This window comes from Billgrantia sp. C5P2 (assembly GCF_051062895.2).
The window spans coordinates 3,968,330-4,083,672 of the sequence record NZ_CM128542.1; the positions used below are offsets into that span (position 1 = coordinate 3,968,330).

The following is a 115,343-nucleotide window of genomic DNA, read 5'->3' on the forward strand; positions in this document are numbered from 1 at the left end:
GCTGTTGGTGGTGCTCGCCGCGCTGCTGATCTACGCGCTGCTGTTCACGCGGCTGGGCTTCGTCGTCACCACCCTGCTGACGGCGGTCGCTCTGGCACGGGCCTTCGCCGCCCCTTGGGGCAAGGCGCTGCTGACAGGCGTGCTGATGGCCGTGGGCAGCTATTACGTGTTCACCGCCGGGCTGGGGATCTCGCTGCCCAGCGGTGACTGGCTGCGCCCCTTCATCTAAAGGAACGACATCATGTTTAGAGGAACGCCCTCATGTTCGATTTCCTGATCCAGGGCTTCGGCGTTGCGCTGAGCCCGCTGAATCTTGGGCTGGCCTTCCTCGGCGCCCTGCTCGGCACGCTGTTCGGCGCCCTGCCCGGCATCGGCCCGATCAACGGCATCGCCATCCTGATGCCGCTGGCCTACACCCTGGGCCTGCCGGCCGAGTCGGCGCTGATCCTGCTTGCCGGCATCTACACCGGGGCCGAATATGGCGGGCGCATGTCGAGCATTCTGCTCAACGTGCCCGGCGACGCCGGCGCGGTCATGACCACCCTCGACGGCCACCCGCTGGCCAAGCAGGGGCTCGCCGGCCCGGCGCTGGGTCTGTCGGCGGTCAGTTCCTTCGTCGGCGCGACCATCGCCATTCTCGGCCTGACGCTGTTCGCCCCGCTGCTGGCGGAAGTCGCGGTGATGTTCGGCCCCGCCGAGTTCTTCGCCCTGATGGTATTCGCCTTCGCCTCGATGTCGGTAATGATGGGCAAGGACCCGATCAAGACCGCCATCGGCGCGGTGCTGGGCGTGCTGATCGGCACCGTCGGTGTCGACTCGGGTACCGGGGTGCTGCGCTACACCTTCGGCATGGCCGAACTCTACGACGGCATCGACTTCGTGGTGATGATCATCGGGCTGTTCGCCATCAGCGAGATCCTGCTGATGCTCGAACATGCCAACCGCAAGGATTCCGGCGGCGATATTCCCCCGCTGGGGCGGGTATTCGTCACCCTCAAGGAGGTGCTCTTCTGCAAGGGTGCGATGCTGCGTTCGGGGCTGATCGGCTTCATCATCGGCGTGCTGCCCGGTACCGGGGCCTCGGTGGCCGGCGCGGTGTCCTACACCACCGAGAAGCGGCTCTCCGACAAGGAAGGCACCTTCGGCAACGGCGACATGCGTGGCCTGGCGGCACCGGAGTCGGCCAACAATGCGGCGGCGGCGGGCTCGTTCGTGCCGATGCTGACCCTGGGCATACCCGGTTCCGGTACCACCGCCGTGCTGCTCGGCGCGCTGATGCTCTACAACATCACCCCGGGGCCGATGATGTTCAGCGAACGCCCGGAAGTCGCCGGCGGCCTGATCGCTTCGCTGTACATCGGTAACCTGGTGCTGCTGGCACTCAACCTGCCGCTCGCCGGGGTGTTCGCCCGGGTGCTGACCATCCCGCGCTGGGTGCTGGTACCGGGTATCGCCATCCTGGCATTCGTCGGCGTCTACCAGCTACATTCCGACCTCACTGCCATCTACCTGATGCTGATCATCGGCGTGTTCGGCTATCTGCTGCGCAAGCTGGGTTTCTCGCTGGCACCGGTGATCCTCGGCTACGTGCTGGGCGGGCTGATGGAGCAGAACCTGCGCCGTGCCCTGTCGATCAGCGGCGGCGAGGTGGAGATCCTGTGGCGCTCGGGCATCTCGCTCGGCTTGTGGATCGCTGCCGCGGCGCTGCTGGTGCTGCCGTGGCTGCTGCCCAGGCTGTTGAAGGCGCGCCTGGGACGCGCCTGAGCCAGGCCGGGGCCCAGCCCCGGCGATGCCCTTTGCTGATTTATTGATATCCTGATGCGGATACCGCCATTGCTCCTCTCGAAGCGAACCCGATTCGACACCCTGCGCGCTTTTCTCCCCACTCTGCTGCTGGGCCTGCTCGGCGGCAGCCTCGCTTACTGGGCCGGCCTGCCGCTGCCCTGGCTGCTGGGCGCCATGCTGGCCACGACCCTGCCCAGCCTGGCCGGGATGCAGCTGCGCGGCCCGGGGTCGGCGCGCAAGGCCGTGCTGGCGGTGATCGGCGTCATGCTGGGCTCGGCCTTCTCCCCCGATATGGCCGGCGACGCCTCGTCGTGGATGATCAGCCTCGGCATGATGCTGCTCGCCACGTCCGTGATGTGGGCTTTCTCCTTCTGGTTCGCGCATCGAGTGGCCGGTTACTCCGTCGAAACCTCCCTGTACGCCGGCATTCCCGGCGGTGTTTCGGCGGTTACCGCCATGGCCATGGAGTCGGGTGCGGACCTGCGTATCGTCGGCCTGACCCACGCCACCCGCATTCTGATCCTGCTGTTGTCGATACCCCCTCTGCTTGACGTGCTGGGTCATGTCGAGCTCGGCATGCACCCCGCCGACTCCGCCTCTTGGCTGTGGCTTCCCTCCCCCCTCGATATTGCCTGGCTGTTGGGCTCAGGTGTGGCCGGCATCGGCCTGGGGCGCCTGCTGCGCTTGCCCAATGCCTTTCTGTTCGGCCCCGCGCTGCTGTCGGCGGCGCTTCATCTCACCGGCCTGACCCACGCCGTTGTCCCACCCTCGGTGTTGGCCATCGCCCAGGTCATCATCGGGGTATCGGTGGGTATCCGCTTCGGCGGAACGCCGCTAACCGCAGTGGCCTTCAACCTGTGGATGGCGACACTCCAAGCAGCGGTGCTGTTGCTGATTGCGGTCGCGGCGGCCTGGAGCATCCATGTGGTGACCGGGTACTCCATGGCGGCTGCGCTCCTGGCCAACATGCCCGGTGGCGCCCCGGAGCTGAGTCTGGTTGCCCTTTCTCTCGGTATCGACCCTGCTTTCGTGACATCTCACCATCTGCTGCGCATCACGGCCTTGATGCTCCTGATGCCGCTCATGCTGCGCGCCTTCCGACGCCTTCTGGCTTGACTAGCGGCCTGCCTTTGGCCGGGCTCTCCTAATTACTCTTCGAAACAGTCCGAAACCGACTTTGACTTACAGCGGCAGTCGGTTGATCTAGCTTTAAGAAGCAACACGACGGGTCCAATCACGGAACGGTCGACTCAAGGAAAGGAGTGACGAGATGAACTGGGACCAGATCGAAGGCAAATGGAAAGAGTACATGGGCAAGGCCCGCTCAAGCTGGGGCGAGTTCACCGACGACGAACTCGACCAGATTGGTGGCAAGCGGGAGCAGCTGATCGGCAAGCTCCAGCAACGTTATGGCCTGGAGCGTGAAGAAGCGGAGCGCCAGGCCGACGAATGGGCACGAAACCTTTAGTGAGTGCCTATCGAAGTAAAGCAAGATCCGGAACCAAGGAAAGGAGAACGATCATGCAGAAGCGCTTAATGACCATCGCAATTGCAGCCGTAACCGGTAGCCTGGCCTTTGGCACCCACGCTGTAGCGCAGGAAGACGATGCCAAGGCGGCCCAAGGCCTCTACTCGGCAGATGACATCATCGGCGCCGATGTCTACCACGTCGATGACGCCGATGAGGAAGTCGGCAGCGTCGAGAACCTCCTGCTCGATGAGGAAGGCAAGGTCAGCGCCGTGATAGTGAACGCGGGCGGCCTGTGGGGTATCGGCGGCGACGAAGTGGTCGTCGGTATCGAGCACTTCAGCATGGAAACCGAGCGCGACGATGATGACGTCACTCATCGCATCATGGTCGACGCCAGCGAGGACGAGCTCGAGAACTTCCCCGAGTATAACGAGAAGTGGTTCGACGATGAGCGTAACCGTCGCCTCGATGAGCGCGGCGAGCGTGAAGGCGTGTGGCAGACCACCGGCACCGCCGGCACTGGCGCCGTTGGTGACGGCGGCGAGTTCACCGATGACGATGTCGAAGACGATTTCGATTAAACGCCCACTTTGAAGTGTCCCTCCCCATGACACTTTGGCGCCGGGTCCTCCCCGGCGCTTTTTTCGTTTCCGCTCCTCGTGCCAGAGCGATGCCTCCATGCTAGCCTTGATGACTTTAGCCGTGGCCCAGGAATCGCTGCTCCATGTCCCAGCCTAACGATAGCGCGCTCTCCGTCAGCGAAGTGAACCGCCGCGCCCGCCAGCTGCTCGAATCGGGCATCGGCGAGGTGTGGGTCGAAGGCGAGCTTTCCGGTGTATCGCGGCCAGCCTCGGGGCATGTCTATTTCACGCTCAAGGATGCCTCGGCACAGCTGCGCTGTGCGCTGTTTCGCACCCGCGCCCGCTTCGTGGCGGCGCCCATGCGCGACGGTGATCGGGTGCGAGTACGTGGGCGGGTGTCGCTGTTCGAGCCGCGCGGCGACTACCAACTGATTGCCGAAGCGGTACAGCCCGCCGGCGAAGGCGAGCTGCTGCTGGCACTGGAACGGCTCAAGCAGCGGCTCTCCGTCGAGGGCGTGTTCGCCAATGCGCGCCCCCTGCCCTGCCCGCCCCGCCACCTGCTGGTGCTGACTTCGCCCACCGGCGCGGCGATACGCGACGTGCTGGCGGTGCTCAAGGCGCGCTGGCCGCTGGCCCGGGTCACCCTGATCGCCGTGCCGGTGCAGGGCCGCGAGGCGGCACCGGCACTGATCGCCGCGCTTGGGCTGCTCAACCGCCAGCAGGCACTGGACCCGAACCGCGACGTGATCCTTATCACTCGAGGCGGCGGCAGTCTGGAGGATCTGTGGGCCTTCAACGACGAGCACCTGGCGCGGGCGATTTTCCATTCGCGTCTGCCGGTGATGTCGGCGGTGGGTCACGAAGTCGATATCACCCTCTCGGACCTGGCCGCCGATCAGCGTGCGCCGACCCCCTCCGCCGCCGCCGAGATGCTGGTGCCGGACAGCCGCGACCTGCAGCGCCGCCTGGTCGGCCTGGAGCGCCAGCTCGTGCGCTGTACCCAGGCCCGGCTCGAACGCGAGGGCCAGCGGCTCGATCACCTGCGCGCCCGGCTGCGCCACCCCGGTGAGGTACTGACCCGCCAGCGCCGTACCCTGGGCGAGCTGGAAGCCCGTCTGCAGCGTGCCATGCGCGCCCGGTTCGTCGCCGAGCGCCGGCAGTTGGAGCACCTGCAACGGCGAATGGGCGCTTGCCACCCGCAGCGCGGCGTCGAGCAGGCCCAGGAGCGGCTGGCACGCGCCCGGACCCGGCTCGAACAGGCCATGCAACGCGACGTGGCACGCCAACGTGAGCGCCTGGCCGGCCTGGCACGGCAGCTCCAGGCCGTAAGCCCGCTGGCGGTGCTGGGGCGCGGCTACGCCATCCTGCAGGATGACGAAGGCAAGGTGATACGGCGCGCGGCCGACACCCGACCCGGCCAGGCGCTGACCGCCCGGCTGGGTGAAGGAAAACTGAAGGTAGAGGTCAAGCGGCGCCTGAAATGAAAAGAGCGCCTGTTGCAGGCGCTCTGATAGAAAAGCCGGGCTGGCATCACTCGGGCTTGAAGGTGCTCGGCTCCAGCTCGTGACGGCTGAGCAGCTTGTAGAAGTCGGTGCGATTGCGCCCGGCGATACGCGCCGCCTGGGTCACGTTGCCCTCGGTGATCTTGAGCACCTTGACCAGGTAGCTGCGCTCGAAGCCAGCGCGGGCGTCGTTGAAGGTCGGCAGCGCGCTGTCTTCCGCCGCCAGGGCCTGGGCCACCAGGGCCTCGGGAATCATCGGCGAGCGGGTCAGCGCCACGCACTGCTCCACCACGTTGACCAGTTGGCGTACGTTGCCGGGCCAGGCGCTGGTAGCCAGCAGGTTGAGCGCTTCCGGCGAGAACCCCTTGACGAACGGCTTGTGGCGCGCCGCGGCCTGGGCCACCAGATGGCGCGCCAACAGCGGCACGTCCTCGGCGCGGTCCTTCAGCGCCGGCAGCTTGAGGTTGACCACGTTGAGGCGGTAGAAGAAGTCCTCGCGGAACTCGCCCTGATGCATCGCCTGGCTGAGATCGCGATGGGTGGCGGAGAGAATGCGCACGTTGACCGGGATCGATTGGGTCGAGCCCAGCGGACGAATCTGGCGTTCCTGCAGCGCACGCAGCAGCTTGACCTGCAGCGGCAACGGCATGTCACCGATCTCATCGAGGAACAGGGTGCCGCCTTCGGCGGCCTGGAACAGGCCCTTATGGTCGCTGACGGCACCGGTGAAGGCGCCCTTGGCGTGGCCGAACAGTTCGCTTTCCAGCAGTTGCTCGGGCAGAGCGCCACAGTTGATCGCCACGAACGGGTTGTTGGCGCGCGGGCTGGCATCGTGAATGGCACGCGCCAATAGCTCCTTGCCCGAACCGGAGGGGCCGGTGATCAACACGCTGACGTCCGACGAGGCCACCATGCGAGCCTGCTCCAGCACCCGCTCCAGCTCGGGGCTACGGGTGATGATGCTGGCCCGCCAGGCATCGCTGTCCTCACCGCTGCCGCCGGTAGGCATGTGGGCCAGCGCCTCGTCGATGGCTTTGAACAGTTCGTCGCGATCCACTGGCTTGGTGAGGAAGCTGAACACCCCCTGCTGGGTGGCGTTCACGGCATCGGGAATGGAGCCGTGGGCGGTCAGGATGATGACCGGCAGCCCCGGCACCTCGCGCTGGATCGCCTGGAACAGGGCGAGACCATCCATCTCGTCCATGCGCAGGTCGGAGAGCACGATGTCGGGGCGCTCGGCTTCCAGCCTGCGCAGCGCCTCGGAACCGCTCTCGGCGGTAGTCACCCGGTAGCCGCGGCTTTCCAGGCGCATGCCGAGCAGACGTAGCAGGCTAGCGTCGTCGTCGACCAGCAGAACGTGGGCGCTGCCTGCCTTCGCACCCGACGTGCGTGCCGCCGCCGGCCTACGAGCCTCATTCTTGCGTGTGTCGGTCAATCGAGCCGCTTCCATGACGTCTTCTCCCGTGTTGCCCGATCGCCCCTCAGGGCGACTGTTGTCTCAGGTTCATGTTCTGCTCGATGGCGGTCAGTGCTTCGAGCTTTTCGGAAAGCTCGGCCTTCTCCCGCTGCAGGGTGGCCACCTGAGCGCGTACGTTCGTGCTCTGATTGGCCAGGGAGCGCCGCCCTTCCAGTTCGTTGCGCCAGTAGAGCAGCAATGGCTGCAAGTCGGCCGGCGCGGCATGCGTATGCTGCTGGTAGAGTTCCGCCGCCTGCCGCCATTCCCGCTCGTTGCCCCAGGAGAGCGCGACGGCACGCGCCAGCTCCCGTTCGGCTTCGCTTCGGTCGTAGGCGCTATCCAGCTCATTGAGCGTCTTGCTGCGCCAGTCGCTATCACCGCGCTGCGACGCCAGGCCGTACGCCACCCAACTGGGCAGCAGGCAGGCTTCGTTCTCGAACGTCGGTTCCGCTGCGCGGCAGGCGACCGACTGCGGGGCTTCTTCCGGCTCCGTGCCGAGCATGGCGTTCTCGGGCAGGTATTGGCAGCCACTCATTAGCAGGGCTAGTCCACCGGCATAAAAGGCCTTTCTTGCACAGCTGTTTACTCTCACCTCCATCGCTCCTCGCTCCTTGCGTTAAGGCCCAATTCAAGGGGCTCTATCTTATTATTTTCCTTGCTCAGGGGAACCGCCTGATACGGCAACGTCAGGCGGAAACACACATCGAATTCACGATCGTCTACCAGCGCCAGGGCGCCGCTCTGGATGCGCGCGCAGTCGGCCGCCACCGAGAGCCCGATACCCGAACCCTTGAGCGGCCCCTTGCGGCGCGAACGTCCCTGATAGAAGGGTTCGAACAGCCGCGGGCGGTCATGCTCGGCAATCGGCTCACCACTGTTGGCCACGTCGAGAATCAGGTGATCCCGCCCGGCATGCGCGCGAATCATCAGGTCGCCGCCATCCTCGCCATAGGCGATGGCATTGGACACCAGGTTGTCGAGTATGCGCTCCATGGCGGTACGGTCCACCACCCACTCCAGCGGACCATCGAAGGCGGTTATCTGCATGCCCTTGTGCTCCAGTGCCAGCCGATGCTTGGCCAGGGTGGCCTTGACCAGCGTGGCCAGGTCCACCCGCTCGAGGGTAATACGCTGGTTATGCTGCAGCAGGTTGTAGTCGAGCAGCTGTTCGATGAGCCGCTGCAGTTCACGACCACTGGTATCGATCAACGACAGGATCTCGCGCTGGCGAGACGTCATCTCGCCGGCCACGCCGTCGGCCAGCAGTGCCGAGCCCTCACGCACACTGGCGAGCGGCGTCTTGAGCTCATGCGACATATGGCGCAGGAACTGCTGCTTCTGGGCCTCGAGGTCGCTGAGACGGGTCGACAGCCAGTCGAGCCGGTCGCCGAGCTGCACTAGTTCGGCGGGGCCCTGGATGGTGTCGCGGTCGTTGGTTTCCACGCCGCTGCCAATGCTCAGGATTCGGCGCTCGAGTTGGCGCACCGGACGAATGATCAGCCAACTGAACAACAGCATGAGCACAAGGCTGGCGGACACCAGCGCCGTGGTCTGCAGCCATAGCCGCGACTGCACGGCTTCCGCTCTCGCACTGATCATCTCGATGCTGGCATCGATCTGACGATTGGTGGAGCGACGCATCGCCTCGGTATGTTCGGCGAACGGCACAAACAGGGACAGCCAGACCTCCAGCGCATCGGCCTCGAGTTCCGGCAACTGCGAGAGTAAAAGAAGCTGTTCTTCCAGTGCCACCACATCGGGGTCGTCTTCGGGCAGGAAGCGGCGTTGCCGTTCCAGTAGTTCCTGGAATTCGCCGTGGCGCTCGGCATAGAGCTCGAGCAGGCTTTCCTGCTCAAGCACTGCATACTGGCGCGCGCTGCGCTCCATCTCGACGGCCAGATTGCTCAGCACCCGGGCACGGCGGCTCTCTTCCACCGCCTGGCGAGCACTGACATCCGCCAGGCGCGACAATTCGGACAAGGCCTGACCGGCCTGGTACATCAGGATTCCCAACGGCAGCATCACTACCAGGAACGCCAACAGCACGAGCTGCAGCAATGAGCGTGGACGCCAGCGGCGCGAGACCCGTTTGGTCATGACCAATGTTCTATTCAGGAGAGGATAAGGGACCATCATGGTACATTCCTGAAGGATAACAGAGTTCCACGCTCGGCTACTGCCCCGTTACCTGGAAAAAAAAGAGGCCGGCAAAAGCCGGCCCAATACGCAGGGAACTGAAGGGGTTGAAAATATGGGCATCGTTCGCCTGGTCGAGCCATGTCCCATACTTTCAGTGGGCCCGAAGGCCCCGAAGCACCGTTACCGACTCTTTTGCCACCAGGAGCCGTCGGTACGGGCGGGCGGCGAACGCCCCGCTTCGTTTCCTTGGCGCCACCGCTATGTGAAGTTCACTAGCGCTGGCCCGTAATTCGATCCCCCGAGGGGGATGAGGCATCCTTGCCGGGGCATCCTTGCCCTTCTGGTACCTTTCCTTGCCTGTCGGCGGTACCCGTCTCATCGCAACCTAAGTTACACATCGCGGAGCAAACGCTGATCGTCGGGCTGCCCGGGTCGCACAGGGCATGGGGGGGTGGTGTTCCCCGAGCTTCTCGACGATCTGAAGTGATTCGAGCCGTTTGAATCACTTCTTCGTTGCTCGACAAGTATATTGCCATTTGCATGCCAATAATCTTTATAATCCTTAAAAAACAATACATTAAAAGAACAATAAAAGTGGCATGCGGCAAGCCGCAGGTGAAACTTGAGCAAAGAGCGTGTGACATGGGCGCTTTTCGTCACCGATTGGCGACACCCTTTTTAGCGCACCCGCATCGATCTTTATAAAACAACCAGTTAGCTTGTAGCCTTTTGGAGACAAACCTTTTGCTGGCGTTGCCCCAAAGCGACAGCCGCCGCTCGGAATACGCTACCGAGCGGCGGCCGGGCCCCGACGTAGGGGGCGGGAGGCTACAGGCGGCCTCATGAGAGAGGCTTGACGAGAATCTTCGACTTGCGCGCGTGGTTGTAGGTGTCGCGCCGTAGCGTGGGCAGCGATTCGATGTCCGCAGGACGAAAGCCGTGTTCGACGAACCAATGCGCCGTGTGGGTAGTCAGCACGAACAGCGAGGCAAGCCCAAGCCGCTTCGCGCGCTGCTCGATTCCCGAGAGCAGCAGCGAGCCGCGCGCGCCGCCGCGGTAGTCGACGTGAATTGCCACGCAGGCCAGCTCGCCCATGTCGGCTTCGGCGAAGCGATGCAACGCCGCGCAGCCGATGATCATGCCGTCGCGCTCGATCACCAGGTAGTCGTCGATCTCATACTCCAGGCGCTCGCGCGAACGCGGCACCAGCATGCCGCGCCGCTCCAGCGGCTCCAGCAACTCCAGCAGGCCGCCGATGTCGCCGAGTTCGGCCGGTCGCAATTGCTCGTAGCGATGCCGGGTAATCATGGTACCCACGCCATCGCGGGTGAACAGCTCGCCCAGCAGGGCGTCGTGGTCGTGCCACGAAAGCAGGTGCGTGCGGGCCACGCCGAGTCGTGCGGCGGCACAGGCGGCGCCGATATGGCGCGCCTGCTCGCTGCCCGGGTCGGCATGGCGCAGTAGCGGCTCGGCTTCGTCGGGCGTGAGTTGACGCTGCATGGCGCCGTTCTCGTCATAGAGCCCGGCGGCCTCGCCCAGCAGAATCAGCTTGTCGGCGGCCAGCGCCGTTGCCGCATGTTGGGCCACCTCAGCGGCGTCCAGATCGAAGACCTCCCCGGTACTGGAAAAGCCCAGCGGTGGCAACAGCACCAGTGATCCGCGGTCGAGCAACCCCTGCACGGCCGAGACCCGTACCCGGCGCACCTCGCCGCTGTGGTCGTAGTCGACGCCTTCTCGTACGCCCAGCGGCTTGGCCATGACCAGATTGCCGGACACCGCGGTGAGTTCCACTCCGTGCAGCGGCGTGTTGGGCAACCCCAGCGACAGCCGCGCCTCGAGCCACAGTCGCTGCTCGGCGGCCACCCGCTCGACACAGGCCATGATCGCCTCATCGGCGACCCAGCGGCCTTCGTGGCGCTGCGGCACGATGCCCGCCTCGGCCAGGGCATGCTCCACCTGGGGGCGAATGCCGAATGCCACCACCAGCCGCACGCCAAGGGTATGCAGCAGCGCCAGGTCCTGGATCAGTTGCTCGCCTCGTCCTCGCGCCATGGCCTCGCCCTCGATCAGGATCACGAAGGTTCGGCCCCGATGCGCATTGATATAGGGGGAGGAATTGCGGAACCAGTCGACGAAGGGGAAACGAGTGTCCAAGGCCGCTCTCCGGCAGCAGGTGAGAGAAAGGTGTATCGAATTCGACTATATCAGAGCGACGAAAACGGCGGCACCATCAAGGTGCCGCCGCTATGGCTCTCTGGCGGGGCAACGCACGGATTTCACCGTGGCTTGCTTAACCGAAGATTGCCTTGAACAGGAAGAAGAACATGATCGCCAGACCCGCACCGGCCGGCAGGGTGATCAGCCAGGACATGGCGATGGTACCGATCACGCGCAAGTTGAGTGCCGCCATGCCGCGCGCCAGGCCCACGCCGAGTACCGCACCCACCAGTGTATGGGTGGTGGAGATCGGCAGGCCGGTACCGGAAGCGAGCACCACGGTGAGCGCGGCGGCCAGGGTGGCGGCGAAGCCGCGGCTCGGGGTCAGCTCGGTGATGCCGGTGCCGACCGTGGCGATGACCTTGTGGCCGTAGGTGACAAGGCCCACCACGATGCCGCCACCGCCCAATATCAGCACCCACCAGGGCACCAGTGCCGAACCTTCGATGGCTCCGCCGTGCTGGACGACACTGATCACCGCCGCCAGCGGGCCAACGGCGTTGGCCACGTCATTGGAACCGTGGGCGAAGGCCATGGCGCAGGCGGTGAAGATCATCAGTACGCCGAACACACGCTCCACCCCGGTGAAACCGAAGTGATCGGACTGACGGCTGCCGGCCTGCACGCGCCTCTCCATCCAGCCGCCCAGCGCCATCATGCCAAGGCCGAACAGGGCCGACAGTAGCAGGTTGGTGCCGAAGCCCATGTCCAGGCCAATGTGCTTGAACCCCTTGGTCAGGGTCACCATGCAGATGGCAAAGCCGACCAGCAGGATATAGAAAGGCACGTAGCGCTTGGCCGCGACGAAGGGATCGTCAGCCTCGAAAATCAGGTGCTGGACCGACTTGAACAGGGTAAAGGCGATGGTGCCTGCCAGCAGCGGCGACACCACCCAGCTAGCGGCGATCTGGCCGACCTTGGGCCAGCCCACGGCATCGATGCCCAGCCCCGCCAGGGCGAAGCCGACGATGGCGCCGACGATGGAGTGGGTGGTCGATACCGGCCAGCCCTTCATCGAGGCGATCAGCAGCCAGGTGCCGGCAGCCAGCAGCGACGCCAGCATGCCGTAGACCAGCAGTTGGGGGTCATTCTGTAACGCGGCCGGATCGATGATGCCCTTGCGAATGGTCTCGGTGACCTCGCCGCCGGCGAGCCAGGCACCAAGAAACTCGAAGATCACCGCGATAATGATCGCCTGCTTGATGGTGATTGCCTTGGAGCCGACCGAGGTGCCCATGGCGTTGGCGACATCGTTGGCACCGACGCCCCAGGCCATGAAGAAGCCGAAGAGGCAGGCCAGGATGATGAAGGTATTCGCGTGCTCTGCAATGATCGACATAGGGAGGTTGGTCCTATGTGGCTGTCAGGTTGAAAGAACATCCCCCGGCCATGCCGGGCGGCGATGTCCTACCGGGCAGTGAGAATCTGGAGACGGCTGCCGACGCGCTCGGCGCGATCGGAGAGTTCGCCGACCCAGTCGATGATCTTGTAGAGAAAGACCACATCCACCGGCTTGAGCTGGTCTTCCAGGTCGAAGAGCCGGCGCCGAATGTCGATCTGCTGGTGGTCGGCCTGCTGTTCGAGAATGTGCAATTCGCGAATCAGGTTCTGCATCACGTCGGAAACATGACGGCCGAAGCCCGATTCGAGCAGGTCCTGGAGTTCCTCCAACGCCTGGCGCGCCTGGGCGACACAGGCCACGGAGGTCTGCATGTAGTCGCGCATGGGCTGGGCCAGTTCCGCGGGCACCTGCATGCGGCGGCCGAGCATGATCCCGGTGATGTCGCGCACCTTGTTGGCGATCTTGTCCTGCACGCTGATCAGGTCGAGCAGATCGGTACGGGAGACAGGCAGGAACAGGGTATTGGGCAGGTTGAGGCGAAGCTCGGTCTTGAGGCTGTCGGCGTCGTGTTCGAGTTGCGTGACGATCTCGCGAATCCTGACGGCCTCGTCCCAGTCGCCGGCAAGCGTGGCCTCGAAGAAAGGCAGCAACTGGTCGGCACACTCGTTGGACTTGGCGATGTGCGCCAGCAGCGGCTGGAACGGCGAACGGCCGAACATCGCTGAAAAGGGGTTGGATTTGACCATGGCGTAAGATGCGCTTGTGAAATGGCGGCATCAGTATAAAGAATGGCACCCTGTCACGTCATGGAAATATTCATATGCCCGGGTGCGGGGCCCTTCAGGCGAAAGACCGGGAGCAGCGGGAAGAGACATGAGCCACGAGATCGAGATGAAACTGGCGCTGGGCGAAACGGGGCCTGAACACCTGCTGCAGCATCCGCTACTGCGCGGGGGAGTGCATGGCGCCCAGCGCCTGGCGAACACCTACTATGATACGCCCGAGGGTGAGCTGGAAGCCGCGCGCATGGCACTGCGCCTGCGCCGCCGCGACGACAGCTGGGTGCAGACCCTCAAGACCAGCGGCGAAGGCGGTGGTGGCTACAGCCACCGGCGCGAATGGGAGTGGCCGGTGGCGGGCGGCAGCCTCGACCGCGCAGGGCTCGCCGAACTGGCCCCCATGGCCGCGCTGGGCGAGAACGTGCTGGCGCGGCTCGAGCCGCGCTTCACCACCGACTTCGAGCGCCGCCTGTGGCGCCTGGAACTGGCCGAGGCCACCGTCGAGGTGGCGCTTGACCAGGGCGAGATTCGCGCCGCCGGCCGGCGCGTGCCGATCTGCGAACTGGAGCTGGAGCTCAAGGACGGCGACCCGCAGGCACTGTGGAGCCTGGCGCTGGCCTTTGCCGAAACGGTCCCTCTGCGCCCCGCCGATGCCAGCAAGGCCGCCCGTGGCAGCGCCCTGCTCAACGATCACTGGAAACTGCCGGAAGGGCTCGATGAAAGCGAGCGGCTGCATCGCGCCATCCTGGCCCTGGATGCCCTGTCCGATACCGGCGACGATGGCTGGAGGGCAACGGCCAGGGAAGCCCTGCAGGTACTTGCCGAAAACGGCCACGATGAGGCCGGACGGCTCGCCGCCATGCTTCAGCAACGCGACTGGCTCGGCGTGGATTTCGGCCGCACGGCGTTGAAGCTGGCGCACCGCCTGGCGGTGTGAGCCAACGTTGCAAAACAAAGCGAGCAAAAAAAATGTGCAAAGCGCTACAGGGAGTTTGGCGATGAGCGAACCGGATCGACCCGCAAACAAGGGGTTGCGCACCCGCCTGTTCCAGATCATCTTCGAATCCGATACACCGCTGGCAAAAAGTTTCGATATCGCCCTGATCGTGTTGATCCTGGCCAGTGTGGCGGTGGTACTGCTGGAAAGCGTGGCCGCCTGGGATGCCGCCTTTGGGAACTGGTTCTACTGGCTGGAGTGGGGCTTCACGCTGATATTCACCATCGAGCTGGCCCTGCGTATCTACTGCCTGGAAAAGCCTTGGCGCTACTTGCGCAGCTTCTATGGCGTAGTCGACGTACTCGCCGTGCTGCCCACCTGGCTGATGCTGATCCTGCCCGGCAACCTGGAAACGCTGGTGATCGTGCGCCTACTGAGGGTCATGCGCATCTTCCGCGTATTGCGCCTGATGCAGTTCGTCGGCGAAAGCCGTCTGTTGCTGGATGCGCTCAGGCGCAGCACACATCAGATCATTCTGTTCTTCTTCGGCATTTTCGTGCTGGTAACCATCTTCGCCGCGGTGATGTACACGATCGAGTCGCCCGAAGCCGGCTTCACCAGCATCCCGATGTCGATCTACTGGGCCATCGTCAGCTTGACCACGGTAGGCTATGGCGACATCGTGCCGATGACCCCGCTGGGCAAGGCGATCACGGTCATGCTGATGCTGATTGGCTATTCGATCATTGCCGTACCGACCGGGGTCTTCTCGGCCCAGGTGATCCGCGCCATTCGCGAGGAGCGCTACTCGGACGAGGCCTGCCCCGGCTGTGGCAACGATCGTCATGAGCGACGCGCTCGCTACTGCTTGCTGTGCGGCACTTGGCTCGACGAGACTTTGCCTGACCCGCGCCAAGCCGAACTCGGCCGCTACGGGCCGCCGGAGTGACCGGCCGCAGTGAAGGCACGCTTTGCCAAGCTCACTCGCGGAACGGCGCCAGGTCGCCGCGCCCCTCGCGCACGATGGTCGGCGGCAGCTCGCGCAGGTCGATTACGCTGGTGGGCTCCAGGTGGCAGGCGCCACCATCGATGATCAGGTCCAGGTGGGCGCCGTAGCGCTCGCGGATCTCTTCCGGGTCGGTCATCGGCAACGCCTCGCCCACCGGAATCAACGTCACGCTCATCAACGGCTCGCCCAGGGCCTCGAGCAGTGCCAGGGTGATGCGGTGGTCGGGCACGCGCATGCCGATGGAGCGCCGCTTGGGATGCAGCAGCAGGCGCGGCACCTCGGAAGTGGCATTGAGGATGAAGGTGTAGGCGCCCGGCGTATTGGCCTTGAGCAGGCGGAATACGCTGTTGTCGACCTTGGCGTAGGTGCCGATGTCGGAGAGGTCGGAGCACACCAGGGTGAAGTTGTGCTTGTCGTCCAGCGAACGCAGCCGCTTGATCTTCTCGATCGCCTTCTTGTCCCCCAGATGGCAGCCCAGGGCATAGCCGGAATCGGTAGGGTAGGCGATCACGCCACCCTCGCGGACGATCTGCACCGCCTGGTCGATCAGGCGCTTCTGCGGGTTTTCCGGATGGATCTGGAAGAATTGGCTCATGGGGTCATTTTCCTGACGTTTCGAATTCTCGCTGCCCACTATAGCGCGCTCGTGGCGGCCGCGACGAAGCCGGCCAGCCGCGGATGGGTCCAGACCGGAGCAACAGCGGTGCGGGGGGGCGGGCTCATGCTGCCCGGGGCCAGGTGGCCGCCGGGAAAATGGAAGTCGCTGCCGAGCGAGCCGTAAAGCTCGCGCTCGGTCAGTTGGCGGGCCAGATCGCGTGTGACATCGGCGTTCTGGAAGCCGCTGACTAGCTCGACGGCCTGGCCGCCGGCCGCGGCGAAGTCGTCCAGCAGTTGTCCCCGCTTGCGCCGGGTCAGCCCATAGCGCAGCGGATGCGCCAGCACAGCCACGCCGCCCGCTTCGACCACCCAACCCACCACCTCGGCCAGCTCCGGCCAGTGCGCCTTGACGTCGCCCGCCTTGCCGCTGCCGAGGTGCTTGCGAAACGCCGTGGCCATGTCGGGTACCAGCCCCGCCGCCACCAGCGCTCGGGCGAAATCCGGACGGCCCAGCGGGCGATAGGGCCCGGCCTGCTCGCGAGCCTTGGCCAGGGCGTCGTCGAGCCCGATCTTTTCCATGCGCTCGGCGATGACCACGGAGCGCGCCTTGCGCGCCCGGGCCTGGGCCTCGAGGCCTTCGTCGAGCGCACCGCGCGCGCCCTGCGGCAACAGCCCCACCACATGGATGCCGATGCCCTGCCAGCGGGTCGAGAGCTCCGCCGCCGGCAGCAGGCGCACGCCCAGGCGCTTAGCCGCCTCGCTGGCCTCGGCCACGCCGGCCACGGTGTCGTGATCGGTCAGCGCCATCAGCGTCACGCCGCGCTCGGCACACAGCGCAACGACCTCGGCGGGTGCCATGGCGCCGTCCGAAGCGGTGGAGTGCATGTGCAGGTCGACCCCAAGGGGGGTGGTATCGCCGGTAAAATGCTCGGGCAGGGAGGGCTGTGGCATGACGCAGGCAGGCAACTTTGTCAAAATGGTGGCCCAATGGTGCGCGCCCGACGGCGGTCGGTCAACGCACGGTTGGAGTCCGCGGTAACACCGCGCTTGCTCGAGGAACGCTGCGATGTTGTACGCAATCATCAGTGAAGACGTGAAGAACAGCCTGGAACGCCGCCTGGCCGCCCGCCCCGATCACCTGGCCCGCCTGGAGAAACTGCGTGACGAAGGCCGCCTGGTGCTGGCCGGCCCGCATCCCGCGGTGGATGCCGAGAACCCCGGCGATGCCGGCTTCAGCGGCAGCCTGGTGGTCGCCGAGTTCGACAGCCTCGACACCGCCCAGGCTTGGGCCGACGCCGATCCCTACATGATCGCCGGCGTCTACGCCAAGGCGACCGTGAAGCCGTTCAAGAAAGTATTGCCCTAGGATCCCCTCCCGGCGCGGCCGATTATCCACAGGGGTTTTGCTCACAGCTTCTGTGGATAACACTGTTGAAACGCCGCGGATGGCTTGCTCGATGCGCCATGCCACGCTGCCGTGGAGCCATCGATCAGTTTTTGAGCAGCCTTGGTCTTGGAGCCACACCTTGCCCCTGCCCCACCCCACCCTTCCGCCGCTGGCCGGGCTCGAGTCCGCTCGCCTCGACTGGCAGTGCGACGACACCGGCGAGAGTGCCCCGCGCTCGACGCGCTTCGACGACGTCTATTTCTCGCGCCACGACGGCCGGGCCGAAACCGAACATGTCTTTGTGCAAGGCAACGCGCTGCCCCGGCGCTTCGCCGCCTGGACGGCCAGGCGCCCCTTCGTGATCGGCGAGACCGGCTTCGGCACCGGGCTCAATATGCTCTGCGCCTGGGCCTGTTTCGATGCACACGCTCCGGCCGAGGCGCGGCTGCACCTGGTTTCCACCGAGCGTTATCCTCTGCGCCGGGAAGATCTCGCCCGGGCGCTTGCCGCCTGGCCGGACCTGGCCCCGCGTGCCGAGCGGCTGCTGTGTCAATGGCCCCCACCGGTGGCCGGGGTGCATCGGCTGTGGCTCGACGACCGGGTCACGCTGGACCTGCACTTCGGCGATGCCGCCGAGCGCCTGGCGCTGCTCGAAGGCCAGGTGGACGCCTGGTTCCTCGACGGCTTCGCCCCGGCCAAGAACCCGGAGATGTGGCGCGCCGAGCTGTTCGTTGCCATGGCGGCCCGCTCGCGGCCGGGAGCGACTTTCGCCACCTTTACCTGTGCCGGTGTGGTCAAGCGAGGGCTGGCTGAGGCCGGCTTCGCCTGGCGCAAGGTGCCGGGCTTCGGGCGCAAGCGCGAAATGCTCGCCGGCGAGATCGCCTCGCCACCGGCCGACACACGCCGAGAGCAGACGCCCTGGTTCAGCCCGCCGCCGGCACGGCCGCCGCGCCACGTGGCGGTGATCGGGGCCGGCATCGCCGGCGCCAGTACCGCAGCCGCCCTGGCCCGGCGCGGCGTTGCAGTGACGCTGATCGACCGCTTCGACCGGGCAGAGCTGGGCACCACCCACCTGCAGGGGGCGCTCTACGTCAAGCTGGCGGTCGAGACCAACTTGCAGAGCCGCGCTTACCTGTCCGGCCTGCTCTACAGCCGACGTTGGTTGGAGCAGCTCGACCCCGGGCAGTCGCTGTGGCGGCCCAGCGGCGTGCTGCAACTGGCCCTGAACGAGAAGGAACGAACGCGCCAGGCCCGCTTCCTGACCAATCATCCCTTGCCGGAGAGCGTGGTGCGTGGGCTCGATGCCGACGCGGCCAGCGACGCTGCCGGCATTCTTATCGACGCCACGGCACTCGACTATCCCGAAGCCGCCTGGATCAGGCCGCTGGAGCTGTGCGTGCGTCTCGCCAGGACACCGGGCGTCGACTTTCGCCGTGGCGAAGTGACGGCACTGCATGGTTCCGACTCGGGCTGGACGCTGACCCTGGCCAATGGTGAGCGTATCGACGCCGACCAGGTGGTGGTCGCCGCCGCCAGCGAGGCGGCCGGATTCGACCAAACCTCGGCGCTGCCCCTGCAGCCGGTGCGCGGCCAGGTCAGCCAGCTGACACTGCCCGAAGAGGCTCCCGCGCTGGGCCGCGTGATTTGCGCCGGCGGCTATGTACCACCAGCGGCGGATGGGATGCTCAATTTCGGCGCCACCTTCGGCCCCGGCGACACCGACATGGCCGAGCGCGAGGCCGACCACGCCGCTAACCTCGCGGAGCTCGAGCGCGGCCTGCCCCATTTCGTGGCGGCGCTACGCCAGGCCGGCGCCGACTTGTCGCCCCAGCGGCTCACCGCTCGCGTGGGTGTGCGCGCGGCGAGCCCGGACAAGTCGCCCTATTGCGGCCCGGTGCCCGACGTCGAGGCCTGGCGCGAGGACTATGCCGTGCTGGCCAAGGACGCCACCCGGGTGCCAGCCATCGCCGGACGCCACCATACCGGCCTTTGGATCAGTGCCGCCCATGGCTCCCGCGGCATGGCCAGCGCGCCGCTGTGCGCCGAACTGATCGCCTCGCGCATCTGCGACGAACCGCTGCCGCTTGAGTGGCCGCTGGTAGATCACCTGCATCCGGGCCGACGTATCGTTCGCGACCTGGTTCAGGGCAAGTAGCTATCCTCCTCGGCGCTACCTTTCGACGAGAAGCTGCTGGCGGTGGTTGACGAAGCGTGGCCCCGGCCGGCCCAGGTGGTAGCCCTGGCCGAAGTCGATGCCCAGCCCCTTCACGACTTCGAGCACCTCCTCGTCCTCGATGAACTCGGCGATGGTGCTGACCCCGAGGCTCTGGGCCAGAGTGACGATGCTCTTGACGAAGGCCATGTACTTCTCGTCGTTGAGCATGTTGCGGATGAACTCGCCCTCGATCTTGATTACGTCGATGGGAAATTGCTTGAGGTAGCGGAACGAGGAGTAACCCGAGCCAAAGTCGTCGATGGCGAAATTGAAACCTTCGAGCTTGAGGTCGAGGACGAACTTCTCCAGCAGCTTGAGGTTGCTCACCGTCTCGCGCTCGGTCAGCTCGAAGACGATGCGCTCCGGCAGGATGTCGTAGTCGATCGCCAGCTGGTGAATATGGCCGATGAACTCACCGATGATCAGCGACTTGGGCGAAAGGTTGATGAACAGCATGCCCTCGTAGCCCTGCGCGCGGATCTGCGCGAAGGCCTTCTCGATCAGCAGGTAGTCCATCTTGTGAATCACGCCGATGCTCTCGGCGATATCGATGAATTCGCCGGCCGGCACCAGGTGGTCGTCTAGCTGAATGCGCATCAGCAACTCGTGGATGTTGACCTTGCCGGTGCGCACATCGGCGATGGGCTGGAAGTAGGGCACTATGCGCTGCTCCTCCAGCGCGCTGAGCACCATCTGGTTCTTTTCGCCGACTTCACGGAAGACTTCCGCCACCTCCTCCTGCGCCGGCACGGCCACGCAGTTCTTCCCCTTGCGCTTGGCCTTGTACATCATGTTGTCGGCCATCAGGAAGAGATCGTGAGGGTTGGTGGCATGGTTGGGATAGCTGGCGATGCCGATCGAGGTCGTCGCCCGTACCGTGCTGCCGTCGGGCGCGGTGAGCACCTGGCTGGAGAGGTTGCTGGCGATGCGCTGCGCCACCGAATAGGCCTGCTGCTCCTCGGTCTCGGGCAGGATCACGGTAAACTCGTCGCCGCCGTAACGGGCCAGGAAATCGCCGGGACGTACCGAGTGGCTCAAGGTGTCGGCCACGGCGTTGAGGAACTGATCACCGAAGGCGTGGCCGTGGCGGTCGTTGACCGTCTTGAAGTTGTCCAGGTCGAGCATCAGCAGGCTGAAATGGTCCTGGTGGCGTGCCGCCCGACCTACCTCGTAGGTCAGCATGTCCTTGAAGATACGCTGGTTGTGCAGGTTGGTCAGGGGGTCGCGAGTGGCGTAGAACTCGAGATCCTGAGTGTACTTGTAGATCGCCTTGACCGAGCCCACCAGATTGAGCAGCGTCGAGAGAATGCCGTCGATGACGATATGACGGATGGGATCCTGAGCCAGGTCGGACTGTACGCCGATGCCGACGATGCCACCTATCTTGGGCGCCTCGAGCAGCAGCGACTTGGTTTGCAGGCGGATGTCCTCCGGCGAGAGGTCGGCTACCGCCTCGTCGGCACCGGCGTTCATCACCGTATGGTGATGCACCTTGAGTACGCTTCCCCCCGGCTGCCCCTCTGGCTTGTTCTCCAGCAGTTGGGTCAGCAGCGCCTCGAAGGTGGCGCGGGTTTCGGGCGCAACCTCGCGGTACCAGAACACCTCCAGTTCGTAGCCCTCATCCTCCACCTGGAAAATCGTCACCAGGGTATGCGCCTGAATGATGGTATTGATGTCGGCCAGCAATTCCTTGATGAATTCGCGCCAGTCACGCACCACTTCCGAGGTGATGATGAACTTGCTCAGCAGGCGAATCTCGAACTCGAGGATATCCTTGTCCACCGCCACGTTCCTGAGCCGGTCGACCAACGCATTGACCTGCTGCAGAGCTTCGTTGAGTTCATGGAAGCGCACCTTGGCATCGCTGAAGTCGAGCTTGCGAAAGTCCTCGACGGAATTGACCGCCTCCAGGCGCTCGCGGAACTGCTTGAGGGTTGCCTGAATCCGTCCGGCGAAGAGTTTCGACATGCCCAGCGCCAATAGCAGGATCACCATGGCGGCGACGATGAACAAGGCCAGGTAGTTGTACCGCATCTCGCGACTGATCGGTGCCAGGTCGTGCTGGATGTCGATCACGCCGAGCACATCGCCGGTGGCCGCATTCTGGTGACAGGCCAGGCACTCGGAGCGTGCCACCAGGGGCATGATGCGCCGTACCGTGCCATCCTCGAGCCACACCCGTTCGTTGCCCGACTCCAGGGCGGCACGGATGACGATGTCCATGGGCGGCTGGTCGATCTGCCCGAAGCGCTCCGTAACCCTGTCTCCGCGATAGAACGCGAAGCGGTAGCCGGAGCTTTCATGGGCGTGCTGCGTCTCCTCGATGAAGGTTTCCATCTGCTCGCGGGTCCAGCCCTGGCGCATCACCTGCAGCATGGCATTGAAGCTCTGCCGGGCGAGGGTCTCGGAGGTCTGCTCGGCCTGGCGCGCGAGGATGTTTTCGTAGAGCAACGAGGACACCACGGAGACGCCCAGGAAGACGGTCAGAGAAGCGGAAATGATCGCTACCAGCACGAAACCTTGCAGGGATTGCAGGCAAGCGAGAAAAGCGCGGGCGTAGGTCAGCATCACGATACTCGGTAGGCACGACGTGAGGCGCCAGCCCATCCCTAGAGGAGCCGCCGTCAGCGGAAGAATCAGAAAGCTCATTCTTGCCGCATGAGGTTTCCCAGCCTCTGACCTGGATCAATTTCCCGTTACATTCCTCTGCTGCCTCGTTGGACATTGGTAGTGCAGCGCAGCATTACGCCGGAGATTCGCTGAACCCGGTACCTGCCTAGCCCTCCTCCTCGTCGTCGGCCAGGTCACGGCCGAAGGCGCGCCACTGGGCCAGCGTCATCACCTCGGTGGTCTCGGTCTGCAGATCGTGGGCGATGAGCAACTCGCCGCGCTCGAGCTGCTGCTTGAGCTGGCCGACCCAGCCGCGCATGCCCTCGCCGGTGTCGGTGGTGTCGTAGCCCTGGCGGGTGACGAAGGTCTCGAGCAGGGCGTCGAGCGTTTCCGCCGGCAGCATGCGGTAGGGCACCTCGATAAAGCGGCCGTCGTTCATTGCCCCTCCTCACTGTTCGCTTCACTGCCTTCACCGCTTTCCCAGGCTTCGAGGCGCTTCAAGAAGCCCTCTTCGTCGAGCACCTCGACGCCGAGCTCCTGGGCCTTGGCCAGCTTGCTGCCGGCCGACTCGCCGGCCACCACCGCGGCGGTCTTCTTGGATACGCTGCCGGCCACCTTGGCGCCCAGCGCCTGCAGGCGCTCCTTGCCTTCGTCGCGGGTCATGCTCGACAGCGTGCCGGTGAGCACCCAGGTCTGGCCGACCAGCGGCTGGGGGCGCTCGCCTACCGTCTCCTCGGCCCAGGTCACACCCTGCTCGCGCAGCGCCTCGATGGTCTCGCGGTTGTGCTCCTGGCGGAAGAAGGTATGCACGTGGGCAGCCACCACCGGGCCGACGTCCTCCACCGCCTCGAGTTCGGCCAGCTCGGCGGCCATCAGCGCATCCAGGGTGCCGAAGTGGCGCGCCAGGTTGGCCGCCGTGGCCTCACCCACCTCGCGGATACCCAGCGCAAAGATGAAACGCGGCAATGTCGTCTGCTTGGCCTTCTCCAGCGCCGCTACCAGCTTCTCGGAGGACTTCTGCGCCATGCGCGGCAGCGATGCGAGCCGTTCGGCATCGAGTCGGAACAGGTCGGCGGGGGTCTTGACCCAGTCGAGCTCGACCAGTTGGTCGATGAGCTTCTCGCCCAGGCCATCGATATCCATCGCCCGGCGCGAGGCGAAGTACCTGAGTGCCTCCTTGCGCTGGGCAGGGCAGTACAAGCCGCCGGAACAGCGCGCCACCACCTCTCCCTCGAGACGCTCGACCTCGGAGTCGCACACCGGGCAGCGGCTGGGGAAGACGATCTCGCAAGCGTCGGCAGGACGCTGTTCTTCCAGCACCCGCACCACCTGGGGAATGACGTCGCCGGCTCGGCGAATCGTCACGGTGTCGCCGATCATCACGCCGAGGCGCGCGATCTCGTCGGCGTTGTGCAGGCTGGCGTTGGAGACGGTGACCCCGGCCACCGATACCGGCTCGAGCCGCGCCACCGGTGTGATCGCCCCGGTGCGGCCGACCTGGAACTCGACGTCATTGAGCCGCGTGGTCTCCTCCTGCGCGGGAAACTTGAAGGCGATGGCCCAACGTGGCGCCCGGGCGACGAAGCCCAGCTCGCGCTGAAGGCGCAGGTCGTCGACCTTGATCACCACGCCGTCGATGTCGTAGCCGAGGCTGTCGCGCCGCTCGCCCAGCCCGCGGCAGTAGTCGATGATTCCCTGGCTGCCCGTGACCACCTGGAGCTGGGCGCTGGCTCGAAAGCCGAACGTCTTGAGGTGCGCCATCAGCTCGCTGTGGCTGGCATCACCCGGGTCCGGCTCGATGCGTGCCACCTGGTAGGCGCTGAACTCCAGCGGCCGCGTGGCGGTGATGCTGGGGTCGAGCTGGCGCAGGCTGCCCGCCGCGGCGTTGCGCGGGTTGGCAAAGACCTTGCCCCCCGACTCGCGGGCGCGGTCATTGAGCCGCTCGAAACCCTCGTGGCTCATGATCACCTCGCCGCGCACCTCGAGCAGCTCGGGCACGTCGCCGCGCAGCTTGAGGGGGATCGAACGCAGCGTGCGCAGGTTGGAGGTTATGCCCTCGCCGGTACGGCCGTCGCCACGGGTCGCGCCACTGATCAATATCCCCCGCTCGTAGACCAGTGACACCGCGGCGCCATCGAGCTTGGGCTCGCAGCAGAAGCGGATGGTCTCGCCATCGGTTTCCAGCCGCTCGGCCACGCGCTTGACGAAGGCTTCGACCTCTCCCTCGTTCAGGGCGTTGTCGAGCGACAGCATGGGCACTGCGTGCTCGACCTCGGGGAAGCCGGCATCCGGTGGCGCCCCGACCCGCTGGGTCGGTGAATCGGGCGTCACCAGCTCGGGATTGGCCTGCTCCAGCTCCTGCAGGCGGCGCAGCTTGCGATCGTACTCGGCATCGGTGAGCTGCGGCTCGTCGAGCACGTAGTAGCGGTAGTTGGCGTCGTCGAGCTCGGCACGCAGCTTGGCGACTTCATCCAGAGTTTTCTGTTCGGGCTGGCTCATGCGTCTGTGTGTCTCGAAGAGGATTCTCTACCGCCCTGAACACGACAACCCCGTGATCGCTCACGGGGTTGTCGGCGGGTGCGGCATGGCACTCGATCAGGCGTCAGTTCACCTGGTAGCGATTGAGGCGATTGCGGCGCTCGAACTCCTGCACGCGCTGGCGGGCGAACCCCACGGTCTGCGCAGTCATCACGCTGTGGTTTTCGTCCTTCAGCTCGCCACCCAGGTTGCGCACGATGACCATGGCGGTCTCGACCATCGCCTCGAAGGCGGCGGCGGTGTCCATCGCCCCGGGCAGCGGCATCAACAGGGTGATACCCGGCGTACGGAACTCGTCCATCGCCTCGATCGGGAAGGTACCCGGCTTGAGCACGTTGACCATCGAGAACTGCAACTCGCTGTCGGGGTCCTCGGTCTCGAAGCGGTGGAAGATGCCCATGTCGCTGCTGTAGCGTAAGCCGCAGGCCAGCATCAGGTTGAGCAGCGCCTCACCGGAGAAACCCGCTTCTTCACGCGACAGCACGCTGATGACGATGATCTCGTCGGCCTGACTCAGGGTGTCGCGGGCTCGCTCGGCGTTGACGTTGTGACGCAGCGCCCGGGCCAGTGTCGGATGGGCGCGGACCACGTCGTCATCGTCGCTGACCTGCTCGGCCGGCTCGGCGTAGTCGGACGCTGCCGGCTCGGCGTACTCGGACGCTGCCGGCTCGGCATACGCCGGGACCGCGGCCTCTGTCGCCCGTGGGCGCGGCGGTGCGAACAAGGGATCGTCGTCATCCGCTTGGTCGATGGCCTCGGCTTCCAGACGACGGCGCTCGGCCTCCCGGACGGCCTGAGCCTCGGCGGCCTCCTGGCGACGCTGGGCATCGAGCGCGGCCTTCTCGGCCCGCACCTGCTCGCGGCGTATCTTCTCTTCGCGCTTCTGTTCACGGCGCTTGGCCATGCGCTGCTGAATGGAAAGCCCGAACCGCTGAACCGACTCGCCCATGCGGCGTGAGCCGCTCTTGATCGAATCGCCCATGCCTTCGAGATCGACCAACCGATAGCGCTCGTCCTCGTCGTGGTGAGGGTCGTGGTCGTCGGGGTCGGCGGCCAACCGCGCGGCTTCGGCAACCGGCTCCTCATCGTCGAGGGCAGAAAGGGTCGGCTCGTGACGCTCATCGTGCTCGTCCCGCGCCAGTGAAGGTGGTGCGGGACGTTCGGTGGTGGCCTTGGCGGTTTCGGTCTCGACCCGTGATTCGCTGGAAGCACTGGCCGGCTCCGCCTCCTGCCGTTCGGCCATGGGCCGCTCGGTCGTGGGAGGTTCGGCAGGCGATCCTTCGGCGCCCCTGTGGGCAACGACTTCCCGCTCGAGAGCAACTTCCGGCTCGACGCGTGCGGCATGATCCGGCCCGGCGGGGCGAGCGGCAATGCTCGCTTCACCCTTGGCGGGCTCGGTCGCGGCCGCTGCTCCCGACATGGCTGAAGCCACCGGGCGGGTCGCCGCGGCGGCATCGGGATCGGAACCCGGCACTGGCCTGGTGTCGGTACTGCCGCCTTTCAGGCCAGCCAATACGCGCGAAGGCCCGGGATGTTCCTGGCGTTCGAGCTTGGGCTTCGTTTGCACCTGGGTATAGCTGGCGGGCCTGACGACACGGGCGCCGCCGTTGGGCAACTCCCAGTTGTCTCCACCGTCGGCCGCTGCCTCGCCATTGCCTTGGTTGTTATTGTCCCCTGCCTGGTCCAGGCGGGGCACTCGGCGCTGACGTTTAAGGCGTCGCACACCGTCGATCACGATGAGCGTCACCAGGGCCAGCCCCAGAATGATCAGCCATTCTCTAAGTTCCATGGGTCGTCTTGCCTATCACTAGGGCGCCATGCCGGATGGATGTTCGTCAACAGCATAGCGCGATTGCCAGAAAAAGGGCCACTTTTTTTGTTTGTCAAGCCCCGGCATTATCGCCCGAGAGTCAAATCAACCCTGCGCCTTTCCCTGTCAATTCGCTTTTCTAATCTGCGGTATGACCGTGATGTGTCTTCTGATATCGCGTTTGCCGCTGGCTTGCAAGCCCTTTTCAAGCCTCGGCCAGCGCAGCCGCCTCTTCTACACCAACGGCTACCAGTCGCGAGACGCCGGGTTCTTGCATGGTCACACCCATGAGTCTTTCGGCGGCCTCCATAGCGATCTTGTTATGGGTGATATAGATGAACTGAACCGACTCGGACATGTCTTTCACCAGTTTGGCATAGCGCCCGACATTGGCATCATCGAGCGGTGCATCGACTTCGTCGAGCATGCAGAAAGGCGCCGGATTGAGTTGGAAGATGGCGAAGACGAGCGACAGAGCCGTCAATGCCTTTTCTCCACCCGAGAGAAGATGAATGGTGCTGTTCTTCTTTCCGGGAGGGCGCGCCATGATGGCCACCCCAGTGTCGAGCAAATCCTCGCCGGTCAGCGTCAACCATGCGGTTCCACCGCCGAAGACTCTAGGAAAAAGTGACTGCAGGCCCTGGTTGACTCGTTCAAAGGTGTCGCGAAAACGGGTACGGGTCTCCTGGTCGATGCGACGTATCGCCCGCTCCAGCGTCTCCAGCGCTTCATTGAGTTCCGACTGCTGGGCCTCGAGATAGTTGCGTCGCTCGGCCTGTTGGTCGTACTCCTCGATGGCCGCCAGGTTGATCGCGCCCAGCCGCCGGACGCGCTCGCCGACCTCCTCCAGGCGGGTCTGCCAGGCCGATTCGGTGGCGTTGGGGTCAAGGCCCGCTTCCAGCGCCGCGGCCTCGTGGCCCAGTTCGGCAAGCTGCTCGTCCTGGGTCTCGGCCTTCAGCGCCAGCGCCTGCACCTGCATGCGCGCTTCCTGCAGTCGCTCGCGTATACCTTCCAGGTTGCGCTCGTGATTCTGCCGCGCCAGCTCGTCCTCGCGCAGCCGTTCCACCAGCTCGGCGGCACGCGCCTTGGTTTCGTTGAGCGCGCGCTCGTCGCCCTCGCGCCGATGCAGCAGCTCGTCGAGCTTCTCGCGCTGCTCTTCGTCGGGCTCGCGCAGCTGCTCCAAGGTCTCGGTCAGTTCCTCGCAGCGTGCCAGCAGACGCTCGCGGACATCTCCGCTGCGCCCCTGCTGCTCGGCCAGGCCGTCGCGCTCGGTGGAGAGCCGCTGGCGTTCCAGCGCCAACTGCTGAACCCGCTCGTTCAGCGGGCGCTGCCGGGCGCGCAGCGACGCCAGGCGTTCACGGGCTTCGCTGCGCGACCGCTCCAGGCGTTCGCGCTGCTCGGCGCCCTCCTCCAGGCGCGCCATGGCCAGTTGCCACTGCTCGCGCGCCTCCTCGATGGTCAGCCGCGTCTCCTCGCGGGCCTCGTCCAGCCCCGCCAGTTCCTCGGCCAGCTCTCCGGCACGCCCCTGTAAATGTTCCAGGCGGCTGGCCAGGCCGCTGTCCTGCACGGCGAGCTGTTGCTGTTCGCCAGCCAGGCGACGCTCCTCCTGGCGGATGGCGTCGAGATCGCGCTCGGCTTGCCCGGCGCGTTCGCGTTCGGCTTCGATGGCCTGGTCGCGCGCCGCCAGGCGGGTCTCGATCTCGTCGAGCTCGGCTGCGGCCTCCTCGAAGCGGCGCCGGCTGACCAGCAGCGCATCGGGCCCGGCACCCTGGCCACGATGACGTATCCAGTCGCGACCCAGCCACAGGCCCTGTGGAGTGATCAGGCTCTCGCCCGCGGCCAGGCAGTCACGCTCGGCCCAAGCCTGCTCGTCGCTCTCCACACAGCGGATCGGCGCCAGCCAGCTCGCGGCGGCACCGGCACCGCGCACCCGGGCGGCCAGGCTAGCCGGTGAGAATTCGACCGTGGTTTCAGGCGACAGCGCGCCAAGCTCGGCGGGCGGTTCGGCACTCGCCAGGCGGAAGGTATCGGGAGCGGCCAGGCGCGCCTTGAGCCAGGGCGCCAGCACCCAGGAGACGCTGGCTTCCCAGCCGGGCTCGACCTGGAGCGCTTCGCCCAGCCGCGGCAGCTCGCCCAGCTCGTGGCTCGCCAAGTGCTCGGTCAGGGCCTCGTCAGGGTCGGTCAGGGCCGCCTGGATCAGGGCGTCAAGGGAAGCCAACTCGCCCTGCAGGCTGCTGCGACGGCTACGCTCCTCCTCACGCTCGCGCTCCAGCGCGGCGGCGGCCTCGCGGGCTTCCTCGCGAGTGGCCTGGAGCTGCTCGCGGCGGGCTTCGACGCTCTCCTGCTCGAGGGCGAACTCGGCCAGACGCTCCTTGAGTTCGTCGCGCCTGGCGGTCAGCTCGGCCAGGTCCGGCAGCTCCTGCTGCTGCTGGCGGCGGCGCTGGGTATCGGCCTCGAGCCGCGTCAGGCGGCTTTCGAGCTCGCGCAGGCGGTCCTGGCTGCGCTCCGCGTCGCGACTGGCCTCGCGCCAGCCTTCGCTGAAGGTTTCGAAGGCCTGCTCGGCCTCCTCGACGCCGGGCTCCGCCTCTTCCAGCATCGCCTCGAGCTCGGCGAGCTGCTCGGCGAGCTCTTCCTGTTCCGGCACCAGGGTCTCGAGCCGTTCGTCGAGCCCCACCAGACGCTCACGGTCGTGTTCGCCCAGGCGGTCGAGCTCGACCAGCTCGCGCTGGGCGCTCTCCAGGTCGCGGGCCAGTTGGCCCTCGCGGCTGCGCGCGTGCTCCAGGCTCTGCTCGAGCCGGGCGATGGCGCCGGTGGTCTCGAAGAAGCGCGCCTGGCGCGCCTCCAGGGTCTCGGCCAGCTTGTCATGGTCGGCTCGGGCCTCCTCCAGGCGGGTCTCGCACTGGCGCAGGCCGAGGATCTCGCGCTCGATGCCGGTCTCCAGCTCGCGTACGCGGTGCTCTTCCTCGCGCTGGCGGGCGCGCAGGGCACGGCCGCGCAGCAGGGCCAGCTCGCCCTTGAGCCGGTGCTCCTCGTCTTTCAGGGTCTGGTAGCGCCGCGCGGCCTCGGCCTGGCGGCGGAGACGTTCGAGCTGCTTGTCGAGCTCCTCGCGGATGTCCTCGAGGCGCTCGAGGTTCTCACGGGTGCGGCGCATGCGGGTCTCGGTCTCGCGACGACGCTCCTTGTACTTGGAGATGCCGGCGGCTTCCTCGAGGGTGGCGCGCAGCTCCTCCGGGCGCGCCTCGATCAACCGCGAGATCATGCCCTGGCCGATGATGGCGTAGGAGCGCGGCCCGAGGCCGGTCCCCAGGAAAAGGTCGGCGATGTCGCGGCGGCGGCACTTCTGGCCATTGAAGAAGTAATTGGACTGGCCGTCGCGACTGACCTGACGCTTGACCGCGATCTCGGCGTACTGGGCGTAGATGCCCCCCATGGTGCCGTCGCTGTTGTCGAAGCGCAGTTCGATGGCGGCCTGCCCCACCGGCTTGCGACCCGTGGAGCCGTTGAAGATGACGTCGGTCATCGACTCGCCACGCAGGGTCTTGGCCGAGGATTCGCCCATGACCCAGCGTACGGCGTCGATGATGTTCGACTTGCCGCAGCCGTTGGGGCCGACGATAGCGGTCATGTTGCCGTCGAAGGGCACCGTGACCGGGTCGACGAAGGATTTGAAACCGCTGAGGCGGATCGAGGTGAGTCGCATCCGGCTATTCTATGACACGGTCGATCACGACCTCCACGGGTTCTCCTTCAACGTCGCCCACCGGCACACCTTCCCTGTCGCCATACATGTCGCCGGCCTCAGGTGCCACACCACCGCTACGGGTCACGCGAACCAGCAAACGCACCTCGCTGGCCTGGGACAGGCTGGCGGCATCGGACATGGCGTGGCGGTCGTCGAGCACCAGGGTCGTCGGCAGGTCGCCGAGGGTTACCCGCGCCACCGCCAGCGGTGGCAGCTCGCCCTCCATGTCACGCGCCACGATGAAGACGCGGGTATCGTCGTCGAGCAGTCCCTCGAGGCTTTCGTCGAGGCTGACGCGCACCCGCACGCCAGGCCCCTGGGCGATCGCTTCCTGCTCGCCGCCCCCGCCGAGGCGCTGCTGGGCGACCTGAATGCCTTCGCGCAGCGCCCGCGCGGAATCGGAGTCGGACATGCCGGCAATGGCCCGCCGCCAATGGTCGATGGCCTGCTCGTAGTCACCCCTGTCGAAGGCGTGCACGCCCAGCATGCCGAAGATGGTCGGCTCGCGTGAGTCGCGCTCGAGGGTCTCGTCGATCAACGCCTGCACCTCGTCGGTGAGGGTGCGGTCGGCCATGAAGAACATCAGCTGCGCCTTCTGGGCCAGCAGCGAGGGCGACCGTCCCTCGAGCTCGATCAAGCGATCCAGCGCCCCGACAGCGGCCTCGCCCCGGACCGAATCGCGGTAGAGCGGATAGAGCGAGGCCCACACGTTGGCATTGTCCGGTTGGCGCTGGGCCTCCTGCTCCAGCCGCTCCAGCAGGGTCGGCAACGAATCGCTCTCCTGGAAGGCGGCGAACAGGCGCAGGTCGCCCTCGGCGCCCTCATGCAGGTACCAGAGCATGGCGGAAAGGACCACTGCCAGCGCCACGACGGGCACCGCGAAGCGACCGGCGGTGGGCGAATGCAGCGGCCCGCGGTTCAGGCTCTCGGTATCCTCGAGCAGGCTGCGGTCGAGTTCGAGACGGTCCTCGTCGAACTGCACGCGGTCCACGTCGCCGCGTTCGAGCGCCGCCTCAAGCGACGCCAGGCGACGCCGATAGATCGCCACGTTCTGCTCGGCCGCGCGATCGTTGGCTTCGAAGCTGGCCTGGGCATCGTGTACCAGGCGGGCACGCCGGAGCGGCACCACCAGCAGCCACAGCGCCGGTAGCAGCAACAGGCCGAAGGCTAGCCACAATACGATCATTGGCCACTCTCCCGGTTGATCAACGTCTCCAGGCGCCGGCGTTCCTCATCGCTCAGGGCCCGCACCGAGGCATTGCGACGCGCCCGCACCAGTAGCATCACCAGGATCCCGCCGGCCACGACCAGCACCGCAGGGAGGCCCCACAGCAGGTAGGTGCGGCCCTCGAGACGAGGGTTGTAGAGAATGTAGTCGCCGAAACGCTGCACCATGTGGTCGCGGATCTCCATGTCCGAGCGTCCGTCCTGCAGCAACAGGTAGACACGGTCGCGCATGTCACCCGAGACCGGCGCGTCGGAGTCATTGATCGCCTGGTTCTGACAGGTGGGGCAGCGCATGGAAGCCGTCAGGCTGTGATAGCGCTTCTCCATGACCGGGTCGTCGAATTCGCGCACTTCGATGGCGGCGCCATGAATCATGCCGGCCACCAGCATCAGCGCCATGCCGAGGAGCATCCAGCGGACTACTGCCATTTTTCCACCTCCGGCAGGATGTGTTCACGTAGGTCGGACGGCGAGATGTACCCGGTATGGTGGTAACGGATGATGCCGTCGCGGTCGACCAGGAAGGATTCCGGGGCCCCGTAGACGCCCAGCTCGAAGGCGAGCTCGCCTTCGGGATCGAAGATGTTGACCTCGAACGGATCGCCGAACTCCTCGAGGAAGCCCAGCCCCTTTTCGCGGCTGTCCTTCCAGTTGATGCCGACGAGCCGCACGCCGCGACCGGCCAGGTCGAGCAGCTGCGGCATCTCGCGCTTGCACTCGGGGCACCACTCGCCCCAGACGTTGACCAGGGTGACCTCCCCGGGGATCAGCGACTCATCGACACGCCGCTCGGGGTCTTCGAGCGTGGTGAGTTCGAAGGCGGGGAAGGCCCGCGCCTCCTCGACCAGTCTCGATTCGCGATGGAACGGGTTGAGCCCCAGCCCCAGGTAAAGGAACAGCATCAGCAGCAGGAAGCCGAGCAGCGGCAGCATCAACAGCAGTCGACGACTCATGCTGTGGCCTCCCGTGAAGCGCCTTCGCGGGCGCTGTCCTCGGGATCGCGCGACGTGGCCAGGCGCCGGTAGCGCCGATCGATCACGGCCAGCACGCCGCCGATCGCCATCAACAGCGCGCCGAGCCACAGCCAGCGCACGAAGGGCTTGTACTGCACACGCATGGCCCAACTGCCGTCACCCAGGTCTTCGCCCATCGCGACGTAAAGGTCACGGAACAGGCCGGGGCGCAGCGCCACCTGGCTCATGGGCATGCCGCGCGCGATGTAGAGCCGCTTCTCGGGATTCATCGTGAAGCTGCGCCGGCTGTCGCCGCGGCGCACCTCGAGCTCGGCGCCGTCGGCGATGTAGTTGGGTCCACGGCGGCTGGTCAGCTCTTTCATGGTGAAGGTGTAACCGGCGACCTCGACGCTGTCGCCGGGCGCCATGCGTGCGTTGCGCTCGATCTCGAAGTTGGAGACGACCGCCACTCCGATGATGGTGACGGCCACGCCCAGGTGTCCGAGCTGCATGCCCCAATAGGCCAGTGACAGCTTGCGCAGCCCGGCGCCGAAGGAGTCGGCGCGGCGGGACTTGTCGTATAGGTCGCGCAGCGTCGGCAGCACGATCCACATCGCCGCCACCAGGCCTAGGGCGACCCAGGCGTTCCACTCGCCGCCGATGACGAACGGCATGAGCGCCGCGATGAGCAGCGCCACGATACCGGCCAGCCACAGCCGCTTGACCAGCAGCCGCGGGTCGGTCTGCTTCCAGCGGGCGGTCGGCCCCAGGCCCATGAACACGCACATGATGACCGTGAGCGGCACGAACAAGGCATTGAAGTAGGGTGGGCCCACGCTGATCTTGCCCAGGTCGAGGGCATCGAGCAGCAGCGGGTAGACGGTGCCCATCAGCACGGTGACGGTCATGATCACCAGCATGATGTTGTTGATCAGCAGCAGGGCGTCGCGCGACAGCCAATTGAAGCCGGTGCGCTGGCTGACCCGCGGCGCGCGCAGCGCAAAGATCAGCAGCGACAGCCCCACGGTGATACCCAGCAGGATCAGGATGAAGAAGCCGCGCGAGGGGTCGTTGGCGAAGGCGTGCACCGAGGTCAGCACGCCGGAGCGCACCAGGAAGGTGCCCAGCAGCGACAGCGAGAAGGTGAAGATCGCCAGTAGCACCGTCCAGCTCTTGAAGGCGCCGCGCTTCTCGGTGACCGCCAGCGAGTGCATCAGCGCGGTGCCGGTCAGCCACGGCAGCAACGAGGCGTTCTCGACCGGATCCCAGAACCACCAGCCGCCCCAGCCCAGCTCGTAGTAGGCCCACCAGCTGCCCAGCGCGATGCCCACGGTGAGGAAGGCCCAGGCCAGGTTGGTCCAGGGCCGCGCCCAGCGCGTCCAGGCCGCATCGAGGCGGCCGCCGAGCAGGGCGGCGATGGCGAAGGCGAAGACCACCGAGAAGCCCACGTAGCCCATGTAGAGCATCGGCGGATGCAGGATCAGGCCGATGTCCTGCAGCAGCGGGTTGAGGTCGGCGCCGTCGCTCGGCACACCCGGCAACAGCCGCTCGAAGGGATTGGAGGTGACCAGTACGAAGGCCAGGAAGCCGACGGCGACCAGGCCGAGCACGCCGATCACGCGCGCTACCATGTCGCGCGGCAGCTCGCGGGAGAAACGTGCCGCCAGGTAGCCCCAGCCGGCCAGCATCAGGCTCCACAGCAGCACCGATCCCTCGTGGTTGCCCCACACGGCGCTGAGCTTGTAGTACCACGGCAGCATCGAGTTGGAGTTGTTGGCCACGTTGGCCACGCTGAAGTCGTCGAGCAGGTAGCTCGCCGTGAGGCACAGGTAAGCGATGATCACGAACAGGAACTGACCGGCGGCCATGGGGCGAGCATAGGCCATCCACAACGGCCGGCGCAGCGCGGCGCCGGCCAGCGGCATCACGCCCTGCACCGCCGCCATCAGCATGGCGATCACCAAGGCGAAATGGCCGATTTCAGGGATCATTCGAATGAGCATGACGTCTCCGGGTCAATTCTGGCTCGCGCCCTCTCGTTCCTCGATGCGCTCGGCCACCTCGGCGGCCTTGGCCTGGTAGTCGGCGGGCGAGTAACCGGCCGCTTCGAGCGCTTCGGACACCTCGGGAGGCATGTAATTCTCGTCGTGGCGCGCCAGTACCTGGTCGGCCTTGATGTAGCCGTCGCGCTGCAGCTGGCCGACCACCACCACGCCCTGCCCTTCACGGAACAGATCGGGAAGGATGCCACTGTAATGCACGCGCACGTCCTCGACATAGTCGGTCACGGTGAACTCGACATCGAGGCTGTCCGGATTGCGCCGCACGCTGCCCTCCTTGACCATGCCGCCGGCACGCAGCTGGCGTTCGAACGGCGCGTCGCCGGCGACGATCTGAATCGGACTGAAGAACAGGTTGATATTGGCCCGCAGCGCATAGAGCGTCAGCCCCACGGCAATCGCCGCGAGGGAGACCAGGCCCAGGACCATGAACAGCTTCTGTTTGCGTTTAGGCCTCATTGGTGCTTTCACCCCTACTAGTTCGAATCGGTTGCGCCCCGCCGCCGCGCCCGGCCTGATGGGCTTCGCGGCGCACGCGACGCTGCAGTTGGCGCAGCACCTGGCGACGCTCGAAGCGGGCGTGGAGTACGGCGCCCAGCAGCAGCACGGCGGTCAGCCCCCAGGCCGACCAGACGTAGCGCGCGTGCCCGCCCATGGCGAGAAATTCCTGGAAGGTATCGAAAGCCATCAGTTCACCTCCTCGGCCAGCTCGCGCACCCAGCGCTTGCTGGCTTCGCGGCGCAGGATCTCGCTGCGGGTGCGCATCAGGGTCAGGGCGATGAAAAAGCTGTAGAAGCCCAGCACCATGATCAACAGCGGCAACCACATCTGCATCGGCATGGCGGCGCGTCCGGTGACGGTAAAGGTGGCGGGCTGGTGCAGCGTGTACCACCAGTCGACCGAATACTTGATGATCGGGATATTGATCACGCCGACCATGGCCAGCACCGAGGCGGCGCGCGAGGCGCTGTCGCGGCTGGCGAAAGCGCCGCGCAGGGCGATGACACCGAGGTAGAGGAACAGCAGGATCAGCATCGAGGTCAGGCGCGCGTCCCACATCCACCAGGTGCCCCAGGTGGGCACGCCCCACACCGCGCCGGAGAACAGTGCGACGAAGGTCATGGCGGCGCCCAGCGGTGCCATCACGGTCGCGGCCATGTCGGCGATCTTGATCTTCCACACCATGAACACCAGCCCCGTCACCGCCAGGGAGACGAAGATCGATTGGGCCAGAAAAGCGGCCGGCACGTGCACGTAGATGATGCGGAAACTGTTGCCCTGCTGGTAATCGGCCGGGGCGAAGGCCAGCCCCCAGACGGTACCGGTCACGAGCAGGATCAGCGCCGCGGCCCAGAACCAGGGCTGCAGGCGGGCGCTGATGGCATAGAACCACTTGGGGGAACGCAGCTTGTTAATGAAGGCCCACATGCCTCGTCAACCTCTCAACCGTTGATGCTGATGCGCAGCGATGCCGCGATCGCCAGCGGCGCAAGGATCAGGGCCAGCGCCAGCAGCGCGCCGAGAATCGCCAGATGCGCCAGTACGCCATCGCCGAAGATGGCCGCCTGGACGGCCCCGGCACCGAAGATCAGCACCGGAATGTAAAGGGGAAGCACCAGCAGTGACAGCAGCACGCCGCCACGCGAGAGCCCCACCGTCAGCGCCGCTCCGATGGCACCAATCAGGCTGAGACTGGCACTGCCCAGCGCCAGTGAGACGGCCAGCACGAGATAACTGCCCGCCGGCAGCGCCAGCATGACCCCCAGCAAGGGCGCCATCAGCGCCAGGGGCAGGCCGGTCAGCAGCCAGTGTACGGCCACCTTGGCCAGGGCCAGCATCGCCAGAGGCTGAGGGGTCAGCAGCAGTTGCTCCAGCGAGCCGTCGTCGTAATCGGCCCGGAACAGGCTGTCCAGCGACAGCAGGGCCGCCAGCAGTGCCGCCACCCACAGCAGGCCGGGGGCGATGGCCGCCAGCAGCGCCGGATCGGGGGAAATGCCGATCGGGAACAGAGTAATGACGATGGCGAAGAATACCAGGGGGTTCAGCACTTCGCTGCGCCGCCGCAACAGCAGCACCAGGTCCCGCTTAAGCGTTGCCCATACTGCGACCGCGAGGCCGCCGCGAGGTTCCTCGCCAACCACCGCGGCCTCCTCGCTCAATGAGCCTTCAGTTACCGGCATCGGCTCCTCCTCCACCGAGGCGGATGCGACGTAGCTCGGCGCATGGCGTCAGTTCGTGATGCGTGGTGACCAGCACGCTGCCGCCACGGCGGGCATGCTCGACCAGGCGCCGCTCCAGCGCCGCGACACCGTCGCGGTCGATGGCGGTGAAAGGCTCATCGAGCACCCACAGCGGGCGCGGCGTGAGCACCAGCCGGGCCAGCGCCACGCGACGCTGCTGCCCGGCGGAGAGCTGAGCGGCCGGCACGTCTTCGAAACCGACCAGGCCGAGCTCCTCCAGCGCACTCAAGCGAGCCGCCTCACCGCCACGCTGGCCGCCCAGCGCCTGGTACCAGGCGAGGTTCTCCAGCGGCGTCAGCGCCGCCTTCACACCCGGCGCATGGCCCAGGTAGAGCAGGCTCGCCAGGAAGGCGTCGCGCGCCTTGCGCATCGGCCGGTCGTCCCAGAACAGCTCGCCCTCGTAATCCGCCAACTGGCCGGAGAGAATCTTCAGCAGGGTGGTCTTGCCGCTGCCGTTGGGCCCCTCCACACGGACGATCTCTCCCGCGCGGATATCCAGGTCCAAGCCCCGGAACAGCCAGCGATCGTCACGTTCGCAGGCCAGGCTTTGCGCTTGCAGACGCAGGCTCAACGGCACTCTCCAGGCAGGGTAAATTCGACCGAAATGCTACACGGAAAGCCCTGTAGCCGCTAGCGATCAGGGTGCGTCACGGCGCCACCCTTGCCCCAGGTCAAGGTGAAGGGGCATCAGCAAAACTTGCCACTTGCCCATCGCTTGGTATGATGCAAGACACCTGTACATTTCAACAGGGTCGCAAAGAGGGGGAACGCCAATGCCAACGCCTTCCATGCAGTACCTGTACCGCCGCCCCAATCTGCCCATCGCCGACTCATGGGCCGACGTCGATGCCAGCGATCTCGTCGAGGTGCCCCTGCTGGGGGATGTCTCGGCGGGCCTGCCCATCGAAGCCTGCCCCAGCGGCGGCGCCATTCGCGCCCCCGCCTGCATGGTTCGCCGCAACACCTATGCCCTGCGCGTGCGCGGCGACTCGATGATCGACTGCAACATCTTCGATGGCGACGTGATTATCATCGAGCGACAGGAGAGCGCCGAGAATGGCGAAACGGCAGTCGTACTCATCAATCAGCAGGAAGTGACGCTGAAGAAGCTCTACATCGAGAAGAGCGGCGTTCGCCTGCAGCCGGCCAACGAGAACATGGCCCCCATCTATCTGAAAAACAGCGACATCCAGGTGCTCGGCATGGTGATGGGCGTGGTGCGGCAGCAGGATCGGCACGAGCTGACCCACTGATGCGCTATCCGGTGCCCGACCTTTCCCCCGGCCAGAGGTGGGAAAGCGTCACCGAAGTGGAGAAGAGCCGTTTCATTGCCTGGCTCTGCCACGCCCCCGACGCGGCGGCCTTCGCTGCCCTGCTGGCCGAAGCCCGCCGCGTCCATCCCAATGCCAGCCACCACTGCAGCGCCTATATCGCCGGCCCGCCCGGGGAGCAGAACGCCATCGGCTTCTCCGACGACGGCGAACCCGGCGGCACCGCCGGGCGCCCCATGTTCCAGGTGTTGGAAGGCGCCGGGCTGGGCCAGGTGGGCTGCGTGGTGACACGCTATTTCGGCGGCACCAAGCTCGGCACTGGCGGCCTGGCCCGCGCCTACGCCCAGGCCGTGAGCCAAGGACTGGAAACCTTGCCTCGTCGCGAGGAAGTCGAGCGCTACTCGCTGCGCCTCAGGGTCGACTTCGCCGGCGAGGCAGAGGCCCGCGCCTGGCTTGAGAGCCACGACGTGCCGGTCGATACGGCCGAGTACGCCAGCGATGGCGTACTGCTCAGCGTCGGCTGGCCGAGCGACGTCGTGGTCGACCTGGCGCCGCTGGAAGCCCGGCTGCGTGGCAGGCTTGCCTTGATCGAAGGCTAGCCCCGAACCACGCTGCCATTTGCGCGGCGCTGAGCGAGTAGGGTAAACCTTCCAAAGCAACGACCATGCACTTCGTCCCCGCGAATGAGGAGTCTTCATGACGCCGCGTGCCAAGGCGCCACTCGGCGCCCTGTTCTGGGCCTTCACCCGCATCGGCCTGTTCGGCTTCGGCGGCGGACCGGCGATGATTCCCCTGGTGCAGCAGGAGGTGGTCAAGCGTCACGCCTGGCTCAGCGACGAGGAGTTCGCCGACATCCTGGCCATTGCCAATACCCTGCCCGGCCCCATCGCCACCAAGATGCCCGGCTATATCGGCTTTCGGCTGGCCGGCACGCTCGGCTGCGCGGTCGCCGTCAGCGCCGTGATCCTGCCCATGATCGTGGCGATGATCGTGTTGCTCACCACGCTGAGCCGCTATCGCGACGTGGCCTGGATCCGGGGCATGGGCCAGGCCGTGGTGCCGGTGGTCATGGTGATGATGGGACAGCTGACGCTGGATTTCTGGAACAAGTCGCGGCTTGCCCTGGGCTGGATCGCCAGCCTGGTCATGGCAGCGGCAGCCGGTGGCCTGATCTATCTGGCAGGCGTGCATCCCGGACTGATCATCGGCGCGCTGCTGGCGGTTGCCCTGCTGTGCCCACTGCCCAGGCGGCAGGCGAAGCACAAGGAGACGAGCCCTTGATCTACTGGCAACTGTTCCTCGCCTTCTTCATTCCCAATATCGTCGGCTATGGTGGCGGCCCGGCGATCATCCCGCTGATCGAAGCGGAGGTGGTGGGCCGCTACGACTGGATGAACCCCCAGCAGTTCGCCGAGACCCTGGCGCTCGGCAATGCCCTGCCGAGCCCCATCGCCACCAAAATGGCCGGCTACGTGGGCTATGACGTGGCCGGTATCGGCGGTGCCCTGGTCGCCGTGCTGGCCACGGTGATGCCGTCGCTGTTGCTGATGCTGGGCGCCCTGGGCATTCTCTATCGCCATCGCGACTCGCTGCGCGTCAAGCGCATGAGCCAGTGGGTGCGCCCGGTCATCGCCGTGATGATGGCCTGGCTGACGTGGAGTTTCCTCAGCGAAGGGCTGGGCGGTGCCGGCCCTCTGCATACGCTGCTGATCGGCGCGGTCTCCGCAGTCGCCCTGCTACGCTTTCGTACCCATCCGGCGTTCGTGATCCTGGCCGCTCTCGTCTACGGCGGCCTCTTCCTCGGCTGACCCGCGGCCGGGCACCCCATGCGCCGCACTGTTCCGTAACCTGAACGTCAAGGAGCCTCCATGCAGCACGATGCGCACTACTACCCCAGCCCCTCGCGGCGCATGGCCACCTTCGGCAGCCGCGGCATGGTGGCCACTTCGCAGTCCCTGGCCGCGCAGGCCGGCATGCAGATCCTTCAGCAGGGCGGCAATGCTGTGGACGCGGCGATCACCACCGCCGCGGCGCTGACGGTGGTGGAGCCGACCTCGAACGGCCTGGGCAGCGATGCCTTCGCTATCGTCTGGATCGACGGCAAGCTGCATGGCCTGAACGCCAGCGGCCCGGCCCCAATGAAGGCGACCATCGAGGCCGTCCGGGCGCTGGGCCACGAGCGCATGCCCGAACATGGTTTGGTGCCGGTTACCGTGCCCGGTGCCCCGGCCGCCTGGGCGGCACTGTCCGCACGCTTCGGCAAGCTGCCCTTCGCCGACCTGCTGACCCCGGCCATCGCCCTGGCGGAAGCGGGCTTCCCGGTCTCACCGACCGTCAACCGGATGTGGGAGGAGGCATTCGCCAGCTACAGCCGCTACGACGCTCCGGCGTTCAAGCCCTGGTTCGACACTTTCGCCCCCGGTGGCCACGCACCACGAACAGGCGAGCGCTGGGCGGCACCCGACCATGCCCGCACGCTACGCACCATCGCCGATACGCAAGGTCGAGCCTTCTACGAGGGCGAGCTGGCCGAGCGTATCGACGCCTTCATGCGCGAGCACGGTGGCCTGCTGTGCCGCGAGGACCTGGCAGCCTTCGAGCCCGAGTGGGTCGAGCCGATCGGCACCCGTTACCGGGGGCATGACATCTGGGAAATCCCGCCCAACGGCAGCGGGCTGATCGCGCTGCAGGCGCTGGGCATGCTCGAACGCCTCGGAGCGGAAGGGCGCGATCCTGTCGAAACCCTGCACCGGCGTATCGAAGCCACCAAGCTGGGCTACGTCGACGGGTTGCGCTACATCACCGAGCGCGAGGCCATGGGCCCCAGCATGGAGCAGCTGCTGGCCGACGATTACCTCAAGGCGCGAGCCAACCTGATCGGCGAACGGGCTCTGGACCCCAAGCACGGCAACCCGATCAAGGGCGGCACGGTGTACCTCGCCACCGCCGATGGCGAAGGCAACATGGTGTCGTTCATCCAGAGCAACTACATGGGCTTCGGTTCGGGCATCGTGGTGCCGGGTACCGGCATCAGCCTGCAGAACCGTGGCCATTCGTTCTCGCTCGACCCCGGGCACGCCAACGCCCTGGCGCCGGGCAAGCGCACCTACCACACCATCATTCCGGGGTTCATCACCCGCGCTGGCGAGGCGGTGGGCCCGTTCGGGGTGATGGGCGGCTTCATGCAGCCGCAGGGCCACGTTCAGGTGATCACCGCCATGCTCGACGAGCACCTCAACCCCCAGGCGGCACTCGACATGCCGCGCTGGAAGTGGGTCCAGGGGCTGACCGTGGAGGTCGAGCCGCACTTCCCCGACCACCTCGCCCAGGCCCTGGCGCGCCGCGGCCACCATATTCTCAAGCAAGCCGACGCGCTGAGCTTCGGCCGCGGCCAGGTGATCCTGCGCGACCGCGACAACGGCGTGTTGTGCGGCGGCACCGAGCCGCGCACCGACGGCGCCGTGCTGGCCTGGTAGCGAGCCTTGTGTCAGAAACGGCAACGGCGCCCCGCGGGCGCCGTTGCGTTCTTCGCGGGCCTTGCTCAGCCCAGGTACTTGATCATCACCCCCGCCGCTACCGCCGAGCCGATCACCCCGGCCACGTTGGGCCCCATGGCATGCATCAGCAGGAAGTTGTGCGGGTTGGCCTCGAGCCCCACCTTGTTGGAGACCCGGGCCGCCATCGGCACCGCCGAGACGCCGGCCGAGCCGATCAGCGGGTTGATCGGCATGCGGCTGACGAGGTTCATCAGCTTGGCCATCAGCACCCCGGCCGCGGTACCGATACCGAAGGCCACGATCCCCAGCCCCAGGATGCCCAGGGTCTCCACCGCCAGGAAGCTCTCGGCCATCAGCTTGGAGCCCACGGAGAGCCCCAGGAAGATGGTGACGATATTGATCAGCGCATTCTGCGCGGTATCGGAGAGGCGCTCGACCACGCCGCACTCGCGCATCAGGTTGCCGAAGCAGAACATGCCCAGCAGCGGCGCGGCATCGGGCAGGAACAGCGCAACCAGGAGCAGCAGCGACACCGGGAATACGATCTTCTCGAGTTTCGACACCGGGCGCAGCTGGGTCATGGTGATCTCGCGCTCACGCTGGGTGGTGAGCAGCCGCATGATCGGCGGCTGGATCAGCGGTACCAGCGCCATGTAGGCGTAGGCCGCCACGGCGATGGCCCCCAGCAGTTCCGGCGCCAGCACGCTCGACACGTAGATCGAGGTGGGGCCGTCGGCGCCGCCGATGATACCGATGGCAGCGGCCTGGTTGAGCGAGAAATCCATCCAGCCGAGCGCCGAGAGTCCCACCGCCCCGAGCAGGGTGGCAAAGATGCCGAACTGCGCCGCCGCGCCCAGGAACAGCGTACGCGGGTTGGCCAGCAGCGGACCGAAGTCGGTCATCGCCCCGACGCCCATGAAGATCACCAGCGGCGCGATGCCGGAGGCGATCGCCACGCTGTAGAACTGGTACAGCATGCCGTTGCCGTAGCCGGCATCCATCGCCACGTCGCCGGCCGCCCGGTAAGCCTGGGGCGTAATGTCGCCATGCAGCGCCGCGCCGATGGCGTGGCGCCAGGCATCGACGGAGGCGCCGTCGGCCAGCTCTACGTCTAGCACCGCAGCCAGCTGCTCCAGCACGCCGGGGCGTGCCATGTGCACGGCCTGTTCCGCCGCCGACAGTGCCAGCCCGGCCTCGGGGATGTTGGCCAGGATGCCGCCGAAGCCGATCGGTACCAGCAGCAGCGGCTCGAACTTCTTGTAGATGGCCAGGTAGAGCAGCACCAGGCCGACCACGATCATCACCGCCTGGCCCAGCGTCAGGTTATAGAGGCCGGAGCCCTCCCACAGGGTCAATAGCTTGTCCATTGGCATCGACCCTTAGAGAACGATCAGCGTGTCGCCGACGGTGACGCTATCACCCTCGCCGACCTTGACCTCGGAGACGGTCCCGGCACTCGCCGCCCGCACCTCGGTCTCCATCTTCATGGCCTCGAGGATGATCACAACGTCGCCCTCCTTGACCGTGTCGCCCGGGCGCACGTTGACCTTGAAGATGTTACCGGCCAACGGTGCGGCGATCGTCGCCCCGGAGGAGGCCGGGGCGCTCCCGGCGGGCTGGGCAGCCGGCTGGCCCGTCTGCTCGGTCACGGCGCCGATCTCGCCGCCCTCGGCGACCTCGACCACGTACTGCTTGCCGTTGACCTTGACGGTGTATGTCTCGGGGCCGGCAGGTGCACTGGCCTGAGCCGGCATCTTGCCCTCGGCCGCGCCCTCCCGGGAAGCGACCGGCAGGCTGGCCTTGCTCGTTTCCTTGCCCGGCGCCTGGGGTACCGGCTCGAAGGCGTCGGGGTTGTCGCGGTTCTTGAGGAATTTCAACCCGATCTGCGGGAACAGCGCGTAGGTCAGCACGTCGTCGATCTCGCGCTCGCCCTCGGCGAGGCGGATGCCATCAGCCTTGGCCTTCTCCTTGAGCTCGGCGGCCAGTCGCTCCATCTCTGGCTCGAGCAGGTCGGCGGGGCGGCAGGTGATCGGTTCGCCGCCCTCGAGCACGCGGCTCTGCAACTCCTTGTTGAACGGAGCCGGAGCAGAGCCGTACTCGCCCTTGAGCAGCGCCTGGACCTCCTTGGAGATCGACTTGTAGCGTTCGCCCATCATCACGTTCATCACCGCTTGGGTGCCGACGATCTGCGATGTCGGCGTGACCAGCGGGATGAAGCCCAGGTCCTCGCGCACCCGGGGGATCTCGGCGAGCACATCGTCGAGCTTGTCGCCGGCGCCCTGCTCCTTGAGCTGGCCCTCCATGTTGGTGAGCATGCCACCCGGCACCTGGGCGACCAGGATGCGCGAGTCGATTCCCTTCAGCGAGCCCTCGAAGGCAGCGTATTTCTTGCGCACTTCGCGGAAATAGCCGGCGATGTCCTCGAGCAGTTCGAGATCGAGGTTGGTGTCGCGCTCGGTGCCCTTGAGAATCGCCACCACCGACTCGGTGGGGCTGTGGCCATAGGTCATCGACATCGATGAGATGGCGGTATCGACGTTGTCGATGCCGGCCTCAACGGCCTTGAGAATGGTCGCGGTGGACATGCCGGTGGTGGCATGGCACTGCATGTGGATCGGAATCGACAGCGCCTTCTTCAGCCGCGAGACCAGCTCGAAGGCATCGTAGGGTGCGAGCAGGCCGGCCATGTCCTTGATCGCCAGCGAGTCGGCGCCCATGTCGGCGACGGTCTCCGCGAGCTCCACCCAGCTGTCCAGAGTGTGCACCGGGCTGACGGTATAGGAGATGGTGCCCTGGGCGTGGCCGCCCGACTTGCGCACGGCCTTGATCGCCCGCTCAAGGTTGCGCGGGTCGTTCATGGCATCGAACACGCGGAACACGTCGACGCCGTTGGTCCTGGCGCGCTCGACGAAGCGGTCGACCACGTCGTCGGCGTAGTGGCGGTAGCCGAGCAGGTTCTGGCCGCGCAGCAGCATCTGCTGGGGCGTGTTGGGCATGGCCACCTTCAACGCCCGTATCCGCTCCCACGGGTCTTCTCCGAGGTAGCGGATACAGGCGTCGAAGGTGGCGCCGCCCCAGGATTCCAGCGACCAGAAGCCGACCCGGTCGAGCTTGTCGGCGATCGGCAGCATGTCGTCGAGCCGCATGCGGGTGGCGAACAGCGACTGGTGGGCGTCGCGCAGTACGACGTCAGTGATGCCCAGCGGGCGCTTGGTCTCACTCATGAAGATGACCCCGTAGATGGCGTGTTGTGTAGTAGTATTACCTTTCGCGGCGACGAGCCGCGGCGGCGATCAGCGGCGATGGCGTCGGCGATAGCGGTGCACGGCGGCGCTGATGACGGCCGTGAGCTGGGCGTCATTGGCCTTGTCGGAGGAAGTCGGCACGGGGGCCGGAGGCACGGGAGCTGGCGCCAGGCGGCAGACGATCTTCGACATCAGTGTCGTGATCAGCACGAGGATAGTAAGAAAAACAAAAACGAACCCCATACCGACCCCCATCAGGGCCAATCCGTCGAGTAGCAATTGCTTGTCCTGCATGCTCTCTCCCCCTCGTTCTTCGCGACCTGCCGGTGAACTGCCGCAAACATGTCGCCAAGCTGTAAAATGTCGGCCATATAAACTGCCACACTCTGGATATATTGCAAGCGCGCCATGGTGGAAGACAAAGTTGTTGTTTTACTACAAGGCAGGATCGGACTCGCTCCCATGGAGGGCGTCATCGATGCCCATACTCGCGACCTGCTGACCCGCCAGCCCGGCTTCGACTGGGCGGTGACGGAATTCGTTCGCGTCGTCGATGCGCGCCTGCCGCCACGGGTCTTCCTGCGCCACTGCCCCGAACTCGATGCAGGCGTGGCAACGCCCTCTGGCATCCCTGTGGCGCTGCAACTGCTGGGCAGCGACCCGAAGGCACTGGCGGCCAACGCCGAGCAGGCCCTTCGGCTCGGCGCCCGCGAAATCGACCTCAACTTCGGCTGCCCGGCCAAACTGGTCAATCGTCACGACGGCGGCGCCTCGCTGCTGCGCGACCCGCGCCGCGTGCACGCCGCCGTGGCGGCCGTCCACTCGGCCGTGGGCAGCGAAATCCCGGTCACGGCCAAGATCCGCCTGGGCTTCTCCCACCGTCGCCTGGCGCTCGACTGCGCCAAGGCCGCGGAAGACGGCGGCGCGACCCAGCTCGTCGTTCACGCGCGCACCCGCGACGAGGGCTACCGCCCTCCGGCCCACTGGGAGTGGATCGGCCGTATCCGCCGGCACCTGCGCATCCCGGTCGTCGCCAACGGCGACATCTGGAGTCTGGAAGACTACTGGAAGGCACGCACGCTGTCCGGCTGTCGTGACGTCATGCTCGGGCGCGGCGCCCTTGCCGACCCATGGCTGGCGCCGCGTATTCGCCACTGGCTGCTTACCGGCGAGCCACTGCCCGCCACGCCATGGCAGGCGCGCGCCGCCATCCTGACCGAGTTTGCTGCATTGCAGCGTATCACACTTCCCGACCGGGTTGTCACGTCCCTGGTGAAGCAATGGCTGAATCACATGCGCCAGCAAGATGCAGAGGCGGCCCGGCGCTTCCAGGCGGTCAAGCGCATCAACGACCTGGAAACGCTGCTGGCGGGGCTCAGCCCTCAGCGCATGCAGAGGACCTGCGGCAGCCTCGAGCCGGCTTGAACAAGCCGCATAAAAAAGGGTGCCCATCGCCTCGCGAAGGGCACCCAAACGATCGCGCGGCCGACATCATCCCATGCCGGCTCGGCTAGTCGATACGCAGCCCCGGCGACAAGGCAGGGGCCAAAGCAGAAGACCCGCCCTCGAAACGAGGACGGGTCGTAATCTGGCGCGCCCGGGAGGATTCGAACCTCCGACCACCTGATTCGTAGTCAGGTACTCTATCCAGCTGAGCTACGGGCGCTGATGAAACCACTTCTTTACTGCGAATGCCTTGCTTCGAACCGCGCGATGAAAGACTCCGTGCATTCGCGAACGACCGCTCGTGCTCATTTCGTCAATCGTGGCGCGCCCGGGAGGATTCGAACCTCCGACCACCTGATTCGTAGTCAGGTACTCTATCCAGCTGAGCTACGGGCGCATCATCACGCTTTCGAACTGCCTCACGCTTCGAGCTAAGGCAACGTGTCGCATGGCGGAGAGGGAGGGATTCGAACCCTCGATGGGGCTATAAACCCCATACTCCCTTAGCAGGGGAGCGCCTTCAGCCACTCGGCCACCTCTCCCTCAACGACACGGCGCATATCCTATCGTTCTCGTGCCCCTTTGTCCAGCGTATTCAGCTATTTGTTTATCTATCACAAACTGCCGAAGGAGGCGGGGCACTCAAGAAGAGGAGCTGCTTCCCCCTTCATCGTCGGACTTCTCACGCTGAATGCGCTGGTAGATCTCTTCACGATGTACGGCGACATCCTTGGGCGCATTGACGCCAATTCGGACCTGATTGCCCTTGACGCCAAGGACGGTCACGGTGATGTCATCACCGATCATCAGGGTTTCACCGACTCGGCGGGTCAGGATGAGCATGACTGATCTCCTTCTCAGACGACTAGCAACGGGATGCGCGTCGATCCCCGACGCTTAGTTGCTGCTTGCATTATGTAACATATGGACCACTGTGCACCACCACCAACCCCACCATGACACCATGACAGCGTTGAAGGGAAGCCAGGCCGCTCATCGCAACAGGCTTCCCCCAGCGTAGAACACGCATAGCTTGCTAGTCGTTCATACCTTGTTAAATTTCTTATTTGCTTCCCTATTCGCTTTCGATATCGCTCTTGTCCAGACCGAAAGCGGTATGCAGGGCACGCACGGCGAGTTCCATCTGCTTTTCGTCGATCACAACGGAAATCTTGATTTCCGAAGTGGAGACCATGCGGATGTTGATGTTCTCGTCAGCCAGGACGCGGAACATCTTGGCGGCCACGCCCGCATGTGAGCGCATGCCTACACCAACCAGCGAAACCTTGGCGATGTTGTCGTCGCCGTTGACCTCGCCACCGCCCAGGTCGGGGATGACCTGCTCCTCGAGAATCCTCAAGGTCTTCTTGTAGTCGCCCTTGGCCACGGTGAAGGTGAAGTCGGTGTAGTCGCCTGCCGGCGCCACGTTCTGCACGATCATGTCGACTTCGATGTTGGCATCGGCGATCGGTCCGAGGATGCGCGAGGCGACGCCCGGCACATCCGGCGTGTTGAGCAGGGTCAGCTTGGCCTCGTTGGCGGTGAAGGCGATGCCTGAGATCAGCGGTTCTTCCATGGAGTCCTCGTCTTGGTCGGATTCAGCAACGATCAGGGTGCCGGGGCCATCCTGGAAACTGGACAGCACGCGCAGCGGGACATTGTACTTGCCGGCGAACTCCACCGAACGGATCTGCAGCACCTTGGAGCCGAGGCTCGCCAGCTCGAGCATCTCCTCGACAGTAATGCTGTCGAGGCGCTGGGCCTTGGAACAGACGCGCGGGTCGGTGGTGTAGACCCCATCGACATCGGTATAGATCTGGCATTCGTCGGCGCCCAGCGCGGCGGCCAGCGCCACCCCGGTGGTATCGGAGCCGCCACGGCCGAGGGTGGTAATGTTGCCCTCCTCGTCGACGCCCTGGAAGCCGGCCACCACGACCACCTTGCCCTCGTCGAGGTCCTCGCGCATCTCGTCGGTCTCGATGCGCTGGATTCGCGCCTTGGTATGGGCGCTGTCGGTGAGGATACCCACCTGGGAGCCGGTGTAGGAGGTCGCCGGCACGCCGAGCTTGTGCAGGGCGAGCGCCAGCAGCGAGATGGTCACCTGCTCGCCGGTGGAGACCAGCATGTCCATCTCGCGCGGCGTGGGTTCGTCGTTGATCTCGTTGGCCATGCCGATCAGGCGGTTGGTCTCGCCGCTCATGGCGGAGACCACGACCACGACCTGGTGGCCGTCGTCACGGAAGCCCTTGACCTTCTCGGCCACGGCCTTGATGCGCTCCACGGAGCCCACCGAGGTACCGCCGAATTTCTGTACGTATAGTGCCATCTACGGTTTTCCCTCGCTTGTCGAGCGCAGCACGCCCGTATGAGTGAAAGTCGTCCAAAGTCGAAGGGCCGGGACATTCACGGTCGCCGGCCCTCTGTCGCCTTACTGAAGCTGCTGTTCGACCCAGGCGGGAACGCTCTCCAGCGCCGCCGGCAGGGCCGCGACATCGCTGCCGCCGGCCTGAGCCATATCGGCGCGACCGCCGCCCTTGCCGCCGACCCGGGACGCCACGTGATTGACCAGCTCACCGGCCTTGACCCTGCCGGTCAGGTCGTCGGTGACGCCGGCAATCAGACTTACCTTGCCAGCCTCGCCGTCCGCCACCCCGAGCACCACGATGCCCGAACCCAGCTTGTTCTTGAGCTGGTCCAGCACGCCGCGCAACTCCTTGGCCGAGACACCCTCGAGCCGCGTGGCCAGCACCTTGACGCCATTGATCTCGCGCGCCTGGCTGAGCATGTCGCTGCCTGCGGCACTGGCCAGCTTGGCCTTGAGCCGCTCGAGCTCCTTCTCCAGGCTGCGGTTGCGCTCCACCAGCGACTCGACGCGCTCCTCGACCTGCTCCGGCTTGGCCTTGAGGCGCTCGCCGATGCGGCCCAGGCGCGCTTCCTGCTCGCGGAAGTACGCCAGCGCACCCTCGCCGGTAATCGCCTCGATGCGCCGTACGCCCGCGGCAATGCCCTGCTCGGCGACGATATGAAAGCAGCCGATGTCACCGCTGCGCGCCACATGGGTGCCGCCGCACAGTTCGATGGAGAAGTCGTCGGCGCCGATGGTCAGCACCCGAACGCTATCGGCGTACTTGGCCTCGAACAGCGCCGCCGCGCCCCTGGCCTTGGCCTGGTCGAGGGTCATCTGCTCGATGCGGGTCGGCGCGTTGGCGAGTATCTGCTCGTTGACCAGACGCTCCACCTCGGCGAGCTGCTCGGGTGTCATCGCCTCGAAGTGGCTGAAGTCGAAGCGCAGACGTTCGGCCGTGACCAGCGAGCCCTTCTGCTGCACGTGCTCGCCCAGCACCAGGCGCAGCGCCTTGTGCATCAGGTGGGTGGCGGAGTGGTTGCGCACGGTGGCCGCACGCAGCCCGGCGTCGACCTGGGGACGCACCTCGGCGCCTACGCTGAGATTGCCCTCGAGCAGCACGCCGTGGTGCAGGTGATGGCCACCCTGCTTCTGGGTGTCGGTCACCTGGAAACGCCCCCCCTCGACGTGCAGGTAGCCGGTGTCGCCCACCTGGCCGCCGGACTCGCCGTAGAAGGGCGTGCGGTCGAGCACCACGATGCCGCGCTGTTCGGGCTGAAGCGCCGCCAGGGCATTGCCTTCGCCATCGACGATGGCGGTGACGGTGGCGCGGTCCTCGAGCTTGTCGTAGCCGGTGAAGGCGGTCTCGCCCTCGAGCTCCAGCGCGGCCGCGTAGTCGGCGCCGAACTGGCTGGCGGCACGGGCACGCTCACGCTGGGCCTCGAGTTCGCGCTCGAAGCCGGCCTCGTCGAGGGTCACGCCGCGCTCGCGACAGACGTCGGCGGTGAGGTCGTACGGAAAACCGTAGGTGTCGTAGAGCTTGAACACCGTGGCGCCGGGAAGCTCGTTGCCTTCGAGGTCGGCCAGCGCCGCCTCGAGCAGACCCATGCCGTGGTCCAGCGTCCGCGCGAACTGCTCCTCCTCCTTGAGCAGGATGCGCTCGATCTGGCTGCGCGCCTCGCGCAGCTCGGGATAGGCCTCGCCCATCTCGGCGTCTAGCGCCGCCACCAGCTGGTGGAAGAACGGCTCGCTGGCGCCCAGCTTGTGGCCGTGGCGAATGGCGCGACGAATGATCCGACGCAGCACGTAGCCGCGCCCCTCGTTGGAGGGCAGCACGCCATCGGCGATGAGGAAGGCACAGGAGCGAATGTGATCGGCGATCACCCGCAGCGAAGGTGCGGTGGTATCGTCATGGCCGGTCGCCTTGGCCGCCGCCTTCAGCAGATTCTGGAACAGGTCGATCTCGTAGTTGGAGTGCACGCCCTGCAGCACAGCCGCCACGCGCTCCAGCCCCATACCGGTATCGATCGAGGGCTTGGGCAGCGGGTTCAGGTTGCCGGCCGCGTCGCGGTCGAACTGCATGAACACCAGGTTCCAGATCTCGATGTAGCGGTCGCCGTCCTCCTCGGGGCTACCGGGAGGCCCGCCCCAGACCTCGGGGCCATGGTCGAAGAAGATCTCGGAACTCGGCCCACACGGGCCGGTATCGCCCATCTGCCAGAAGTTGTCCTCGTCGAGCTTGGAGAAGCGTGCCGGATCGACGCCGATCTCCTCTTTCCAGATCTTCTCCGCCTCGTCGTCGCTGACGTGCACCGTGACCCATAGTTTCTCGGCCGGCAGCCCCAGGCGCTCGGTGAGGAAGGTCCAGGCGAAGCGGATGGCGTCGCGCTTGAAGTAGTCGCCGAAGCTGAAGTTGCCCAGCATCTCGAAGAAGGTGTGGTGGCGGGCGGTATAGCCGACGTTGTCCAGGTCGTTGTGCTTGCCGCCGGCACGCACGCAGCGCTGGGATGAGGTGGCGCGCACGTAGGGGCGCGGGTCGCGGCCGAGGAAGACGTCCTTGAACGGCACCATGCCGGCATTGGTGAACAGCAGCGTCGGGTCGTTGCCCGGCACCAGGGAACTCGATGGTACGACGGTGTGGCCGTGCTCTTCGAAGTAACTCAGAAAGGCCTGTCTGATATCTGCGCTTTTCATGGCATATCCGTGGCGATGAGCGTGGTCACCCGACGGGCAGGCGCGTTTCGGACCGTCGATCCTGGCCGAGAAACGCAAGCGCTGTGTGTCAGGAGCGCCACCCAGGGGCGTTCGCAAAGGGATGCATTATAACGCAGTTGTCAAGCGACTAAAGGGGAGTCGCACATGGCGGGATCAGTCGACTGAATCGAGTCGCTCCAGCGCATGGCGGATCTGCTCGAAACCGAAGCCTCGAGAAGCCAGGAAGCGCTCGCGGCGGGCACGCTCGCGGGGGGAGTCGCCGGAGTGGGTGAAGCGCCGGGCCAGCACTTCGGTGGCCAGCTCGAACCAGTCGACTTCGCCTGCCTGTTCGGCTTCGGCCAGGGTCTTGGCGATCAGGGAGCGCTCGAGGCCGCGCCGCTCGAGTTCGGCACGCACCTTGAGCGGCCCCTGGCCTCGCATCACGCGGGAACGCAGGAAGCTCTCGGCAAAACGGGCATCGGACTGCAGCCCTTCGCCGGCCAGCTCGTCGAGACTGGCATCGATCGCTTCCGGGGAGTGGGCTCGGGCTGCCAACCGCTGCGCCAGCTCGGCGCGGGAGTACTCGCGCCGGGCCAGCAGGCGGATGGCGTCGTCCCGCGGGGACGACGCACGCGCTTCGGGCAAGGCAGGCATGGCTTAGAGCAGGTCGTCCTCGCGCTCGGCTTCGACGGCGACCGGCTCACCGGCCTCCTCCTCCTTGGGCGCCACCGTCGCCAGTAGCTGGCCGCGGATCTGGCTCTCGATCTCCTCCATCACCGCCGGGTTGTCCTCGAGGAACTGGGCGGCGTTGGCCTTGCCCTGGCCGATCTTGTTGCCCTTGTAGCTGTACCAGGCACCGGCCTTGTCGATCAGGTTGCACTGCACGCCCAGGTCGACCACTTCGCCGGCGTGGTAGATGCCCTTGCCGTAGAGGATCTGGAACTCGGCCTGGCGGAACGGCGGGGCCACCTTGTTCTTCACCACCTTGACGCGGGTCTCGTTGCCGGTGACCTCGTCGCCCTGCTTCACCGAGCCGGTGCGCCGGATGTCCAGGCGCACGCTGGCGTAGAACTTGAGCGCATTGCCGCCGGTGGTGGTCTCGGGGCTACCGAACATCACGCCGATCTTCATGCGGATCTGGTTGATGAACACCACCATGCAGTTGGCGTTCTTGATGTGACCGGTGATCTTGCGCAGCGCCTGGGACATCAGGCGCGCCTGCAGGCCGACGTGGGAGTCGCCCATCTCGCCCTCGATCTCGGCGCGCGGGGTGAGGGCCGCCACCGAGTCGATGATGATCACGTCGACACCACCGGAGCGCACCAGCATGTCGCAGATCTCCAGCGCCTGCTCGCCGGTATCCGGCTGCGAGACCAGCAGATCGTCGAGGTTGACGCCGAGCTTTTCGGCATAGCTCGGGTCGAGCGCGTGCTCGGCGTCGATGAAGGCGCAGGTCTTACCCTGCTTCTGGGCCTGGGCGATGACTGACAGGGTCAGGGTGGTCTTGCCCGAGGATTCCGGACCGAAGATCTCCACCACGCGGCCGTAGGGCAGGCCACCGATACCGAGCGCGATGTCGAGCCCCAGCGAGCCGGTGGACACCGACGGCATCACCACCCGCGGCGTATCGCCCAGGCGCATCACGGTACCCTTGCCGAACTGGCGCTCGATCTGGGAAAGGGCGGCATTCAATGCCTTGGAACGGTTTTCATCCTGTGCCATGAGGCTCTCCTCGCAGAACACGCTGACGCTTGCAGGTGCAAAATGGATGGCGGGCTGCCGACGGGGAGCTCGCCTGGACACTGTATGGTTGGACAGTAGTATGACGAAAAATTCGCCGCGCGACTAGCCACTCGATGAATACGATCGCCTAGCCGGCCTCGAGGTAGCGAATCAACCCGACGATGGCCTCGCGCACTGCCCGTTCGCGCACTGCGCGGCGGTCGCCGGGAAACTGGAAACGCTCGGCCTGCTGGTGCGTCTCGCTGCCCCAGGCCAGCCATACGGTACCCACCGGTTTATCCGGCGTCCCGCCATCGGGCCCGGCCACGCCGCTGATCGCCACGCCGAGCTTGGCCCCGCTGTCACGGCAGGCGCCCGCGACCATGGCCTCCACCACCGCCTGGCTGACGGCGCCATGCTGGGCGATCAGCGCCTCGGGAACACCCAGCAGGCGCGCCTTGGCGGCATTGGAGTAGGTGACGTAGCCGGTCTCGAAGTAGTCCGAGCTGCCGGCCACCGAGGTGATCGCACTGGCCACCCCGCCGCCGGTACACGACTCGGCGGCCGTGACGCTCACACCACGCTCGCGACAGCGCCGCCCGAGCCGTTCGGCGAGTGTGGCAAGATCGAGGTTGGCCAGGCTGGAAGCGCTATGAGGCATGGTATCGCTCCTTGTTCGAGAGGGTCGGCGATAGGTATCAGCCGCGTGTCCTGCAACTGCCTGCTACCATAGCGCATCCTTCCCCTCGGTACAGGCAGGGGGTGGTAAACGACCGCGGCAACTCCCCATTGGCCGCTGCCGGGAAAGCGCAGCCGGGAGAGGGCCGTTTCGACATGTCGACCATGGGCCGTGCGTGGTAACCTTGCCCTCTCCTGCCCCGCACAACCGACGAGCCAGCTGAGAAAGCATGAACGACGCGGTCAAGACAGACGTGCCGAGCCATACCCCGATGATGGCCCAGTACCTCAGGATCAAGCGCGAGCACCCCGATGTGCTGCTGTTCTATCGCATGGGCGATTTCTACGAGCTGTTCTTCGACGACGCCAAGCGCGCCGCCGCCCTGCTCGACATCACCCTGACCCAGCGCGGCCAGTCCGCCGGCAAGCCGATCCCCATGGCCGGCGTGCCCTACCACAGCGCCGAGGGCTATCTCGCGCGCCTGGTGAAGGCCGGCGAGTCGGTAGCGATCTGCGAGCAGTTCGGCGACCCGGCGACCAGCAAGGGGCCGGTGGAGCGCAAGGTGGTACGCATCGTCACGCCCGGTACGCTCTACGACGAGGCGCTTCTCGATGCCCGCCGCGACAACCTGCTGGTGGCCGTGCACCCGGCCGGCGACTGCTGGGGTGTCGCCTGGCTGGAACTCTCCAGCGGCCGATTCAGCGTGCTCGAGGTGGAAGGCGAAGGCGACATGCTCGCCGAGCTCCAGCGCCTCGACCCCGCCGAGCTGCTGGTGCCGGACAGCCTCTCGTTGCCGCCCAGCCTGGAGGGGCGACAGGGGCTGCGGCGTCAGAGCGACTGGCTGTTCGATCTCGAATCCGCCACTCGCCTGCTGTGCGACCAGTTCCAGGTGCAGGACCTGCGCGGCTTCGGCTGCGCCCACCTCGAGGCCGCCCTCACCGCCGCCGGGGTGCTGGTGGAGTACGCCCGCGACACCCAGCGCTCGCGCCTGCCCCACGTCACCGCGCTGGGCGTCGAGAACCGCGACGACGCGGTGGTGATCGATGCCGCCAGCCGTCGCAACCTGGAGATCGACACCAACCTCGGCGGCGGCGTCGACAACACGCTGGCCAGCGTACTCGACACCACCGCCACCGCCATGGGCTCGCGGCTGCTCAAGCGCTGGCTCAACCGGCCGCTGCGCGACCGCGCCCAGGTGCAGGGCCGCCAGGCCGCGGTCGCCCTGCTGCTGGAGCAGGAAGGCTTCGTGGCCCTGCGCGAACTGCTCAAGGCGATCGGCGACGTGGAGCGTATCCTGGCCCGGGTGGCGCTCTACAGCGCCCGCCCGCGCGATCTCGCCCGCCTGCGCGATGCCCTGCTCACGCTGCCGGAACTGCAGGGCGAACTGCAGGGCTACAGCGAAGGCACCGCGCTCGACGAGCTGGCCCACCATATCCGGCCCTATCCGGCCTTGGCCGACATGCTCGCGAGGGGGCTTAACGACAACCCGCCGGTGGTGATTCGCGACGGTGGCGTGATCCGCGAGGGTTTCGACGCCGAGCTCGACGACTACCGCGGGCTGGCCGAGCACGCCGGCGACTACCTGGTGAAGCTCGAGGCTCGCGAGCGCGAGCGTACCGGCCTGGCCGGGCTCAAGGTGGGCTATAACCGGGTCCACGGCTACTACATCGAGATCCCCCGCGCCCAGGCCCGCGAGGCGCCGGTCGACTACGTGCGCCGCCAGACCCTGAAGAATGCCGAGCGCTTCATCATTCCCGAACTCAAGGAGTTCGAGGACAAGGCGCTGTCGGCAAAGTCCCGCGCCCTGGCCCGCGAGAAGCTGCTCTACGACGGCCTGCTCGACTCACTCAATGGCGAGCTCGGCCCCTTGCAGGGCACCGGCCGGGCGCTGGCCGCGCTGGACGTGCTGGCGGCCTTCGCCGAGCGCGCCCAGGCGCTCGGCTTCTCTCGCCCGCGTCTCGCCGAGTCGCCGGGTATCGAGATCCGCGGCGGTCGCCACCCGGTGGTGGAACACGTCAGCGACTCCCCCTTCGTGCCCAACGACCTGGTGCTCGACGACAGCCGCCGCATGCTGGTCATCACCGGGCCCAACATGGGCGGCAAGTCGACCTACATGCGCCAGGCGGCGCTGATCACGTTGCTCGCCCATACCGGCAGCTTCGTCCCCGCCGACGAGGCCTGCATCGGACCAGTGGACCGCATCTTCACCCGTATCGGCTCGTCGGACGACCTGGCCGGCGGACGCTCCACCTTCATGGTGGAGATGACCGAGACCGCCAGTATCCTGCACAACGCCACCGACCACAGCCTGGTGCTGATGGACGAGATCGGCCGCGGCACCAGCACCTTCGATGGCCTGTCGCTGGCCTGGGCCAGCGCCGAGCACCTGACCCGCACCCGAGCCTTCACCCTGTTCGCCACTCACTATTTCGAGATGACCGCACTGGCAGAGCAAGCCGAGGGGGTGGCCAACGTGCACCTCACCGCCGCCGAACATCGCGATGGCATCGTGTTCATGCACCGCGTGGAGGAGGGTCCCGCCAGCCAGAGCTACGGCCTGCAGGTGGCGCAACTGGCCGGCGTGCCGCAATCCGTCATCGCCCGTGCGCGTGACAAGTTGTCTCAGTTGGAGCAGCAGGAGGTCGATCAGGGCAGCCGCGGCAGCCTTCCTTCGGCAGGCGATGCCAAGCCGCTGCAGAGTGACCTGTTCGCCACCACGCCGCATCCGTTGCTCGATGCCTTGGCCGATCTGGATCCGGATGGACTGACGCCGCGCCAGGCGCTTGAGCTGATCTATGCCTGGCGTGAACGGCTCTAGGCTTCGTGCGGCTTGCTCAGGCCTTTGGGCATGTCTAGAATGTAGCGTTCAAAGCGCTACACACTTATAAGAAGCTACTTTTTTATAACTATCAGGATTAAGACTGATACCGATCATCACCACCCGGGCTCCCGCACGACCCGGCTGCGAGGAGGGAGACAGGCATGACCTTTGTCGTCACCGAAAACTGCATCAAGTGCAAGTACACCGACTGCGTCGAGGTCTGCCCGGTGGACTGCTTCTATGAGGGCCCCAACTTCCTGGTGATCCACCCGGACGAGTGCATCGACTGCGCCCTGTGCGAGCCGGAGTGCCCTGCCGAGGCGATCTTCTCGGAGGACGAGCTGCCGGAGGGTCAGGAGGAATTCATCGCCATCAATGCGGAGCTCTCCGAGGTGTGGCCCAACATCGCGGAGAAGAAGGACCCGCCGGCCGACGCCGAGGAGTGGGACGGCAAGCCCGGCAAGCTGCAGTATCTGGAGCGCTGAACGCCTATCGCCTCCCGCACCTGATGCACACGCGCCGGATGCCAGTGGCTTCCGGCGCGTGTGCATGAGCGCAACGCACCGGAACACGAGGCTCGGGCGTGAACCTCCAGGCATGAAAAAAGGCGGCCCAAAGGCCGCCCGGCTCCCAGCATTTCCTTGGGCGGTTCCCTCCGCCCTCTCTCCTGCGGCAACTTCCATGCCCGGAGGCGACTTCCTGTCACACCGGGCGTGCCACGTAGATAGCATCCCGTTGCATCCTGCCGGAGAGCCTCCCGCTCTGCCTTGTCCCATGTGCATTCTGGCATTTCCGCCAAAGGACGCAAGCGCCTCCCAAGCAACCTCAAGGCCCTCCCCAGGTTGACAGGAGGCACTGTAAATTCAGTAAAAACAGTGACATATAAAAAGGCCGACACATTAAGTATCGGCCTTTTTGTCCTATATAGGCTTAGATCGTCGCCTCCGTGTAGTCAATGTCCTACAAAAATTGTCAGCGATGTCGTCGGCCAGGCGGCTAGAAAGTACCCGTCACTGCCCCTTGATCGCGGTGCGGCCAGGGTAGTCGACACGATCACCGAGCTGCTCTTCGATCACCAGCAGGCGGTTGTACTTGGCAACCCGATCGGAGCGGCACAGCGACCCGGTCTTGATCTGACCGGCCGAGGTGCCCACCGCCAGATCGGCAATGGTGGTGTCTTCGGTTTCGCCGCTACGGTGGGAAATCACCGCGGTGAAGCCGGCATCCTGGGCCATCTTGATGGCGTCCAGCGTCTCGGAGAGCGAGCCGATCTGGTTGAACTTGATCAGGATGGAGTTGCCGATTTTCTCGTCGATGCCGCGCTTGAGAATCCGGGTGTTGGTGACGAACAGGTCGTCGCCGACCAGTTGCACCTTGTCACCGAGCTTGTCGGTCAGCGCCTTCCAGCCCGCCCAGTCGGACTCGTCCATGCCATCCTCGATGGAGACGATCGGGTACTGGTCGCACAGCTCGGCCAGGTAGTCGACGAAGCCCGCCGCATCGAAGGATTTACCCTCGCCGGACAGGCTGTATTGCCCATCCTTGTAGAACTCGGAAGAAGCGCAGTCGAGCGCCAGGGTGACGTCGCGGCCGAGCTCGTAGCCGGCATCGCTCACCGCCTGCTTGATCACCGCCAGCGCCTCGGCGTTGGACTCCAGGTTCGGCGCGAAACCGCCTTCATCGCCTACGGCGGTGGCCAGGCCACGCGCGGCCAGCACCTTCTTCAGCGCATGGAAGATCTCGGCACCTACTCGCAGGGCCTCGCGAAAGTTCGGCGCACCCACCGGCTGGACCATGAACTCCTGGATGTCGACGTTGTTGTCGGCATGCTCACCGCCGTTGAGGATGTTCATCATCGGCACCGGCATGCTGTACTGACCCGGCTGGCCGTAGAGTTCGGCGATATGCGCGTAAAGCGGCATGCCCTTGGCGTTGGCAGCGGCCTTGGCGGCGGCCAGCGACACGGCGAGGATGGCATTGGCGCCAAGATTGGCCTTGTTGTCGGTACCGTCGAGTTCGAGCATGACATTGTCGAGGCCACGCTGGTCGCGGGCATCCAGGCCGACGAGCCGCTCGCGGATGGGGCCGTTGACCGCTGTCACCGCCTTCAGCACGCCCTTGCCCAGGTAACGCGACTTGTCGCCGTCACGCAGCTCAAGTGCTTCGCGCGAACCGGTGGAAGCGCCACTCGGGGCACAGGCCACGCCCACCGCACCGCTCTCCAGGCGCACTTCGGCCTGGACGGTGGGGTTGCCGCGGGAATCGAGCACCTCGAGGGCGTGGATTTCGACAATCTTGGTCATCTCTGTCGTCCTTTCATTCAGTCAGCGTTGATTGAGTCAATGGGGAACCGCTTTCTCTCTCGACTTATAAGAGGGTGCTTACAAACTACTGCGCTCGGCCCGTCGCTCGTGACTTTTGTAAACACCCTCCAGGAGCTGCCTGGGTCAGGCTTATTCTATTTTCAGTGCCGGGAGGCCCTTTACCAGTTCATCGAGGGCTTTCAACTGAGCCAGAAAGGGCTCCAGTTGGTCCAGCGGCAGCGCACAGGGACCGTCGCACAAGGCGTTGTCGGGATCCGGGTGGGCTTCGAGGAACAGCCCGGCCAGCCCCACGGCGACACCCGCGCGCGCCAGCTCGGCCACCTGCTGGCGGCGACCGCCGGCGCTGTCGGCACGCCCCCCCGGACGCTGCAGGGAGTGGGTGACGTCGAAGAAGACCGGATACCCCGTCTGCTTCATGTCGCCGAAGCCGAGCATGTCGACGACGAGGTTATTGTATCCAAAGCTCGACCCGCGCTCGCAGAGCAACAGACGGTCATTGCCGGCCTCCTCGCACTTGCGAATGATGTGGCGCATCTCGTGGGGCGCGAGGAACTGCGGTTTCTTGATATTGATCACCGCGCCGGTTCGGGCCATGGCCACCACCAGGTCGGTCTGGCGAGCCAGGAAGGCGGGCAACTGGATGATGTCGGCCACCTCGGCCACGGGCTCGGCCTGCCACGGCTCGTGCACGTCGGTGATGAGCGGCACGCCGAAGCGCGACTTCACCTCGGCGAGTATCTCGAGCCCCTTCTCCAGGCCGGGGCCGCGGAAGGAGTGGATCGAGCTGCGGTTGGCCTTGTCGAAGCTGGCCTTGAACACGTAGGGCATGCCGAGCCTGCCGCATACCTCGACGTAGGTTTCGGCCACCTCGAGGGCGAGCTCTCGGGACTCCAGCACGTTCATGCCACCGAGCAGCATCAGCGGCAAAGAATTGCCGGCGGTGAGGCCGGCAAACGAGATATCGCGTTCAGGCATGGGCATCGTCGTCACTCCTGGTGCGCGGTCTGGGCGCGGGTGCGCGCCGCCTTGTGCTCTAGCGCCGCGTTGACGAAACCGGTGAACAGCGGATGGCCATCACGCGGCGTGGAGGTGAATTCAGGATGGAACTGGCAGGCCACGAACCAGGGATGGTCGGGCAGCTCGATCATCTCCACCAGGGAATTGTCGACGCTCTTGCCCGACACCACCAGGCCGGCCTGCTCTAGCGCCTCGATGAACTGGTTGTTGACCTCGAAGCGATGCCGATGGCGCTCGACGATCTCGTCGCTGCCGTATGCCTCGCGGGCCTTGGTTCCCGGCTCGAGGTGGCAGACCTGACCGCCTAGGCGCATGGTGCCGCCAAGATCGGAGGCCTCGTCGCGCAGCTCGATCTTGCCCTCGGCATTGATCCACTCGGTGATGAGGCCGACCACCGGATGCTGGGTGTCGTGGGTGAATTCGGTGGAGTTGGCGTCCGCCCAGCCGGCCTTGTGTCGCGCGAACTCGATCACCGCGACCTGCATGCCGAGGCAGATGCCGAGGTAGGGAATGTCGTTCTCGCGGGCGTAGCGGGCCGTCTCGATCTTGCCTTCCACACCGCGCTCGCCGAAGCCGCCGGGGACCAGGATCGCGTCCTTGCCGGACAGGCGTTCGGTGCCGTGACGCTCGATGTCCTCGGAGTCGATGTAGTCGACGTTGACCTTCACCCGGGTCTGGATGCCGGCGTGGATCAGCGCCTCGTTGAGCGACTTGTAGGCGTCGAGCAGTTCCATGTACTTGCCGACCATGGCGATGTTGATCGACTTGAGCGGATTGAGCTTGGCGTCGAGCACATGGACCCACTCGGTCAGGTCAGCCGGCTCGACATCGAGGCGCAGCTTGTCACAGACGATCTCGTCGAGGCCGTGCTCGTGCAGCATCAGCGGGATGCGATAGATGGTATCGGCATCCTGCAGCGGGATGACCGCACGCTCCTCGACGTTGGTGAACAGCGCGATCTTGCGCCGCTCGGTTTCCTCGAGCTCGACCTCGCTGCGACAGATCAGGATGTCGGGCTGGATACCGATGGAACGCAGTTCCTTGACGCTGTGCTGGGTCGGTTTGGTCTTGGTCTCGCCTGCTGTCTTGATATACGGCACCAAGGTGAGGTGCATGAAGAGCGCCCGGCTCGAACCCAGCTCGCTTCTGATCTGGCGGATCGACTCGAGGAACGGCAGCGACTCGATGTCGCCCACGGTGCCGCCGATCTCGACCAGTGCCACGTCGAAGCCCTCGCCGCCGGCATAGACCCGGCGCTTGATCTCGTCGGTGATGTGCGGGATCACCTGCACGGTGCCGCCCAGGTAGTCGCCGCGGCGCTCGCGACGCAGCACGTGCTCGTAGACGCGGCCGGTGGTGAAGTTGTTGCCCTGGGTCATCTTGGTGCGAATGAAGCGCTCGTAGTGGCCCAGGTCGAGGTCGGTCTCAGCGCCATCTTCGGTGACGAACACCTCGCCGTGCTGGAAGGGGCTCATGGTGCCCGGATCCACGTTGATGTAGGGATCGAGCTTAAGCATGGTGACCTTGAGGCCGCGCGCCTCGAGTATCGCCGCCAGCGAGGCCGACGCGATGCCCTTGCCGAGAGAGGACACAACGCCGCCGGTCACGAAGATATATCGTGTCATGGAGAACCTGTCGAAACGTGATCGTGAGGCTTGGCAGAAAGCCGCGCCAGGATGGGACGACAGCGTAGCAGATTACGACCAATGGCTCAATTTTGCCGCCGAGCTGATGCCCTGGTCACGACCACCACTGCGCGGTGCCGCCGCCCAGCGGATCACACAAAGGACGCGAGACCCGGGCGATGCGCGCCACTGCTGCGTCGTGCTCGGCCGGGTCGGCCCTCAGCAAGTCGAGCTCATGCTGATCCTCCGGGTAGGCCGCCAGCAGCAGGAAGTCGTCGCTCGACTCCAGATGACAGTGACCGGTACCCGCCGGCAACACCAACGCGTCGCCGGTGTGCAGGTCCAGATCGCTGCCACCCTCGCCACCCAGACGCAGCCTGCCCCACCCCGAGAGCACGCCGAACGCCTCGTGAGCGATGGAGTGGTAGTGGTGGTAGTCGTAGACGCCGCCGCGCCAGCTCGGCCGCCAGCCGTAGGCGCTGAACAGCCGCTCGAAGCGCTCGGCGATGGCTTCGCGGTCGAGGACGGGATTCACGCCTCGCGAGCGAAAGGCCAGCGTCGCCAGCCGGCTGTTGGGAATGCGCCCGTCGTCGGCGAAGATCAGCCGCTCGGGGGCAACCGGTTCGCCTTGCGCATCGGCCAGCCCCAGATCCCTCCGCGTCTCGTCCATGATTCGCGCTCCTCGATGCAATGTACCTGCCCTGAGTCTAGAACCTGTCCGGAGTCTAGAAAAAGTCGGCGCATGACGAAAACGCCCCGGCAGGGCCGGGGCGAGTGTCATGGCACATCGAAAGACTTACACGCCGAGATAGTCGAGAATCCCCTCGCCGGCCTCACGGCCCTCGAACACGGCGGTCACCACCAAGTCGGAGCCACGCACCATGTCGCCGCCGGCGAAGATCTTCTCGTTGGTGGTCTGGAAGGCGTAGGCGCCCTTCTCCGGCGCCAGCACGCGACCTCGCTCGTCGAGTTCGATGCCGAAGCGGTCGAACCAGGGCGCCGGGCTCGGCTGGAAACCGAAGGCGATGACCACGGCGTCCGCCGGCAGGATCTCCTCGGAACCCGGCACCACTTCGGGGCGCTGGCGGCCATTCTCGTCGGGCTCGCCCAGGCGTGTGCGCACGACCTTGACGCCCTCGACCCGGCCCTCGCCGACCACTGCCACCGGCTGGCGATTGAACAGGAACTCGACGCCCTCCTCTCGGGCATTGGCCACCTCGCGCTTGGAGCCGGGCATGTTCTCCTCGTCACGGCGGTAGGCGCAGATCACCGAGGAAGCCCCCTGGCGGATCGCCGTGCGGTTGCAGTCCATGGCGGTGTCGCCTCCGCCCAGCACCACGACCTTCTGGCCTTCCAGCGAGACGAAGTCGGCGGGGTCCTTCTCGAAGCCCAGGCAGTGGTTGACGTTGGCGATCAGGTAGTCGAGCGCCTTGTGCACCCCGGGCAGGTCCTCACCGGGGAAGCCGCCGGTCATGTACTTGTAGGTGCCCATGCCAAGGAATACCGCGTCGTACTCTTCGAGCAATGTGTCGAAATCGATGTCCTTGCCCACCTCGGCGTTGAGGCGGAACTCGATACCCATCTCCTCGAACACCGCGCGCCGGCGCTCCATCACCGTCTTGTCGAGCTTGAACTCGGGAATGCCGAAGGTGAGCAGGCCGCCGATCTCGGGGTACTTGTCGTACACCACCGGCCGCACGCCGTTGCGCACCAGGATATCGGCGCAACCGAGCCCCGCCGGGCCGGCACCGATGATGGCGACCTTCTTGTCGGTCCAGGTGACCTGGGACATGTCGGGGCGCCAGCCCATGGCGAAGGCGGTGTCGGTGATGTACTTCTCCACCGAGCCGATGGTCACCGCGCCGAAGCCGTCGTTGAGGGTACAGGCGCCCTCGCACAGGCGGTCCTGTGGGCATACCCGGCCGCACACCTCGGGCAGCGAGTTGGTCTTGTGCGACAGCTCGGCGGCCTCGAGGATATTGCCCTCGGCGACCAGCTGCAGCCAGTTGGGAATGTAGTTATGGACCGGGCATTTCCACTCGCAATACGGGTTGCCGCAGTGCAGGCAGCGGTGCGACTGGCTGGCCGCCTCCTGCGGCTTGTACGGCTCGTAGATCTCGCCGAATTCGCGCGAGCGAGTGCGGGCGTCCTTCTTCTGCGGATCCTGACGCCCCACGTCGATGAACTGGAAGTCGTTTCTGGTCAAACGGTTGGCCATATTCGTATCTCCTGGAATCCGGCTCACTCGGGACGTCTGCGCGATTCGTCGAGCAGGCTGTTCAGGCTCGCCGCCTTGGGCTTGACCAGCCAGAAATGGCGGGCGAAATCGCTGAAGTCGTCGAGGATCGCACGGCCGCGGGCGGAGCCGGTCTCGGTCACGAACTCCTCGATGGTTTCCCGCAGGTGACGCCGATAGGCCTCCATGGCTTCGGTATTGACCCGATGGATCTCTACCAGCTCGTGGTTATAGCGGTCGACGAAGGAGCGGTCTTCGTCGAGCACGTAGGCGAAGCCGCCTGTCATGCCGGCACCGAAGTTGACACCGGTCTCGCCGAGCACGCAGATCATGCCGCCGGTCATGTACTCGCAGCAGTGGTCGCCGGCCCCCTCGATCACGGCATGGGCGCCGGAGTTGCGCACACCGAAACGCTCGCCAGCGGTGCCGGCGGCGAACAGCTTGCCGCCGGTGGCGCCGTACAGGCAGGTATTGCCGATGATCGCCGTCTTGTGGCTCTCGAAGCGGCTGCCCCGGGGCGGTACGATGACCACCTTGCCGCCGTTCATGCCCTTGCCGACGTAGTCGTTGGCGTCGCCCTCCAGATAGAGATGGAGGCCCCGGGCGTTCCACACGCCGAAGCTCTGCCCGGCCACACCCTCGAAGCGCAGAGTGATGGGCGCATCCTCGAGCCCGGCCTCACCGTAGTGCTTGGCCACGGCGCCGGAGGAGAGCGCCGGCACCGAGCGGTCACAGTTGGTGATGGTGAAGGCGAATTCGCCGCCGCTCTTGTCGGCGATGGCCTGTTCGATGGTGGCCAACACCTCCTGGTTCTTGGCGCCCGGATCATGCGGCACGTTGCGACTGACCTGGCAGAACTGCGGCGCATCGGCCGGTACGAAGTCGTTGGACAGCAGCGGGCTGAGGTCGAGCCTGCGCTGTGAGGCGGTATCGCCCTCCAGCACCTCGAGCAGGTCGGTGCGGCCGATCAGGTCGGTCAGCTTGCGCACGCCCAGCATCGCCAGCAGCTCGCGCACCTCTTCGGCGATGAAGCGGAAGTAGTTCTTGACCATGTCCACGGTGCCGCGGAAATGCTCGTCGCGCAGGTACTGATGCTGGGTAGCCACGCCGGTGGCGCAGTTGTTCAGGTGGCAGATGCGCAGGTACTTGCAGCCCAGCGCCACCATCGGCGCGGTACCGAAGCCGAAGCTCTCGGCGCCGAGAATCGCCGCCTTGACCACGTCTAGGCCGGTCTTCAGGCCACCGTCGGTCTGCAGGCGGATCTTGTCGCGCAGGCCGTTGATGCGCAGCGCCTGGTGCACTTCGGGAAGCCCCAGTTCCCAGGGGCTGCCGGCGTGCTTGATCGAGGTCAGCGGGCTCGCCGCGGTGCCGCCATCGTAGCCGGACACGGTGATCAGGTCGGCGTAGGCCTTGGCCACGCCGGTGGCGATGGTGCCGATGCCGGGCTCGGAGACCAGCTTCACCGAGACCTGCGCCTCGGGGTTGACCTGCTTGAGGTCGAAGATCAGCTGCGCCAGGTCCTCGATGGAGTAGATGTCGTGGTGCGGCGGCGGCGAGATCAGCGTCACGCCGGGCACCGAGTAGCGCAGCCTGGCGATAAGATCGTTGACCTTGCCGCCGGGCAGCTGGCCGCCCTCGCCGGGCTTGGCACCCTGGGCCACCTTGATCTGCAGTACCTCGGCGTTGACCAGGTAGGCCGGTGTGACGCCGAAGCGACCCGAGGCGATCTGCTTGATCTTGGAGCTGCGGATGGTGCCGTAGCGTGCCGGATCCTCGCCGCCCTCGCCGGAGTTGGAACGCCCGCCGGCCTCGTTCATGGCCTGGGCCAGCGCCTCATGGGCCTCGGGCGACAGCGCGCCGAGCGACATCCCGGCGCTGTCGAAGCGCGGGATCAGCTCGTCGACGGACTCCACCTCCTCGAGCGCAAGCGGCGTGTCGGCGGCCTTGAGCCCAAGCAGGTCACGGATAGTCGCGGCGGGACGCTCGTTCACCAATCGGGCAAATTTCTTCCACTTGGCGTAGTCGCCCTCCTGCACGGCCTCCTGCAACGCCTTGATCACGTCCGGGTTGTAGGCATGGTACTCATGGTCGTGAACGTACTTCAGCAGGCCGCCCTGGTTGATACCCTTGCGGGGAATCCAGGCGTCCCGCGCCAGCAGTTCCTGCTGCAGCTGCAGCTCGCTGAAGCCGGTGCCCTCGATGCGCGAGGCCATGCCGGTGAAGCACAGCTCGACCACTTCGGAAGAGAGACCCACCGCCTCGAACAGCTGCGAGCCGCGGTAGGAGGCGAGCGTCGAGATGCCCATCTTGGAGAGGATCTTGTAGAGCCCCTTCTGCATGCCCTTGCGATAGTTCTCGCGGGCATCCGCCGGGTTGCCGGTGAGCTCCCCGGTGCGGTGCATGTCGGCCATCACCTGGTAGGCCAGCCACGGGAACACCGCGGTGGCACCGACCCCGAACAGCACCGCCATCTGATGGGCGTCGCGGGCATAGCCGGTTTCGACCACGATGTTGGCCCGCGGGCGCAGCGCCAGCCTGCCCAGGTGGTGGTGCACGGCCCCCACCGCCAGGGCGGCGTGGATCGGCAGCTGCCCCTGCTCGAGGTTGGCGTCCGACAGCACGAGGATAACCTTGCCGTCGTGCACCGCGGCCTCGGCCTGACGGCACAGTTCAAGAATGGCGCCCTTGAGGCTCATCTGCTCCGGGTCGTAGCCCAGGCTCAACTGCTGGTGGGAAAAGGCCGGGTCGTCCTGCTCGAGCAGCGCGGTGAACTTGCGCGGAGACAGGACCGGCGTGGTCAGGATGATGCGATGGGCGTGCTCGGGTGTGGCCTTGAACACGTTGAGCTCGGCGCCAATGCAGGTCTCCAGCGACATCACGATCGCTTCGCGCAGCGGATCGATCGGCGGGTTGGTGACCTGGGCGAACTTCTGACGGAAATAGTCGGTCAACAGGCGCTGCTTGCGCGACAGTACCGCCATGGGGGTGTCGTCGCCCATGGAGCCCACCGCCTCCTGGCCGCTCTCGGCCAGCGGACGCAGCACCTGGTCACGCTCCTCGAAGCTGACCTGGAACATCTTCTGCCAGGTCTTGACCTGCTCGGCATCCATGTTCTGGAAGCTGGCGAGCTCCGTCAGCGCCGACTCGAGGTAGTGCGCCTCCTCCTTCAGCCAGCGCTTGTAGGGGTAGGCGGACTGCAGGCGCTCGTCGATATCAGTGGTGTGCAGCACCTCGCCGGTTTGGGTGTCCACGGCCAGTATCTGGCCGGGACCGACGCGCCCCTTGGCCACCACGTCCTCGGGCTTGTAGTCGTAGGTGCCGATCTCCGAGGCCAGGGTGATGTAGCCGTTCTTGGTGATCACCCAGCGCGCCGGACGCAGGCCGTTGCGGTCGAGCATGCAGATCGCCTGACGGCCGTCGGTCATGACCAGACCGGCGGGGCCATCCCACGGCTCCATGTGCATGGAGTTGTATTCGTAGAACGCGCGCAGCTCCGCCCCCATGGTCTCGACGTTCTGCCACGCCGGCGGCACCATCATGCGCACCGCACGATGCAGCTCCATGCCGCCCATCAGCAGCACCTCGAGCATGTTGTCCATGCTCGAGGAGTCGGAGCCCACGGTATTGACGATCTCGTCGAGCTCGGCGATATCGGGCAGCCGATCGTTGACGAAGTTCTCCTTGCGCGAGTTCGCCCAGCTGCGGTTGGCCTCGATGGTGTTGATCTCGCCGTTGTGGGCGAGCAGGCGGAACGGCTGTGCCAGCGGCCAGCGCGGTGCGGTGTTGGTCGAGAAGCGCTGGTGGAAAACGCAGATCGCCGTCTGCAGTCGCTCGTCGCCCAGGTCCTGGTAGAAGGTGGGCAGATCCACCGGCATCACCAGGCCCTTGTATGACAGCACCTGCGACGACAGCGAGCAGACATAAAAGTCCTCCTCGTCGCGCAGCATCTGCTCGGCACGGCGGCGGGCCATGAACAGGTCGACATCGAAGCGTGAGACATCGCCGAGCTTGCCCGGCTCGACGAACAGGTGACGGATGCGCGGCAGGCAGGCACGTGCGATGGGGCCGCAGCAGGAGGGATCCACCGGCACGTCGCGCCAGCCGCGGATCACCAGACCACAGGCACGCAGTTCGCCCTCGAGGATACCGCGCGCCCGCGCTTCCTTGGCATCGTCGTCGGGCAGGAACACCGCCCCCACGGCGAAGCGGTCGCCGAGTTCGACGCCAAGCGCCTCGGCGGCAATTTCACGCATGAAGCCCTCGGGCATCTTGAGCAACAGGCCACAGCCGTCACCGGTCTTGCCATCGGCGGCAATGCCGCCGCGGTGGGTCATGCAGGTGAGCGACTCGATGGCCGTGCGCAGCAGATCGTGGCTGGCCTGCCCTTCCATGTGCGCGATCAGGCCGAATCCACAGTTGTCACGGAACTCGCCTGGATGATGAAGGCCTCGGTTCATGGGCGTGCCTCAAAGAAAGACTATTGACCAAACGGCATGACAGGGATATTATTATCTGTTTTCTTTCAATTCTTGCTGCTGATCGCAGCCTGCTGCCGTCGCGGGAAAAAGGACGTCAAGCATAGACACTTTCTACCCTGTCGCGCAATCTCCCCACCTACCCGCACCGCCAAAATCCTCATCAAATCCGCAACTTGCCGAACAAGACGAAGCAAAAAAAACCATCAGCTCAAGGACTTGCGCCATACATGGGCAGGTTTCTCACCCGAGAGAACCGGCATTGGACTTTAGTCTAGTTATGGCCATTTACCCCATACCGATACTGCATGAGGCATGCGAATTTGATGCCGTGCCGGCCTTTGCCTCCCTTCGCAATCCCCGAGGAGGGAAAAGAAAAGGCCGCACGAATCGCTTCGTGCGGCCTACGAGTCGGCTGCGCTCCAGTCAGCGGGGACGTGGCGCTTCGATCAGCGCCGAGGAAATGTCGCCAGCAACTCCTCGAGCAAAGGCTGGGGCGTCTCGTCGTGAACCACCGCCCGCCCCAGCGCCTCGAGCAGGACGAGACGCAGGCGCGCGTCGACGTTCTTCTTGTCCAGGCGCATCCGGACGAGGAAATCCTCCACCCCCATGTCGGCAGGAGCCGTCAGCGGCAAGCCGGCCGCCGCAATGATGGCGGCGGTACGCTCGACCTCTGCCGGAGAAAGCCAGCCCAGGCGCTGCGAAAGCTCGGCAGCCATCAGCATGCCCGCCCCCACCGCTTCGCCATGCAGCCAGCTGCCGTAGCCCTGATGGGCCTCGATGGCATGGCCGAAGGTATGCCCCAGGTTGAGCAGCGCACGCACGCCCTGCTCGGTCTCGTCCTCAGCGACGATATCGGCCTTGAGCTGACAGCTGCGTTCGATGGCCCAGGCCAATGCCTGCGGCTCCAGTGACCGCAGCGCCGCCATGTTGGCCTCGAGCCAGGCCAGAAAGTCGGCGTCGCGGATCAGCCCGTACTTGACCACCTCGGCCAGCCCTGCCGAGAGCTCCCTGTCCGGCAGCGTATCCAGGGTGTCGGTATCGATCAGCACCGCACGCGGCTGCCAGAAGGCGCCGACCATGTTCTTGCCCAGCGGATGATTGACGCCGGTCTTGCCGCCCACCGAGGAGTCCACCTGAGACAGCAGGGTGGTGGGTACCTGAATGAAGGCCACACCGCGTTGATAGCAGGCGGCGGCGAAGCCGACCATGTCACCGATCACGCCGCCACCCAGGGCAATCAGCGTGCAGCGGCGATTGAAACCCGCCTCGAGCAAGGCATCCCAAATGCGGCTGACGTTGGCCAGGGTCTTGGTCGCCTCGCCGTCGGGCAGCACCAGCTCGCGCACCTCCACGTCCTCCGGCAGACCTCTCTTCAGGCGCGCCAGGTAGTGAGGAGCCACCGTCTCGTTGGTGACGACCATGATCTGGCGTCCGGCCAGGTAGGGCGAGAGCCAGGTCGGATCGCCGAGCAATCCGGCGCCGATGTGAATGGGATAGCTGCGCTCGCCCAGTGACACTTGCAGGCTGCGCCGGGTCGAGGGGGTTTCGCTCATGGACATGTTCAGGCCTTGGCTTGTAGGGGATCGACCAGCCGCTGCACGCGACGCACGATCTCGTTGACCACCGCCCGCGGACTGCGCCGATCGGTACGCACCACGATATCCGCCGTGGCGCGATAAAGCGGGTCGCGCAGGTCGAACATTTCGCGCAGCACCTGCTCGCGATCAGGACGCTGCAGCAGGGGGCGGTTGCGATCCTTGGCGACACGCTTGAGCTGCTGCTCGACGGTAGTGAACAGATAGATGACGGTGCCCCGCTCGCGTAGCCGCCGACGATTCTCCTCGCGCAGTACCGCTCCACCACCGGTGGCGAGAATCACGTTCTCGAGCGAGGTCAGCTCCTCGATCATCTGCACTTCGCGCAGACGGAAACCCGCTTCGCCCTCGACATCGAAGATCCACGGAATGTCGGCACCGCAGCGCGCCTGGATTTCGTGGTCACTGTCGAGGAAGTCGCGTGAAAGCTCGGCCGCCAGAAGGCGGCCGATGGTGCTCTTGCCGGCCCCCATGGGGCCGACCAATATCAGATTGGGCAAGTCCTGCATCAGCGAATCGCCAGGCCGTCCTCGAGAATGCGTGGAGTGATGAACACCAGCAGCTCCACTTTCTGGTTGCTCGACTCATTGTACCGGAAAAGCCTACCCAGCACAGGCAGGTCGCCGAAGAACGGGGTCTTGGCCAGGCGACTGAGCTGCTCGGTGGTGAGAATGCCGCCCAGCACCACCGTCTCGCCATTGTCGACCAGCACCTGGGTCTCGATGCGGTTGGTGTCGATCGGCGGCGCCTGGCCCGGCGCCGCCTCGCGGAAGCTGTCGTTCTTCACCACCAGGTCCATGATGATGCGATTGTCCGGCGTGATCTGCGGAGTCACCTCCAGCGAGAGCTCGGCCTCCTTGAACTCGGTCTGCGGCACGTTGCCCTCGCCGATGGACTGGAAGGCACGCTCCTCGCCCTGGATGATGGTCGCCTTGCGCTGGTTGGCTGTGATCACCCGAGGCTGCGAGATGGTCTGGCTCTTGTTCTCGCTCTCCAGCGCACGCAGCTCCAGGTCGAGCAGGATATCGCCGGAGAGATAACCGAAGCTGAAGCTGGTCATGGGGTTGGCACTGCCCAGGTCGACCGCCAGCCCGCCGCGCTGGAAACGACTACCCGTGGGGTCATCGAACTCGCCGGTGAACTGGCCGCGCGAGTCGCGCTGCCCGGTGAGGCCGTCGCCGTAGCCGGCGATCGGGGTACCCGTCGAGGCGCCCCCCAGGTTGAAGCGGCTACCGCCGCCGGACGCCCCCCAGTTGACGCCAAGCTCCTGGGTCACGCCGTCGCGCGCGATGACGATACGCGCCTCGATCTGCACCTGCCGCACGGCGACATCGAGCTGGTCGAGCGTGGCGAGGATCTCCTGGATCTGATCGGCGGTGTCCTGGATCAACAGCATGTTGGTGCGCACATCCACCGCCACACGGCCTCGCTCCGAGAGCAGGCCGAAGCCCTCGCCGCCGCGCAGCAGCTGGGCCAGGTCCTCGGCCCGGGCGTACTTGACCTGGACGTATTCCGACACCAGCGGCGACAGCGTCTCAGCCTGGGCGCGCGCCTCGAGCTCCTGGCGCTCGATGTTGGCCAGCTCGCCGGCCGGGGCCACCACGATCACGTTGCCCTCCTGACGACTGGCCAGGCCATGGCTCTTGAGCACCAGGTCCAGCGCCTGGTCCCAGGGCACGTCCTGCAGATTGAGCGTCACCTCACCCCTGACGCTGTCGCTGGCGACAAGGTTGAGGCCGGTGAAGTCGGCGATGATCGACAGTACCGAGCGCACCTCGATGTCCTGGAAGTTGAGCGTGATGCGCTCGCCGGTGTAGGGGAATTGCTGGCGCACGCGCTGCTCGCGCTCCTGCTGGGTGGCGGGCCGGGCCTCGATGATGAGCTGACGTCCGCTCTGTGTGGAGAGCATGGCGAACTCATCGCTGCCCTCGATCTCCAGGGTGGTACCGTCACGGCCGGCACGCGGCGTGATACGTCGCAGCGGCGTGCCGAAGTCGCTCACGTCGAGCACCTGATTGTGGGCTTCCGGCAGGTCGACGCCGACGAACTCGGCCACGATGCGATTGCGGCCCGATTCCCGCACACGGGCATCGACGCCGGCACGATCGAAAGTCACGATCAACCGGCCTGAACCGCCTTCACCACGACGGAAGTCGATGTCGGCGATAGCCGGCATGCCGCCCGGTGCGGCCGAAGCAGGCGCCGTTGACGGGGAAGGCGTGGACGGCTCGTTGCGCACTCCCGGACTGGCCGAGGCCACCGCACTGCCACCGATGACAAGCCTCAGGCGGTTGCCTTCCTGCACCGTGTCGTAGGGCAGCGGGCCGTCCATGCTGAAGACCAGGCGCGTGCGCGAACCGGCCTCGAGGGTCGTGACCTGTTCGACTCCGCCGATCCCCAGGTCGAGGCGGCGCCGCTCCAGCGCGTTGGTCGTATCCACCAGATCGATGGTCAGTCGCGCCGGCGCATCCAGCCGATAGCCGCGGACTTCCGGCACGTCCCCACTGAAGGTCAGGTCGATCAACAGCTCACCACGCTCGCCCTGGCGAAAGTCCAGATCGGTCAGCGTGGTTGCCGCCAGGGCAGGCATAGCCGCCAATACCAGGCAGAGTACCGTCAGTGTGCGAATCACATGTTTCATCGTTGCCCTACTCCTGCCTGTTTCAAGTGCCCTGCCATGAGCCACTACGAATGACCTCAACGCCTCGCCTCTTCCAATGCCATGCGCGTCGTGCGCTCCATCCAGCTACCCCCACCGGTGGGCACCAGCTCCACCAGTTGCACCGTCGAATCGGTAATACTGACGACGCGGCCATGGTTCCGGCCCAGGTAGTTGCCGGTGCGCAACCGGTGCACCTCGCCCTCCGGCGCCCTGACCAATGCATGGGTCTGCCCCCCCATGGTCAACGTGCCCACCAGCCTCAGCGCCTCGAGGTCATACGTCTCGAGCGGTTCGCGCGCCCGCTCGGTGTCGGGCGCCAGGTCGCTGCTGCCCGCCTGCGCCTCCTCCGGCTCAGGCAGTTGCGGCCGGAAAGGACTGCGTCGATCGCTGGCCTGGTAGGGTACCGACTCGTAGGTGGGTACCTCCGGCATCTCCAGCACTCGCGGCGCCCCCGGATTGGTACGAATGTCGCTCAGCCGGCGGTCCAGCTCCCCCAACTGGGGATCGGCACAGCCCACCAGCAGCAGGCTGGTCGCCAATGCTACCGACAGCCGGATCATGGCAACGTCTCCTCATCGGCCTGGGGGCGATAGCTGTAGGTGCGCGCCAGCATCGACAGGCGCAGGCGATCGCTACCTTCCACCGGAGCCAGCACGAAATCGTGCAGCGTTACGATACGCGGCAGTGCCGCCACGCTGGCGAGGAAGCCTGCCATATGGTGATACTCGCCCTCTACCTGGAGATCGAACGGACGCTCGATATAGAAGTCACGCTCGACAGTGCTGCGCAGTCGGATGAAATCGATGGTCAGGTGATGGTCCAGGGCGCTCTCGCTGATGCTGTCGATCAGCGACGGAATCTCGGCGCCGGAGGGCAGCATTGCCATCAACTCGTCCATGCGCGACTCGAGCATCGCCATCTGTTCGAGCATGTCAGGCAGCCGTGCAGCCTGGGCGGCGCGATTGCGATAGTCGAGCAGCAACCGCTCCTCTTCCGCTTCGACGCGCTGCAGCTCGGTGGCCTTGGGGCCGGCCAGGTACCAGTGCGTACCGGCAAAGGTCAGCCCCAGCACCAGCAGGCAGCAGAGCCAATGCAGCAACAGCGGCCAGGAACCCGACTCCTTCAGGTCCAGCCCGCGCCAGTCGAGCTCGCGGAGACGGCGCATCTCGGCCCGCAGGTTCATTCCTCGCCCTCCCTTTCTTCCTGCATGCCCGACGCCCCCTCCATGAGCTGCGTCACGCCGAGGCTGAAACGGCGTCGTGCACCACCGTCTGACTCCACTTCCGACAGCACCGGCTCGGAGAAGGCAGGCGCGGCGGACAGCGCCCGCATCTGCTCCGAGACGCGGTGATTACTCTCGGCACGCCCGGTCAGGCGCAACTGCTCGCCCTGGCGGCTCATCTGGGTGTAGTACACACCGTCGACCAGACTGACGGTCAGATCACGGAAGACGCGGACGGTCTGAGAGCGCCCTTGCTGCAAGTCGCTGAAGACCTGGACCTGGCCGATCATGCGCTCGCGGATGGCTTCGTACTCGCCAATCGAGCGGATGTCGCCATCGAGCTGCTGCATGCGCTCGCGGACATGCGCATTGCGCTCGCGCTGAGCCTCTATCGCGGCATCGTAGTAGTAGGTCTGCCCCAGGCCGCCTGCCGCACCGAGCAGTGCCATGATCACCAGGGCCAAGTAGAAGTGGCGGCTGCGACGTGCCCGCTGCTGTTCGCGCCAGGCCAGCAGATTGATTTCGATAGTCATCCCGGCGACCTCATGGCCAGGCCGCATGCCGTCACCATGGCCGGTGCATCGCTGGCCAGGGTCTGGACATCGATCCGCGAGTTGATCCTCATGCGCAGGAAGGGGTTGGCGATGACCACCTGCATTGCGCTCTCGCGGGCGAGCCGCTCGGCAAGACCAGGGATGACGCTGGAGCCACCGGCCAGAACCATGCGCCGTACCTCGTGCTTGCGCCCCGCGGTGTAGTAGAGCTGCAGCGAGCGACCGACCTGCTGAACCAGGGTATCGATGAAGGGCTCGAGCACGCTGGTCCGGTAATCCTCCGGCAGGCCGCCACGCTTCTTGGCCAGACCGGCTTCCTCCAGCGTCAGGCCATAGCGCGCCCGGATCTCCTCGGTGAGCTGGCGCCCGCCGAAGACGGTATCGCGGGTGTAGACGATGCGCCCGCCGCGCAGCACGTGGAAGGCATTCATGGTCGCGCCGATATCGACCAGGGCCACGCAGTCGTCGTCGCCGGCGGCCGGCGGCAGCTGTTGGCGCAACTCGCCGAAGGCGCGTTCCATGGCAAAGGCCTCGACGTCCACCGCCGCCGGCACCAGGCCGGCCTGTTGCAAGGCATCGGTGAGCTGGTTGACGTCCTGCTGGCGACAGGCGACCAACAACACGTCCTGCTGGTCGCCATAGCGGGCATTGAGCCCCAGCCGCTGAAAATCGAAAGCGACCTCGCTGAACGGAAACGGAATGTGCTTGTCTGATTCGAGTTGTATACGCGCTTCGATCTCGTCATCGTTGAGCGAAGCGGGTAACGTCAGGGTCTTGGTGATGGCGGCACTGGCCGGTACCGCGGCCGCGGCCAGCCGGGAGGATGGCTTGGCACTCTCGACCGCACGCCGCAGCACATCGGCAACTTCGCCCATGTCGCGAATGCGCCGTTCAACCACGGCGCCTTCGCGCAGCGGCCTGACGGCATAGCTTTCGATCTGGTAGTGGGAACCCACCCGTTTGAGTTCGATCAGCTTGACCGTTGCCGAGGTGATATCGACACCGATCAACCCCTTTCCGGAGGGTCTGAGTCGCATCAATCGTTGCCCTTGCGTAAGCCGTCGCGATAGTAGCTAGTTATAATCTTGCTCTTTTATGCCTTGCGCGCCTGAACGCGAAGACTGAGAAAGATAATACTCGCATCACTGGGAATGAGGTTACATGATATTGCCCCACTGCACACAAAGTTGGATGGGTCTCGCCTCAACGCTGGTGGCGAGCGGCTCAGGTTCTTTATAATGGTCACGCCAGTGAAGGCTCTCGTTCATCGCCATCCCCTTCCTGCTCTCACCACGGGTAACGTCTTTTCATGAAGTGGATCAAGACTCTGGTTCTCTCGGCCTTCTGGCTGCTGGTATCGCTGTCGGCCGCGGCCCTGCTCAGCGTGGCCGGCGCTGCGCTCTATTTCTCGCCGGGCCTGCCCGACGTCCGCCAGCTGCAGGATTTCGAGCTACACACGCCGCTGCGCATCTTTACCCGCGACGGCAAGCTGATCGGTGAATACGGCGAAGAGCGGCGCATGCCGGTCACCTTCGACGAGATCCCCGAGGACTTCCTCCAGGCCCTGCTGGCCGCCGAAGACGCCTCCTTCTTCGACCATCGCGGCGTCGATCCCAAAGGCCTGGCGCGCGCCGCCCTGGAGCTGGCCTCCAGCGGCGACATCCAGTCCGGCGGCTCCACCATCACCATGCAGGTAGCTCGCAACTATCTGCTGACGCTCGACCGCACCTTCACCCGCAAGATTCGCGAGATCCTCCTGGCGTTGCAGATGGAGAAAATCCTCTCCAAGGAGGAGATCCTCGAGCTCTACGTCAACAAGATCTTCCTCGGCCATCGCGCCTATGGCATCGCCGCCGCCGCCGAGGTCTACTACAACAAGCCGCTCGACGAGCTCACCCTGGCGCAGAAGGCGATGATCGCCGGCCTGCCCAAGGCCCCCTCGTCGTTCAACCCGCTGGCCAACCCCGAGCGCTCGCTGATCCGCCGCAACTGGATCCTCTACCGCATGCGCCAGCTCGGCTACATCGACCAGGCCGCCTACGAGGCCGCCGTGCAGGAGCCGACCACCGCACGCCGCTACGTGGCACAGGTCGAGGTGGATGCCGACTACGTGGCGGAGATGGCGCGCCAGTACGCCATCGAACGCTTCGGCGAGGAGGCCTATACCGGCGGTTACCGCATCCACACCACCCTGGACAGCGAACTGCAGCCCTTCGCCCGCCAGGCCCTGGCTCGCGGCTTGATCGACTACGACACCCGCCACGGCTGGCGCGGCCCGGAGGAGCGCGACATTCCCGCCAGTCTCGCCGAGGCGCAGGAGCGCACCGAGCGACGCGGACTGGAGGAGGAGCTCGACGAGTCCCCCGAAATCATGCAGACCGCACGCCAGGCGGCTGAACGCAGCCAGACGAGGGTCGAAGGCATCGAGGGCGACGTCAGCAACTGGCTGCGGGTACTGGAACGCACGCCTGGCTTCGGACCGTTGCAGCCGGCCATCGTGGTCGAGAGCGAGGGTCGCGAGATGCGCGTACTGGCCCGCGACGGAGAGCTCGTCACCCTCGACTGGGATGGCCTCTCCTGGGCACGCGAATATCGCAACCCCCGTGCCCGCGGCGCGGAGCCCGGTTCTGCCGCCGAGATCGCCGATACCGGCGATCTCGTACGCATCCTCGAGCGCGACGACGGCAGCTGGCGGCTCTCCCAGCGCCCCGATGCCGAGGGCTCGCTCGTCGTGATGAACCCCAGTGACGGAGCCATTCTCGCCCTGCAGGGTGGCTTCAGCTTCAATGCCAGCAAGTTCAACCGCGCCGTGCAGGCACAGCGGCAGTCGGGCTCGATCTTCAAGCCCTTCGTCTTCCTGGCCGCACTGGATACCGGACTGATGACCGCCTCCTCAGTGGTCAACGACGCGCCGGTGGTGATGCAGGACGGCAGCAACGAGATCTGGCGTCCGGTGAACTCCAGCGGCGACTTCCTCGGCCCGATCCGGCTACGGGTCGCCCTGGCCATGTCGCGCAACCTGGTGACGATTCGCATCCTGCAGACCCTGGGGCTCGACAATACCATCGAGTACCTGGAGGGTTTCGGCTTCAGCCCGAATCGGCTGCCTCGCGGCCTGTCGCTGGCACTGGGCAGTGCCGACCTGACGCCGCTGGAAATGACCAATGCCTACGCGGTGCTGGCCAACGGCGGCTTCCAGGTCTCCCCCTGGTTCATCGAGCGCATCACCCGCGGCAGCGACGACCAGGTCATCAGCGAAGCCCGCCCGGCCATGGCCTGTCGCGACTGCCGCGAGGGGCAGACCGAGGTCGAGATCGACGGCAAGCGCTACGACGTGGCGCCCAGGGTCGCCGACCCGACCGCCGTCTATATCCTTCGCGACATGCTGCGCGACGTGATCGAGAGAGGCACCGGGCGCGCGGCGTTGTCGCTAAACCGCAGCGACGTGGTGGGCAAGACCGGCACCACCAACGGCTTCCGCGACGCCTGGTTCGCCGGTTACAACGACGATCTGGTAGCCACGGTATGGATCGGCAAGGACAACAACGAGTCGATCGCCGAGTATGGCGGCAATGCCGCCCTGCCAGTCTGGATCGACTTCATGGGCAACGCTCTGAACGGCCGCCCCGAAGCCAGCCCCGAAGCACCCGACCAACTGGTCAGGATGCGCATCGACGAGCAGACCGGGCGACGCCTGGCCGATAATCAGCCCGGCGGGATCACGGAGATCTTCCATCCCGACCACCTGCCCGACATGGAGCCGCGCCGCATCGAGCAGGAGATAGAGCAGCGCAGCGGCTCGCAGGGCACGGGAAGCTACGAGGCGATCTTCTGATACGGAATGCACCCCCGGGGGCTGCAAGGACGCCGCCCCTCGTCTTGCCAACCGCCATACAGCCGCTTCTCGAGGCGGCCCGTCACCGGGACAACAGGACAGGTTCATTGTTATGCCACGACTGATGCCATGGAGCGTCATTGGCTTGACGCTATTGCCGGGCACCGCCCTTGCCGCCAGTGTCTTCTACGCTCCCCCGCCGCCCGAGGACGACAGCCCCACCTTCAGCGGTGAAGCCGAGCTCGGCTTCACCCAGCTCAGCGGCAACACCAACAGCCGAACCCTGATCGGCAAGAGCCGGTTGACCTGGCTGACCAGCCGCTACTGGACGCACACCCTTCGCAGCGAGGTGCGCAATGTCAGCCGCGACGAGGAGACCAGCGCCGAGCAGTACCTGATTTCCGGCCGCGAGCGCTACGACTTCGACGGCCCTCACTATCTCTTCGGTTTCGCCCGCTGGGAGAAGGACCGCTTCAGCGGCTACGACCAGCAGTTCACCACTATCGGTGGCTACGGCCGTGACGTCATCGATACCGGTCAGCACCGCCTGTCACTCGAGGCCGGCCCGGGGTATCGCCACGACAGGATCGATGGAGAGGAAAACAACAACCTGGGGGTCGTCTACAGCGCACTCGACTACCAGTGGACGTTCTCCGAGTACTCCAACCTGCGCCAGGAAATGTCGGTGGAAGCGACCGACGCGAACACCACGTCGAGGTCGGTGTCATCGCTTACCGCCCGGCTCAACTCGCGCCTGTCGCTGCGCCTCTCCCACGAAATCAAGCACGACTCCGACCCGCCCGAGACGGCGGACGCGAATACCGACCAGACGACCAACGCGACCCTGCTCTATACCTGGTAACCTCACGAGCGATACGCACCCGACACACGACGCACTGCGCCGGCCCGAAGGCCGGCGCAGTCGTTGCAGGGCGATGCCAGGACGCGCCGATCAGCCGCCGTAGACGTCGTCCACCGTCTTCAACGGGTAGTGGGCCGGATAGGGGCGACGGGCCACGCCGGAGTCCACCGCGGCCTGGGCCACCGCCGCAGGAATCCGCTCCAGCAGGCGCACGTCGACCGGCGTGGGAATGATGTACTCGGGGCCGAATTCCATATGATCACGCTCGTAGGCGTCGAGCACCGCCTGGGGCACCGGCTCGCGGGCCAGGTCCTTGAGCGCATGCACCGCAGCCAACTTCATCTCCTCGTTGATGCGCGTGGCGCGCACGTCCAACGCCCCGCGGAAGATGAAGGGGAAACCCAGCACGTTGTTGACCTGGTTGGGGTAGTCGGAACGGCCGGTGGCCATGATCACGTCGGGGCGCGCTTCCCGAGCCACGTCGGGGTTGATCTCGGGGTCGGGGTTGGTACAGGCGAAGACGATGGGATTCGACGCCATCTTGCGCATGTGCTCGGCGGTCATCAGGTTGGGCCCGGAAAGACCGATGAAGACATCGGCACCCTCGATGGCGTCGTCCAACGTACGCTTGTCGGTATCCACCGCGAATACCGCCTTGTGAGGGTTCAGCCCCTCGCGCCCGGCGTGAATGACGCCTCGGCGATCGAGCATCACCAGATTCTCGGAGCGGGCTCCGCAGGCCACCAGCAGCTTCATGCAGGCGATGGCCGCCGCGCCGGCGCCCAGACAGACGATCCTGGCCTCTTCCAGGCGTTTGCCGGCGATATCCAGCGCATTGAGCATACCGGCCGCCGTGACGATGGCGGTACCGTGCTGGTCGTCATGAAAGACAGGGATATTGCACTGCTCGATGAGCGCCTGCTCGATCTCGAAGCACTCCGGCGCCTTGATGTCTTCGAGATTGATGCCACCCCAGGTGTCGGCAATGCGCGCCACCGTATCGATGAAGGCCTGCGGACTCTCGGCGTTGACTTCCACATCCACCGAGTTGATCCCCGCGAAGCACTTGAACAGCACTCCCTTGCCCTCCATGACCGGCTTGCTGGCCAGCGGGCCAAGATTGCCCAGTCCAAGGATGGCGCTGCCATCGGTAATGACCGCCACCAGGTTGCCCTTGCCGGTATAGCGATAGGCATTCTCCGGGTCGCGGGCGATTTCGCGCACCGGCTCGGCGACACCGGGACTATAAGCAAGGGAGAGATCACGAGCGGTAGCAGTGGGCTTGGTCAGCTCCACGGAGAGCTTTCCGGGAATGGGCTTGGCGTGATAATCCAGCGCTGCCTGCTTATTGGCGTCTGTCATGCTGAGAATCCGGTATCCGTACTTGGAGGGGCCACCTACCATATAGAAAAACATTCCACATCTCAATGACCACCCCATTCGACGATTTTGAACGCCCGTTCGCGAACATTCGACGCTATTTGCTGCAACTTATGCCGAGCGACTCATCCATAACCCTTTCCTTATCACTCGGCTCTTCAATGCAGCACACGCTTTCCAGACCCGCAAAAAGAAAGAACCCGCCATGAAGGCGGGTTCTCTCGGGCGATGCGCCTCGCAGCAGGGCGAATCAGCCGCGCTTGACGGCGGCACCGAAGCGCTTGTTGAAGCGCTCGACACGACCACCGGTGGTCGCCTGCTTCTGCTTGCCAGTGTAGAAGGGATGACACTGGGAGCAGACGTCCAATGACAGGTCATGGCCGGCGGTGGTGCCGACTTCGAAGGTCGCGCCGCAGGAGCAAGTCGCGGTGACCATCTTGTAATCCGGGTGAATACCTTGTTTCATCTTGAGCCTCATGGAGCGGTATGCCGCCACCTGATCCATTGCCAGGCACCGCATACAGGGTTGTCTATCGTCAGCACTCGTTCAACCAACCGGTAGCCGCCAGGCCTGTTTCACGAGCCAGGTGCCACGACGGCCGGACATTCTAGCAGAGTCGACGCCGGAGGCAAATTGCCCGATTCCATCTCTTCGCTCCCGCCTCGCGTGCTGCGCGTGGCGGTTCCCACTCCCTTGAGACGCCTGTTCGACTACCGCCCGAATCGGGACGCCCCACCCGGCGGCTGGCAGCCTGGTATTCGTGTGCGCGTGCCGTTCGGCCGCCGCCAGGTCATCGGCGTGGTGATGGAGCTCGGCGACAGGAGTGACTTCCCCCTGGATCGGCTGAAGCCGGTGGAGGCCTGGCTGGATGCCGAGCCGCTGCCCGAGGACTGGCTGTGGCTGTGTCGCTTCACCGCACGCTATTACCAGCATTCACTGGGCGACACCCTGCATCAGGCCCTGCCCGTGCTATTGCGACAGGGCCGCCCCCTGGCCGGACGCATACGCGAACGCTGGCAGGCCCTGGCGGTGGCCGGCGATGACGACCCGCGCCTGAAGCGGGCGCCGCGCCAGGCCGAGCTGCTGGCCATGCTGCGCCAGCATCCCCATGGGCTGCCCACCCAGGCCGTGCTGGCTCACAACTTTTCTCGCGAACAGCTCCTGGCACTGATCGACAAGGGGTTGGCCGAGCGCCACGAAGACCCGCTGACTGCCGCCGAACCCGCCACCGCCCAGTTACTCGCCGAGCCGGCACTGCCGCTCAATCGCGAGCAGGCAACCGCCCTGGCGGCGGTGCACGAACGTCTCGATGGTTTTCACCCCTGCCTGCTCCACGGCGTGACTGGCAGCGGCAAGACCGAGGTCTACCTGCAGTTGATCGAGGCGGTGGTCGCCCGCGGCCGCCAGGCCCTGCTGCTGGTGCCGGAGATCGGCTTGACGCCCCAGACCCTGGCACGCTTTCGCAGCCGCTTCCGGGTGCCGGTGGTGGCGCTGCACTCGGGGCTTACCGACAACGAGCGCCTCGACGCCTGGGAGGCGGTGGCCAGTGGCCGCGCCCCCATCGTCATCGGCACCCGCTCGGCGATCTTCACACCGCTGGCACGGCCCGGCGTGATCATCGTCGACGAAGAACACGACGGCTCGTTCAAGCAACAGGAGGGGCTGCGCTACCATGCCCGGGACCTGGCCGTGACCCGCGCCAAGCATCATGCCATCCCGCTGCTGCTGGGCAGCGCCACGCCATCGCTGGAGAGCCTCTACCACGCCGAACGCGGCAACTATCGTCATCTGCGCCTGACCCGGCGCGCCAGCCGTCACGCTCCGGCCCGGCTGGAACTGATCGATCTGCGCGGCCGGCCGCGCCAGGGCGGGCTGATTCCACCGGCCATCGAGGCGATCCGCGAGACGCTCGAGGCCGGCCATCAGGTACTGGTGTTCATCAATCGCCGCGGCTTCGCCCCCACCCTGGCCTGCCACGCCTGCGGCTGGATGGCCGACTGCGACCACTGCGACGCGCGCATGACCCTGCACCGCCAGCCGCCGATGCTGGCCTGCCACCATTGCGACAAGCACCGCCCGGTGCCGGACGCCTGCCCCGGCTGCGGCAGCGCCGACCTGCGCCCGCTGGGCAGTGGCACCGAGCGCACCGAAGAGACCCTGGCGGCGCTCTTCCCCAAGGTACCGGTGCATCGCATCGACCGCGACAGCACGCGCCGCCGCGACGCCTTCGAGCAGACCCTGGGCGAAGTGAGGCGTGGCGCACCCTGCCTGCTGGTTGGTACCCAGATGCTGGCCAAGGGGCACCACCTGCCCCATGTCACCCTGGTGATCGTGATCAATGCCGATGCCGGGCTCTACGCCAGCGATTTCCGTGCCCTCGAGCACAGCGCCCAATTGCTGACCCAGGTAGCCGGCCGCGCCGGCCGCGCCTCGCATCCGGGGCGCGTGCTGGTGCAGACCCTGCACACCGACGACCCGCACCTGCGGCTACTCGCCGATCGCGGCTACGACGCCCTGGCCGAGCAGTTGCTCGCCGAACGCCGCGCCGCCGCCCTGCCCCCTTTCCGCTTTCTTGCCCTGCTGCGCCTGGAGAGCCCCCGCGAGGAGGCCGCCATGGCGCTTGGCCGCGACGCGGCAGCCATGCTGCGGCAGTGGGTCGCCGAGCATGCCCCCGACGTGAGTTGCCTGGGCCCGGTGCCCGCCCCCATGGAGCGGCGCCAGAACCGCTACCATGTCCAGTTGATGCTGAGCGCCGGCCGGCGCAGCCAGCTTCATGCCGCCTGTGCGCAGTTGACCGCCCGGCTCGAGGCCTCGCCCGAGGCGCGCCGGGTACGCTGGTCGCTCGACGTCGACCCCCAGACGCTGGCCTGAAAGTGCGGCCTTTAAAGCCGCGGCACAATTGCCGATAATGGCCGACCAGCCCAACTTTCGTGGCCGCGCCTTTCGCGAGTGCCTCAGGCTTCGTCATCACCTCGTGCGCCCGCCGCTACAGGACATAACCGCTTCATGAAAGAGACGATCATTTCCCTGCTCGAGAACGCCCTCGATACGCTCAAGCAGCAGGGTACGCTGCCCGCCGACGCCACTCCGACCATCAAGGTCGACCCGACCAAGGACAAGGCCCACGGCGACTACGCCAGCAACCTGGCGCTGATGCTGGCCAAGCCGGCCGGCCGGAACCCCCGCGAACTGGCCGAAGCGCTGATCGCAGCGCTGCCGGCAAGCGATGCCGTGACGAAGGTCGAGATTGCCGGCCCCGGCTTCATCAACTTCTTTGCTGCCACCGACGCCGCCGCCCAGGTCGTGCGTCAAGTGCTCGAGGCGGGCGATACCTTCGGCCGCAGCCTGGCCGGAGGCGGCCGCAAGGTGCAGGTGGAGTTCGTCTCCGCCAACCCCACCGGACCACTGCACGTGGGACATGGCCGCGGCGCCGCCATCGGCGACTGCATCGCGCGGTTGCTCGAGGCCACCGGCTTCGATGTGACCCGCGAGTTCTACTACAACGACGCCGGCGCCCAGATCGCCAACCTGGCGCTGTCCGTCCAGGCCCGCGCCAAGGGCCTCACCCCCGACGATGAGGCCTGGCCCGACGACGGCTACCGCGGCGACTACATCGCCGAGGTGGCCAACGACTACCTGGCCGGCGAGACGGTGCACGCCGACGACCGCCACGTGACCGCCAAGACTGACCCCGACGACCTCGACGCCATCCGCGACTTCGCCGTGGCCTGGCTGCGTCGCGAGCAGGACCTCGATCTCAAGGCCTTCGGCGTCTCCTTCGACGTCTATTTCCTGGAGTCCTCGCTCTACCGCGAAGGCAAGGTCGAGGAAACGGCCGCACGGCTGATCGAGAAGGGCCACACCTACGAGCAGGACGGCGCCCTGTGGCTACGCACCACCGATTTCGGCGACGACAAGGACCGGGTGATGCGCAAGTCCGACGGCAGCTATACCTACTTCCTGCCCGACGTCGCCTATCACCTGAACAAGTGGCAGCGTGGCTTCGAAACCGTGATCAACGAGCAGGGCGCCGACCATCACTCCACGGTCACGCGGGTACGTGCCGGCTTGCAGGCGCTGGAGGCCGGCATCCCTCAAGGCTGGCCCGACTACGTGCTGCATCAGATGGTGATGGTGACCCGCTCCGGCGTGGAGGTGAAACTCTCCAAACGCGCCGGCAGCTACGTCACCGTGCGCGACCTGATCGACGAGGTCGGCCGCGACGCCACGCGCTTCTTCCTCGCCGCGCGCCGCGCCGACTCGCAGCTCACCTTCGACATCGACCTGGCCCGCTCGCAGTCCAACGACAACCCGGTCTACTACGTGCAGTACGCCCATGCCCGGGTATGCAGCATGCTGCGCAAGGCGAAGGCCCAGGAGCTCGGCTTCGATCACGACCTGGCGATGGTCAGCCTGGCGAAGCTGGAGGAGGACCAGGAGAAGGCGGTGATGAACCGTCTGGCGCGCTTCCCCGAGGTGGTCGCCCATGCCGCCGCCTGCCGTGAGCCGCAGCAGGTCGCCCAGTACCTGCTGGATCTCGCCGCGGAGTTCCACTCCTGCTACAACGCGGTGAAAGTCATGGTCGACGACGACGAGCTGCGCAATGCCCGCCTGGCCCTCGGCCTGGCCACACGCCAGGTGCTGCGCAACGGCCTCGACCTGCTGGGCGTCGGCGCCCCGGAGGAGATGTAAGCCATGGCTGCCCGTCGTACGCCCAAGAAACGTGGCGCCACCACCAGCCGCAAACGCACCACCGCCCGGCGCCAGGGCTTCCGCCTGCCCGGCTGGGTATGGGGGGTGGGCGGCGTCATTGCAGGCTTCCTGCTGGCCCAGCACCAGCACGGCACCGCCCCCTGGCAGGAGGGCAGCGACTCGCCGCTGGCCAAGCTGATGCCGCGCACACCCACGGAGGTCAGCGAACCCGCGCCCACCATCGAGCCGCGCGAACCGCCCATGCCCACCTTCGAGTTCTACACCCTTCTGCCCGAGGAGGTCGTGGCGCCGAAAGAGGTCGCCTCGACCGCCTCGCCGCCGGAACCGACGGTCGAGGTACCTCCGCCCCTCGACGCCAACGCCGCCAGCGAGCCGGTACCCGCCGACGATCCCATCGCCCAGGTGATCGCCGCCAACCTGCGCGACGAAGTGAACGCCACACCGGCCAACGAAGCGGAAGCGCCGGCAGGCACACGCTACATGCTGCAGGCGGCATCGTTCCGCCAACCCGAGGATGCCGAGCAGCTGCGCCAGCGCCTGCGCAACCTGAGCCTGGTAGCCCAGGTCAGCCAGGTACAGTCTGCTGACGGCCAGACCTGGCATCGGGTCATGGTGGGCCCCTACGACGACACCCGCGAGCTCAACCGAGCCGAGGACCTGATGACCACCCAGGGGATCACGCCGCTGCGACACCGCGCCACCAATTGAGAGTCGCTGGTGGAAGGGCAAGCCGGGCAACACGGCAGCTCCGCTTCCGATGACGCTTGAATTCACCTGCCGCCGCCCACACCTTCCTTGAACGTTCTTGTCCGGCGCCCGTTACCCGGGGCGCCGAAAGTCACCGGGAGCCCCGGCTCCCCGTTACGGAGTTCTCTCCATGACCACGATCGTTTCCGTGCGCCGCGGCGACCAGGTTGCCCTAGCCGGCGACGGCCAGGTATCGCTGGGCAATACCGTGATGAAGGGCAATGCCAGCAAGGTGCGCCGCCTCTATCGCGGCCAGGTGCTGGCAGGTTTCGCCGGCGGCACCGCCGATGCCTTCACCCTGTTCGAGCGCTTCGAGGCACAGTTGGAGAAGTACCAGGGCAACCTGGTCAAGGCGGCCGTGGAACTGGCCAAGGACTGGCGCACCGACCGCGCCCTGCGCCGGCTCGAGGCCTTGCTCGCCGTGGCCGACAAGAACGCTTCGCTGATCATCACCGGCAACGGCGACGTGGTGGAGCCGGAGCGCGGCATCATCGCCATCGGCTCGGGCGGCAACTTTGCCCTGGCCGCGGCCCGCGCGCTGCTCGAGAACACCGATCTCCCGGCCAAGGAGATCACCGAGAAATCCTTGGAGATCGCCGGCGACATCTGCGTGTTCACCAACCACCACGTCACCCTCGAAACGCTCTGAAGGCCGCCAACATGTCCCAGATGACCCCTCGCGAGATCGTCCACGCCCTGGACCAGTTCATCGTCGGCCAGCAGGATGCCAAGCGCGCCGTCGCCATCGCCCTGCGCAACCGCTGGCGCCGCATGCAGCTCGACGATGACCTGCGTCCCGAGGTTACCCCCAAGAATATTCTGATGATCGGCCCCACCGGGGTGGGCAAGACCGAGATCGCCCGACGCCTGGCCAAGCTCGCCCGCGCGCCCTTCATCAAGGTCGAGGCGACCAAGTTCACCGAGGTGGGCTATGTCGGCCGCGACGTCGAGTCGATCATTCGCGACCTCACCGAAGCCGCCATCAAGCTGGTGCGCGAGCAGGCCAAGGATGAAGTCAGCCATCGCGCCGAGGACGCCGCCGAGGACCGCATCCTCGATGCCCTGTTGCCCCCGCCCCGTGGTCAGGAAGACAGCCCCCGCAGCGACAGCTCGACGCGACAGATCTTCCGCAAGAAGCTGCGTGAGGGCGACCTCGACGACAAGGAGATCGACATCGAGATCACCCCGCAGGGGCCGGGCATCGACATCATGACCCCGCCGGGCATGGAGGAGATGACCAGCCAGCTGCAGAGCCTGTTCTCCAACATGGGGCGTCAGAAGACCGAGAGCCGACGGGTCAAGGTCAAGGACGCCTTCGCCCTGCTGCGCGACGAGGAGGCCGCCAAGCTGGTCAACGAAGAGGAGATCAAGCACCGCGCCATCGACGCGGTGGAGCAGAACGGCATCGTCTTCCTCGACGAGATCGACAAGGTGGCCAAGGGCAGCGGCCAGTCCAGCGGCGGCGAGGTCTCCCGCGAGGGCGTGCAGCGCGACCTGCTGCCGCTGATCGAGGGCTCCACCGTCTCGACCAAGTACGGCATGGTCAAGACCGATCACATCCTGTTCATCGCGTCGGGCGCCTTCCACCTGTCGCGCCCCTCCGACCTGATTCCCGAGCTGCAGGGTCGTCTGCCGATCCGGGTCGAGCTCGAGGCGCTGACGCCGGAAGATTTCAAGCGCATCCTCACCGAGCCTTCCGCCGCCCTGACCAAGCAGTACAAGGCGCTGCTGGCCACCGAAGGGCTCGAGATCGACTTCACCGAGGATGGCATCGAGCGCATCGCCGAGATCGCCTGGAAGGTCAACGAGGGCACCGAGAACATCGGCGCGCGGCGCCTGCATACGGTGATGGAGCGACTGCTAGAGGATGCCTCGTTCAAGGGTGCCGATTTCGGCGGCCCCCTGTCCGTCGATGCCGCCTACGTCGACTCCCAGCTCGGCGAGCTGGCGATGGACGAGGATCTGTCGCGGTATATTCTTTAAACGAGGGCTGCACCTCGGTTCGCCAGTGCCGCTCGCGATACGCAAGGATGAAACCCCGGCGGTTCGCTTGCGGCCTGCGCGTCGGGCCGGAACAAGGTCCCTCTTGCCGGCCCTCAATCGACATCCCTGTCGATTGACGCGCGCCGCTGCACTCGCCGCCAGCATCCTTGCTAAAGGTCGCTTCGCCAGCACAGCCGGACCTCGTCAGTCGCTATACCTCACTCGAACGACTGGGAGAAACGGAATGCCTGCCCCCATACCCAGCAAGATCCATTACCACAAGAAGGCCCGCGAGCTGGAGCTCACCTACGCCGACGGCGAAAGCCACCGCCTGCCGGTGGAGTACCTGCGCGTCTACTCCCCCTCCGCCGAGGTGCGCGGACACCATCCCAGCCAGGCCGTGCTGCAGGTGGGCAAGAAGGATGTCGGCCTCAAGAACATCGAGCCGGTGGGCCGCTACGCCGTCAAGCTGGCCTTCGACGACGGCCACGACAGCGGCCTGTTCAGCTGGGAGTACCTCCATGAGCTGATCGAGCACCGCGAGGCCTACTGGGCCGACTATCTCGAACGCCTGGAAAAGGCCGGCGCCAGCCGGGAACCGCTGGGCATCGAGATCAAGCAGCTCTAGAAGGCAGTCGTCAAGACAAGAACTGCCTGAGAGGGCTACAATAGCGCGCAAATCGAGGCCTCGGCCTTGCCTTTCCGCAGCGATTCGGGAGCCCTTTTCGCATGAGCCCTCACTCCACCCCCGGGGACCAGCGCACCACCCACTTCGGCTACCAGGAAGTGCCGGTCGAGGAAAAGGCCTCGCGCGTGGCCGACGTCTTCCACTCCGTGGCGGCGCGCTACGACGTCATGAACGACCTCATGTCGCTGGGCATTCACCGCCTGTGGAAGCGCCTCACCATCGAGCGCAGCGGCGTGCGCCCCGGCCATAGCGTGCTCGACATCGCCGGCGGCACCGGCGACCTGACGCTCAAGTTCTCGCGCATGGTCGGCCCCCGCGGCCGGGTGGTGCTGGCCGATATCAACGAATCGATGCTGCGGGTCGGCCGCGACAAGCTGCTCGACAACGGCGTCGGCGGCAACGTCGAGTACGTGCAGGCCAACGCCGAGTGCCTGCCGTTCCCCGACAACAGCTTCGACTGCATCACCATCGCCTTCGGCCTGCGCAACGTCACCGACAAGGACGCCGCACTGCGTTCCATGGCCCGGGTGCTAAAGCCCGGTGGCCGCCTGCTGGTGCTGGAGTTCTCCAAGCCGAACAACCCCGTGCTGACCCGCGCCTACGACGAGTACTCCTTCCGCCTGCTGCCCTTCATGGGCCAGATGGTGGCGGGCGACGCCGACAGCTATCGCTACCTGGCCGAGTCGATTCGCATGCACCCCGATCAGGAGACGCTCAAGGGCATGATGGAAGCGGCGGGGCTGGAGCGGGTCGAGTACACCAACCTCACCGGGGGCATCGTCGCCCTGCATCGCGGCATCAAGCTTTGAGGACGTGATGACGTTGATCCCGCCCCTGCTGCTGGCCGGCATCGAGCGCACCCTCAATGCCCTGCTCGCCCGCGACCTGGCCGCACCCACGCGCCTGGCCCGGCTGACCGGCAGCCGGCTGCTGCTGCGCCTGGAGCACCCCTCCCTGGCGCTGCTGCTGAGCTTCCATTCCCATGGCGTCGACCTGATGCGCCAGGAGGTGCCCGACGAGAGCAGCGCCGACGCCGTGGTCGAGCTCGATGCCGAGACGCTGGGCGAGCTGCTCGGCGGCGAGACGATCGAGCGGCTGATGTTCAGCGGGCGCCTGGCGGTACGCGGCCGCGTGCACCTGCTCGAGGAGGTGCGCGACCTGTTCTTCGATCTCGACCTCGACTGGGAGGCGGAACTGGCGCGCTGGCTGGGCGGCGTGCCCGCCCACAGTCTGGCCGAAGGTATCCGCCGCATGGCCCGCTGGGGCCTGCGCGCCCAGCAGGAGATGCGTGCCGACATCGCCGAGTATGTCTTCGAGGAGGCGCGCCTGCTGCCTGGCCGCCAGCAGCTCGAGACCCTGCGCGACCATCTCACCGAACTGGAAATGGCCACCGACCGCCTCGAGGCCCGCCTGGCCAGGCTGCGCCGCCGACTCGAACGTGAGGCCACGTCATGATGGGGTTTCGCCTGCTGCGCATCATGTGGGTCATCACCCGCTATCGCCTCGATACTCTGCTGCCGCTGCAGCGTTTGCCCTGGTGGCTACGCCTGGCCTTCCTGCTCTCGCCGCTGCGCCTGGTACCGGTGGGCCGGCGCACCGGTGGCGAACGGCTGCGCCTGGCCCTGGAGTCGCTGGGCCCGATCTTCGTCAAGTTCGGCCAGTTGCTCTCCACTCGCCGCGACCTGTTGCCGGAGGAGATCGCCAACGAGCTGAGGCGCCTGCAGGATCAGGTGCCGCCCTTCCCCGCCGACGAAGCCCGTGCGCTGGTGGAGTCGGAGCTGCGCATGCCGCTGGACGTTGCCTTTGCGCATTTCGAGCCCGAGTCGCTGGCGTCGGCCTCCATCGCCCAGGTGCACGCCGCTCGCCTGCACAGCGGCGAAGATGTGGTGGTCAAGATCATCCGCCCCGCCATCGATCGCGTCATGCGCCAGGACATGGCCCTGATGTATCGCGTGGCCGGCCTGCTGACCTTGATCCCCGAGGCGCGACGCCTGCGTCCGGTGGAAGTGGTACGCGATTACGAAGCGACCCTGTTCGACGAACTCGACCTGCACAAGGAAGCGGCCAATACCTCGCAGCTCAAGCGCAACTTCAAGGACTCGCCGCTGCTTCACGTGCCCACGGTCCACTGGTCGCATACCCGCCGCCGGGTCATGGTGCAGGAGCGCATCCACGGCATCCCGGTGGCCGACATCGCCGCGCTGAAGGCCCAGGGCACCGACCTCAAGCGGCTAGCCGAGCGCGGCGTGGAAATCTTCTTCACCCAGGTGTTCCGCGACAACTTCTTCCACGCCGACATGCACCCGGGCAATATCTTCGTGTCCCGCGAACATCCGCACGACCCCCAGTACATCGCCATCGACTGCGGCATCGTCGGCAGCCTGACCCGCGAGGATCAGGACTACCTGGCGCGCAACCTGCTCGCCTTCTTCCGTCAGGACTACTACGAGGTCGCCGCGCTGCACATCGAGTCGGGCTGGGTGAGCGAAGATACCCGTGCCAACGAATTCGCCGCTGCCATTCGCACGGTATGCGAGCCGATTCTGGAGAAGCCGCTCAAGGACATCTCCTTCGGCCAGGTGCTGCTGGGGCTGTTCCAGACCGCACGGCGCTTCAACATGGAGGTCCAGCCACAGCTGGTGCTGCTGCAGAAGACCCTGCTCAACATCGAGGGGCTGGGGCGTCAGCTCTATCCCGACCTCGACCTGTGGAGCACCGCCAAGCCCTACCTGGAGCGCTGGATGCACGAGCGCGCCGGGCCGGTCGGCCTGTGGGAGTCGCTCAAGCGCCAGGCACCCGAACTTTCGCGCCAACTGCCCGAGCTGCCCTCCGTGGCTCACCAGGCACTGAGCCGCATCGAGCACGAGCACCGCCAGCGCCGCCGCCAGGCCCAGGCCCTCGGCGGCATCCAGCACCAACTGCGCGAAGGGCGGCGCGGCGGACGCCGCCTGCGCCTGGGGTTGCTGCTGGCCGGGCTGGCGCTGGCCTGGCAGCCGCTAGCCACGTGGGCCGCGGGCCAGCCCTGGCCGATACTCGCTGCGGGGCTCCTCGGCCTGCTGCTGCTGGCCTGGCAATGAACTTGATCCATCGCAACCGGAGCCGCTCGCATGCATGATATTCTCGATGAACTCTTCGACGTACTGAGCCAACGCCGCAGCGCCGACCCCGCCGAGTCCTACGTGGCCGCCTTGCATGACAAGGGGCTTAACAAGATACTCGAAAAGGTCGGCGAGGAAGCCACGGAAACCCTGCTGGCAGCCAAGGATGCCGAGGCCGGTGGCGACGACGAGCGCAAGGCGCTAGTCGCCGAAACCGCCGACCTGTGGTTTCATAGCCTGGTGATGCTGTCGCATCTCGGACTCGACCATCGGGACGTACTCGACGAGCTGGCCCGCCGTTTCGGCATTTCCGGGCACGAAGAGAAGGCCGCAAGGTCAAAGTGAAAATGTCTTCCGGATCCGCCGGAAAACCGACTCAGAGGTAACCTTCATGTTAGGTGGCATCAGTATCTGGCAACTGCTGATCGTACTCGGCATCATTATCCTGATCTTCGGCACCAAGAAGCTGCGTAATGTCGGCTCCGACCTGGGTGGCGCGGTCAAGGGCTTCAAGCAGGCCGTCAACGAGGAGGGCAAGGAAGGCAAGGACGACAAGTCGCAGGCCAAGGTAGCCCACGAGGAACAGCCCAACACCTATGACGTCCGCGCCGAGGAGAAGAAGGCGGCGGACAGCGTCGAGGAACGAGAAGAGCGCAAGTAAGCCTCCATGTTCGATATCGGCTTCCTGGAACTGCTGATCCTCGGGATCGTGGGCCTGCTCGTGCTCGGCCCGGAGCGCCTGCCCAAGGCGGCGCGTACGGTTGGGCTGTGGGTAGGCAAGATCAAGCGCACCGTGTCGAGCATGCAGCGCGAGATCAACTCGCAGCTCGAAGCGGAGGAGTTGCGCCAGAAGCTCAAGGAACAGCAGACCAAACTCGACGAGAGCCTCAACAAGGCCAAGCGCGACGTGGAGAGCATCGCCGAACCCGCCCCGACACCACGCCAGGGCGGCGGTGAACCGCCCGAGGCCTCGGCGCGGGAGCCCGACGGCGAAACGCCGCCACCGGCCTCCGCGCGACTCGACGATGCCCTGGCCGATGCCAGGGCGGCAGGCGACAAGCCCTCCTCCCCCGACGATGACAAGGACGCCGCTTCCCGATGAGCGACTCCGACGACAAGCAGGAACTTGGCCAGGCCCCTCTGATCGAGCACCTGATCGAGCTGCGTTCGCGCCTGCTGCGCGCCGTAGTGGCGATCTTCGTGATATTTCTGGGCCTGTACCCTTTCGCCAACGAGATCTATACCTTCGTGGCTCAGCCGCTGATGGGCATGCTGCCGGAAGGCTCGCAGATGATCGCCACCGAAGTGGCCTCACCGTTCCTGGCTCCGTTCAAGCTGACCCTGGTGGTGGCGGTGTTCCTCGCCATTCCCTACGTCCTGCACCAGGCCTGGGCCTTCGTCGCCCCCGGGCTCTACGACAACGAGAAGGCCCTGGCCCTGCCGCTGCTGGCCTCCAGCGTGGGGCTGTTCTATGCCGGCGCGGCCTTCGCCTACTATGCGGTCTTTCCTCTGCTGTTCCAGTTCTTCACCCAGACCGGGCCGGAGAACGTGGCGGTGATGACCGACATCAATCAGTACCTGAACTTCGTCCTCAAGCTGTTCTTCGCCTTCGGCGTGGCCTTCGAGATCCCCATCGCCACCTTCCTGCTGATACTCTCCGGCGCCACCACGGTGGAGAGCCTGACGAAGAAGCGGCCCTATATCATCCTCGGCTGCTTCGTGGTCGGCATGCTGCTGACCCCGCCCGACGTGATCTCCCAGAGCCTCTTGGCAATTCCGATGTATCTGCTCTACGAGGTGGGCATCCTGTTCGGCCGCCTGGTGCGGCGCAGAAGGCGCCGATCGGCGGAGGCGACCCCGGTCGAGGAGCGCGACGACGCCTGACCCGGAGCGCAAGCCGGAAAGCGAAGCGCCCCCGCTCGACCGCAGCGGGGGCGCTTGGTATCGGGGCGCCAGCGGCGTCAGAGATCCATCAGCTCGTCGATACGCTCGACCAGCTTGAAGATCCCCGTGGCGGCCTCGCCGATGCGCGTGGCGAGCATGTAGGCCGGCGTAGTCACCACGCGGTTCTCGAAGTCCACCACGATATCCTCGACACCGCAGCTGCGATGCAGCCCGCCCATGGAGCTGATCGCACCGGAGACGCCGGGATCGTGGCCGATGGTCACGGCAATGCCCGGCCCCAGCAGCTTGGGCACCAGGGCCGGCGTAATGCACATCAGGCCGATGGGCTTGCGCGCCTCGTAGAAGGGAGCCAGCGCCTCGACCAGTTCGGGCAGTGGCTCCATGTCGCTGCCGGCCTCGGCGAAGTTGGACAGGTTCTTGGCCGCACCGAAGCCACCGGGCAGGATCACCGCGTCGAACTCGTCGACCTCGAGCTCCTCCAGCGGCGCGATGTTGCCCCGCGCGAGGCGAGCCGACTCCGTGAGCACATTGCGTGATTCACCTTCGGCTACCTCGCCGCTGCGATGATCGACGACATGATGCTGCATGATGTCCGGTGCAAAGCAGCGATGGCCGATGCCCAGTTGATCCAGCCGCAGCAGGGTCAGGGTGGTCTCGTAGATCTCCGAACCGTCCTGAACGCCGCAGCCCGCCAGGATGACCGCCACTTGTTTGCTCATGCCATTCTCCTTGTTGTAGAGGCGCCTCGATTGAAGAGCTTCGCCTCGAATCCTGAAGCCCACACTTTAGAGAGTCGCAACGGGTGCGACAAGGCGTGACTTCCCGCACGGGGTGGCGCTGATATACTCGATGTAACGCATTCGAACGCCATCGCACTGTCACCCTTGCGGGGCACACTTTCGTTACGTCATGCCAATGGCGCAGCGCGGCCCCACTGTCGGAGTAGAAAATTTTGAGTTTCATGACCACGCGCCAGTTCCCCGCCACGCGCATGCGCCGCATGCGCCGCGACGACTTCTCGCGCCGCCTGATGCGCGAATCGACACTGACCGCCGCCGACCTGATCTGGCCGGTGTTCGTCCTCGACGGCGAGCAGCGCCGTGAAGCAGTGCCCTCGATGCCGGGCGTGGAGCGGCTGTCGCTGGACCTGCTGATCGAGGAGGCGCGCGAGGCACACGAGCTCGGCATACCCGCCCTGGCACTGTTTCCGGTGGTGGACCAGGCGCTGAAGAGCGAACTGGCCGAGGAAGCTTACAGCGCCAATGGCCTGGTCCAGCGCAGCGTACGCGCCTTGAAGACCGCCGTGCCGGAACTCGGCATCATCACCGACGTGGCCCTCGACCCCTACACCATTCACGGCCAGGACGGCATCATCGACGACAGCGGCTACGTGCTCAACGACCGCACCGTGGAGACGCTGCTCAAGCAGGCGCTGTCCCATGCCGAAGCCGGTGCCGACGTGGTCGCCCCCTCGGACATGATGGATGGCCGTATCGGTGAGATCCGCCAGGTACTCGAGCAGGAGCACCTGCACAACGTGCGCATCATGGCCTACAGCGCCAAATACGCCTCGCATTACTACGGCCCGTTCCGCGATGCGGTGGGGTCGGCGACGAACCTGGGCAAGGCCGACAAGCGCACCTACCAGATGGACCCGGCCAACAGCGACGAGGCGCTGCACGAAGTGGCGCTGGACCTGGCCGAAGGCGCCGACATGGTGATGGTCAAGCCCGGCATGCCCTACCTGGACGTGGTGCGGCGCGTCAAGGACGAACTCCGGGTGCCCACCTATGCCTACCAGGTGAGCGGAGAATACGCCATGCACATGGCCGCCTTCGACAACGGCTGGCTCGATGCCGACAAGGTGATCCTCGAGTCGCTGACGTGCTTCAAGCGCGCCGGCGCCGACGGGGTGCTGACCTATTTCGCCAAGCGCGCCGCCCGGCTGCTGGCGGAAGCCTAGGAGCGGCTTCTAGCTGCGCTTGAAGGCCGCCAGGTCGTGGGGGTCGAAGCCCTCGACCTGGACGGGCAGGCCGCGCTCCTCACGAAGCCGGCGGATCCTGGCGCGCTCGCCAATCAGCTCACTGTCGTCATCCAGGGTGCGGCCGTTGAGTTCGGCCAGCTGGGCCATGCCCTGGTGGTAAGCCGTCATCAGGTGCAGGGCCACGCCGTTGCCCTGCTCCGTCTCGCGGCGCAGGGTGGCGAGATAACCGCTGAGCCGGGAGAGATGGTGCTTGAGCTGCCAGACGTAGCGCATCTCGCGCATCCAGGGCCGTTCGCGCAGCACGGCGAAGGTCATGCTGGTGGCCAGCAACCCGAGGAATACCCCCAAGGCGTTGAGCCACAAGCTGGAGCCGAAGACAGTCACCAACAGTTGGGAAAACACCAGACCGAAGACGATCAGCTGACCCGCCATGGCGACGCTGATGATCCTCGCCTTGCGGCGGTAGGTTTCGGGATCGTGGTGTTCGAAGACAAACGACATGGGGGGCTCCTGTGGCAACGCGGTGCCGGGATTATCCCGGCATCCTGCGTCGAGGTACAGTCGCCCCCTCGCTCAGCGCAGCCTGGCTGCCGCTTCCAGCAGCAGGGCCTCGGTGTCGTCCCAGCCCAGGCAGGGGTCGGTGACCGACACGCCGTAGCGTAGCGCCCCGGGCGCCAGCGGCTGCTTGCCCTCTTCGAGGTGACTCTCCAGCATCAGCCCCATCAGGGACGTCTCGCCCGCCGCTCGCTGCGCCACTACGTCGCGCAGCACTTCGGCCTGGCGACGATGATCCTTGCGTGCGTTGGCGTGACTGCAGTCGACCATCAACCTTGCCGACAACCCGGCATTCTCCAGCGCCTCGCGAGCGGCACGTACCGAGACGCTGTCGTGGTTGGGCCCACGGTGGCCTCCGCGCAGCACCACATGGGCGTGAGGATTGCCCGCGGTCTCGCACAGAGCGGGCCGACCCTGCTCGTCGAGACCGAAATGCCGGTGCGGATGCGCCGCGGCGCGAATGGCATCCACCGCGACGCCGACGTCGCCGCTGGTGGCGTTCTTGAACCCCACTGCCGCTTCCAGGCCGCTGGCGAGTTCGCGATGCAGCTGCGACTCGGTGGTGCGCGCTCCGATGGCGACCCAGGCCAGCAGGTCGTCGAGGTAGGCGGCCAGCATCGGCTGTAGCACCTCGGTGGCCACCGGCAGGCCCAGCGCGGCAATTTCATGCATCAAATGGCGGGACAGGTGCAAGCCGCGGGCCATATCGCCGCTGCCGTCCAGGTCGGGGTCGTAGGCGAGGCCCTTCCAGCCTACCGTGGTACGCGGCTTCTCCACGTAGACCCGCATGACCGGCAGCAGGCGGTCGTCTACCTTCCGTGCCAGTTCGGCCAGGCGATGGGCATACTCCAGCGCTGCCAACGGGTCGTGGATCGAGCAGGGGCCCACCACCATCAGCATACGGTCATCGTGCCCGCTGACGACAGCCCGGATGGCTTGACGCTGGGCCGAGAGGCGTTCCGCCACCTGAGGCGAGACGGGCAATCGCCGGCGCAGTTCGCCGGGCGTCGGCAGGGTCATCCCGGCCCGGCAGGAGGGGGTGGCGGCAAGGTCGGCCTGGTCGCCGGCCAGGTGTTCAGCAAAGGATGCGGGGGCATTCATGGGGTCAACTCCGTGAGGTCGGCATACATCGTGTCGTCAGGCCACCGGTCATCTCACGGTCGGAGGTGGCGCACTGGGTCGACCGCGCGGCGCTAAATCGCCAGCCATAGCCCCAGCCGTAATAGTCTTGGCGAGCGTGGGCGGCGAAAGTGGCGCGGCGTGCGGTCATGGTGCGTCTCCTCTGGTTGAATTCGAGCGTTTTACAACGCAAAACCCCCGGTCGGGGTTGCCGACCGGGGGTTTCTGGGGAGGCAACCCGGTTAGGGTGTGCCTGCGTAGCGATCCTGGCTCAGGACCCGGCCACGGGCACACCGGAACTAAACCAATACCAATACGGACCTTTGACGCCACACGCCTGCACCGCGCGAGGGGCGCGGTCGAAGGCGGTTGCTGTCGTGTGCCGGTTCGGTGTCATGGTCGTCTCCGATGTTCTGGCTTCATCGTGCCCGATCAGCGTAGGCTTGGCAAGCGTGGCCGTCAGCCCGCGAACACCTGGTACCAGCCGATCGTGGCCGGCAGCGCGCTCATGCTGACCAACACCACCAGGCCCAGCACTATCGACAGCAGGCCGCTGTCATCCTTGAAATCATGGTCGTTCGCCATGTTGGCTCCTCGTTCACGAGTTATCAGGGGGGAGGAGTATTCTAGCGGAGGTGGCGGCCGCCATCGACAGGTAACGTGATGCCGGTGACGTAGCGGTTGTCGAGCAGGTAGCGCAGGCTCTGGTAGATCACACCCGGTCCCGGTATCGTCTCCATCGCCGACTTGGCCCTGGCCTTCTCGGCGTAGGCTCCGTCGTCGCCCTCGCCCAGCATGATCAGTGCCGGCGCGATGGCGTTGACCTGGATCGACGGGGCGTACATCGCGGCAAAGGAGAGCGTCAGGTTCTCGAGCCCCGCCTTGGTAGCGGCGTAGGCGACATGTCGAGTCGACCCCTTCTGCACCACGTAGTCGGTCATGTGCACGATGTCGCGCTGCGGCTCGCCGCACGCCTCGAGCAGCTCGCGACAGTGCAGGTTGATCAGGTAGGGCGCCAGCATGTGGATGCGGAACAACCGCTCGAAGTTGGCCCCGGCATCTTCGCCTTGGCTGTCGGGCGCCCAGTCGCTGGCATTGTGCACGATGGCACGTAGCACGGACGTCTCGCCCTTGAGCCGGCCGATGAAGTCGAGGATGCCCGCCTCGCTGGAGAAATCCGCCTGCAGGGTGACGATGCCGCGCCCGCGTAGCGCCGCGAGCTCGGGCCGCTCGCGGCGATAGCTGACGATCACCGGGTGGCCGTCCTCGGCCAGGCGCTCGGCGCAGTGGCGCCCCAGGCGTCGGGCGCCACCGGTGATCAGGATCGGCGCGGCGCTCATCCGGCGCTTCCCCGGCGCAATACACCGGCGGTGGGTACCAGCGGCTGGCGCGGCGCATAGGCGAAGACATCGGAGAAGACCCGCGACGGCTCGAGGCCCAGCGAGGCCAGTACGTCGACGCAGGCGTAGACCATACCCGGCGAGCCGGAAAGATAGACGTCATACCCGCTGACGTCATCGAGCCCGGCGGCCAGCGCCTGGTCGATGCGACCCTGGTGGCCCTGGACGCGCACACCGGTCACCGGCGGCTCCGGCGCCACTTCGGTGACCACATGGAAGCACACGCTGTCATGCTGCTCGGCCCATTCATTGGGAAGGCTCTCGAGATAGAGATCGCGTCGCTCGCGGGCGGCCCACCACAATTCGATGGGCCGCTGCGGCGCCTCGTGCAGCGAAGCCTCGACGATGGCTTTCATCTGGGCGAAACCGGTACCGGCGGCGACCAGCAGCAGCGGACGCCGGCTGGTCGAATCCAGGATACAGTCGCCGCCCGGCAGGCGTACCGTCAGGTGGTGCGCCACCACGATCAACTCGCGCAGCCGGGCGGAATTCTCGCGCTCCGGCCAGTGCTGGATATGCAGCTCCAGGGTACCGTCGTCGGCATGCGCATTGGCAATGGAGAACGGCACCCAGGTCTCGTCGTCCAGCTTGAGTTCGAGATACTGGCCCGGGTCGTGGGCCATGGCCTCGGCACGCCCTTCCAGGCGCACGCGGAACACGTCGGGGGTCAGGTCCTCCACTGCCGTTACCTGGCAGTTCAGGGTCCTCGGGGTCATGCAAGCCTCTTGTCGTCGGGGTGGGGGGGCAGGCTGATGCCCAATTCGTTCCAGCGTTCGCTGACGCGGGCCTTGACGGCCTCGTCCATGACGATGGGGGTGCCCCATTCGCGGTCGGTTTCACCGGGCCACTTGCTGGTGGCGTCCAGCCCCATCTTGGAGCCCAGACCCGCCACCGGCGAGGCGAAGTCGAGATAGTCGATGGGCGTGTTCTCGACCATCACGGTATCGCGGGCCGGGTCCATGCGGGTGGTAATGGCCCAGATCACGTCCTTCCAGTCGCGGGCATCGACGTCGTCGTCGAGCACTACCACGAACTTGGTGTACATGAACTGGCGCAGGAAGCTCCACACCCCCATCATCACCCGCTTGGCATGCCCCGGGTACTGCTTCTTCATGGTCACCACCGCCATGCGGTAGGAGCAGCCCTCCGGCGGCAGGTAGAAGTCGACGATCTCGGGGAACTGCTTGCGCAGGATCGGCACGAACACCTCGTTGAGTGCCACGCCCAGTATCGCCGGTTCGTCGGGGGGCCTTCCGGTGTAGGTCGAGTGATAGATGGCGTCGCGGCGCATGGTCATGCGCGTCACCGTGAACACCGGGAACTCGTCGACCTCGTTGTAGTAGCCGGTATGGTCGCCGTAGGGGCCTTCCGGCGCCGTGTCGTCGGGGTAGATGAAGCCTTCGAGGATGATCTCGGCTGAGGCCGGCACCTCGAGATCGGCGTGGCCGCACTTGACCAACTCGGTGCGCGAGCCGCGCAGCAGCCCGGCGAAGGCGTACTCGGAGAGCGAATCCGGCACCGGGGTCACCGCGCCGAGGATAGTGGCCGGGTCGGCACCCAGTGCCACCGCCACCGGGAAGGGTTCGCCGGGGTTCGTCTGCTGGAACTCCTGAAAATCCAGCGCACCGCCACGATGTGACAGCCAGCGCATGATCAGGCGGTTCTTCGTCAGCTTCTGCTGGCGGTAGATGCCCAGGTTCTGGCGCTTCTTGTGCGGCCCGCGGGTGACCACCAGCGGCCAGGTGACCAGCGGAGCGGCATCGCCGGGCCAGCAGTGCTGGATCGGCAGCCGGTCGAGATCGACATCATCGCCCTCGAGAGTCACCTGCTGCACCGGCGCCGAGCGCACCGTCTTCGGCCCCATGCTCATCACCTGCTTGAAGATCGGCAGCTTGTCCCAGGCGTCGCGGAAGCCCTTGGGCGGTTCGGGCTCCTTGAGGAAGGCGAGCAGTTCGCCCACCTCGCGCAGCGCTTCGACCGAGTCCTGGCCCATGCCCATGGCGACCCGCTTCGGCGTGCCGAACAGATTGCCCAGCAGCGGCATGTCATGGCCCTTGACGTTCTCGAACAGCAGCGCCGGCCCGGCGGCGCGCAGGGTGCGGTCGCAGATCTCGGTGATCTCGAGGTAGGGGTCCACCTCGGCGGTCACGCGCACCAGCTCGCCCTGGGCCTCCAGGGCGGCGATGAAGTCGCGCAGGTCGTTGTACTTCATTCCATTTCCCGTTTCCGGAACGACGAAAGGGGCAGCATAGCATGCCGCCCCTTTCCGCACCGCCGATCAAACCTAGCGGCGCTTCATGGCTTCGAAGAACTCGAGGTTCGTCTTGGTATCCTTCAAGCGGTCGATGAGGAATTCCGTCGCGGCGGTATCGTCCATCGGATTGAGCAGCTTGCGCAGGATCCACATACGCTGCATCTCGTCTTCGGAGGCGATCAGATCCTCACGGCGGGTGCCGCTGCGGCGAATGTTGAGCGCCGGATAGACGCGACGCTCGGCGAGCTTGCGGTCCAGGTGGGCTTCCATGTTGCCGGTGCCCTTGAACTCCTCGAAGATCACCTCATCCATCTTCGAGCCGGTATCGACCAGCGCGGTGGCGATGATGGTCAGGCTGCCGCCCTCTTCGATGTTGCGCGCGGCACCGAAGAAGCGCTTGGGCTTCTCCAGGGCATGAGCGTCGACACCGCCGGTGAGCACCTTGCCGGAGCTCGGCACCACGGTATTGTAGGCGCGCGCCAGGCGGGTGATGGAGTCGAGCAGGATGACCACGTCCTTCTTGTGCTCGACCAGGCGCTTGGCCTTCTCGATGACCATCTCGGCGACCTGCACATGGCGCGCCGGCGGCTCGTCGAAGGTCGAGGCGACCACTTCGCCACGCACGGTACGCGACATCTCGGTCACTTCCTCCGGGCGCTCGTCGATCAGCAGCACGATCATGTGGCATTCGGGATTATTGCGCGTGATCGATGTGGCAATGTTCTGCAACATCAGCGTCTTGCCCGCCTTGGGCGGCGAGACGATCAGGCCACGCTGGCCCTTGCCGATGGGTGCGGTGAGATCGATGATGCGTGCGGTGAGATCCTCGGTGGAGCCGTTGCCGATCTCCATGCGCAGCCGCTCCTGGGGAAACAGCGGCGTGAGGTTCTCGAACAGGATCTTGTGCTTGGCGTTTTCCGGCTTGTCGAAGTTGATCTGGCTGACCTTGAGCAGCGCGAAGTAGCGCTCCCCTTCCTTCGGCGGACGAATCTTGCCGGAGATCGAGTCACCCTTACGCAGGTTGAAGCGACGGATCTGCGACGGCGAGACGTAGATGTCGTCGGGGCCGGCCAGATAGGAACTGTCGGCGCTGCGCAGGAAGCCGAAGCCGTCCTGGAGGATTTCGAGTACACCATCGCCATAGATATCCTCGCCGCTCTTGGCGTGCTTCTTGAGGATAGCGAAGATGATGTCCTGCTTGCGTGAACGGGCCAGGTTGTCGATGCCCATTTCACGGGCGATCTCCAAAAGGTCCGGCACGGATTTTTGCTTGAGTTCGGTAAGATTCATCGGTGCGTTCGGAAGTTGCTCATGTCAGCGTGGCGGCACGGCGGCCGTGGGAGTGGTGCGAATAAAAGAACGGTACGCCGCTTGGGTGCGTTCAGAGCCCGGGAGAGCTGCCGCTCATGAGCGATGCTCGTGGCTGTACGACCACTCTGCGAAGGGATCGTCGCACGGTATCGTGTTCGAGGGAGCAGCGCTTCTTTGTCACCTGGATTCATCGCCTGGGTGCGTTTCAAGTGCCACCATGGCTAAGGCACATGACAACGAGCGACAAAGAAGGGGCTGTCTGACGACTTGATGTTGACCGCGACGCGGTCGGAAAGCATTCGGAACAGGCGAACGACCCGATGTTAGTCAAGGCCGGCGAGGAACGCAACCCTATAGATCAACCTTATGCGATTGACAGGCTCGGGGAGTCGCCGCACCCTTTAGCCATTCGCTATCAGGATGCTTCGATGAACCCACCCACGGAACGGCCCAACCTCGTCAGCGACGCCTCCGGCGTATCCCAGGAACAGCGCCTGGCCGCGATCGATCTCGGGTCCAACAGCTTTCACTTGCTGGTGGCGCATTATCTCGATGGCCAGCTTCAAGTCGTGGCCCGACTGGGCGAGAAGGTGCAACTGGCCGCCGGCCTCGATGCCGCCAATTGCCTGGACGAGGCCTCGATGGAGCGCGCCATGACATGTCTCTCTCGCTTCGCCCCACTGCTGGAGGGTGTGGTTGCCGAGCGCCTGCGCGTGGTGGGTACCAGTGCGCTGCGTACGGCGCGCAATCGCCAGACTTTCATTGAGCGTGCCGAAGCCCTGCTGGGGTGCCGTGTCGAGGTGATACCCGGACAGGAGGAAGCCCGCCTGATCTACCTGGGCGCGGCCCATGCCCTGGCCGAGAACGGCCGCCGCCTGATCGTCGACATCGGGGGAGGATCCACCGAGTTCATCGTCGGTGAACAACTGAAACCGCTGAAATTGGAGAGCCTCGACATCGGTTGCGTCACCCATACCCAGCGCCACTTCGCCGATGGCCAGTTGAGCGAGGCGCGCATGAGCCAGGCCGAAGCGGACGTTCTGGCACAGCTTGCGCCACTCCGGGTGAGTTACAGCGAACTGGGCTGGGACGAGGCGCTGGGCTCCAGCGGCACCATCAAGGCGGCCGCCTCGGTGCTTGCCGCCGACGGCGGCACACCTGGCGAGATCAGCAGAAGCGGATTGAGGGTGCTTCGCCAACGTCTGATCGACTGCGGCCATCTCGACCGGGTCGCCCTGGAGGGACTCAAGCCCGACCGCGCGCGTATCTTTCCCGCCGGAGTGGCGATTCTCGGATCGATTTTCGAGGCGTTCGAGCTGACCACGATGCGCTATGCCGATGGTGCGCTGCGCGAAGGCGTGCTGTACGACATGCTGGCCCGAGACATCTCACGCCGGTACTGAGCCCTCACACCTCGCCAACCGATGCTCGCCATCCTTCGGCCACTGCCAGCCAGCGTGCCGAATCGGGTTGAAACGCCGCCACGGGCGTACCGTCGCACCAGGCCACCAGCAGCCGCTCACGCTCCCAGGGGGGTATGCCCCTTTCCTGCAGCAGACGTTTGAGATCCCGCCCTCCCCGCCCCGCCAGGCGCAGCCGCTCTCCCCCTTGTCGTGCCATCAGGGTCAGCACCACCGGGCAACCGTCGGCTGGAATCAGCGCAGCGTGCAGCAGTTCTCCCCAGGGCAATGGCAGCGGGGCCATGCCATCCCACTCGGCACACCAGTCCGCCCTCAAGGTCGCATGTATCGGCCGAAGGTAGAGTGTTCCGCGCCATATCCGCGCCTCGGCGCCAGCCCAGGCAACTCTCACCTGAGCATCTGGCCGAGCTTCGAGCTGTGCCAGCAGGCTCGCGAGGCGGGTCGACGGTGGCGTCGCCAGCCTCAGCCGGCGACAAGCATGGCGAACCAGTGAACGCTGGCGCTCCGGCGCAAGCGCCACGAGCCCCGCCAGCGGCACGCGGCCGGGATCGCCGCCGAGGGCGTCCAGGTCGTGTTCAGCGAGCGCTTCGATCAGCGCCTCGGCCTCGGCGGCGTGGCGTGCACTGCTCGCCAACGCCTCGGCCGCCTGGGGCCAACGCGACTGCAGCAGCGGCAGCACGCTGTGGCGCAGGAAGTTGCGGTCGAGCGACTCGTCGGCGTTGGAGGGGTCATCGACCCAGTAAACCCCGAGCCGCTCCGCCTCGGCTTCGAGCTCGGCCCGCGAACAGGCGAGCAGCGGACGGACGAGGCGCCTTCCCAGCCACTCGCGACCGGACGGCATGCCTGCCAGGCCGCGCACACCGCTGCTGCGCAGCGCGGCGAGAAGAAAGGTTTCGGCCTGGTCGTCGCGGTGCTGGGCCAGCCATAGCGTATCGCCCCTGGCCATGCGGCGGATAAAGGCGTCGTAGCGTGCCTGACGCGCCATTCCCTCGAGCCCCAACCCGGCGTCGCGGTTGATCACTACACGTTCGACGAACAGCGGCACGCCGAGTCGCGAGCAGAGCCGCCGGCAGTGAACCTCGAAGTCGTCGGCGGCGGGCTGCAGCCCGTGGTGGACATGCAGCGCATGCAGCGGCCGGGGATGGCGACGGCAGGCCGCTGCGGCCAGTGTCAACAGCAGGCTCGAATCCAGCCCGCCGGAGAGTGCCACCCAGACGACACGCCCCGGCGGGGTTTCCGCCAGGGCGTCGTCGATCAGGGCTTGCAGAGACTCTCTCTTATGCCGGGGCGCCATAGCTCATCAGACGCTCATACCGGCGCTCCAGGAGCGCCTCGGTATCCATCGCCTCGAGCCGCTCGAGGCTCGCCAGCAAGGCCTCCTTGACCCGCTCGGCGGTGGTCTGCGGATGACGATGGGCGCCACCCAGCGGCTCCTCGATCAGGGTATCGACGAAGCCCAATTCCTGCAGGCGCTCGGCAGTGATGCCCATGGCCTGGGCAGCATCGGCGGCCTTCTCGGCGCTCTTCCACAAGATTGACGCACAGCCCTCGGGAGAGATCACTGAATAGGTGGAGTATTGCAGCATGGCCAGCTCGTCGCACACGCCGATGGCCAGCGCCCCGCCGGAGCCGCCCTCGCCCACCACGGTGGAGATGATCGGGGTCTTCAGCCGCGACATCACCGCCAGGTTGTAGGCGATGGCCTCGGACTGGCCGCGCTCCTCGGCGTCGATGCCGGGGTAGGCGCCCGGGGTGTCGATGAAGGTAAGCACCGGCATCTTGAAGCGCTCGGCCATCTCCATCAGGCGGCACGCCTTGCGATAGCCCTCGGGACGCGGCATGCCGAAGTTGCGCCGCACCTTCTCCTTCACGTCGCGGCCCTTCTGGTGGCCGATGATCATTACCGGGCGGTCGTCGAGGCGGGCAATCCCGCCGACGATGGCCGGGTCGTCGGCGAAGCGGCGGTCGCCGTGCAACTCGTCGAAATCGGTGAAGACGTGCTCGAGATAATCGAGCGTATAGGGGCGCTGGGGGTGACGCGAGAGCTGCGACACCTGCCAGGGGCTCAGGTCCCTGAAGATCGACTCGGTGAGCTTGCGGCTCTTCTCCTCCAGGCGACCGATCTCGTCGCTGAGGTTGAGCTTGCTGTCATTGCCGACCAGGCGCAGTTCTTCGATCTTGGCCTGGAGTTCGGCGATGGGCTGTTCGAAATCGAGATAGTTGGGATTCATAGTGGCTAAGCCGCCTTGTCATTGCTGTCGCCGGGAAAAGGATAATGAACGCTGTTCGTCCCGGAAGCCATAAATTCGAGTGTCGGGCATTATCGCACCCTCAACGCGCGGCGCAAGGCGTGAAACAGCGGCTTTCCCGGCGACAGGTCTCTGCGGAGGCGCTGTGAACCCATCCCTGGGCGCTACCTTTTCCATCCCTGGAAAAGGACCGCCGCTGCGACCTGTCCCCGGCGCCGCCCGCAGCCAAGGTGGTGAGCCCAGATCCTGTCGAAAAGTCGGCGAGCGATGGTCAGACAAGGCAAAAAACGGCGCAAAAGCGGAGTTTACTTTAGTAAATGAGCATTTTAAGCCGTTTTTTAACGCCGTATGACCGAGCGCAGGCACTTTTCTTAGGCCTAGCGGTATTTGAGGCGCACGCCATCCTGCCCTTCTACTTCACGCAGCGCGATCAGCAACTCGTCGCAGGGCGATACGCGCCACTGCGCGTCCAGTTCCAGCCAGCCGGCGGCCGCCTCGTTGCGATAGCGCAGGCGTACCGGCAGACCGCCGTCGTCGCGGTGCGGCGCGAGGCTGTCGCGCAGGGTGTCGATCAGGCGACCGTTGACCCGGGTGCCGTCCAGCGACAGCTCGACCGCCTCGCCGTAGCGCGCTCGGGCGGCCACCATCGGCGTGACGTCCTTGCCGCGCAGGCGCAGGCCGCCGGAGAAGTCGTCGCTTGAGACCTCACCTTCGACGATCAACACCTGGTCGGCCTCGATCTGGCCGCGCAGGGAGTCGTACAGCTCGCCGAACAGCGACGCCTCGATTCGCCCGGTGCGGTCATCCAGGGTGATGAAGGCCATGGTGTCGCCGCGCTTGGACTTCATGGTACGCATGGCCACCACCAGGCCCGCGACGCGCTGCGGCTCGCGCGAGGGCTTGAGGTCGCTGATGCGCGTGGAGACGAAACGCGCCAGCTCCTTCTCGTACTCGTCGATGGGGTGCCCGGTCAGGTAGAGCCCAAGGGTCTCCTTTTCACCGGCCAGGCGCTCCTTGTCGGTCCACTCGCGGGCGCGGCGATAGGCCTCGTAAGGATCGCTCTCGACCGCGTCGTCGACGAAGGCCTCGCCGAACATGTCCATCATGCCCAGGTTCTGGTTGGTCTGGGTCTGGGCCGCGGCACGCAGGGCGTCGTCGAGCGCTGCGGCGAGCACCGCCCGGTTCGGTCCCAGGTTGTCCAGCGCCCCCGAGCGAATCAATGCCTCCAGGGTGCGCTTGTTCATGCGCTTGGGATCGACCCGCCGGCAGAAGTCGAACAGGTCGCTGAAGGGGCCATCGGCCTCGCGGGCCTCGACGATGGCGCCGATGGGGCCCTCGCCTACACCGCGAATCGCCCCCAGGCCGTAGACCACCCGGCCCTCGGTATCCACGGTGAACTTGTAGGCGCCGATGTTGACGTCCGGCGGGGTCACGGTCAGACCGATACGCCGCGACTCCTCGATCAGCGGCACCACCTTGTCGAGGTTGTCCATCTCGGTGGACATCACCGCGGCCATGAAGGGACCAGGGTAGTGCGCCTTGAGCCAGGCGGTCTGGTAGGAGACCAGGCCGTAGGCCGCCGAGTGCGACTTGTTGAAGCCGTAGCCGGCGAATTTCTCCACCAGGTCGAAGATGTTGCCGGCCAGCTCCTTGTCGATGCCGTTGGCCGCACAACCCTCCATGAAGCCGGCGCGCTGCTTGGCCATCTCCTCGGGCTTCTTCTTGCCCATCGCCCGGCGCAGCATGTCGGCCTGGCCCAGGCTGTAGCCCGCCAGCACCTGGGCGATCTGCATCACCTGCTCCTGGTAGAGGATGATGCCGTAGGTGGGCTCGAGTACCGGCTTGAGCCACTCGTGCTGGTAGTCGGGGTGCGGGTAGGAGATCTCGGCGCGGCCGTGCTTGCGGTTGATGAAGTCGTCGACCATGCCCGACTGCAGCGGCCCCGGGCGGAACAGGGCGACGAGGGCGATCATGTCCTCCAGCGAGTCGGGCAACAAACGCTTGATCAGCTCCTTCATGCCGCGCGATTCGAGCTGGAACACCGCCGTGGTCTCGGCACGCTTGAGCATCTCGAAGGTGGGGCCATCGTCGAGCGGGATGCTGTCGATGTTGAGCGGCCCCTGGCCCTTGACGGCACGCACCTTGTCGACCATCTCCAGTGCCCAGTCGATGATGGTCAGGGTGCGCAGGCCGAGGAAGTCGAACTTGACCAGCCCGGCCTCCTCGATGTCGTTCTTGTCGAACTGCACCACCAGGCCGTTGCCTTCCTCGTCGCACAGCAGCGGCGAGAAGTCGGTGAGCTTGGTCGGCGCGATCACCACGCCGCCGGCGTGCTTGCCGGTGCCGCGGGTGATGCCCTCGAGCTTGACCGCCATCTCCCAGATCTCGGCGGCCTCCTCGTCGTTCTCGACGAACTCCTTGAGCGCCGGCTCCGCCTCGATCGCCTTGGCGAGCGTCATGCCCACCTCGAAGGGGATCAGCTTGGAGAGCTTGTCGCCCAGCGAGTAGGGCCGGCCTTGGGCACGGGCCACGTCACGCACCACCGCCTTGGCCGCCATGGTGCCGAAGGTGACGATCTGAGACACCGCGTTGCGGCCGTAACGGTCGGCCACGTACTCGATCACCCGGTCGCGCTTCTCCATGCAGAAGTCGACGTCGAAGTCGGGCATCGAGACCCGCTCGGGGTTGAGGAAGCGCTCGAACAGCAGATCGTATTCCAGCGGATCGAGGTCGGTGATCTTCTGCGCATAGGCCACCAGCGAGCCGGCACCGGAACCGCGCCCCGGGCCCACCGGAACGTCGTTGTCCTTGGCCCACTGGATGAAGTCCATCACGATCAGGAAATAGCCGGGGAAGCCCATCTGGATGATGATGTCGAGCTCGAAATTCAGCCGCTCGCGGTAGCGCTTGTCGATCTCGGCGAACTCGGCGCTATCGCGAGGGTACTTCTCGGCCGGGTAGAGGAAGTTCAAACGTTCATCGAGGCCGTCGTGGGAGACCTTGCGGAAGTACTCGTCCTGGGTCATGCCCTCGGGGATCTCGAACTCCGGCAGGAAGATTTCGCCCAGGCGCACATCGACGTTGCAGCGCGCGGCGATCATCACGCTGTTCTCGAGCGCCTCCGGAATATCGGCGAACAGCTCAGCCATCTCCGCCGGGCTCTTGAGATACTGCTCCTCGGTATACTTGCGTTCGCGGCGCGGGTCGTCCAGCGCCTTGCCCTCGCCGATGGAGACGCGGGTCTCGTGAGCCCAGAAGTCGTCGCGCTCGAGGAAGCGCACGTCGTTGGTCGCCACCACTGGGGCGCCGCTGGCCATGGCGAGTTCCACCGAGAGATGCACGCACTCCTCCTCCAACGGCCGCCCGGTGCGGGTCAGCTCCAGGTAGAAGCGGTCCGGGAAGGCGGCCTGCCACTCCTCGAGCAGAGCTCTTGCCTCATCCCGATGGTCGGCAAGCAGGTGTCTTCCGATCTCGCCATCGCGGCCGCCGGAAAGCGCGATCAGCCCCTCGCTCTGCTCGAGCACCCAGGCCTTTTCCAGCACGGCGCGTCCCTGCCGCTGCCCCTCCATCCAGCCGCGCGAGATCAGCTCGGTAAGGTTGCGATAGCCGACGCCGTTCATCGCCAGTAGCGTCAGGCGGTAGGGATGTCCTTCGTCATGAGGGTTGGCCAGCCACAGGTCGGCGCCGATCACCGGCTTGAGCCCGGCGCTCTGGGCGCCACGGTAGAACTTGACCAGACCGAACAGGTTGGCCTCGTCGGTCACGGCCAAGGCCGGCATGCCCTGCTCGGCGGTGGCCTTGAGCAGCGGCTTGAGTCGCACCAGGCCGTCGACCAGGGAGTATTCGGTATGGACGCGCAGGTGTACGAAGGGCGTGGTCATAAGAGGCTCGGGGCTTGGCAGTGAATGGGCCACGACAGCAGGACTAGAGCAGCTCGAGCTGCCCCTTCAGCGGGGCGAAAGTGCGGCGATGCTCGGGCAGCGGCCCGAGGCGCTCCAGGGCATCCAGGTGCTCGGGCGTGGCATAGCCCTTGTGGCGGGCGAAACCGTACTCGGGAAACAGGCCGTCGAGTGCCACCATCTGGGCATCGCGGGCCACCTTGGCCAGTATCGAAGCGGCAGCGATGGACGGATGGCGGGCGTCGCCCTTGATGATCGCCTGGCCGGGAACATGATGCCCGGGCAGGCGGTTGCCGTCCACCAGCAGGTATTCAGGCGTCAGCGGCAGCGCATCGATCGCCCGTCGCATGGCCAGATGGGTGGCGTGGTAGATGTTGAGTTCGTCGACCTCGGCGTGGCTCGCCTCGGCCACGGCGAAGGCCAGCGCCTTGTCGCGAATCTCGGCATCGAGGTCGGCGCGTCGCTGCGGCGAGAGCTTCTTGGAGTCGGTCAGGCCGGCGATCGGCCGCATGGGGTCGAGAATTGCCGCAGCTGCCACCACCGCCCCGATCAGAGGTCCGCGACCGACCTCATCGACACCGGCGAGCAGATGGCCCTGATAGTCGATCACCAATGGGGGAAACGGACAGTCGCTCATGTCTCCTCTCTGCCTGTCTGTGGTTGCTCAGCCGAGTCCTGACCTGACGCCACGACATGCTCCTCGCTGGACAGCGAAGCGGGCATCGGCCGCCCCTCCAGCAAGGCCTCGATGGCCTCGGCCGCCCTGGCGCTGGCATTGCGCTGCAGCCCGGCATGCATGACGGCGAAGCGCTCTTCCAGAGCGCCTCTGACTCGAACGTCGTCGAGCATCGGCCCGATATGCTCGACGATCGCCTCGGGCGTGGCAGCGTCCTGAATCAGTTCCGGCACCAGGGCCTCGCGGGCGATCAGGTTGGGCAACGAGATCCATTCGGTCTTGACCAGACGACGGGCCAGCCAGTGGGTCATCGGCGCCATCTTGTAGACCACCAGCATGGCACGGTGGCACAGCATTGCCTCGAGTGCCGCCGTGCCCGACGCCAGCAGCACGGCGTCGCTGGCCACCATCGCCTGGCGCGCCCGGCCGTCGAGCAGCGTGACCCGCCCGTCCAGCGTCGGACGGCTTGCCAGCAGGCCCTCAAGCTCCTCACGGCGCAGCGGCGTCGCTGCAGGAATCACCACTTTCAGCTCGGGACGCTCGCGGCACAGCCGCTCGGCGGCATCGAGGAGGGTCGCACCGAGAAAGCGGATCTCGTTGGCCCGCGAGCCCGGCAGCACGGCCAGTACCGGGTCAGTCTCGGCCAGCCCGAGCTCGGCACGCGCACCCGCACGATCAGTGACCAGCGGTAGCTCATCGGCCAGCGGATGGCCGACGAAGGCCACCGGCAGACGATGCTGCTCGTAGAAGGCGGCCTCGAAAGGCAGGAGGGCGAGCATGGCATCGACCGAGCGAGCGATGCCCTTCACCCGTCCCTGGCGCCACGCCCAGACGGTGGGGCTGACGTAGTGAACCGTGGTGAGGCCTGCCTCGCGCAACTGTCGCTCCAGGCCGAGGTTGAAGTCGGGGGCATCGATACCGATCATGACGTCCGGCCGCCAGGCCAGGGCATCGGCGCGCAGGGCGCGACGCACCCGAATCAGCTCCGGCAAGTGCTTGAGCACCTCGACCAGGCCCATGACCGACAGCGTCTCCAGCGGGAAGCGGCTGTCGATACCCTCGGCAATCATGCCGGGACCGCCAATGCCACGGAACTGCACCTGCGGATGACGCGCCTTCAGGGCACGCATCAGGCTCGCCCCGAGCAGGTCTCCGGACATCTCACCGGCGACGATATAGACACGCGCAAGCTTGCTCATATCAGACTCGCTGCGAGGCCGCGTCAGCGAATGATGCCGCGGGTCGAGACCTCGATGGAAGCGGCGAAGGTTTCGGTTTCGGGCAGCGCATAGCGGTTGCGAATCTCCTCCAGCGCCTGGGGAACGGTCAACCCCTGACGATAGACCAGCCGGTAGCTATCGTTCAGGGCCTTGATCGCCTCGGCGGAAAAGCCGCGCCGCTTGAGCCCCACCTGGTTGAGTCCGTGAACCCGAGCCGGATTGCCGTTGATCATGACGAAGGCCGGGGTGTCCTTGGTGATGATCGAGCCGCCGCCGGCCATGGCGTGATCGCCGAAGTGACAGAACTGATGAACGGCCGACAGCCCGCCGAGGATGACGAAGTTGCCCAGGGTCACGTGGCCGGCCAGTGTCGCCTGGTTGGCCAGCACGCAGTCGTCGCCGATGACACAGTCGTGGCCGACATGCACGTAGGCCATGAACAGGTTACGCGAACCGATGGTGGTCTCGCCGCGATCCTGGGCGGTGCCGCGATGCAGCGTCACGCACTCGCGAATGACGTTGTCGTCGCCCATCACCAGGCGTGTCGGCTCGCCGGCATACTTCTTGTCCTGGCAATCCTCTCCCACCGAGGCGAACTGGAAGATACGGGTCCGCGCCCCCAGTACGGTCGGCCCCTTGATGACCACGTGAGGACCGATGCGACTGCCGGGGCCGATCTCCACATCGGGGCCGATCACGCTGAAGGGCCCGACTTCCACATCCTCGGCCAGACGTGCCCCAGGGTCGACGATGGCAGTGGTATGTATCAAGAAACCTTCCTCTCCGCACAGATGACCTCGGCCTCGCAGGCCAGTTCGCCATCTACCGTAGCACGACAGGCGAACTTCCAGATGCCGCGCTTTTCACGCTCGACCTTCGCTTCCAGCCTCAGGCGATCTCCCGGCATCACCGGTCGTTTGAAACGCACGTTGTCGCTACCCACCAGGTAATAGACGTAGCCGTCGGCCGGCAGCTTGTTGACGGTCTTGAAGCCCAGGATGCCGCAGGCCTGGGCCAGCGCCTCGAGCACCAGCACGCCGGGCATGATCGGGTGGTGGGGAAAATGACCGTTGAAGAACGGCTCGTTGATGCTGACGTTCTTGTAGGCAACGATGGATTCGCCGAGGTTCAGTTCCAGCACCCGATCGATCAGCAGGAAAGGGTATCGGTGCGGCAGATACTCACGAATCTCGTTGATGTCCATTACCATCGTAGCGACCTCTGAAATGAAGTAGGGAAGCCATCGCGAGCGTCGGTGCGCGCCGCCCGGCTTCCCGAAAAAACGCCTGCGTCAGGCAGGCGGAATTATAGCGCCGCCCGACCCTGTCTCAACCCTGCCGGTCGCGCTTCTCGAGCCGCGCCAGTCGCCGCGCGAAGTCGTCGAGTTGCTTGAAGCGCACCGCGTTCTTGCGCCACTGGGCGTTGGACATGGCACCGGTACCCGATGAATAGACACCCGGCTCATGAATCGAGTTGGTCACCAGGCTCATGCCGGTGACCTGCACACCGTCGCAGATGGTCAGGTGTCCGGCGAGCCCCACACCGCCTCCGAGCATGCAATTGCTGCCCACGCGGGTGGAACCGGCGATACCGACGCAGCCGGCCAGCGCCGTGTGGTCGCCGATACGCACGTTGTGCGCGATCTGCACCTGGCTGTCGATCTTCACGTCGTTACCGATCACGGTATCGTCGAGTGCACCGCGATCGATGCTGGAGCAGCTGCCCACTTCGACGTCATCGCCCAGCACCACACCGCCGAGCTGTGCAATCTTGTGCCAACGGCTGCCGTCGTGGGCGAAACCGAAGCCGTCGCCACCGATCACGCAGCCACTGTGCAGGATGACGCGCTCGCCGACGATCACACCGTGGCAGACGGTAGCATTGGGGTGTAGGCGGGAGCCCGCCCCGATGCGCGTGCCTGCGCCGATGAAACAACCGGCACCGACCACCACCTCGTCACCCAGCTCGACGCCGGCTTCGACGACGGCATTGGGGCCGATCTCGACCCGCTCGCCAAGCGTCACGTCGTCTGCCACCACGGCTGCAGGATGGATGCCGCCCTGCGGGGTTGCCAGAATCGGGTCGAACAGCTGCGACAGCTGGGCATAGCCGAGATACGGATTCTTCAGTTCCAGGCGCGCCACCGAACAGGCGGCGGCATGCTCGGGCTGCAGCAGCACGGCACCGGCCCGGGTACTGGACAGGTCCTTGAGGTAGGAACGACTGGCCACGAAAGCCACCTGATCGGGGCCGGCTTCCTTGAGCGTGGCCAGGCCCCGGATTCGCTGGTTGCCATCACCTACCAGGTTGGCGCCGAGCCGCTCGGCCAGTTCGGCCAGGGTGAATTCGTGAATAGCAGGGTGCGTCATGGAAACCCGTATCGACAGCGTGCGGCAGGAGTTGCCGCCATGTTCAGTTGAGTGAGTTGAGAATTTCGATCACTTCATCCGTCAGGTTGGGCAGCTCCTGGTCGGAGTGCAGCACGCCCTGGGGCTCCACCAGTACCTGAACGCCGTGCCGCGAAATGACCTGCTCGACGGCTTGATCGAGCTTCGGCTCGGCCTGCTGCAGGAACTCCTGCTCGGCGCGCATCTGTTCTTCCATGATCTGCTGACGCAACTGCTCGAAGCGGCTTCCCTTCTGCTGGAACTCCTGAATCAGCGACTGGCGCTCGGCGTCAGGAAGGCTGTCGCCCTCCTGCTGCAGCCGCTGCTGCAGCCGGGACAGCTCCTGGCCCAGCGACTGCGCTTCCTGCTGCTGGCCGGCCAGGCGGCTCTCGAGTTCCTGCATGGAGCGCTGGGCGGCATCGGATGTGAGCAGCGCCTGGCGCCAATCCAGCATCGCGACTTCGGCCGAGTAGGCCGGTGCAGCCATGACGGCGAACAGGCCCAGGCAGAGAATGGCTGTCAACTTGCGCATGCGAAATATCCCCTTGGCAGGCCGGCTCAGAACGTCTGGCCCAGCGAGAATTGGAAGAACTGAGTGTCGTCGCCGCTCTCGTCATTGAGGGGCTCAGCAATGCTGAAGGTCAACGGCCCGACCGGCGTCAGCCAGGAGAGCCCCACGCCGATGCTGTAGCGCAGATCGCCCAGGTCGACACCCGACGAGCAGCGCGAGGGGCCATCGCCTTCCACCACCGGGTAGCAGCTGGTCAGGAAGGTGTTGCCGGCATCGACGAAGAACCCGGTCTGTAGCGAACGCTGATCCTCGATAAACGGCAGCGGGAAGAGCAGTTCGGCACTGCCTTCGACCAGTACGTTGCCGCCCAGGGTGCGGTCTCGCCCGGATTCGCGCGGCGTGGTGCGCTGGCCCAGCGTGTTGCCCGTATAGCCGCGCACCGAGCCCAGGCCACCGGCAAAGAAGTTCTCGTAGAACGGATAGGGATCGCTGCCGATGCTGTCGGCGTAGCCCAGGGTGGTGCCGAACTTCAGCGCCCAGGTCTCCTCCTCGTTGAGGGCGAAGAGCTGCTGGGCACGGGCACGCAACTTGTAATAGTCGGCGTCGCTGCCGGGGGCGGCAGTCTCCAGCGACAGGCGCTGGTAGTCGCCGGAGGTGGGCATGATGCCGCGGTTGAGATTGTTGCGGGTCCAGCTCGCGGTGAGCTTGAGGCTTTGGGCGTTCTCACCTTGCTCGTCGACGTAGCGCACGATCTCCGAGGCGGTATCGCGGTAGGTCTTGACCGTGATGTCCTCGATGCTGGTGCCGAAGTTGAGCCGCGACAGCTCGCTGATCGGATAGCCGAAGTTGATCCCCGCGCCGTAGGCGTCGGTGGAGTAGGTCGAGATGTCCGAATCTTCGTAATCGGTCTCGCGATAGAAGAGATTGTAGCCGCGCGAGATACCGTCCAGCGTCCAGTAGGGGTCGGTGTAGCCGAAATTCACGCTGGTGAAGGTGTCGCTGCGCTGGGCGCCGATATTGACGCGGTTGCCGGTTCCCAGGAAGTTGTTCTGGGCCAGCGCCGCGCCGTAGATCACCCCGGCGCTCTGGGAGAAGCCGATGCTGGCCGAGACCGAG

General features: G+C 65.8%; 98 protein-coding genes, 3 tRNA genes and 1 pseudogene (2 of these 102 running past the window's edge). 35 read left to right on the forward strand and 67 right to left on the reverse strand.

Going from position 1 to position 115,343, the window contains the following annotated elements; all coding sequences use genetic code 11:
- The 6 genes from ACRWQA_RS18425 to xseA form a co-directional block, all read left to right on the forward strand.
- A protein-coding gene (locus ACRWQA_RS18425) for a tripartite tricarboxylate transporter TctB family protein (protein WP_434227920.1) crosses the window boundary here: on the forward strand, positions 1-229 show its 3' portion. It extends 221 nt beyond the left edge of the window; the window shows 229 of its 450 coding nt (coding positions 222-450); its start codon lies beyond the left edge, outside the window; it ends in the stop codon at positions 227-229.
- Between the two features lie 32 nt (positions 230-261).
- Positions 262-1,764, forward strand: a complete 1,503-nt coding sequence (locus tag ACRWQA_RS18430) for a tripartite tricarboxylate transporter permease (RefSeq protein WP_434227918.1) — start codon at positions 262-264, stop codon at positions 1,762-1,764.
- A gap of 69 nt (positions 1,765-1,833) precedes the next feature.
- Complete coding sequence (locus ACRWQA_RS18435; protein WP_434227916.1) at positions 1,834-2,901, forward strand: AbrB family transcriptional regulator; 1,068 nt, start codon at positions 1,834-1,836, stop codon at positions 2,899-2,901.
- Between the two features lie 154 nt (positions 2,902-3,055).
- A complete protein-coding gene (locus tag ACRWQA_RS18440) occupies positions 3,056-3,253 on the forward strand; it encodes a CsbD family protein (protein WP_263582449.1) in 198 nt (65 codons plus the stop codon).
- 53 nt (positions 3,254-3,306) lie between these two features.
- Positions 3,307-3,837 (forward strand): PRC-barrel domain-containing protein, encoded by a 531-nt coding sequence (locus ACRWQA_RS18445; protein WP_263582448.1) that lies wholly within the window; start codon positions 3,307-3,309, stop codon positions 3,835-3,837.
- Between the two features lie 143 nt (positions 3,838-3,980).
- Positions 3,981-5,321, forward strand: coding sequence for an exodeoxyribonuclease VII large subunit (gene xseA, locus ACRWQA_RS18450; RefSeq protein WP_434227914.1), 1,341 nt, complete (start codon positions 3,981-3,983; stop codon positions 5,319-5,321).
- A 46-nt stretch (positions 5,322-5,367) separates the two neighbouring features.
- On the opposite strand, the gene glrR is transcribed toward xseA, so the two are convergent.
- The 6 genes from glrR to ACRWQA_RS18480 form a co-directional block, all read right to left on the reverse strand.
- Positions 5,368-6,651, reverse strand: a complete 1,284-nt coding sequence (glrR, locus tag ACRWQA_RS18455) for a two-component system response regulator GlrR (protein ID WP_263583913.1) — start codon at positions 6,649-6,651, stop codon at positions 5,368-5,370.
- 169 nt (positions 6,652-6,820) lie between these two features.
- On the reverse strand, positions 6,821-7,330 hold the full coding sequence (locus ACRWQA_RS18460; protein ID WP_434227913.1) for a hypothetical protein: 510 nt from the start codon (positions 7,328-7,330) through the stop codon (positions 6,821-6,823).
- 53 nt (positions 7,331-7,383) lie between these two features.
- Positions 7,384-8,892 carry a sensor histidine kinase gene (locus ACRWQA_RS18465; RefSeq protein WP_434227911.1) on the reverse strand — a complete coding sequence of 503 codons (1,509 nt, stop codon included), beginning with the start codon at positions 8,890-8,892 and terminating at the stop codon, positions 7,384-7,386.
- A gap of 882 nt (positions 8,893-9,774) precedes the next feature.
- Entirely contained in the window at positions 9,775-11,088 is a 1,314-nt protein-coding gene (gene argA, locus ACRWQA_RS18470) for an amino-acid N-acetyltransferase (protein WP_434227909.1), read from the reverse strand.
- A gap of 136 nt (positions 11,089-11,224) precedes the next feature.
- Positions 11,225-12,490, reverse strand: a complete 1,266-nt coding sequence (locus ACRWQA_RS18475) for an inorganic phosphate transporter (protein ID WP_434227908.1) — start codon at positions 12,488-12,490, stop codon at positions 11,225-11,227.
- 68 nt (positions 12,491-12,558) lie between these two features.
- Positions 12,559-13,239, reverse strand: coding sequence for a TIGR00153 family protein (locus ACRWQA_RS18480; RefSeq protein ID WP_434227906.1), 681 nt, complete (start codon positions 13,237-13,239; stop codon positions 12,559-12,561).
- Between the two features lie 127 nt (positions 13,240-13,366).
- Between ACRWQA_RS18480 and ACRWQA_RS18485 the strand changes: the two genes are divergently transcribed.
- Complete coding sequence (locus ACRWQA_RS18485) at positions 13,367-14,209, forward strand: CYTH domain-containing protein (RefSeq protein WP_434227905.1); 843 nt, start codon at positions 13,367-13,369, stop codon at positions 14,207-14,209.
- 61 nt (positions 14,210-14,270) lie between these two features.
- The gene (locus ACRWQA_RS18490) at positions 14,271-15,158 is read left to right on the forward strand and encodes an ion transporter (protein ID WP_263582440.1); all 888 of its coding nucleotides are present in this window, start codon (positions 14,271-14,273) and stop codon (positions 15,156-15,158) included.
- Between the two features lie 31 nt (positions 15,159-15,189).
- On the opposite strand, the gene ACRWQA_RS18495 is transcribed toward ACRWQA_RS18490, so the two are convergent.
- Both ACRWQA_RS18495 and ACRWQA_RS18500 read right to left on the reverse strand, forming a co-directional pair.
- On the reverse strand, positions 15,190-15,813 hold the full coding sequence (locus ACRWQA_RS18495; protein ID WP_263582439.1) for an L-threonylcarbamoyladenylate synthase: 624 nt from the start codon (positions 15,811-15,813) through the stop codon (positions 15,190-15,192).
- Positions 15,814-15,851: 38 nt separating this feature from the next.
- Positions 15,852-16,766, reverse strand: a complete 915-nt coding sequence (locus tag ACRWQA_RS18500; RefSeq protein ID WP_263582438.1) for a PHP domain-containing protein — start codon at positions 16,764-16,766, stop codon at positions 15,852-15,854.
- A gap of 115 nt (positions 16,767-16,881) precedes the next feature.
- Here ACRWQA_RS18500 and ACRWQA_RS18505 point away from each other — a divergent pair, with 115 nt between their 5' ends.
- Both ACRWQA_RS18505 and mnmC read left to right on the forward strand, forming a co-directional pair.
- Positions 16,882-17,181 carry a YciI family protein gene (locus tag ACRWQA_RS18505; protein WP_209476081.1) on the forward strand — a complete coding sequence of 100 codons (300 nt, stop codon included), beginning with the start codon at positions 16,882-16,884 and terminating at the stop codon, positions 17,179-17,181.
- Between the two features lie 160 nt (positions 17,182-17,341).
- A complete protein-coding gene (mnmC, locus tag ACRWQA_RS18510) occupies positions 17,342-19,357 on the forward strand; it encodes a bifunctional tRNA (5-methylaminomethyl-2-thiouridine)(34)-methyltransferase MnmC2/FAD-dependent 5-carboxymethylaminomethyl-2-thiouridine(34) oxidoreductase MnmC1 (RefSeq protein ID WP_434227902.1) in 2,016 nt (671 codons plus the stop codon).
- Between the two features lie 15 nt (positions 19,358-19,372).
- Here the strand turns inward: mnmC and ACRWQA_RS18515 are convergent, their stop codons facing one another.
- From ACRWQA_RS18515 to ccmA, 14 genes are all read right to left on the reverse strand, one after another.
- Positions 19,373-22,066 (reverse strand): putative bifunctional diguanylate cyclase/phosphodiesterase, encoded by a 2,694-nt coding sequence (locus tag ACRWQA_RS18515; protein ID WP_446326212.1) that lies wholly within the window; start codon positions 22,064-22,066, stop codon positions 19,373-19,375.
- Positions 22,067-22,193: 127 nt separating this feature from the next.
- Complete coding sequence (locus ACRWQA_RS18520) at positions 22,194-22,466, reverse strand: YheU family protein (RefSeq protein ID WP_263582435.1); 273 nt, start codon at positions 22,464-22,466, stop codon at positions 22,194-22,196.
- Positions 22,463-24,526, reverse strand: a complete 2,064-nt coding sequence (gene ligA, locus ACRWQA_RS18525) for an NAD-dependent DNA ligase LigA (protein ID WP_434227899.1) — start codon at positions 24,524-24,526, stop codon at positions 22,463-22,465. Before ligA ends, ACRWQA_RS18520 begins: the two co-directional genes overlap by 4 nt.
- A 103-nt stretch (positions 24,527-24,629) precedes the next feature.
- Positions 24,630-26,354 carry a cell division protein ZipA gene (zipA, locus tag ACRWQA_RS18530; RefSeq protein WP_434227897.1) on the reverse strand — a complete coding sequence of 575 codons (1,725 nt, stop codon included), beginning with the start codon at positions 26,352-26,354 and terminating at the stop codon, positions 24,630-24,632.
- 226 nt (positions 26,355-26,580) lie between these two features.
- Positions 26,581-30,075 carry a chromosome segregation protein SMC gene (gene smc / locus ACRWQA_RS18535; RefSeq protein WP_434227896.1) on the reverse strand — a complete coding sequence of 1,165 codons (3,495 nt, stop codon included), beginning with the start codon at positions 30,073-30,075 and terminating at the stop codon, positions 26,581-26,583.
- Positions 30,076-30,079: 4 nt separating this feature from the next.
- On the reverse strand, positions 30,080-31,303 hold the full coding sequence (gene ccmI, locus ACRWQA_RS18540) for a c-type cytochrome biogenesis protein CcmI (RefSeq protein WP_434227894.1): 1,224 nt from the start codon (positions 31,301-31,303) through the stop codon (positions 30,080-30,082).
- Positions 31,300-31,755, reverse strand: coding sequence for a cytochrome c-type biogenesis protein (locus ACRWQA_RS18545; protein WP_412031213.1), 456 nt, complete (start codon positions 31,753-31,755; stop codon positions 31,300-31,302). The genes ccmI and ACRWQA_RS18545 overlap by 4 nt, the downstream gene beginning before the upstream one ends.
- 8 nt (positions 31,756-31,763) lie before the next feature.
- On the reverse strand, positions 31,764-32,297 hold the full coding sequence (locus ACRWQA_RS18550) for a DsbE family thiol:disulfide interchange protein (RefSeq protein ID WP_263582429.1): 534 nt from the start codon (positions 32,295-32,297) through the stop codon (positions 31,764-31,766).
- The gene (locus ACRWQA_RS18555) at positions 32,294-34,300 is read right to left on the reverse strand and encodes a heme lyase CcmF/NrfE family subunit (RefSeq protein WP_434227892.1); all 2,007 of its coding nucleotides are present in this window, start codon (positions 34,298-34,300) and stop codon (positions 32,294-32,296) included. The genes ACRWQA_RS18550 and ACRWQA_RS18555 overlap by 4 nt, the downstream gene beginning before the upstream one ends.
- A gap of 12 nt (positions 34,301-34,312) precedes the next feature.
- Positions 34,313-34,816, reverse strand: coding sequence for a cytochrome c maturation protein CcmE (ccmE, locus tag ACRWQA_RS18560; RefSeq protein ID WP_263582428.1), 504 nt, complete (start codon positions 34,814-34,816; stop codon positions 34,313-34,315).
- Positions 34,806-35,045 (reverse strand): heme exporter protein CcmD, encoded by a 240-nt coding sequence (gene ccmD / locus ACRWQA_RS18565; RefSeq protein WP_263582427.1) that lies wholly within the window; start codon positions 35,043-35,045, stop codon positions 34,806-34,808. Before ccmD ends, ccmE begins: the two co-directional genes overlap by 11 nt.
- Positions 35,045-35,785, reverse strand: coding sequence for a heme ABC transporter permease (locus tag ACRWQA_RS18570; RefSeq protein ID WP_434227889.1), 741 nt, complete (start codon positions 35,783-35,785; stop codon positions 35,045-35,047). The genes ccmD and ACRWQA_RS18570 overlap by 1 nt, the downstream gene beginning before the upstream one ends.
- A 14-nt stretch (positions 35,786-35,799) precedes the next feature.
- A complete protein-coding gene (gene ccmB, locus ACRWQA_RS18575) occupies positions 35,800-36,537 on the reverse strand; it encodes a heme exporter protein CcmB (protein WP_434227887.1) in 738 nt (245 codons plus the stop codon).
- On the reverse strand, positions 36,524-37,168 hold the full coding sequence (ccmA, locus tag ACRWQA_RS18580) for a cytochrome c biogenesis heme-transporting ATPase CcmA (RefSeq protein WP_434227885.1): 645 nt from the start codon (positions 37,166-37,168) through the stop codon (positions 36,524-36,526). Before ccmA ends, ccmB begins: the two co-directional genes overlap by 14 nt.
- A gap of 202 nt (positions 37,169-37,370) precedes the next feature.
- Here ccmA and ACRWQA_RS18585 point away from each other — a divergent pair, with 202 nt between their 5' ends.
- From ACRWQA_RS18585 to ACRWQA_RS18605, 5 genes are all read left to right on the forward strand, one after another.
- Positions 37,371-37,850 (forward strand): LexA family protein, encoded by a 480-nt coding sequence (locus tag ACRWQA_RS18585; RefSeq protein ID WP_263582423.1) that lies wholly within the window; start codon positions 37,371-37,373, stop codon positions 37,848-37,850.
- A complete protein-coding gene (locus ACRWQA_RS18590; protein ID WP_434227883.1) occupies positions 37,850-38,467 on the forward strand; it encodes an IMPACT family protein in 618 nt (205 codons plus the stop codon). Before ACRWQA_RS18585 ends, ACRWQA_RS18590 begins: the two co-directional genes overlap by 1 nt.
- 97 nt (positions 38,468-38,564) lie before the next feature.
- The gene (locus ACRWQA_RS18595; protein ID WP_263582421.1) at positions 38,565-39,149 is read left to right on the forward strand and encodes a chromate transporter; all 585 of its coding nucleotides are present in this window, start codon (positions 38,565-38,567) and stop codon (positions 39,147-39,149) included.
- Positions 39,146-39,676 (forward strand): chromate transporter, encoded by a 531-nt coding sequence (locus tag ACRWQA_RS18600; protein WP_263582420.1) that lies wholly within the window; start codon positions 39,146-39,148, stop codon positions 39,674-39,676. Before ACRWQA_RS18595 ends, ACRWQA_RS18600 begins: the two co-directional genes overlap by 4 nt.
- Before the next feature lie 60 nt (positions 39,677-39,736).
- Positions 39,737-41,344, forward strand: coding sequence for a gamma-glutamyltransferase family protein (locus ACRWQA_RS18605; RefSeq protein ID WP_434227880.1), 1,608 nt, complete (start codon positions 39,737-39,739; stop codon positions 41,342-41,344).
- A gap of 65 nt (positions 41,345-41,409) precedes the next feature.
- Here the strand turns inward: ACRWQA_RS18605 and ACRWQA_RS18610 are convergent, their stop codons facing one another.
- From ACRWQA_RS18610 to ACRWQA_RS18620, 3 genes are all read right to left on the reverse strand, one after another.
- Positions 41,410-42,732 carry a sodium ion-translocating decarboxylase subunit beta gene (locus tag ACRWQA_RS18610; RefSeq protein ID WP_434227878.1) on the reverse strand — a complete coding sequence of 441 codons (1,323 nt, stop codon included), beginning with the start codon at positions 42,730-42,732 and terminating at the stop codon, positions 41,410-41,412.
- A gap of 12 nt (positions 42,733-42,744) precedes the next feature.
- Positions 42,745-44,589: a sodium-extruding oxaloacetate decarboxylase subunit alpha gene (oadA, locus tag ACRWQA_RS18615; protein WP_434227876.1), complete on the reverse strand. Its 1,845-nt coding sequence runs from the start codon at positions 44,587-44,589 to the stop codon at positions 42,745-42,747.
- Between the two features lie 69 nt (positions 44,590-44,658).
- Positions 44,659-44,904 (reverse strand): OadG family protein, encoded by a 246-nt coding sequence (locus tag ACRWQA_RS18620; RefSeq protein ID WP_263582416.1) that lies wholly within the window; start codon positions 44,902-44,904, stop codon positions 44,659-44,661.
- A gap of 168 nt (positions 44,905-45,072) precedes the next feature.
- Here ACRWQA_RS18620 and ACRWQA_RS18625 point away from each other — a divergent pair, with 168 nt between their 5' ends.
- Positions 45,073-46,035, forward strand: coding sequence for a tRNA dihydrouridine synthase (locus ACRWQA_RS18625; RefSeq protein WP_434227874.1), 963 nt, complete (start codon positions 45,073-45,075; stop codon positions 46,033-46,035).
- Between the two features lie 164 nt (positions 46,036-46,199).
- On the opposite strand, the gene ACRWQA_RS18630 is transcribed toward ACRWQA_RS18625, so the two are convergent.
- From ACRWQA_RS18630 to ACRWQA_RS18670, 9 genes are all read right to left on the reverse strand, one after another.
- Positions 46,200-46,276 (reverse strand) — tRNA-Arg (locus ACRWQA_RS18630).
- Between the two features lie 100 nt (positions 46,277-46,376).
- Positions 46,377-46,453, reverse strand: a tRNA-Arg gene (locus ACRWQA_RS18635).
- Between the two features lie 52 nt (positions 46,454-46,505).
- Positions 46,506-46,598 (reverse strand) — tRNA-Ser (locus ACRWQA_RS18640).
- A gap of 100 nt (positions 46,599-46,698) precedes the next feature.
- Positions 46,699-46,899, reverse strand: coding sequence for a carbon storage regulator CsrA (csrA, locus tag ACRWQA_RS18645; protein ID WP_111412937.1), 201 nt, complete (start codon positions 46,897-46,899; stop codon positions 46,699-46,701).
- A 232-nt stretch (positions 46,900-47,131) separates the two neighbouring features.
- Entirely contained in the window at positions 47,132-48,382 is a 1,251-nt protein-coding gene (locus ACRWQA_RS18650; RefSeq protein WP_434230907.1) for an aspartate kinase, read from the reverse strand.
- A 102-nt stretch (positions 48,383-48,484) separates the two neighbouring features.
- A complete protein-coding gene (alaS, locus tag ACRWQA_RS18655; RefSeq protein WP_434230904.1) occupies positions 48,485-51,094 on the reverse strand; it encodes an alanine--tRNA ligase in 2,610 nt (869 codons plus the stop codon).
- Between the two features lie 174 nt (positions 51,095-51,268).
- On the reverse strand, positions 51,269-51,748 hold the full coding sequence (locus tag ACRWQA_RS18660) for a regulatory protein RecX (protein WP_434230902.1): 480 nt from the start codon (positions 51,746-51,748) through the stop codon (positions 51,269-51,271).
- A gap of 3 nt (positions 51,749-51,751) precedes the next feature.
- Positions 51,752-52,816 carry a recombinase RecA gene (gene recA / locus ACRWQA_RS18665; protein WP_263582411.1) on the reverse strand — a complete coding sequence of 355 codons (1,065 nt, stop codon included), beginning with the start codon at positions 52,814-52,816 and terminating at the stop codon, positions 51,752-51,754.
- Positions 52,817-52,964: 148 nt separating this feature from the next.
- The gene (locus ACRWQA_RS18670; RefSeq protein WP_434230899.1) at positions 52,965-53,477 is read right to left on the reverse strand and encodes a CinA family protein; all 513 of its coding nucleotides are present in this window, start codon (positions 53,475-53,477) and stop codon (positions 52,965-52,967) included.
- Between the two features lie 247 nt (positions 53,478-53,724).
- On the opposite strand from ACRWQA_RS18670, the gene mutS reads away from it, so the two are divergent.
- Complete coding sequence (gene mutS / locus ACRWQA_RS18675; protein ID WP_434230897.1) at positions 53,725-56,313, forward strand: DNA mismatch repair protein MutS; 2,589 nt, start codon at positions 53,725-53,727, stop codon at positions 56,311-56,313.
- Positions 56,314-56,477: 164 nt separating this feature from the next.
- Complete coding sequence (fdxA, locus tag ACRWQA_RS18680; protein ID WP_111412930.1) at positions 56,478-56,801, forward strand: ferredoxin FdxA; 324 nt, start codon at positions 56,478-56,480, stop codon at positions 56,799-56,801.
- Between the two features lie 525 nt (positions 56,802-57,326).
- On the opposite strand, the gene eno is transcribed toward fdxA, so the two are convergent.
- From eno to pilM, 13 genes are all read right to left on the reverse strand, one after another.
- Entirely contained in the window at positions 57,327-58,619 is a 1,293-nt protein-coding gene (gene eno, locus ACRWQA_RS18685) for a phosphopyruvate hydratase (RefSeq protein ID WP_434230893.1), read from the reverse strand.
- A 150-nt stretch (positions 58,620-58,769) separates the two neighbouring features.
- The gene (gene kdsA / locus ACRWQA_RS18690; protein WP_434230891.1) at positions 58,770-59,621 is read right to left on the reverse strand and encodes a 3-deoxy-8-phosphooctulonate synthase; all 852 of its coding nucleotides are present in this window, start codon (positions 59,619-59,621) and stop codon (positions 58,770-58,772) included.
- A 5-nt stretch (positions 59,622-59,626) separates the two neighbouring features.
- Positions 59,627-61,282, reverse strand: coding sequence for a CTP synthase (pyrG, locus tag ACRWQA_RS18695; protein WP_434230890.1), 1,656 nt, complete (start codon positions 61,280-61,282; stop codon positions 59,627-59,629).
- 115 nt (positions 61,283-61,397) lie between these two features.
- Positions 61,398-61,952 carry a cupin domain-containing protein gene (locus ACRWQA_RS18700; RefSeq protein ID WP_434230888.1) on the reverse strand — a complete coding sequence of 185 codons (555 nt, stop codon included), beginning with the start codon at positions 61,950-61,952 and terminating at the stop codon, positions 61,398-61,400.
- 126 nt (positions 61,953-62,078) lie between these two features.
- Entirely contained in the window at positions 62,079-63,500 is a 1,422-nt protein-coding gene (locus ACRWQA_RS18705; protein ID WP_434230887.1) for an FAD-dependent oxidoreductase, read from the reverse strand.
- 23 nt (positions 63,501-63,523) lie between these two features.
- Positions 63,524-67,975, reverse strand: a complete 4,452-nt coding sequence (gltB, locus tag ACRWQA_RS18710) for a glutamate synthase large subunit (RefSeq protein ID WP_434230884.1) — start codon at positions 67,973-67,975, stop codon at positions 63,524-63,526.
- A 467-nt stretch (positions 67,976-68,442) separates the two neighbouring features.
- The gene (gene aroB, locus ACRWQA_RS18715; protein ID WP_434230881.1) at positions 68,443-69,549 is read right to left on the reverse strand and encodes a 3-dehydroquinate synthase; all 1,107 of its coding nucleotides are present in this window, start codon (positions 69,547-69,549) and stop codon (positions 68,443-68,445) included.
- A gap of 8 nt (positions 69,550-69,557) precedes the next feature.
- Positions 69,558-70,100, reverse strand: coding sequence for a shikimate kinase AroK (gene aroK / locus ACRWQA_RS18720; RefSeq protein ID WP_263582402.1), 543 nt, complete (start codon positions 70,098-70,100; stop codon positions 69,558-69,560).
- Entirely contained in the window at positions 70,100-72,232 is a 2,133-nt protein-coding gene (locus ACRWQA_RS18725; RefSeq protein ID WP_434230877.1) for a type IV pilus secretin PilQ, read from the reverse strand. The genes aroK and ACRWQA_RS18725 overlap by 1 nt, the downstream gene beginning before the upstream one ends.
- A 56-nt stretch (positions 72,233-72,288) precedes the next feature.
- A complete protein-coding gene (locus ACRWQA_RS18730) occupies positions 72,289-72,813 on the reverse strand; it encodes a pilus assembly protein PilP (protein ID WP_434230875.1) in 525 nt (174 codons plus the stop codon).
- On the reverse strand, positions 72,810-73,436 hold the full coding sequence (locus ACRWQA_RS18735) for a type IV pilus inner membrane component PilO (RefSeq protein WP_263582399.1): 627 nt from the start codon (positions 73,434-73,436) through the stop codon (positions 72,810-72,812). Before ACRWQA_RS18735 ends, ACRWQA_RS18730 begins: the two co-directional genes overlap by 4 nt.
- The gene (locus ACRWQA_RS18740) at positions 73,433-74,008 is read right to left on the reverse strand and encodes a PilN domain-containing protein (protein ID WP_434230873.1); all 576 of its coding nucleotides are present in this window, start codon (positions 74,006-74,008) and stop codon (positions 73,433-73,435) included. The genes ACRWQA_RS18735 and ACRWQA_RS18740 overlap by 4 nt, the downstream gene beginning before the upstream one ends.
- Complete coding sequence (gene pilM, locus ACRWQA_RS18745; protein ID WP_263582397.1) at positions 74,005-75,066, reverse strand: pilus assembly protein PilM; 1,062 nt, start codon at positions 75,064-75,066, stop codon at positions 74,005-74,007. Before pilM ends, ACRWQA_RS18740 begins: the two co-directional genes overlap by 4 nt.
- Before the next feature lie 272 nt (positions 75,067-75,338).
- On the opposite strand from pilM, the gene ACRWQA_RS18750 reads away from it, so the two are divergent.
- Both ACRWQA_RS18750 and ACRWQA_RS18755 read left to right on the forward strand, forming a co-directional pair.
- Complete coding sequence (locus tag ACRWQA_RS18750; RefSeq protein WP_434230869.1) at positions 75,339-77,864, forward strand: penicillin-binding protein 1A; 2,526 nt, start codon at positions 75,339-75,341, stop codon at positions 77,862-77,864.
- A 112-nt stretch (positions 77,865-77,976) separates the two neighbouring features.
- Positions 77,977-78,726: a DUF481 domain-containing protein gene (locus tag ACRWQA_RS18755; RefSeq protein ID WP_263582395.1), complete on the forward strand. Its 750-nt coding sequence runs from the start codon at positions 77,977-77,979 to the stop codon at positions 78,724-78,726.
- Positions 78,727-78,816: 90 nt separating this feature from the next.
- Here ACRWQA_RS18755 and ACRWQA_RS18760 read toward each other — a convergent pair whose 3' ends face one another.
- Together ACRWQA_RS18760 and rpmE are read right to left on the reverse strand one after the other, a co-directional pair.
- The gene (locus ACRWQA_RS18760; protein WP_263582394.1) at positions 78,817-80,088 is read right to left on the reverse strand and encodes a malic enzyme-like NAD(P)-binding protein; all 1,272 of its coding nucleotides are present in this window, start codon (positions 80,086-80,088) and stop codon (positions 78,817-78,819) included.
- A 268-nt stretch (positions 80,089-80,356) separates the two neighbouring features.
- Complete coding sequence (rpmE, locus tag ACRWQA_RS18765; protein ID WP_167112351.1) at positions 80,357-80,572, reverse strand: 50S ribosomal protein L31; 216 nt, start codon at positions 80,570-80,572, stop codon at positions 80,357-80,359.
- A gap of 168 nt (positions 80,573-80,740) precedes the next feature.
- On the opposite strand from rpmE, the gene ACRWQA_RS18770 reads away from it, so the two are divergent.
- The 13 genes from ACRWQA_RS18770 to tatC all read left to right on the forward strand — a co-directional run bounded on the left by ACRWQA_RS18770 (position 80,741) and on the right by tatC (position 93,220).
- Positions 80,741-82,978 (forward strand): primosomal protein N', encoded by a 2,238-nt coding sequence (locus ACRWQA_RS18770; RefSeq protein WP_434230866.1) that lies wholly within the window; start codon positions 80,741-80,743, stop codon positions 82,976-82,978.
- Between the two features lie 135 nt (positions 82,979-83,113).
- Positions 83,114-84,799, forward strand: coding sequence for an arginine--tRNA ligase (gene argS, locus ACRWQA_RS18775; RefSeq protein WP_263582392.1), 1,686 nt, complete (start codon positions 83,114-83,116; stop codon positions 84,797-84,799).
- Between the two features lie 3 nt (positions 84,800-84,802).
- Entirely contained in the window at positions 84,803-85,528 is a 726-nt protein-coding gene (locus ACRWQA_RS18780; protein WP_263582391.1) for an SPOR domain-containing protein, read from the forward strand.
- A gap of 169 nt (positions 85,529-85,697) precedes the next feature.
- Complete coding sequence (gene hslV, locus ACRWQA_RS18785; RefSeq protein WP_263582390.1) at positions 85,698-86,216, forward strand: ATP-dependent protease subunit HslV; 519 nt, start codon at positions 85,698-85,700, stop codon at positions 86,214-86,216.
- An 11-nt stretch (positions 86,217-86,227) separates the two neighbouring features.
- Complete coding sequence (hslU, locus tag ACRWQA_RS18790; protein ID WP_263582389.1) at positions 86,228-87,550, forward strand: ATP-dependent protease ATPase subunit HslU; 1,323 nt, start codon at positions 86,228-86,230, stop codon at positions 87,548-87,550.
- 244 nt (positions 87,551-87,794) lie between these two features.
- Positions 87,795-88,178, forward strand: coding sequence for a gamma-butyrobetaine hydroxylase family protein (locus tag ACRWQA_RS18795; protein ID WP_263582388.1), 384 nt, complete (start codon positions 87,795-87,797; stop codon positions 88,176-88,178).
- Positions 88,179-88,279: 101 nt separating this feature from the next.
- The gene (ubiE, locus tag ACRWQA_RS18800; protein WP_263582387.1) at positions 88,280-89,047 is read left to right on the forward strand and encodes a bifunctional demethylmenaquinone methyltransferase/2-methoxy-6-polyprenyl-1,4-benzoquinol methylase UbiE; all 768 of its coding nucleotides are present in this window, start codon (positions 88,280-88,282) and stop codon (positions 89,045-89,047) included.
- 7 nt (positions 89,048-89,054) lie between these two features.
- A complete protein-coding gene (locus tag ACRWQA_RS18805) occupies positions 89,055-89,693 on the forward strand; it encodes a ubiquinone biosynthesis accessory factor UbiJ (RefSeq protein ID WP_263582386.1) in 639 nt (212 codons plus the stop codon).
- The gene (gene ubiB / locus ACRWQA_RS18810; RefSeq protein ID WP_263583910.1) at positions 89,693-91,315 is read left to right on the forward strand and encodes a ubiquinone biosynthesis regulatory protein kinase UbiB; all 1,623 of its coding nucleotides are present in this window, start codon (positions 89,693-89,695) and stop codon (positions 91,313-91,315) included. Before ACRWQA_RS18805 ends, ubiB begins: the two co-directional genes overlap by 1 nt.
- 30 nt (positions 91,316-91,345) lie before the next feature.
- Positions 91,346-91,681: a phosphoribosyl-ATP diphosphatase gene (locus ACRWQA_RS18815; RefSeq protein WP_263582385.1), complete on the forward strand. Its 336-nt coding sequence runs from the start codon at positions 91,346-91,348 to the stop codon at positions 91,679-91,681.
- Positions 91,682-91,727: 46 nt separating this feature from the next.
- Complete coding sequence (gene tatA, locus ACRWQA_RS18820; RefSeq protein WP_263582384.1) at positions 91,728-91,997, forward strand: Sec-independent protein translocase subunit TatA; 270 nt, start codon at positions 91,728-91,730, stop codon at positions 91,995-91,997.
- A 6-nt stretch (positions 91,998-92,003) separates the two neighbouring features.
- A complete protein-coding gene (gene tatB / locus ACRWQA_RS18825; protein ID WP_263582383.1) occupies positions 92,004-92,438 on the forward strand; it encodes a Sec-independent protein translocase protein TatB in 435 nt (144 codons plus the stop codon).
- Positions 92,435-93,220, forward strand: a complete 786-nt coding sequence (gene tatC / locus ACRWQA_RS18830) for a twin-arginine translocase subunit TatC (protein WP_263582382.1) — start codon at positions 92,435-92,437, stop codon at positions 93,218-93,220. The genes tatB and tatC overlap by 4 nt, the downstream gene beginning before the upstream one ends.
- A gap of 77 nt (positions 93,221-93,297) precedes the next feature.
- Here the strand turns inward: tatC and elbB are convergent, their stop codons facing one another.
- A complete protein-coding gene (elbB, locus tag ACRWQA_RS18835; RefSeq protein ID WP_263582381.1) occupies positions 93,298-93,960 on the reverse strand; it encodes an isoprenoid biosynthesis glyoxalase ElbB in 663 nt (220 codons plus the stop codon).
- Positions 93,961-94,202: 242 nt separating this feature from the next.
- Here elbB and hemB point away from each other — a divergent pair, with 242 nt between their 5' ends.
- On the forward strand, positions 94,203-95,204 hold the full coding sequence (gene hemB / locus ACRWQA_RS18840; protein ID WP_434231603.1) for a porphobilinogen synthase: 1,002 nt from the start codon (positions 94,203-94,205) through the stop codon (positions 95,202-95,204).
- Between the two features lie 9 nt (positions 95,205-95,213).
- Here the strand turns inward: hemB and ACRWQA_RS18845 are convergent, their stop codons facing one another.
- The 7 genes from ACRWQA_RS18845 to rho all read right to left on the reverse strand — a co-directional run bounded on the left by ACRWQA_RS18845 (position 95,214) and on the right by rho (position 101,843).
- Entirely contained in the window at positions 95,214-95,726 is a 513-nt protein-coding gene (locus ACRWQA_RS18845; RefSeq protein ID WP_263582379.1) for a DUF3087 domain-containing protein, read from the reverse strand.
- Between the two features lie 72 nt (positions 95,727-95,798).
- Positions 95,799-96,881 (reverse strand): 3-deoxy-7-phosphoheptulonate synthase, encoded by a 1,083-nt coding sequence (locus ACRWQA_RS18850; protein ID WP_434231599.1) that lies wholly within the window; start codon positions 96,879-96,881, stop codon positions 95,799-95,801.
- Positions 96,882-97,358: 477 nt separating this feature from the next.
- Complete coding sequence (locus ACRWQA_RS18855) at positions 97,359-97,484, reverse strand: hypothetical protein (protein WP_263582378.1); 126 nt, start codon at positions 97,482-97,484, stop codon at positions 97,359-97,361.
- A 41-nt stretch (positions 97,485-97,525) separates the two neighbouring features.
- On the reverse strand, positions 97,526-98,239 hold the full coding sequence (gene folM, locus ACRWQA_RS18860; RefSeq protein ID WP_263582377.1) for a dihydromonapterin reductase: 714 nt from the start codon (positions 98,237-98,239) through the stop codon (positions 97,526-97,528).
- Positions 98,236-99,015 carry an NAD(P)H-flavin reductase gene (locus tag ACRWQA_RS18865; RefSeq protein WP_434231595.1) on the reverse strand — a complete coding sequence of 260 codons (780 nt, stop codon included), beginning with the start codon at positions 99,013-99,015 and terminating at the stop codon, positions 98,236-98,238. Before ACRWQA_RS18865 ends, folM begins: the two co-directional genes overlap by 4 nt.
- Positions 99,012-100,511 carry a 4-hydroxy-3-polyprenylbenzoate decarboxylase gene (gene ubiD, locus ACRWQA_RS18870; protein WP_434231592.1) on the reverse strand — a complete coding sequence of 500 codons (1,500 nt, stop codon included), beginning with the start codon at positions 100,509-100,511 and terminating at the stop codon, positions 99,012-99,014. Before ubiD ends, ACRWQA_RS18865 begins: the two co-directional genes overlap by 4 nt.
- Before the next feature lie 72 nt (positions 100,512-100,583).
- The gene (gene rho / locus ACRWQA_RS18875) at positions 100,584-101,843 is read right to left on the reverse strand and encodes a transcription termination factor Rho (RefSeq protein ID WP_263582374.1); all 1,260 of its coding nucleotides are present in this window, start codon (positions 101,841-101,843) and stop codon (positions 100,584-100,586) included.
- 449 nt (positions 101,844-102,292) lie between these two features.
- On the opposite strand from rho, the pseudogene ppx reads away from it, so the two are divergent.
- Positions 102,293-103,249: pseudogene (gene ppx / locus ACRWQA_RS18880) on the forward strand (exopolyphosphatase); the annotation flags it as partial.
- 22 nt (positions 103,250-103,271) lie between these two features.
- Here the strand turns inward: ppx and tilS are convergent.
- The 10 genes from tilS to bamA all read right to left on the reverse strand — a co-directional run.
- The gene (gene tilS / locus ACRWQA_RS18885; protein WP_434231589.1) at positions 103,272-104,579 is read right to left on the reverse strand and encodes a tRNA lysidine(34) synthetase TilS; all 1,308 of its coding nucleotides are present in this window, start codon (positions 104,577-104,579) and stop codon (positions 103,272-103,274) included.
- On the reverse strand, positions 104,563-105,516 hold the full coding sequence (accA, locus tag ACRWQA_RS18890; protein WP_263582372.1) for an acetyl-CoA carboxylase carboxyl transferase subunit alpha: 954 nt from the start codon (positions 105,514-105,516) through the stop codon (positions 104,563-104,565). The genes tilS and accA overlap by 17 nt, the downstream gene beginning before the upstream one ends.
- A 395-nt stretch (positions 105,517-105,911) precedes the next feature.
- Positions 105,912-109,415, reverse strand: coding sequence for a DNA polymerase III subunit alpha (gene dnaE / locus ACRWQA_RS18895; RefSeq protein ID WP_434231586.1), 3,504 nt, complete (start codon positions 109,413-109,415; stop codon positions 105,912-105,914).
- Positions 109,416-109,458: 43 nt separating this feature from the next.
- A complete protein-coding gene (rnhB, locus tag ACRWQA_RS18900) occupies positions 109,459-110,070 on the reverse strand; it encodes a ribonuclease HII (protein ID WP_263582370.1) in 612 nt (203 codons plus the stop codon).
- A complete protein-coding gene (gene lpxB, locus ACRWQA_RS18905) occupies positions 110,067-111,308 on the reverse strand; it encodes a lipid-A-disaccharide synthase (RefSeq protein ID WP_434231583.1) in 1,242 nt (413 codons plus the stop codon). Before lpxB ends, rnhB begins: the two co-directional genes overlap by 4 nt.
- Before the next feature lie 23 nt (positions 111,309-111,331).
- Entirely contained in the window at positions 111,332-112,099 is a 768-nt protein-coding gene (gene lpxA, locus ACRWQA_RS18910) for an acyl-ACP--UDP-N-acetylglucosamine O-acyltransferase (RefSeq protein WP_263582368.1), read from the reverse strand.
- Positions 112,096-112,539, reverse strand: coding sequence for a 3-hydroxyacyl-ACP dehydratase FabZ (fabZ, locus tag ACRWQA_RS18915; RefSeq protein WP_263582367.1), 444 nt, complete (start codon positions 112,537-112,539; stop codon positions 112,096-112,098). The genes lpxA and fabZ overlap by 4 nt, the downstream gene beginning before the upstream one ends.
- A gap of 118 nt (positions 112,540-112,657) precedes the next feature.
- Positions 112,658-113,698 carry a UDP-3-O-(3-hydroxymyristoyl)glucosamine N-acyltransferase gene (gene lpxD, locus ACRWQA_RS18920; RefSeq protein WP_263582366.1) on the reverse strand — a complete coding sequence of 347 codons (1,041 nt, stop codon included), beginning with the start codon at positions 113,696-113,698 and terminating at the stop codon, positions 112,658-112,660.
- Positions 113,699-113,741: 43 nt separating this feature from the next.
- A complete protein-coding gene (locus tag ACRWQA_RS18925) occupies positions 113,742-114,248 on the reverse strand; it encodes an OmpH/Skp family outer membrane protein (protein WP_263582365.1) in 507 nt (168 codons plus the stop codon).
- Between the two features lie 26 nt (positions 114,249-114,274).
- A protein-coding gene (bamA, locus tag ACRWQA_RS18930; protein ID WP_263582364.1) for an outer membrane protein assembly factor BamA crosses the window boundary here: on the reverse strand, positions 114,275-115,343 show its 3' portion. Its footprint extends 1,274 nt past the window's final position; 1,069 of the gene's 2,343 nt are visible here — the last part of the coding sequence; its start codon lies beyond the right edge, outside the window; its stop codon occupies positions 114,275-114,277.

Coding starts and splice junctions, on each gene's coding strand:
- ACRWQA_RS18550 (WP_263582429.1), bottom strand. CDS start 32,297: ATGAGTCGTCGACTGCTGTTGATGCTGCCGCTGCTCGGCTTCCTGCTG.
- ccmE (WP_263582428.1), bottom strand. CDS start 34,816: ATGAGGCCTAAACGCAAACAGAAGCTGTTCATGGTCCTGGGCCTGGTC.
- mutS (WP_434230897.1), top strand. CDS start 53,725: ATGAACGACGCGGTCAAGACAGACGTGCCGAGCCATACCCCGATGATG.
- ACRWQA_RS18595 (WP_263582421.1), top strand. CDS start 38,565: ATGACGCCGCGTGCCAAGGCGCCACTCGGCGCCCTGTTCTGGGCCTTC.
- ACRWQA_RS18705 (WP_434230887.1), bottom strand. CDS start 63,500: ATGGCCAACCGTTTGACCAGAAACGACTTCCAGTTCATCGACGTGGGG.
- ccmB (WP_434227887.1), bottom strand. CDS start 36,537: ATGCCGGTAACTGAAGGCTCATTGAGCGAGGAGGCCGCGGTGGTTGGC.
- ACRWQA_RS18730 (WP_434230875.1), bottom strand. CDS start 72,813: ATGATCCGGCTGTCGGTAGCATTGGCGACCAGCCTGCTGCTGGTGGGC.
- aroB (WP_434230881.1), bottom strand. CDS start 69,549: ATGAGCGAAACCCCCTCGACCCGGCGCAGCCTGCAAGTGTCACTGGGC.
- ubiB (WP_263583910.1), top strand. CDS start 89,693: ATGGGGTTTCGCCTGCTGCGCATCATGTGGGTCATCACCCGCTATCGC.
- ubiD (WP_434231592.1), bottom strand. CDS start 100,511: ATGAAGTACAACGACCTGCGCGACTTCATCGCCGCCCTGGAGGCCCAG.
- ACRWQA_RS18925 (WP_263582365.1), bottom strand. CDS start 114,248: ATGCGCAAGTTGACAGCCATTCTCTGCCTGGGCCTGTTCGCCGTCATG.
- ACRWQA_RS18500 (WP_263582438.1), bottom strand. CDS start 16,766: ATGCCACAGCCCTCCCTGCCCGAGCATTTTACCGGCGATACCACCCCC.
- ACRWQA_RS18610 (WP_434227878.1), bottom strand. CDS start 42,732: ATGGACAAGCTATTGACCCTGTGGGAGGGCTCCGGCCTCTATAACCTG.
- ACRWQA_RS18490 (WP_263582440.1), top strand. CDS start 14,271: ATGAGCGAACCGGATCGACCCGCAAACAAGGGGTTGCGCACCCGCCTG.
- ACRWQA_RS18585 (WP_263582423.1), top strand. CDS start 37,371: ATGCCAACGCCTTCCATGCAGTACCTGTACCGCCGCCCCAATCTGCCC.
- hslV (WP_263582390.1), top strand. CDS start 85,698: ATGACCACGATCGTTTCCGTGCGCCGCGGCGACCAGGTTGCCCTAGCC.
- ACRWQA_RS18465 (WP_434227911.1), bottom strand. CDS start 8,892: ATGACCAAACGGGTCTCGCGCCGCTGGCGTCCACGCTCATTGCTGCAG.
- ACRWQA_RS18755 (WP_263582395.1), top strand. CDS start 77,977: ATGCCACGACTGATGCCATGGAGCGTCATTGGCTTGACGCTATTGCCG.
- ACRWQA_RS18555 (WP_434227892.1), bottom strand. CDS start 34,300: ATGCTCATTCGAATGATCCCTGAAATCGGCCATTTCGCCTTGGTGATC.
- fabZ (WP_263582367.1), bottom strand. CDS start 112,539: ATGGTAATGGACATCAACGAGATTCGTGAGTATCTGCCGCACCGATAC.
- ACRWQA_RS18750 (WP_434230869.1), top strand. CDS start 75,339: ATGAAGTGGATCAAGACTCTGGTTCTCTCGGCCTTCTGGCTGCTGGTA.
- ACRWQA_RS18520 (WP_263582435.1), bottom strand. CDS start 22,466: ATGAACGACGGCCGCTTTATCGAGGTGCCCTACCGCATGCTGCCGGCG.
- ACRWQA_RS18735 (WP_263582399.1), bottom strand. CDS start 73,436: ATGAACCTGCGGGCCGAGATGCGCCGTCTCCGCGAGCTCGACTGGCGC.
- ACRWQA_RS18795 (WP_263582388.1), top strand. CDS start 87,795: ATGCCTGCCCCCATACCCAGCAAGATCCATTACCACAAGAAGGCCCGC.
- lpxB (WP_434231583.1), bottom strand. CDS start 111,308: ATGAGCAAGCTTGCGCGTGTCTATATCGTCGCCGGTGAGATGTCCGGA.
- oadA (WP_434227876.1), bottom strand. CDS start 44,589: ATGAGTGAGACCAAGCGCCCGCTGGGCATCACTGACGTCGTACTGCGC.
- tatB (WP_263582383.1), top strand. CDS start 92,004: ATGTTCGATATCGGCTTCCTGGAACTGCTGATCCTCGGGATCGTGGGC.
- ACRWQA_RS18725 (WP_434230877.1), bottom strand. CDS start 72,232: ATGAAACATGTGATTCGCACACTGACGGTACTCTGCCTGGTATTGGCG.
- ACRWQA_RS18445 (WP_263582448.1), top strand. CDS start 3,307: ATGCAGAAGCGCTTAATGACCATCGCAATTGCAGCCGTAACCGGTAGC.
- ACRWQA_RS18865 (WP_434231595.1), bottom strand. CDS start 99,015: ATGACCCCGAGGACCCTGAACTGCCAGGTAACGGCAGTGGAGGACCTG.
- tatA (WP_263582384.1), top strand. CDS start 91,728: ATGTTAGGTGGCATCAGTATCTGGCAACTGCTGATCGTACTCGGCATC.
- ACRWQA_RS18620 (WP_263582416.1), bottom strand. CDS start 44,904: ATGCAGGACAAGCAATTGCTACTCGACGGATTGGCCCTGATGGGGGTC.
- hemB (WP_434231603.1), top strand. CDS start 94,203: ATGACCACGCGCCAGTTCCCCGCCACGCGCATGCGCCGCATGCGCCGC.
- ACRWQA_RS18515 (WP_446326212.1), bottom strand. CDS start 22,066: ATGAGCTTTCTGATTCTTCCGCTGACGGCGGCTCCTCTAGGGATGGGC.
- xseA (WP_434227914.1), top strand. CDS start 3,981: ATGTCCCAGCCTAACGATAGCGCGCTCTCCGTCAGCGAAGTGAACCGC.
- ACRWQA_RS18740 (WP_434230873.1), bottom strand. CDS start 74,008: ATGACTATCGAAATCAATCTGCTGGCCTGGCGCGAACAGCAGCGGGCA.
- ACRWQA_RS18815 (WP_263582385.1), top strand. CDS start 91,346: ATGCATGATATTCTCGATGAACTCTTCGACGTACTGAGCCAACGCCGC.
- ACRWQA_RS18625 (WP_434227874.1), top strand. CDS start 45,073: ATGGAGGGCGTCATCGATGCCCATACTCGCGACCTGCTGACCCGCCAG.
- ACRWQA_RS18660 (WP_434230902.1), bottom strand. CDS start 51,748: ATGCCTGCCTTGCCCGAAGCGCGTGCGTCGTCCCCGCGGGACGACGCC.
- pilM (WP_263582397.1), bottom strand. CDS start 75,066: ATGCGACTCAGACCCTCCGGAAAGGGGTTGATCGGTGTCGATATCACC.
- ACRWQA_RS18480 (WP_434227906.1), bottom strand. CDS start 13,239: ATGGTCAAATCCAACCCCTTTTCAGCGATGTTCGGCCGTTCGCCGTTC.
- ACRWQA_RS18485 (WP_434227905.1), top strand. CDS start 13,367: ATGAGCCACGAGATCGAGATGAAACTGGCGCTGGGCGAAACGGGGCCT.
- pyrG (WP_434230890.1), bottom strand. CDS start 61,282: ATGACACGATATATCTTCGTGACCGGCGGCGTTGTGTCCTCTCTCGGC.
- ccmI (WP_434227894.1), bottom strand. CDS start 31,303: ATGATCGTATTGTGGCTAGCCTTCGGCCTGTTGCTGCTACCGGCGCTG.
- aroK (WP_263582402.1), bottom strand. CDS start 70,100: ATGCAGGACTTGCCCAATCTGATATTGGTCGGCCCCATGGGGGCCGGC.
- argS (WP_263582392.1), top strand. CDS start 83,114: ATGAAAGAGACGATCATTTCCCTGCTCGAGAACGCCCTCGATACGCTC.
- ACRWQA_RS18805 (WP_263582386.1), top strand. CDS start 89,055: ATGACGTTGATCCCGCCCCTGCTGCTGGCCGGCATCGAGCGCACCCTC.
- ACRWQA_RS18570 (WP_434227889.1), bottom strand. CDS start 35,785: ATGTGGGCCTTCATTAACAAGCTGCGTTCCCCCAAGTGGTTCTATGCC.
- ACRWQA_RS18855 (WP_263582378.1), bottom strand. CDS start 97,484: ATGGCGAACGACCATGATTTCAAGGATGACAGCGGCCTGCTGTCGATA.
- alaS (WP_434230904.1), bottom strand. CDS start 51,094: ATGAAAAGCGCAGATATCAGACAGGCCTTTCTGAGTTACTTCGAAGAG.
- kdsA (WP_434230891.1), bottom strand. CDS start 59,621: ATGCCCATGCCTGAACGCGATATCTCGTTTGCCGGCCTCACCGCCGGC.
- hslU (WP_263582389.1), top strand. CDS start 86,228: ATGTCCCAGATGACCCCTCGCGAGATCGTCCACGCCCTGGACCAGTTC.
- ACRWQA_RS18650 (WP_434230907.1), bottom strand. CDS start 48,382: ATGGCACTATACGTACAGAAATTCGGCGGTACCTCGGTGGGCTCCGTG.
- ccmD (WP_263582427.1), bottom strand. CDS start 35,045: ATGGCTTTCGATACCTTCCAGGAATTTCTCGCCATGGGCGGGCACGCG.
- tilS (WP_434231589.1), bottom strand. CDS start 104,579: ATGGCGCCCCGGCATAAGAGAGAGTCTCTGCAAGCCCTGATCGACGAC.
- ACRWQA_RS18605 (WP_434227880.1), top strand. CDS start 39,737: ATGCAGCACGATGCGCACTACTACCCCAGCCCCTCGCGGCGCATGGCC.
- ACRWQA_RS18850 (WP_434231599.1), bottom strand. CDS start 96,881: ATGAATGCCCCCGCATCCTTTGCTGAACACCTGGCCGGCGACCAGGCC.
- tatC (WP_263582382.1), top strand. CDS start 92,435: ATGAGCGACTCCGACGACAAGCAGGAACTTGGCCAGGCCCCTCTGATC.
- accA (WP_263582372.1), bottom strand. CDS start 105,516: ATGAATCCCAACTATCTCGATTTCGAACAGCCCATCGCCGAACTCCAG.
- ACRWQA_RS18700 (WP_434230888.1), bottom strand. CDS start 61,952: ATGGACGAGACGCGGAGGGATCTGGGGCTGGCCGATGCGCAAGGCGAA.
- lpxD (WP_263582366.1), bottom strand. CDS start 113,698: ATGACGCACCCTGCTATTCACGAATTCACCCTGGCCGAACTGGCCGAG.
- csrA (WP_111412937.1), bottom strand. CDS start 46,899: ATGCTCATCCTGACCCGCCGAGTCGGTGAAACCCTGATGATCGGTGAT.
- zipA (WP_434227897.1), bottom strand. CDS start 26,354: ATGGAACTTAGAGAATGGCTGATCATTCTGGGGCTGGCCCTGGTGACG.
- ACRWQA_RS18430 (WP_434227918.1), top strand. CDS start 262: ATGTTCGATTTCCTGATCCAGGGCTTCGGCGTTGCGCTGAGCCCGCTG.
- rpmE (WP_167112351.1), bottom strand. CDS start 80,572: ATGAAACAAGGTATTCACCCGGATTACAAGATGGTCACCGCGACTTGC.
- ubiE (WP_263582387.1), top strand. CDS start 88,280: ATGAGCCCTCACTCCACCCCCGGGGACCAGCGCACCACCCACTTCGGC.
- ACRWQA_RS18670 (WP_434230899.1), bottom strand. CDS start 53,477: ATGCCTCATAGCGCTTCCAGCCTGGCCAACCTCGATCTTGCCACACTC.
- gltB (WP_434230884.1), bottom strand. CDS start 67,975: ATGAACCGAGGCCTTCATCATCCAGGCGAGTTCCGTGACAACTGTGGA.
- dnaE (WP_434231586.1), bottom strand. CDS start 109,415: ATGACCACGCCCTTCGTACACCTGCGCGTCCATACCGAATACTCCCTG.
- fdxA (WP_111412930.1), top strand. CDS start 56,478: ATGACCTTTGTCGTCACCGAAAACTGCATCAAGTGCAAGTACACCGAC.
- rho (WP_263582374.1), bottom strand. CDS start 101,843: ATGAATCTTACCGAACTCAAGCAAAAATCCGTGCCGGACCTTTTGGAG.
- ACRWQA_RS18780 (WP_263582391.1), top strand. CDS start 84,803: ATGGCTGCCCGTCGTACGCCCAAGAAACGTGGCGCCACCACCAGCCGC.
- folM (WP_263582377.1), bottom strand. CDS start 98,239: ATGAGCGCCGCGCCGATCCTGATCACCGGTGGCGCCCGACGCCTGGGG.
- glrR (WP_263583913.1), bottom strand. CDS start 6,651: ATGCGCCTGGAAAGCCGCGGCTACCGGGTGACTACCGCCGAGAGCGGT.
- eno (WP_434230893.1), bottom strand. CDS start 58,619: ATGACCAAGATTGTCGAAATCCACGCCCTCGAGGTGCTCGATTCCCGC.
- smc (WP_434227896.1), bottom strand. CDS start 30,075: ATGCGACTCACCTCGATCCGCCTCAGCGGTTTCAAATCCTTCGTCGAC.
- ACRWQA_RS18760 (WP_263582394.1), bottom strand. CDS start 80,088: ATGACAGACGCCAATAAGCAGGCAGCGCTGGATTATCACGCCAAGCCC.
- rnhB (WP_263582370.1), bottom strand. CDS start 110,070: ATGAGCGACTGTCCGTTTCCCCCATTGGTGATCGACTATCAGGGCCAT.
- ACRWQA_RS18845 (WP_263582379.1), bottom strand. CDS start 95,726: ATGTCGTTTGTCTTCGAACACCACGATCCCGAAACCTACCGCCGCAAG.
- ACRWQA_RS18440 (WP_263582449.1), top strand. CDS start 3,056: ATGAACTGGGACCAGATCGAAGGCAAATGGAAAGAGTACATGGGCAAG.
- recA (WP_263582411.1), bottom strand. CDS start 52,816: ATGGCACAGGATGAAAACCGTTCCAAGGCATTGAATGCCGCCCTTTCC.
- ACRWQA_RS18505 (WP_209476081.1), top strand. CDS start 16,882: ATGTTGTACGCAATCATCAGTGAAGACGTGAAGAACAGCCTGGAACGC.
- ACRWQA_RS18460 (WP_434227913.1), bottom strand. CDS start 7,330: ATGAGTGGCTGCCAATACCTGCCCGAGAACGCCATGCTCGGCACGGAG.
- ACRWQA_RS18545 (WP_412031213.1), bottom strand. CDS start 31,755: ATGCTCCTCGGCATGGCGCTGATGCTGGTGGCCGGCATGATTCATGGC.
- ACRWQA_RS18590 (WP_434227883.1), top strand. CDS start 37,850: ATGCGCTATCCGGTGCCCGACCTTTCCCCCGGCCAGAGGTGGGAAAGC.
- ACRWQA_RS18495 (WP_263582439.1), bottom strand. CDS start 15,813: ATGAGCCAATTCTTCCAGATCCATCCGGAAAACCCGCAGAAGCGCCTG.
- elbB (WP_263582381.1), bottom strand. CDS start 93,960: ATGAGCAAACAAGTGGCGGTCATCCTGGCGGGCTGCGGCGTTCAGGAC.
- ligA (WP_434227899.1), bottom strand. CDS start 24,526: ATGAGCCAGCCCGAACAGAAAACTCTGGATGAAGTCGCCAAGCTGCGT.
- ACRWQA_RS18475 (WP_434227908.1), bottom strand. CDS start 12,490: ATGTCGATCATTGCAGAGCACGCGAATACCTTCATCATCCTGGCCTGC.